This is a genomic window from Shewanella sp. YQ_9 (assembly GCF_043103185.1).
GTDB classification, from domain to species: domain Bacteria; phylum Pseudomonadota; class Gammaproteobacteria; order Enterobacterales; family Shewanellaceae; genus Shewanella; species Shewanella algae.
In genome coordinates, this window is sequence record NZ_JBICJO010000076.1 from 112,068 (window position 1) to 227,410 (window position 115,343).

Sequence of the window (115,343 nt, forward strand, 5' to 3'; positions counted from 1 at the left end):
TGGTGGCCGATGACTATGTCACTGTGCGTCTGAGGTTTCGTGGTCATTTCAGTGGCCAATTTGGCGAACAGCAGGGTCAGGGGCAGGCGATAAATTTTCAGGCGGTGGATCTCTACCGGGTTAAGCAAGGCCGTATTACAGACAACTGGCATCTGGAAGACTATCAGAGTCTTTTCTCCCAGATGAATCTCAAGCCTTAAGGAGCAAAGAGTATGCATTCACGCAGACAATTTTTAATGGCCGGCGGCGCTCTGGCTGCCGGTTTGGGTCTAAGTCAAACCGCCGTGGCCGCTGGTGGTATGAGCACGCCCATGTTGCTTCCAGGGGCTGCGGCCGCTGATGGCAAAAATAACCCAGCAGGCAAGCGCCATTTCTGGCCCAATGGTGAGCGCCTGGTTATCTCCATCTCAATGCAGTTTGAAGCGGGAGCCCAAGGGGCAAATGCCGAAGGGCCGTTTCCCCCCATGGAGCCGGGTTATGTTGATACCATCACGCCGACTTGGTACGCCTACGGCATGAATGAGGGGATCCCCCGGCTTTTGCGGCTGTGGGACAAACACGGTATCAAGGTGACGTCGCACATGGTGGGGCGGGCTGCCGAACTGGCTCCTGAGCTTGCCAGAGCCGTAGCCGAGCATGGTCATGAGATCTCCGGCCATGGTCAGAGTTGGACGCCGCAGTACAGCATGAGTGAAGCCGAAGAGCGCGGCTCCTATGAGCAGAGTATTGCCACTCTTGAGCGGATCACCGGCCAGCGGCCGTTGGGGTTCAACGCCTTTTGGATGCGGCATACCCCCAAGACGCTGGAGATACTGCAGCAGCTCGGTTTTATCTATCACATAGATGATCTGGGCCGCGATGAGCCGTCGCTGATCCCTGTCAAAGGAAAGCCGTTTGCCGTGGTGCCCTATAGCCTGCGCAACAACGATATAGGCCGCTTCGGCGGCAATACAGCCATGACAGCCGCGGCCTTCCTGCAGGAACTCAAGGATGAATTTGACTGCCTCTATCTCGAAGGGGCAGACCGCAGACGCATGATGTCCATCAGTGTTCACGACAGGATAGGCGGTGCCCCCGGAATCGTCAGCGCACTCAATTCCTTCCTTGAGTACGCCAAGTCTCATGCAGATGTCGGTTTTATGCGTAAGGATGAGATTGCCAGGTGGGCCTTGAGCCAAAACGATGTGCCGCTTAATCCGCCGCGCCGCTTCCCGGCAGGCTAAGTGGCCCGGCAGATAACGCCTGCCATCGACTCTAAAGCCACCATCCCAGGCTCAGTTTGAACCTGGGATGGTGGCTTTGTGGATTGAGATCAGCGCAGTGCGCTCAGGGTTTGCCACTGACGGCGGCCGAATTCCAGCACCACACCTACAGCCAGACCGGCGGCGGCATTGACGGCCAGGCTCACCACAGCGGTCGCCAGGATAACAAAGATACAGAAAGGCTTGCCGTCCAAGAGGCGTTTGGACCAGGCCAACTGCAAGCCGGCGGTGGACAGCAGACTACCGAGAATAGCCAGCGGAATAAGGCTCAGCAGCCAGGCCACGTTTTCCCCCCAGGAGAGGGCTATTAGCAGGCAACTGCCGCCGAAGATCAGCGGCGCCCATAGGTGGCGGGCACCGAAATGGTATTGCACCGCCAACCCACCGGCACCGTGGCACATGGCCGAAGCACCGAAGGGGCTCAGCAGCAGATTGGCCAGGCCAGAGCTGGTAGCAAAGGCCTTGGGGCTGAAACGCTTGCTGTCTTCGGGGAACTTCTCTTTGGCCATTACTGAGGTGGCGATAACGGCATTGGTCAAAGTCAACGCCAGTTGCGGCAGCACCAACAGGGTCGCCGCGGCGCCCCAGTCATTTAACTCGGGCCAGCTCAAGTGCCAAGGCGTGTTGTTGAACACAAAGCTGCTGTCGCTGCCGCCTTGCTGGTATTGCCACAGCATGCCGAGGGCAATCACCAAGGGCATGGCCAGATAGCGCAGCGGGATAAAGCGGGCAAAGAAAATCAGTGCGAAGGCGCCGAATCCCAGCACAGGCTCGTCGGCCATCATCTTGAAACCCATCCACAACAGCTGCAGCCCTATGGCCAGTTGGATACCGACACTGACAGCCTGGGATATTTGCCGCGACAGCCAACTGATGGCGCCGGAGGCCGCCAGTACCAGCAGTATTACTCCCATCAGCATGGCGCTGGCTTGCATCATGCCGGGTGTCAGCCCCTGGGCGATGACCAGGGCGGCAATCACCTTCATGGGTTGCACGGGAATGGGGCGGCGATAAAACAGGGCGGTGGCCAGGGCAAAGAGACCGAAACCGAGAAAAATGCCTTGGGGAGAAAACTGATTCAGGGCGATCAGCCCAAGCACCAGAGGAAGAAAGGTTCCCAGATCGGCAAAGGCGCCGCTGAGCTCACCCAGGGAGCGGTTTAATGAGGAAAAAGTCTTGCCGTTTGTTGTCATTGCACTTGCCACAGAAAAGGATGCCCAGACAACGCAAGAAAAATGCCATTTTTTGTAGGGAGTTGCATCATCAATGACCCGAATTTACCGTCATAGTCTAATTCAGTGTAGTGCCGCTTGGACACTTTGGCCCGATTCTGGGTCTAAATGTCTTTTTTAGGGATAAGTGGCATCTCGTTTGGAGAGTACCAGATGAGAGAGTAACAGATGAGAGTGACCGGCTCCCGGGAGGCAGGGAGATGCGGGAGCCGGTCTTCAGGGCTTGCCTGAATTGGATCAGCGGGCGTGGCGGACGCCGCCTTTGTGCTTCATGGGGTCGCCCTCATAGCCCAGCGCCTGCCAGTCGAGGCGGTCACCGCCATTGTGGCAGTCGGCGCACTTGAGCGCTTCACTCTTGGGCGAGACCATGTGGTTGATGCGCCACCACATTTCGGTTTGAGCAAAGCCGTACTGACCGCTATAGCTGATGCCCTTGGCCTGCATGGGCTCGCTGGCGGCCATCCCTAAGCGAATCGCCTTATCCCAGTCAAACTCAGACCAGAAACCGCCCTTGCCATAGGTCTTGGGATTGAGCAGCACCTTGTTGACCTTGTCGTACACCTGCTTGCCTGTGTGCACCTTGAAGGGGTAGATCTTCGCCTTGGGATCCTGAATGTCACCCAGGGGGAAGGTCAGACGGGTGACCTGCTCGGGATCCATCTTGTCACCGGCCATATAGGCATCGGCACGGCCGTTGTACCAGGCGTAGCTGGGCTTGACCATCTTGCCCCAAACGAAGCTGCCCTTTTTCTTGGCGTAGCTGTGACGACCATATTGATCCAGGCTCTCTTCCCTGTCTTCACCGGCAGTTGACCAGTCCCAGTGCAGCTTGGTGGGTTCATGGCGGGCAAAGAAGGGAATGTGGCAGGTCTGACAGGCCACGATCGCCGCGTGCTTGTTCAGCTGTTTGTTGCCGTGTGGTGCACTGTCGTGGCAATTGTCACAGCCGATATGATCTTCACCGCCGGGGGACACACCCATGGCGTTACCGCTGATCATATGCTTCTGGGTGGTGTGGCATTCCTGACACTGGAAGTCATTGCCATCGCTGTCCATATGCACATCCGTGGCCTTATCCGGGTAGGCCATGGAAGAGTCGAGATCGCCATGCTTGACCGCATCTCCTCCGCCACCGTAGAAGTGGCAGCTGCCGCAGTTATCCCGCACCGGCTTGCCGACATTCTGGGCGACCCGCAGCAGATCCACTGTCTTGAATACCTCTCCGGCCGCGACAGGATCTTTAACATAGGTACCCGTGGTGTCATGGCACACCAGGCAGTCCACCTTGGTCTTGTCCTTGAAGTCGAAGCTGTTGTCTTTCCAGCCGTAACCGGCATGGCAGCCGGTACAGCGAGGTTCGTTACCGGCAATGGAAACACAGAAGTTGTTGATGGAGTTTTTCTTGCCCCGTTTGACTGTGCGTCCGGGCAGTTCCTGCTCCAGCTCCCAGGTCCAGTGGGATGACAGCATAAAGTCATCGGCGTCTTTTTCATGGCACTCAAGACAGGCCTGGGTCACTTCCGAGCCTGTGTTGAAAGGGCCCTTGAGCACCTCTTTGTGGGGGCCGCTGGCCTGGGCTGGGCTCAAGAGGCCGAGCCAGAGTGCCGTGGCTATAAATGGCAGATAAAATGTTTTCATCTGTGTTCCTCCCTAGAAATTCACTGTCAGTGAGGCGTTGATATCCAGCGCCGTATCCGCCACGGGCAATAGCGAATAGGCGTTGCCGTCCAGCACTTCATCCACCTTTACAGGTGCACCCACGGGCGTGCCCGAACCTGTGTATTCATAGTCGTAGTAGAGTCCCGCCAGCTTGATAAACATCCTGGGGTTGATGTCGAAGATGTAGTAGGCCTCGGCCACATGGCCGCGGGTGGCCAGCTTGCTGCCGACCGGGTCGTCCTGGGCCTGGGTGAAGGGCGTCCAGTACTTGGAGCCATAGTTGTATTCCAGACCGAACTTGCCGTAAGGCGCCGGGATCTGCATGCCGATATAGATGCCGTAACCATCGTGGGAGGTATCGGACTCGGCGCTGGATGGCACCAGCAGCAGTTCATCGCCACTGCTGTTGAGCTCTGCCTGGAACACGGCGTCGGTCAACATGCCGCCGAACATGCCGGCGTTGCCGTTGCTCTCGCCGCGGGTCCAGCCGAAGGAGGCAAACAGCTTGAGATCGTCATCGGACTCATAGGCATAGCCCAGGCCGCCCAGGTACATGTCGCCTATGACCCCGCTGGGTTGCACCCGGGTAACAAAGTTGAAGTTGTCGAATTTCTGCAGATCGCTGTAGAGGGTGGGGGCGAAAATCCCGGCCAACTCGTTGGGGAAGGCCATGGTGCCCTTGAAGCCGTCGTTGATATCCCGCGCGGCAAACAGGGTCAGTTGCAGGAAGTGGTTACCGTCGTTGATCACATCAATGTTGAAACCGCCCAGATGGGTGTCCTTGCTGACGGTATCGCCATAGAGCTCGCCGTTGCCCCATTGGGACTCAAAGCCCTGACCGTAACAGAAACGCACCACCTGGCCTTCTATCCCTGTGAGCTCTCCGAGTTTGTAGCCCAGAGTGGCGCCGTCAAAGTTGAAGTTGACCAGGTGTCCGGAAGGGGTGCCGCCACGTTTTTCATTTTCCCGGTAGTGGCTCGGCGGACCATAGGTGGAGGGGCGACGGCCGACAGACAGATAAAACTCGCTGCCGCCGATGTTTTTCCAGTCAAAGTAGGCGCGCTCGACCCGCAGCCAGTCGCCGCTGGGGTTGCCTGAGTTGGTGCCGTCCATGGTGAAAGAGCGCCAGGAATCAAACACCTGCACACCGGTGGAATCGCCCCAGTCCTTGAACATGGTCAGGCGTCCGGCAAAGCTGACGTTGTCCCACACCTTGGCCTTGAGATCGAGCCGCAGCCGAGTGGTGTAGAAGATGTCATTGTCTATGTCGCCACTGCTATAAGGCGCCAGCACATAGGGTATAACGCCCTGCAGTTGTCCCTGGGCAAAGGCGTTGGCCAGCTCAGGGTTGGCGGCCATCATCTTGCCAAGGGGCGAGGTGGGATCCATGGGGTTGCCCAGTTCGCCGGCCATGGCTTTGGCGCCGAAGTCGTTGAAGTCCATCTTGATCGCCGGATGCCAGGTGACATTGCCATAGTGCAGCGAGTGGGCTCGGGTGCGAAAGTCGCCGCTGATCTCCAGTCGATCGAGCGCCGTGTGCCGCTCTGTCTTGTCCACCCTGCTGTTGAGTATATCCAGCTCTTCGGTGATCTCCTGCAGTTGCTGTTTAAGCTCGCGGATCTTGGTGCTGTCATCCAGTTCCCCGGCCTGGAGCTGGGGGCTGCCCAGCAGAGCCAAACCCAGTGCCTGGGCCACCGCCAGTGCGATAAGAGTACGCATAGTAGATTCTCCTGACCGGCCTTGCCGGTCGTTTTCAGGCAGCAAGCAGCCCTGGGGTAACCCCATACTTGGCTTGCAAGCCGTGAATTTAGTTAAGTGATTGGCGCCTATGCGCTCGGATCAACCGCAGGTCTGGGGTTGATCCGAGTCGGCGGCATGGTCGTACAGGAACTGTTGAATATCCTTGAGTTCCTGCTCAGTTAAAGGCTGAAACGCCTCGGGTTTGGCTTTGTGTTTGTCTCTGGCGAAGAATCTGTCCCATTGGCTCATGGTCTTGCTCATGGGAGTCAGTTCGCCACCTATGCCTGCTTTGCTGTGACACTCTTTACAGACTTTCTTGTACAGGTGTTTGCCTTTCTTGGGGTTGCCGCCGTCGGCTGCGGTGGCGCCTGTGGCCAATGCACAGGCTAAAAGCAGAAGGCCGAGTTTGCTGCTGGTGTTCATCATCTATTCCTCTGGGGTGACCGCCCGCTCCGTTAATGGGCTGTTATTTTATGTGTCCTTGCGGTTGTCAATTTAGCAATCCTGAGGTGCGTCAGCTTTGAACTGGATCACTTTCATAAAAATAATCTAATTGATAAAAATATCATTGAAATAAATCTAATGGATTGGGTGGTTTTATGCTTGCAATGTATTGATTTATTTTGTTTTTAATCTTTATCTGTTGACCTATTAGAGAAGCCGTGAGTGGGATTTATAGCGGTTTTTTAGGCGTGATCAGCTTAACGTTTGTGAATATTTGTCGCGGCTAAAGTTGCATTTGTTAACTCTTGGAGTGCATCTACAGACTCTTTTCTCATCAATCTGGGGCAGGATTCCCTTCACACTTTCACGCCCTTTCCGGCGTCTTTGCGGGGGCTGGATCACACTCGCTCCCCCTATGTGGTTTACCACAATACCCACAGGAATTTAATGGGTAAACAATGAGCTCAAGCCGCTGTAGTCAAGCGGAATCCAATTCAAACAATAACCTGTGTGAGCGACCTTTTCCCAAGGGGAGAGGATGGAGGTAACCATGATAGAGCTTGATAGGCGCACCTTTCTGAAAGGGGCTGGAGCCGGAGGGGCAACCTGTGCCCTGGCCGGGGTTCTGCCCGGTTCGCTGGCGGCTTTGGGGCGTAGCCCACTGACCGGCAGTGCCACTGAAATTGCCAGTATGTGTGAGATGTGTTCAACCCGTTGCCCGATTTCGGCGCGGATTGTTGATGGCAAAAACGTCTTTATCAGCGGTAACAAAGAAGCCAAATCATTCGGCGGCAAGGTCTGTGCCCGTGGTGGCGCCGGTCATAGTCTGCTGTACGATCCACAAAGGATCGTCAAACCACTCAAGCGCGTCGGTGAGCGCGGCGAAGGCAAGTGGGCCGAAATCAGCTGGCAGGAAGCCTATCAAACCATCGCCAGCAAGCTGAATCAAATCAAGGCCGAGCATGGCCCTGAAGCCGTGGCGTTTTCCTCCAAGTCAGGCTCGCTGTCCGGACACCTGTTCTATTTGGGGCAGGCTTACGGCAGCCCCAACTCCTTTACCCATAACACCACTTGCCCGGGCGGTTATGTGGTCGCCGCCAAGGCGATGTTTGGTACCAAGGTGAAGCGGGATCTCTCCAACTCCAAGTACATCATCAACTTCGGTCATAACCTCTATGAGGGGATCAATATGTCCGAGACCCGAGGTCTGATGAAGGCCCAGGCCGACAAAGGCGCCAAGTTGGTGGTGTTTGAACCCAGGTTCTCTGTGGTGGCCGATAAGGCCGATGAGTGGTATGCCATTCGTCCCGGCTCGGATGTGGCCGTGGCCCTTGCGCTGTGCCATGTGCTGATTGCCGACAATCTCTATGACAAGGCCTTTATCGAGCGCTATGTTGAAGGTTTTGAGGCCTTTGCCGCCGAGGTTAAAGCCTACACCCCTGAGTGGGCTGAGAAAATTTCCGACGTACCCGCCGCAGATATCCGCCGTATTGCTCACGAGTATGCCGCCGCTGCGCCCCATGCCGTGGTCGACTTTGGCCACAGATCTACCTTCACTCCGGAAGAGTTCGATATGCGCCGGGCGCTGTACGCCGCCAACGTGCTGATCGGCAACCTGGAGCGTAAGGGTGGCCTCTACATGGGTAAGAAGGCCGGCAGCTACAACAAGTTTGCCGGTGAGGCTGTGGCCCCTGAGCTGGGTAAGCCGGGCGTCAAACTGCCCAAACCGCAAGCCAAACGCATCGACCAGATGGATGAGCAGTTTGCCATGGCCTGGTCCGGCGGTGGTATCTATCAATCAATCATAGATGCGACTCTGGAAGCCAAGCCTTACCAACTGCGAGCCTGGGTCATGAGCCGCACCAACCCCATGCAGACCATGACCGACCGCGCCAAGGTGGTTGAGAGCTTGAAGAAGATGGAGTTTGTGGTTTCCTGTGATGTTTATATCAGTGAAACCGCTGCATGGGCCGACATCATACTGCCCGAATGCACTTACCTGGAGCGGGATGAAGAGGTGGCCGACAAGTCCGGCAAGAACCCGGCCTACTACCTGCGTCAGCAAGTGGTGGATGTGATTGGCGATGCCAAGCCTTCCTGGCAAATTTTCCGTGAACTGGGCATAGAGATGGGCCTGGAGCAGTACTATCCCTGGGAAAACATGGAAACCCTGCAATTCCTGCAGGTGAATAAAGACGCCAAGCTGCTGCAGCACATCAAGGACAAGGGCTTTGTCAGCTACGGCAAACCGCTGATGCTGCGCGAACCCAAGATGGTGGCCGATTTTGTTGCCGCCTACTCCAACGCCAGAGCCGTGGATGAAGACGGTACTTACGGCAGCGCGCTCAAGTTCAAGACCCCCAGTGGCAAGATTGAACTGACCTCCGCCAAGGTGGAAGACATGGCGCCTGGACGCGGCACTATCGCCTATCGCGAAGTGACCCTGAAACAGCCGGACGAGCTCTACTTTATTCAGGGCAAGGTGGCGGTGCATACCAATGGCGCGACCCACAATGTGCCTATGCTGGCCAACCTGATGTCCGACAACGCCGTCTGGATCCACCCGGACACCGCCGCCAAGCATGGCATTGAGAATGGGGATGCCATTCGCCTCACATCCAGTGTCGGCAGTGAAGAGGGCCATGCGCTGGTGACCAAGGGCATACGTCCCGACACTGTGTTCGCCTACATGGGCTTTGGCTCCAAGAACAAGGAGCTGGCACGGGCGACCGGCAAGGGCGTGCACTGCGGCAACCTGCTGCCCAACGTGACTGCACCTGTGTGCGGTATGAACGTACACACCACAGGTGTGAAGCTGGAAAAGGCATAAGGGGAGGCGAAGATGACTAAAAGATATGTGATGGTGCACGACGAGAATAAGTGCATCGGCTGTCAGGCCTGTAACGTCGCCTGCCGCAGCGAAAACGGTGTACCTGAGAGCGTAACTCGCCTGCAGGTACGGGTAGAAGGTCCATTCGGGGATGCGCCGCATCTGCACTTCAAGTATCACAGGGTGTCCTGTCAGCAGTGTGAAGATGCCCCTTGCGTCAAGGTCTGCCCTACCGGAGCGGCCTATGTGGGTGAGGATGGCATAGTCTCCATCAAGGCGGAAAAGTGTGTCGGTTGTATGTACTGTGTGGCAGCTTGCCCCTACAAAGTGCGCTTTATGAACCCGGAAACCAAGGTGGCCGACAAGTGCAACTTCTGTAAGGACACCCGACTGGCGCGCGGCGAACAACCCGCTTGTGTGACAGTATGTCCCACAGACGCCCTGGTGTTCGGTGATGCCAACGAGGCCGGCAGCGAGGTGGCGACTCTGCTCAACACCCGCGTGACTTATCAGGACAAGACCCATCTGGGAACCAAACCCAGAATCTACCGTATTCCTGTCAAGAGAGGGGGGATCCAATCATGAACAATACTTGGGGCGATATGACGCAATACGACCCTGTCACCTGGCACTGGGTCATAGCCGTTTACCTCTTCTTGGCGGGGTTGTCGGCGGGTAGTCTGTTGATTGGGATCGGGCTGCGTTGGGTGCAAAACAAGACAGAGGGTGACAGCGGCATTCTCAAGGCCGCGGCCTTGATAGCGCCAGTGGCTATCTGTTTGGGTATGCTGTGTCTGGTGTTTGACCTGACCAAGCCATTCCACTTCTGGCTGATCCTGATCAACTATAACCTGACCTCTGTCATGTCCATCGGGGTGCTGGCGCTGTTGGTTTACATTCCGCTGACCTTTGCCTATGCGCTGGTCGTGCTGAAAGATGATCTCGGCAACTGGGGCCTGGGTTTCCTCAAGGGGATTGCAGAATCACTGACTGGCCTGCGCAAGACCATGGAAGTGCTGCTGTTCGTGCTGGCGATTGTCGTGGGTGCCTATACCGGCTTCCTGATCTCTGCCATGAACGCCTACCCCATGCTGAACACTGCCGTCTTACCGGCACTGTTCCTGGTGTCCGGCTTGTCGGCCGGTGCGGCTGCCAACGCGGTAGTAGCACTGCTGCTGTTCAAGACAGACAAGCACTGCTCACAGCTGGGACGGATGCACGGTTTGGAATTGCCGGTAATGGCGGCAGAAATCCTGTTCCTGTTTATGCTGTTCTGCGCGCTCTACTTCAAGGGTGGCGCTGCTGCTGCCGCACTGGCATCACTGACAAGTGGCGTCTGGGCCAGCGTGTTCTGGATTGGGGTTGTGGGTATCGGCTTTGGTATCCCGCTGCTTTCCATGTTGTTGCTGCCTGCGAGTACCCGTCACACCAAGGGCGCCATGTTGGCGGTAGCCTGCTGTAGTCTAACCGGGGTGCTGGCACTTAGACACTTTATTCTCTATGCAGGTCAGAGCTATCTTGGTTAACAAGTACTTCTGAACCTGTTTGAGCCTCAGCCCGTATCATTTGGTACGGGCTTTTTTGTGTTTGATACCATTGTGCCACTGAGATTTGGACTATCTTTAACCCATATAACTAACGTCTTGCGTCTGGTTACAGATAAAAGCAAGAGGGTGATGAGATGAAACTGAGTCTTTTGACACTGCTTACCACGGGGCTTGCCAGCACGCTGGCACTGGCTGGGCAGGATGTTTATGAGGCCCGCTCAGATGCCATGGGCGGGGTTGCCGTGGCAGCCGGTAATCGTGAGGCGGCGGCCTTTTCCAATCCGGCACTGCTGGCTTTGCCTTCGCGCCGCAGCAATGACTTCAGTTTACTCATTCCAACCATCGGCGCCGATGGCGCCGATAAAGATCAGATGATCGATAAGTTTGATGCCCTGCAGGATAACTATGACGCCCTGGTCAATGCCATAGACGCCGCCGACACAGCGGCTATCGATGACTACCGAAAGCGCCTCAGTGGTGACTTGAAATCGCTGCAGGGCAATAGCGCTTACGTCAGTGCCGGTATCAATATGGCTTTGGTCATGCCCTCGGATGGTTTTAATTATGCCTTTGTATTCAAGAGTTATCTCGATGCCTTGGGAATAGCCGAAATCGCCGCCGCGGATATTGATGCCCTGGATAATCTGGACCCCAATAATCCGCCGGAAATCCAAGATTTGACCTCCCAGGGGCGAGTGGTGGCCGGGGCGGTTTCCGAGCTCGGGGTTGCCGTGAGCTATCCGCTATCTATCGTCAATATGCCGGTGACAGTGGGAGTTACACCCAAGCTGCAACGGTTGGACAGTTTTAACTATGCCGTCAGCGCCAACAACTTCGATGCCGATGACTTCAACGATGATGATTATCGAAGCGATGACACAGGCTTTAACCTGGATATCGGTCTGGCATTCCAGCCATTGGATGGTTTGGTTATCGGTGTCAGTGGTCGCAACCTCATCAAGCGGGACTTAAGCAGCATAGAGGCCGGCGGCGTGCAGCTTACCTATCAGGTGAAACCTATGGTTACCGCAGGGGTGGCCTATGACTGGGCGGCCTTTTCGCTCAGCAGCGACTTGGATCTTACCGACAACGACAAGTTTGCCGAGCTTGAGGGCAGCCGCTATTGGCGTTTAGGCGGTGAATACCGGCCTGCTGACTGGGTTGCTTTACGGCTCGGTTATCGCCAGGATCTCAATGATCACACCGCCGATCTTTATTCACTCGGGACAGGGTTCGCCATAGGCAACAGTTTCCGGCTGGATCTCACCGGCATGTTTGGCAGCGATGACGCCATAGGCGGCGTACTGCAAACCAGCTATCACTTCTAAAACTAACCGTTGATGAGCGCCAGGCTTGATTTGATGGTCAGCAACAGGGCGCTCAACGCGCACAGCGCCAGCGTCAGGACTCGGGTCTTCTCTTTATCCACCCGGCCCACCAAGCGGCCAGCCACCAGAAAACCGAGAAATACCGAAGGCAGCAGCAACAGCGAAAGCCATAGGTGCCTCAGGGTCAAGAGGCCAAAACAGCCGAGAATAATCAAGGCTATCAATGAGCTGAAGATGAAGAAGGCCGACAGCGCTGCGCGGAACTGACTGGCATCCTTACCCGCCAGCAGTAGGGCCATCGGCGGTCCGCCTATGGCGGCCACGGTACCGAAGATCCCGGAAAATATCCCGGCGATAAACAGGCTGAGGCGGTTGATCTTGATGCTGTACTTTCTAAGGCTGAGGAATACGGCTACGGCCACAATCAGGGCTATGGTCAAGCCCAGAATAGGCTGCGGCGCCAGCAACAGCAGGGTGGCGCCAATCAGGCCGCCGGGGAGCCTCCCCAACAAGGCATATTGCAGGCCGTTGAATTCCAGGTGGCCACGCTCGCGTACCAGTGTCAGCAGGGCGATGGAAAACCCCATGGCGATAACAGGGGCAGGAACCAGTTCCGGATCGACGATATACAGCAAAGGTGTGGCTACCACGGCCAAGCCAAAGCCTATCAACGACTGGGTCAGGGCGCCGGTAAATATGATCAGGGACGCCAGTAGCAGGGTGACGGGATCTATCAGTGACAACATTCGCAAGCCCCAAAAAAGACAAGGATCGCACCGCGATCCTTGTTCAACTATAAGGTAATTCTGAGGGACAACACACTTACTCCATGTCTTCCCATTCTATGCCCATGGCATCCATCATGCGCTTGGCCTCTTCCGGGATGCTGTCGGGTTTGTCTTTGGACAAATCCCCATCGTTGGGCAGTGGCTGGCCGGTATAGGCATGCAGGAAGGCTTCGCACAGCAGTTCGCTGTTTGTGGCGTGCCGCAGGTTGTTTACCTGGCGCCGGGTGCGCTCATCGGTCAATACTTTCAGCACCTTCAACGGAATAGAGACAGTGATTTTTTTCACTTGCTCGTTCTTCTTGCCGTGTTCGGCATAAGGGCTGATGTATTCGCCATTCCATTCAGTCATTGATTCACCTGTGATCTCACTAATTCGCAGCAGATTTTAAACCCTTACAGGATACAGTCAAATGATTGCCTGCAAAATCTGTGCAATATGAACAGAAATCCATACATTTGGACGTCCAAACGTCTTGATGCCTATTGACGGCTGGATGGTCATTGGTTAGATTTAGACGTCCAGACATCTTTATGGTGTCGAACCTCAGCATTCAGGAGTCGATTATGACAGAGCGGCGATTAGCAACCACAGCGGTCCGGCAGGGCATCGAATCAGACAGCCAGCACGGGGCCGTGGTGCCACCCATCTATCTGTCGACCAACTATGCCTTTGATGGCCACACTCAGCCAAGAGCCTTTGATTACAGCCGCTCGGGTAATCCTACCCGCTCCATTCTGGGGGATGCCTTGGGGGAGCTGGAACAGGGCTGCAGTGCGGCAATCACAGCGACCGGCATGGCGGCCATTACTCTGGTGGTCAACCTGCTGGGGCCGGATGACCTCTTGTTGGTGCCCCATGACTGTTATGGCGGTAGCTATAGGCTGTTCACCAATCTGGCTGCCAAGGGCCAGTTTCGCTTGCAGGTTTTGGATCAAACCGACCCGCAAGCACTCGCCGCTGCCCTGGCGCAAAAGCCGCGCATGGTGTGGCTCGAGACGCCGTCCAATCCGCTGCTGCGGGTAGTGGATATTGCCGCTATTGCCGAGGCGGCCCACCAGCAGGGCGCATTGGTGGTGGTTGACAACACTTTTTTGTCGCCGGCGCTGCAACAGCCTTTGCTGTTGGGGGCCGATATAGTGGTGCACTCGACCACTAAATACATCAATGGCCACAGCGATGTGGTGGGCGGCGCCGTGATTGCCAAAGATCCTGAACTGGCAGAGCAGCTGCACTGGTGGTCCAACACGCTCGGGCTGAGCGGTGGCGCCTTCGACAGTTACCTGACCCTGCGTGGCCTGCGCACTCTGGCGCTGAGGATCCGCGAGCATCAGGCCAATGCCGAGCGCATAGTGGCGCTGCTGAGCCAGAGTCCCGTGGTAGACAAAGTTTACTATCCGGGGCTTAAGAGCCACCCAGGTCATGAGATTGCCGCCAGGCAGCAGAGTGGCTTTGGCGCTATGCTGAGTTTTGAACTCAAGGGTGATGAGGCGCAGGTGGTTGCCTTCCTCGGCGCGCTCAGGCTGTTTTCCGTGGCCGAGAGCCTGGGAGGGGTTGAGAGCCTGGTGGCCGTGCCCGCCACCATGACCCACAGAGCCATGGCGTGTGATGCTCGCGCCGAAGCCGGTATTAAAGACACGCTTATCCGCTTGTCTGTGGGCATAGAGGATGGCCGGGATCTGCTGGATGATATCGCCGCCGGATTGGCTGCAGCCGCAAACTGTTGAATTGAAGGAGCTTGAGATGGCACGTTGTCACCTACATAAGTTTGGCGGTTCCAGTCTCGCCGATGCCGATTGCTACCGACGGGTCGCCCATATTTTGCTGACCCATGGTCATGCCGATGATCTTGTAGTGGTTTCCGCCGCAGGCAAGAGTACCAATTTTCTCTATAAACTGCTGAACCTGAAGGAGTCTGGCGCTCTGTGGCAAGAAGAGCTGCAGGTGCTTGTCGGTTATCAGCAGAATCTGATTGAACAGCTGCTGGGCAATGAACAGGCACGTCAACTGCGGGAGCGTCTGTCTACAGATAAGGCGCAACTGGCCAGTTTGTTGTCCTTGCCTGAACTCAGCGAATACCAATGCAATCAGGTGGTGGGTTTCGGTGAACGCTGGTCGGCCAGACTGATGGCGGCGCTACTGAGGGAGTCCGGTGTCGCCGCTTCCCATGTGGATGCCCGCAGTTTGTTGATTGCCGATGAGGGCGCAGTACCCAGGATTCGCCTCGATGAGTCCCGTGAAAGGGTGCAGCGACTGCTGGCCGAGCATCCCGATGAGCGCCTGGTGATCACCGGCTTTATCTGCGCCAATAGCCAAGGCGAAACTCTGTTGCTTGGTCGCAACGGCTCCGACTTCAGTGCCACCCTGATAGCCAGCCTGGCCGATATCGACAGGGTGACTATCTGGACAGATGTCGAAGGGGTGTTCAATGCCGATCCCAACAAGATTGCCGATGCCAGGCTGCTGAGCAGTATGTCGCTGGCTGAGGCCGACCGCCTGGCGCGGCTCGGCTCCCCGGTACTGCATTGCCGTACCCTGCAGCCGCTGTTTGATACCGAGGTCAGTCTGGCGGTGCGTTCTAGCTACGCCTCGCATACCGACTTTACCCTTATAGCTCCCAAGAGTGATGCCGCAAGCGCCCCTGTGGTGACCAATCTCAATCAGGTGTCCCTCTTGAGCCTGGAGTTCAATGGCACCCAGGCTCAGACGCTCGATGCGCTCAATGAGGCGGGTTTGACCCCGCTGGCCTACTGGTCTCAGGGGCAACACAAACTGGAGCTGGCCTATACTCCCGAATTATCCCGCCAAGTCTGGCAGTTACTGGAAGCGCAGACATCCGAGCTCAAAATTCAAAGCATTACCGAGGACAGAGAGCTTGGGCTGGTGGCCCTGGTAAGCAGTGGCGCCGGCAGTTATCGCCGCAGCTTTGCCCGCTTGCTGAGCCGTGAAGCGCGACCTCTGTATCAGGACCAACTCAGCCTGGTCACCCTGGTGCCCAAATCGCAGGTGAACCTGCTGACCCAGAAGGTGCACAGGCGCTGCGCCGGCCCCCGCAAACGCATAGGCGTTATTCTGCTGGGGGTGGGTAACATAGGCGAAGCCTGGGTGGAGTTGTTCGGCCGAGCCCGCGACGGCCTCAAACGTGAGCTGGAGGCCAGTGTTGAACTCCTGGGCTTGGCGAGTTCGAGCCGTGCCTGGATCTGCAATGAAGGGATCTTTGGGGAAGACTGGCAGGCAAGGTTTGAAGCCGATGCTACCCCTTGGCAGTATGAACATCTGTTCGAACAGCTTGCGTTGCTACAAGCCGATGAACTGGTGGCGCTGGATATCAGTGCCAGCGCCGGACTGACACTGCAGTATCCTGAGTTTTTTGCCCGTGGCATTCATATGGTCAGTGCCAACAAGCTGGCCGGCTCCGGGCCATTGCCTTTCTACCGCGAGCTGAAACAGCAACTGGGTAACCGCCGACTGTTTTGGCGTTACAACGCCAGTTGCGGCGCCGGGCTGCCGGTGCAGCACGCGCTCAATGATTTGCACAACAGCGGCGACAGGGTAGAGGCTGTCGGCGGTATCTTCTCTGGCACGCTCTGCTGGTTGTTTGAGCATTTCGATGGCATCAAACCTTTCTCCGAGCTGGTGTTGCAGGCCAAAGAGCTGGGGATCACTGAGCCGGATCCCAGGGACGATCTTTCCGGGCGTGACATGCAGCGCAAGCTGTTGATTTTGGCTCGTGAAATAGGTCTGGAACTGGAGCTTGAAGATATTCGCTTAAGCTCTCTGGTGCCTGAGGCGCTGGCCGACATTCCGCTGGATGAGTTCTTGCAGCGGATCCCCGAATTGGATGCCACTCTCGCGCAGCAGTTTGCCGCCGCGGCCGAGCAAAACAAGGTGCTGCGCTATGTGGCTTCATTGGAGCAGCAAGATGGCCAGGTTAATGCCGAAGTCTCTCTGCAATGGGTCGAGCGTCAGCATCCATACGCCAATCTGACCCCGGGAGATAATGTGTTTGTCATCCGCTCGGCCTTCTACCAGGGTAATCCGCTGATCATTCGCGGCCCAGGTGCCGGCAGGGAAGTGACTGCCGCGGCAGTACAGTCGGATCTGGTGCAGATCTGTCGCGATCTGCTGCAGGAGTAGGACTGGTATTAGCGTCATATTTGAAGCTGGTGGGCTCTTGGCTAGGAAAAGCCTGTGTGAGTGGCCGTTCTCGGACGTGCTGTCCTTCACTGTATTCGGGCTTTCAGTCTATCCGCACCGCGGGTGACGGGCTTGCGGTTTAGCTGGAAGCTGAGATCAAGTTTATTGGTGAGCTTTGGCTTAAAGCCATGCTAGCCGCTGTGCCAGCGGCGTAAAGTCGTGGTGTAAATGCCTCCATGCATAAGGGCCAGTTCGCCATCCCTGGCTCTCGCTCGAAAGCACGTTGCTACGCAACTCTCGCCAAACCACACCGGGCAAGGGGCTTTGCTTGTCCAAAGCCCCTTGCATCCCCAAGGACACCCCCGACGTAGCCGAAACCCCCGCTGGCTTATGAAGCACATTGGCTACACTCAGGACTCGCATCCTTGCTCGACCTTCGAGCCTCGACATCCCTGTCTCGGCTACGCCAATTTGCAACAACGCCCGCGGCGGCTCCGAAGGGGGAATTGGTGCGATTCTTTCCACACAGAGTTGTTTTAAGCTGCAGATATACACCTATTTTCTAGGCATAGGCGGAACTGTGACCGTCGAAAACAAGGATGTTTTCGTCGAGGCTACATGGACGTATTCACGCCGTGTCACAGGCTCGCCTGTGCATAAGCCTGCGGCAGGCAATGGGAGACATCCGTTGCTGGAAGTTCAATCTATGTTATTTGGCTATTTTGAGCTGAAAACAATGATAGCCGCTGTTCCAGCGGCGTAAAGTCGTGGAGCTTCGCCCCACACCCGAGGAAAGGGGGCTGTATCGACTCGCCCCCTTTCCAAACCCCCTGCGACCCGCGACGCAGCGGAAACCCCCTTGTGCTTATGATGCCAATTCGCTATCGCGCCAGACGCTCATCCCTGATTCGACTGGCGCTGCTTCGGCATCCATGCCTCGCTACGCGATTGTCATCAACGCCCTGCGGCCGCTTCGAGCGGGAGTCGGTGTAATTCTGTGATAATTGAGTTGTTCTAAGTTACCTATATACCCAAAGATATACGCTCATTTTCCAGGCACAGGATCACCTGTGCGAAAGCTCTCTCCAGGCGTAAAGCCGAGGCTTTGCAGAAACACTCATTAGTGGCTTTTATACTGATTAAGATAAATACACCTTTGAAGCCATCTTTGGGCTTGACTTCAATGACAGTTTCTCTAGTATGTGGACATATAGACGTCCAAACGTCCAGATAGACAGTTGAGGGAGTTTTTAATGGCTTTTCATCACGCACAACATGCGCACTCGCTGAACCAGAGCTTGTCCGAGCTCAACGGCGACATCAATGTTTCTTTCGAGTTCTTTCCACCCTCAACGCCTGAGATGGAAACCTTGTTGTGGAACTCAATTCAGCGCCTGGAGCCACTGAATCCCAAGTTTGTTTCTGTCACCTATGGTGCCAACTCAGGAGTGCGGGATCGCACTCACAGCGTGATCGAGCGGATCCAGCAGGAAACCGAGCTGGTGGCGGCGCCGCACCTGACGCTGGTGGATGCCAGTGATGAAGAGTTACTGGAGTTGGCGCGTCATTACTGGAACAGCGGCATTCGCAACATAGTGGCGCTGCGGGGCGATCTGCCGGAAGGCAGCCCCAAGCCGACACGTTTTGCCTCAGATCTAGTGCGTTTGCTGCGCTCGGTCGCCGACTTTGATATTTCGGTGGCTGCCTATCCTGAGGTGCATCCGGATGCAGCCAATGCCCAGGCTGACCTTATCAACCTGAAGCGCAAGATTGAGGCCGGTGCCAGCCGTGCCATTACCCAGTTTTTCTTCGATGTGGAGTCTTATCTCAGGTTCCGCGACCGTTGTGTGGCCGCCGGCATTGATGTGGAAATTGTTCCCGGGATATTGCCTGTGGGCAACTTCAACCAGCTCAAGCGTTTCGCCGCCATGACCAATGTGTCTTTGCCGGGATGGCTGCACCGCCAGTTTGAAGGTTTGGATAACGATCCCGGTACCCGGGCGTTGGTGGGCGCCAACGTGGCCATCGACATGGTCAAGGTGCTTTCCCGTGAAGGGGTGAAAGATTTCCACTTCTATACCCTGAACCGCGCCGAGCTCACCTATGCTATCTGCCATACTCTGGGAGTGCGTCCCGGCAAGTGATGGCCTCTCAGTGAACCTTTGATAAAAGGAAGCCCACCAATAGGTGGGCTTGTCTTTAGTGAGTTAAACCTTGAATTGGCTGACCAACTGCTTGAGGCGTACCGACAGCTGCGCCAGCTCTTCACCGGCGACGGCTATCTGGGCGGCGCTTTCACTGCCCTGAGCCACGCCATCATTGATATTGTTGAGATTGCGATTGATCTCTGCCGAGACGGCGCACTGCTCATTGGCGGCGCTGGCTATCTGGATATTCATCTGGGTGATGGCGGAAACCGCGGCGCGGATCTCATTGAGAGCCGCATCGGCGTTTTGCACTTCGGCAACACACTTATCCATGGTTTGATTACTGCTTTGCATCACACCGACGGCTGACTGCGCCCCTTGTTGCAGGGTTTCAATCATCTGCTGAATTTCGGTTGTCGATGCCTGAGTGCGGCTCGCCAGGGTGCGAACTTCATCGGCCACCACGGCAAAGCCCCGTCCCTGTTCGCCGGCCCTGGCTGCTTCAATGGCGGCATTGAGTGCCAGCAAATTGGTCTGATCGGCAATATTGCGGATCACTTCCAACACTGAGTCTATCGCCTGACTGTCCTGCTCTAGCTTGTCGATAGCTGCCGCGGCGCCGCGGATCTCTGACTCCAGCCCGGCCATCAGCTCAACCACACTGTTGACCACCTGTTTACCCGAATCTGTGGCGGCATCGGCTTGCTCTGCCGAGTCGGCGGCAACAGTGGCATTTTGGGCGACCTCCTGAACCGTGGCAGCCATCTCGTTCATGGCGGTAGCCACTTGTTCGGTTTCCCTTTGCTGCTGCTCGGCGCTGTGGCGACTGTCACTGGTGATGCCGGACATCTCTTCGGCCGAGGTTGCCAGTGAGTCTGTGGCTTGAGTCACCTGCTGAATAGTTTGCTGGATTTTGGCGACAAACAGATTGAATGCCCGCGCCAGATCGGCAATTTCATCCTTGCTGCTCACTTCGATACGCTTGGTCAGGTCGCCTTCCCCTTGAGCGATATCTTCCATGGCGCTGGTAGTTTGCGCGATAGGGCGGGTGATGCTGCGGGCAATAAAGAAGGCGATAACGGCGCCCGCCAACAGCGCTATGGCACCAATGGCCACCAACTTGAGTTTGATATACCAGAGGCTGGCTTCCGAGTGGCTGCGATCCATGGCGATCGCCAGTACGCCAATGGGATTATCGGAAAAGTCAGTCACCTGATGCAGGTAGAGGACATGACTATTGTTATTCAGACTTATCAGAGACTTGTCAGCTTTTCCCTGTTGTACTTTCTGCAGCAGCGCCGTGTCTTTGAAAGCCGCGGTTTCAAAGGTTCCGCCAAAACGGCGGTAACCGCTGCTGTCAGGTGTAAGCAGGGCAATTTCGGCCTGGTAATTCTGTTTGAAGGCATCGAAGAAAGGCTGGCCAAATGACATGCCAAACTCAACCGAACCTGTGTGTTGTCCCTGATAAGTCATTGGAGCCAGGCCACGGATCCCGAGGCCGGCCACACCCTTCTCGAGCCCCATTATCGGCTGCTTGCTGTTATTGGTTTGCACTACGGTTTGGCGAAACCCAGAGAGATCGTCACCGAACTTTTCCGGCTTATGTACCCTGAGGAAGGAGGTGGCCGGTGGCAGATGGAACTGAAACTGCTGCACGGCAAAATCCCGCTTCAACGGGACAAACAGTTGTTGGCTGCGGTTGTTGAGTGAATCCCTGTCGCCGAAGGCGAATTCCTGTTGCATTTCCGGGGTATTGGCCACCACTGTGGCCAACGCCTCGGCCAATCTGCCTGAAGAGTCAATTTCAGCAATCGCAGTTTGATACAGCTTATGCAGTTCACGCTGCTCGGCATTGTCAATTTGGCCGGAAAATTCCGACAGTACCAAGGGCATGATAAAGCTCATCATGGCGATAAGCACGGCGCAGATCCCCAGCACGATTCGAGTGCCGATTTTCAAATGTGAGAACAAGTTAGCCTCCAGGCATGGGAGTGATTAAAACGAGGGCGCAGGATCTCAATAGCCTTGTAATAGCCACCGACCTTGCGCTGGGCTCATTGTACCTTCACCGGGTCAAACAAGGTTGGAAAATTATAGTGGCTCTTGTGTTAACTGATTGCGACGTATGACAAATTTTTGTCCCGATCCGTTTACTTACTGAACAGATGTGCGAGGCAGATCGGGTTTATTTTCGATCGGCTATTTACTTAGCAGGCTAAATAAATAAAATACTTAGCCTGCTAATTAATCAGTTAATCAAGATGCACAGATATATAGAACAGCTGACCGAGACTTCTCTGGGAGAGCGCTTGGGGCGTTTACACAGGTTGTGGCGCATGGTCGCCGATAACGAGTTGGCGCCTCTGGGGCTGACCCATCCTCGCTGGACCGCGCTGTGGAAGCTGAGACGCATGGGCGACCACATCAGTCAGAAGCAGCTTGCCGAGTCTCTGGAGATAGAGCTGCCTTCTTTGATGCGCACTCTGGGGCAGTTGGAGCAGCAGGGGTTGATCACCCGCCACAGCTGCGAGCACGACAAAAGGGCTCGCATCGTTTCCATGACGGCCCAAGGAGAGGAAGTTATTCGCTCCATGGAAGCCAGAATCATCCAGGTGAGGGCCAAGCTGCTGGTGGGTATAGATCCGGATGAGCTGGCCCATTTTGAAGCCGTGATCACCAGGATTTGCGATAACGCCCAGCATCAGCTGCAGCAAGAACAAGATAAATGAGAGAGACTTTATGACGCCAGATCAACAATTTGCCAGACTCGTTAAAATTTCCATGGCAGGCTTTGTGCTGGTCTTTGCCTATTTCATGTTGGCGGATCTGGAGATGCCGCTGACGCCGCAGGCGATGGTGACCCGCACTGTGGTCAAGATAGCTCCTCAAGTGAGCGGCCCGGTGCAATCTGTGGCCGTGGCCAACAATCAACATGTAGAGGCCGGTCAGTTGCTCTTCGCCATATATCCGGCCCCCTTTGAGCTCGCGCTTGAGCAAGCCAAATTGGCGCTGGAGCAAGCGATGCAGGATAACGCCGAGCTGGATGCCGCCATAGAGGCTGCCAGAGCCGATGTCAGCGCCAATGAGGCCATGTTGCAACAGAAACAACGTGAGGCCAGGCGCCTGGATGCACTCTATGCCAGCAATGGTGTGTCACGCCAACTCAAGGATCAGGCAGATACCGATGCCAGTTCGGCGCTAGCCAAGTTGGCAGCCTCCAAGGCGCAGTTGGCCAAACTCAAGGTTTCCCGGGGAACAGCCGGGACAGAGAATCTCAAGTTGCGCCAGGCCCGCAGCCGTTTGGCTCAGGCGGAATTGGATCTGAGTTACACCAAGGTGCTGGCAGAAAACGAAGGCATAGTGACCAATCTGCAACTGGCCAGTGGCAGCATGGCCAACAAGGGCCAACCTGTATTAGCCCTGGTGTCGGAACAGCTGGACATCATTGCCGATTTTCGCGAGAAAACCCTCAGGGGAGTCGAACCGGGCACTGAAGCCTGGGTGGCGTTCGATGCCGAGCCAGGCAGACTCTACCCCGCCAGGGTCAGCAGCCGCGATGCTGGTGTCAGCGCCGGACAATTCGACGCCAATGGCATGTTGGCGACACCGACCGAGTCGGATCGTTGGGTGCGGGATGCCCAGCGTCTGCGTTTGCACTTTGAACTCCTGGGTGAAGAACACCCCATGTTGGCCGCCGGCTCCCGTGCTACGGTACAACTACTGCCGGACAATAGTTTCTACCGTTTCATGGCCAAGCTGCAGATCAAGGCAATCAGCCTGCTGCACTACATCTATTGAGGTGGCCGATGATCCTGCGTCACCACCCCTTGACTCAGAATGAGCTGCGCCAGTGCCTGCGCATAGCCACCGGCGCCAGCCTGGGCTTTCTGATCTGTAAGCTGATGAATTGGAATTACGGGGTGTTTTACACTGTCACCCCCATGTTGTTGCTGGGACTGGTACCTGTTATGAACGGCCATGCGGCGCGTCAGTTGCTGGCTGCTGCGGCCATCTGTGGGATTGAGGTTGGCATCATAGGCGGTTTGCTTGGCAGCCATCCGGCACTGATGACCTTGATTGTCTTTGTGCTGTTTTTGTATCGCTTTGCCTGTATGTCCCGTGGCGCTCTGTTTCTATTTGGTGCCAATGGAGTGATCAGCCTCAGCATCATGCTGCATTTTGCCAGCTATCCGGATACCGATCTTAACGATCTCATCTTCGGTAACTTTTGGGCCAGTGTACTGTCTGTGTTGATAGCTTATTTGATGACAGTGTTGATCCCGGATGTTGAACCTCGCAGCGCTTATGTGCCCGGGCCCAAGCAGCCCCACAGAATGCGCCATGAAGCGCTGATGGGGGCCAGCGTTGCAACCCTGTCCTTTCTGATATTCCAGGCTTTTGATCTGCGCGACTCCATGTCGGCTCAGGCAACTACCTTACTGTTGCTGTTCCCCATGCATTGGAATGGGGCTCTCGACTACGCCCGCAAACGGGCAATGGGCACTGTACTCGGGGTGGTATACGGGATGGCGGTGCAGCTGTTTTTGTATGATTGGTCCGGTGTGCTTTTGTTGGTCGTACCCATGCTCTGGTTTGGTACCCTGTTGTTTGCCCAAGCCCATGTCAAAGAGGCCAGCGGCTCGGCGGTGGGCTTTGGTGCTATGACCACCTTGGGAATACTGTTCGGCCAATACCTGACTCCGGGGAATGATCTGATCTTCAGTGCCCTGTATCGGGTGAGCAGCATTCTGGTGGCCATAGTCGGTACTTTACTGGCCTGTTACCTGTTACATCATTTTCTCAACAGTTTTGAGGCGACCCGCTTTGGAGAGTAATTACCTCTAAACGAGAATCGTTATCCAATACATTGTTAGAAAAGGGTTTTTTATAAAACTCAAATCGTAAGCAAATATTTCAAAGCCTGGGATTTATTTGAGCTGCAAACCTTATGGCATCTGGATTGTGCCCGGTTACTCTGGTTTTTTGATATTTATCGCAAACTTCTCATATATGTGATTTGGATCTATGCTATAGCCCTTACTCATAATGGGGGATAACAGATGAAATCAATCACGCTCGCCGCAGGTGGCCTGCTGCTGTTGGCTCAGTCCATAGGGACAGCCATGGCAGCACAACCGGCTATGCCACCACAGGCCGCGCTTTGTGGCAGTTGCCACGGCCCTCAGGGACAGGGCGTAGAGCCGCTGGGCCCAAGGCTCGCCGGACTTTCCAGCCAATATATTCAACAACAGATCAAGCTGTTCCAGGCGGGAACCCGCCAAAACGCCACTATGATGCCGATGGCAATGACTCTGCAGGGTGATGAGGTTATCGGTCAGGTGGCGAATTACTTCTCTGCCCAGAGCGTCGCCGAGGTCAAACCCAAGCTCAGAGGTGAGCAAGTGGTATTTGCCGATCCGACTGAAAAACTGGTGTATCAGGGCGACTGGACCCGGAACCTACCCGCCTGTGTAACATGTCATGGCCCGTCAGGCCTGGGTGGCGGCACTTTTCCAAGGCTTGCCGGTCAGCAAGCCAGCTACATCAAGACTCAACTGCATGCCTGGCAGGATGGCAGCCGTAAAGGTGATGTCGATGGCATGATGGAGCATGTTGCCAAACAGCTCAGCAGCGCTGAAATCGACGCCATCGCCAGTTATTTTGCCAATCTCAAGTAAGGACGCAGCATGAAAAAATCTACTCTGTTTATCATGGGTGCTGTGGCCGCAATGACAGCTCAGGCCCAGGCCGAGAATCTTCCCGATCGCCAGGCGCAATTGCCTTCTTCTCCCAAGGTGGAGGGACAGGAATATCTTATCCCCAGACCGCTGGATACCATTCCGGCCGGTGCCTTTGGTGACAAGGTGCGCAAGGGCTATCAGCTGTTCGTCAATACTCAGCAACTGCGGGATAAATACGTCGGCAATGAGCTGAACTGTGTCAACTGCCACATGGATGCCGGCCGTAAGCCCAATGCTTCTCCTATCTGGGGTGCCTATTTCGCTTATCCTGCTTATCGGAAGAAGAATGATAAGGTCAACAGCTTCGAAGAGCGTATCCAGGGCTGTTTTACCTATTCAATGAACGGCAAGGCGCCAAAGAGCGGCAGCCCTGAGTTGGTGGCCTTGTCTGCCTATGCCTATTGGCTTGGGGTCGGTGGCTTGATGGATCAATACGGCGTCAACGGCGAAGTGCCTGAACTGGCCGATGCCGAGCTTATCAAGGGCGGCAAACGGGAAGACTTCCCTATTCCTGAAGCCATTAAGCAGCAATTGACGGTAGAGCAACGCGCCAATCTGCCGGGCCGGGGTTACCCTTCAATCCCCAAACCTGAGCAGGCCTATGACCCTGCCCGTGGTGAGCAGGTTTATCAGGCCCATTGTCAGGCATGTCATGGTGCCGATGGCCAAGGTCAGGCGATAGCCGGTGTATATGCCTTGCCACCTCTTTGGGGGCCTCAGAGCTTTAACTGGGGCGCCGGAATGCACAGGGTTAACACGGCTGCCTTCTTTATTCACGAGAATATGCCACTGGGCAAGAGTATGCAGCTAACCACTCAGCAAGCCTGGGATGTGGCTGCCTATATCAACTCCCATGAGCGTCCTCAGGATCCCCGCTTCAAAGGAAAGCTCGAGGAAACCCAAGGCAAGTATCACAAGCATGCCGGTTACTATGGTAAAGAAGTAAAGGGTATCTTGCTGGGCAAAGAGGCTTATCCAGTCTTCCCCAAGAAGCAGTAAGCTCAGAGCCTTAATCTATTCAGCGCGCCCATAGGCGCGCTTTTTTATACCTGGCTGCAAGGAGTAGGGATTGCAGCTCTGCTGGCTATAGACGATGAGAGGACAGGCATTGAATAGCCGAGAGGGCATAGAAAGAAATAGAAAGGCCGGTCTCAGGGGGATGACCGGCCTTGGATACTGATGGGCTCAAACGGAGATGAGCCCAGGCATTATGCTCTGCTTAGATGATCAGAGATTATTTTCCAGGTACTGGCGGATAGCTGTGTCGTTAAAGACACAGGCGTGGTTGCCGCCGAAACCGACTTCGAGTGCGAAAACGCCATCGCCGATACGCATGTTCTTGGCTTCTTCGGCATTGTCATTGATGTTCTTGATATGCAGGGTCTTGATCTGCGCAACAATCTCTTCCTTGGCGTCCTGGTCGTTGGCGAGTTCTCTGAACGCGGATTTGACACGATCCAGTGCATAGGTGGGCACGTACATGATCTCTTTGGCGCTATCGAAGCTATCCCAGTCAAAGGTTACGTCCAGGTCGGCATCCAGAATGCTCTTTATGTCCTGCTTGAACTCAACCACATACTGCTCTTCGATAGAGCGCTTCCATTGCTTTTCTTGTAAACCCATTATTTCCTTCTCTATAAGTTGAGGAGAGCGCGTACTGGCCACTCAAGCAACCGATTTACGCCCCCAAATCATATCCCTTGGTTTGTTTCCAAGGAGGTAAACCGGGGCCAGTCTACCTACTTTGTGGCATGGGATCCATAGGGTTATGACCGAAAAATGCTTCCTTAAAAATAAATTAAAAGCTCAGCTAATCAATGAGATTGGTTGTTTCGCTCCGATAGTATGCTATTTGTTCGCTATCAGAAACATTCGTTGGCACCCTCTCGGCGTTGATGACAAATCCTCGGTGCCATAGGGGCGGTAAGCCGCCTGATAGCGCTATTATCAATAGAGCAACCATTATCAACATTATCGGTTCAGGCATGGATTTGAGAACTTCAGCTTCAGGAACTCGAAGCCGAATGTTCCATTATGGCATCTGGAATAGTGGCAATTTACTGTAACAATATTGGGTGAAATGCTTACCCATTGGCAGGAGGATAAGCATAGAATGAATGCCTGAACGGAGAATTATTTAGCTTGGCAGTTCAGCTTCTGTCTATTGGCAAGGGTTTTTCCCTGGGGCAAGATGAAATAAGCCGTATGCCGTTTTGCTTGAATTTTCAGCATAAGCTTGCCCGATAAAACAGGATTACAGGGATTGTCATGACTCAGACTCACTATATTGCCCGTTGCCATTGTGGCGGGATTCAGTTGGCGCTCACTTTTCCCAAGGGAGTCAACAATGTTCGCCGTTGTGATTGCTCCATGTGTCGCCGCCGCGGCGCGCCGGTAGCCTCTGTGTCCTTGGCCAATCTCAAGCTGGTGAGCGGCGCAGAGCTGCTCAGCTGTTATCAGTTCAATACCCATACCGCCAAACACTATTTCTGTAGTCGCTGCGGTATCTATACTCACCATCAAAGGCGCTCAAACCCACAGGAGTACGGCATTAATCTGGGATGCATCGACGAGTTGGATCCCTTTGCCTTCAAGGATGCTCCCGTGATGGATGGCATCAATCATCCCGCTGACAGGGAGGCCTTATGACAGATAAGTCCGCCGCCCTGTGCCCCGTCTGCAGGCAAGCCAATCAATGCGCCATGGCGGCAGGTACAGATCCTGCGCTTTGCTGGTGCATGCAGGCTGACTTCAGCTACCTGGAGTTGGCGCTGCGGAATATCCCACGCCATAGCTGTATCTGTAATCGTTGCCTGCAGGAGTTAAAGCAGGAAAAATCCACGGTTCCAAAAAGTTAGGCATGTTAACCTAGGTCAACTACAATGACCTCAGCGTAATGGGCAAGGAACTGCAAATCAGCGTGAATTCAGTGTATTTGGCGTATTTGGCCAACCTCCTCCTCTTCTCAATTCCTCCGCTGTATCTGGCAACTTTGCCGCCCATGGTGCGCAGGGTAGGTCTATATAGCTACTTGTCCATTATTCTGCTCATTGGCGGAGTATTGGGCGGCGTATACACTTTTCCCCTGGCCGATGGCCTGACACTTTCCGGTGGCAACATGGCTTACGGTGCCTTTATGGTGACGGCCGTCATGCTGCTAATCACCGAACGGCGCGAGTATGTGTTTCACTATCTGCTCAGGTTGCTGGTCTCGGTCAATCTATTTGTCTTTTGCGGTTTCGAGTTCCTGTTATGGGTGCTGGAAAGCCCTAGTATGGTCAACTTCAACAATCTTAACCCGGATCTGTTTCGGGTTTCGTTGTGGATGATGTTGCTGGGCGGTACCATGATAGCCCTGCAATTTCTGCTGATGATGCAACTGTTTATCTGGCTCAAGAAATGGCTCAAGACCTTGGCTGCCGTGACCGGAGTCTACACCTTGGTGTTTATTCTGGTGCTTTGTCTCGATGGGGTAGTGTTTCCGCTGATCGCGGCTGGGTTGTCACCTGAGCTGATTGAGTTGATGATCAGTAATCTGCGCGGAAAGCTGGTGCTGGCCATCTCTTTCAGCTTGCCTTTACTGCTGTTTTATTGGCTGTTTCGCAATAATTTGCGCGCCTTTATCCGCACGCCACTCACCATGCGCAAACTCCTGTATGTGAGCCGGGATCAGCTTATCCGCGAGCTCAATGCCAGCCACTCAGAGGCCAGTCGCCTCAAGGAATACAATGCCCAACTGGCGAAACAGTCGCAGCAGGATCATTTGACAGGCCTGTCCAATCGCCGCCATTTCGATGATAGATTCCAGTATTACTGGCTCCATAGTATGCAGGAAGGGGAGCCTTTCTCACTGGTGATCGGTGATATCGATTTTTTCAAGCGTTACAACGACAGATATGGCCATCAACAGGGGGATCGTTGCCTACAGCAGGTTGGTGCGCTGTGGCGGCGCTATCTCTTGTCTCATGGTGCTCTGGTAGCGGCCAGGATAGGCGGTGAGGAGTTGGCGGCGCTGTTTCCGGGTAAGAATGAAGCTCAGGTCAAACACTTGCTGCAAGGGTTTATTGAGGCGCTGCTGGCGCTGGGGATAGAGCATAAAGACTCTGAGGCGGCAGCTGTGGTAAGTATGAGCCTGGGAGTTGCCTGCCACTTGCCAAACCAGAATCATGCCCCATCAGAGCTGTTTGCCCAGGCCGATGAGGCCCTTTATCGCGCCAAGACATTGGGGCGTAACCGGGTTGAAGCCGCATCCGGCTGATGTTTTGTTGTTAACCGTGAAGCCGATACAAAAAACCACCCTTGAGGGTGGTTTTTCATTGGCAGATATCAGCCGCGGTCGTCACGACGACGGGGCTTACGATCCGGACGGCGCTCTCCAGAGTGCTTGCGAGGGCGACGAGCCGGGCGCTGTTCACCTTCGAAGCTCTGGCTGCCGGCTTCACGGATATTGATAGGTTTGCCACATACCCGTACTTTCTTCAGGTGTGCCAGTACGTCTTTAGGCATGCCGGCGGGCAGATCGACTGTGGTCAGGGTATCGAACAACTGGATCTGGCCTATGTAACGGCTGTCTATGCTGGCTTCATTGGCGATGGCACCAACGATATTGCCTACACCTACACCGTGTTCACGACCCACATCCAGCACGTAACGGCACATCTGCAGATCCGGGTTGTCCTTCAGGGAATCGGCCTTGCCGAGATCGCCGGGAACCGGACGAGAGTCACGACGGCGCGAACCACGCTCTTCCCGTGAACCACGATCGTCGCGTGAGCCGCTGCGCTCATCACGGCTGTCACGCTGACGCTCTTGGATCGGAGGCAACTGCAGCGGACGCTCTTGCTGTACCTGGTGCAGCAGTGCAGCTGCCAGAATATCTGTGTCCACTTCCAACTGCTGACACAGCTGAGCCACGGCGCCTTTCATAAAGTCCAGCTCTTCGTTGGCTATGATGGCAGCAACCTGTTCGCCCAGGCGTGACAGACGGCGCTCGGCCACAGTCTCAGGGCTTGGGACCTTCATCGGGGAAATACGGCTGTTGGTGGCACGCTCAATGGTGCGCAGCATGCGCATCTCTCTGTGGGTCACAAACAGAATCGCCATCCCGGTACGACCGGCGCGGCCGGTACGACCGATACGGTGTACATAAGCTTCGGTATCGTAAGGGATGTCATAGTTGACTACGTGACCGATACGCTCAACGTCCAAACCACGGGCGGCAACGTCGGTGGCAATCAAAATGTCCAGCTTACCGGACTTGAGTTGATCCACGGCGCGCTCACGGGCCTGTTGGTTCATATCACCGTGCAGTGGTGATGAGGCGTAACCGCGGGCTTCCAGCTTTTCGGCCAGTTCCACACAGGAGTTACGGGTACGCACAAAGATGATGATACCTTCGGTGTTTTCCACTTCGAGCACACGTACCAGGGCTTCCAGTTTGTTGTGCTGAGACACCTGTACAAAACGCTGCTCGATGGAGTCAACTGTGGTGTGGCTGGCGGCAATGCTGATGGTGGCAGGGTTGTTCAGGTGCTTGTTGGCAACCCGCTTGATCTGCTCAGGCATGGTGGCAGAGAACAGTGCCAGCTGACGCTCGGCCGGAGTATGATCCAAGATCCACTCGATATCGTCGATAAAGCCCATTTTCAGCATTTCATCGGCTTCATCCAGCACCAGAGCCTTGAGGCTGTCGAGCTTGAGGGTGCCACGGCGCATATGGTCCATGACCCGGCCTGGAGTACCAACAACTACCTGAGGGCCGCGACGCAGCGCCTGCAGCTGTTGGTGCATGCTTTGACCGCCATAGATAGGCAGTACGTGGAAACCTTTCATGAATTTGGCATAGCTTGAGAAAGCTTCAGCTACCTGTACCGCCAGTTCGCGGGTTGGTGCCAGCACCAGAATTTGCGGTGCGTTGAGGTTATGATCTGTTGCATTAAGCAGAGGCAGAGCGAAGGCGCCGGTTTTACCCGTACCTGTCTGTGCCTGGCCGAGAATATCCTGGCCCGCCATCAGGGGGGCGATACTCGCAGCTTGAATTGGGGTCGGGTTCTCGTAGCCGAGCTCATCTAGAGCACGCAGCAACGCCTCGGAGAGGCCGAGTTCTCGGAAAGTTTTTTCACTGGATGACATGGGTTGTAGCCTTGTGGACGCGTCTGGATGACGCAGAAAGTTTCACAGACAGAAAATCAACCCCGTGTCGATTTCCCGCACCGAAAACGCCAGATTATAACAGCGAAATCTGCTTCTTTCCACGGCTAAAGGAATTTTTATGGCAAATTTAAAGCAAATAGTAGGCCAACTATCGGTTTTGTAACTGCTTAGTTGGCAGTCGCAGCAACTGTTCCGCCGCCTCGGCCACGGCGCCGATGAAAGGATAATCCAGTCTGTCTGCCGTGTCGTCACGGGTATGGTACTGGGCGTGGGCGGGAACGCCGAAATAGAGCCAGGGGATCCCAGCCTGGTGGAAGGGATAATGATCCGAGGCCCTGAGCCAATCGGTACGCTGCACGCTGCGACCAATAGGGCGCGGATGACTGGGGCGAATGCACAGCCCTGTGCCCGCCATCAGTGCGGCGCTGAAGTCATCATAGTGGTGGAAATAGCGGCTGCCTTCGAGGTAGATGGCATAAGGAAGCCCGGGCCTGCCTATCATATCCAGATTGACCGCCAGCGAGATGTGCTCGGCAAAACCGCTCTGTTGCAATGCGCTCACCAAGGCCTTGCTGCCATAGAGTCCCGGCTCTTCGGCGTCACTGGCAATAAACAGCAGGTTGTAGCGACTGGGCGCTTGTTTGACTCTTCGGGCGATGGCCAACAAGGCCGCCACGCCAGAGGCGTTGTCGTCGGCTCCCGGATAAAAGCCCGGGCCGCGATCGCCCAGATGATCATAGTGGGCAATCAGCAGGCGCCACTCAGTGGTCGGCTGGGCAGCCGGCAGCCAGCCCAGCAGGTTGATGCCCCGAGCGTCGGCAAAGCCATCGACATAGTTGAATGAGTGTTGAAAGCCGCTCAGAGTCTCGGCCAGGGGCGGAAATACCGAAGTGAGCGGCTGTAGGCCGATCTGTTCAAAGCGCTCCGTGAGGTACTCACGGCTGAGCGTCGCACCTTGGGTGCCGCTGCGCCGACCTTGCAACCTGGGCGAGGCAAGCACTTCGACATCCAGTTGCAACTGCTTCGTCTCGGCCCAGCTCAGCTGAATCTCAGCGCCGCAGCGTTCGGGCGAACTGCTGCAACCGGCAGCAAGCATCGGCAATATCAATAGGAGTGCCCACAGCGGAGAGCGAATAGAGAGTGCCCACAGCGGCGGGTGGATAGAGAGTGTCATCGGCATCCTGCCTCCGGCAACGGCAATCAACTCAAGCTATGTTGCAGTTTATACCATTCCCCGAGACGGGTTTGCCTGCTTATTTGGCGAGTTGTGCCATGCCGCCCTGATAGCCGGGCGGTGGGGTGTTGCCGCCGCGGCTGGCGGAAGGTGTCTCAGTTTCCGCTCGGCCCTTGAGCTTGAATACCTCAATACCCGACACCAAATGACGCTTGGCGCCTATGGTGACCAGAGTCGCCGGGGGCAGGGCACTGGGTTCAACCAGCGCCGTGCGGCCATCGGGCAGGGAGACGGTAGTGCCGTCCGGGCCGGAATGCACTACTTCAGCCAAATAGCGTTTGCAGTTGCCCACCAAGGGATCAAAAGCTGCCAGCAATAAACCCGCCATACAGATAACCAGGGCCAATAACAGCAGTCTGTTGCCTGTCACAGTCACCTCACAGCATAGGTTTAAGGAAGCGGGCGGTATGGGACTCTGGATGCTCGGCTACCTGCTCCGGGGTACCGGCCACCAGAATGGTGCCGCCACCCGAACCGCCTTCCGGCCCCAGATCCACTATCCAGTCGGCTGTTTTGATCACATCCAGATTGTGTTCAATCACCACTATGGTGTTGCCCTGGGACTTGAGTCTGTGCAGTACATCCAGCAGCAGCTGGATATCGGCAAAGTGCAGCCCTGTGGTGGGTTCATCCAGAATATAGAGGGTCTTGCCGGTATCCCGCTTCGACAGCTCTTTAGCCAGTTTGACTCGCTGAGCCTCGCCGCCGGAAAGGGTAGTGGCGCTCTGGCCCAAACGTATATAAGACAGACCGACATCCATCAGGGTTTGCAGTTTACGGGCAATGGCCGGCACCGCATCGAAGAACACACGGGCTTCCTCGACCGTCATCTGCAGCACTTCGTGAATGTTCTTGCCCTTGTACTTCACTTCCAGCGTTTCACGGTTGTAGCGCTTGCCCTTACAGACATCGCAAGGCACGTACACATCCGGCAGGAAGTGCATCTCTACCTTAATAAGGCCGTCACCCTGACAGGCCTCACAGCGGCCGCCCTTGACGTTGAAGGAGAAACGCCCCGGCTGATAGCCGCGGGTACGGGATTCCTGAGTCGCCGAAAATAGCTCGCGGATCGGGGTAAATATGCCGGTATAGGTGGCCGGGTTGGAGCGCGGCGTGCGGCCTATGGGGCTCTGATCTATATCCACCACCTTGTCGCATAGCTCCATGCCCTCGATACGCTCATAGGGCGCCGGCTCTTCGGCGGTGGCGCCGTTGAGCATGCGATGGGCAATCTTGAAGAAGGTGTCGTTGATCAGGGTGGATTTGCCTGAGCCCGATACCCCGGTGACACAGGTCAGCAGCCCGACAGGGATCTCCAGATCCACCTGCTTGAGGTTGTTGCCGCTGGCACCGAACAGTTTGATCATCTTGCCGGGATCGCAGGGCACCCGACCTCCGGCCACGGTGATCTTTTTCTTGCCGGACATATATTGGCCGGTGACAGACTCTTCACAGGCCATAATGGCGTTGATGTCACCGTCACAGATCACTTCACCGCCATGAACCCCGGCACCTGGGCCGATATCGATAATATGATCCGCCATGCGAATGGCGTCTTCATCGTGTTCGACCACTATCACAGTGTTGCCCAAATCCCGCAGGTGAGTGAGGGTGTTGAGCAGGCGCTCGTTGTCGCGCTGATGCAAACCAATCGAAGGCTCATCGAGTACATACATCACCCCAACCAGACCGGCGCCGATTTGGCTGGCCAGGCGGATCCGCTGCGCCTCGCCACCTGAAAGGGTTTCTGCCGAACGAGACAAACTCAGGTAGTTGAGGCCGACATTGACCAAAAAGCCCAGGCGATCGCCCACTTCCTTGAGGATCTTCTCGGCTATCTGTGCCTTTTGCCCCTCGAAGCCCAGGGTGGCGAAGTAGTCGCTGGCCTCGCCAATGGACCAGGTGGTCAACTCCGGCAGATTGATATTGCCGATAAACACGTTGCGGGCCTCTTCGCGCAGGCGTGAGCCGCCACAGCTGGAACAGGCCTGGTTGCTGATATATTTGGCCAGCTCTTCCCGCACCGAGTTGGACTCTGTCTCCCGGTAGCGTCTGTCCATGTTGTTGAGGATCCCCTCGAATGGATGGTTGCGAACCACTACATCGCCGCGGTCGTTAATATAACGGAAGGCGACATTCTCTTTGCCTGAGCCATAGAGCACTATCTTCTTCACTTTGGCGGGGAGATCGCCAAAGGGGGTTTCCACATCGAAGCCGTAATGCTCGGCCAGTGAGGTGAGCATCTGGAAATAGTAGAAGTTGCGTCTGTCCCAGCCACGAATGGCGCCGCCGGCCAGCGACAGCTCGTCGTTGGTGATCACCCGATCGGGATCGAAAAACTGCTGTACCCCGAGGCCGTCACAGGTCGGGCAGGCACCCGCGGGGTTGTTGAAGGAAAACAGCCTGGGTTCCAACTCGGCCATGGAGTAACCACAGTGAGGGCAGGCGAAGTTGGCGGAGAACAGCAACTCTTCATTGCTGCCTTCCTCCATGCTGGCTACAGTGGCCACACCGCCGGACAGCTCCAGTGCGGTTTCGAAAGATTCCGCCAGCCGCTGCTGCAGATCCTCGCGTACCTTGAAGCGGTCAACCACCACATCGATATTGTGTTTGACGTGCAGATCCAGCGCCGGAGGGTCGGACAGATCGCACACCTCGCCATCGATCCGGGCGCGAATATAGCCCTGGGCCGCCAGGTTCTCCAGTAATTTGACATGCTCACCCTTGCGGCCCTGCACTACGGGAGCCAACAGCATCAGGCGCTCGCCTTCGGGGCGTTCCAGTACCTTGTCTACCATCTGGCTGACAGTTTGTGCCGCCAGCGGCTGGCCGTGAACCGGGCAACGAGGCTCACCCACACGGGCAAACAGTAATCTGAGATAGTCGTAGATTTCGGTAATGGTTCCCACGGTAGAACGGGGGTTGTGGGAAGTGGACTTCTGTTCAATCGAGATCGCCGGGCTCAGGCCTTCGATATGATCCACATCCGGTTTTTCCATCAGGCTCAAAAATTGGCGGGCATAGGCCGACAGGGATTCCACATAGCGCCGCTGACCTTCGGCGTAGAGGGTATCGAAGGCGAGAGAAGATTTACCCGAACCAGATAAGCCTGTAATCACAATGAGTTTGTCTCGGGGAATGGTCAGATTGATGTTCTTGAGATTGTGGGTTCTGGCACCGCGAATGTCTATCTTGTCCATCAGTCTCTACTTTGGCTAATCACTGGAGAAAAAGAGCACAAGTATCACATATTTTGCGCTGTGCCGATAGCGGCGGCGCATTTGTCCTACTGACACCTTACTGTCAGTAGCAAGCCTTCAGCCGTGGGCTGAGGGCGACTTGGGTTTTTCTCTTTGAGCTGTTCAAAACCTTCGTGGTAACATGCGCTCCCTTAAAAAATTCTTAATCCAGGGCAAAAACTATGGCCAACGGTGGACTTTCCGGCACAGAAAGAAAAGTCGCGTTCTCATTAGCCAGTGTATTTGGGCTGCGCATGATGGGCTTGTTCATGATCATGCCTGTCTTCGCGCTCTATGGACAAGATCTCAAAGGCTTCTCACCTCTGTGGGTGGGTATTGCCATCGGCGCCTATGGTCTGACTCAAGCGATACTGCAGATCCCCATGGGGATACTGTCAGACAGAATTGGCCGCAAGCCGGTGATCCTCGGCGGCCTGTTGGTGTTTGCCCTCGGCAGTGTCCTGGCGGCTATGTCCGACAGCATTTACGGCGTTGTCGCCGGCCGAGCCTTGCAGGGTATGGGTGCCATCGCCGCCGCCGTGCTGGCATTGGCGGCAGATCTCACCCGGGATGAGCAACGCACCAAGGTGATGGCCATCATAGGCATGTGCATAGGTTTCTCCTTTGCCTTGTCGCTGCTGGTGGGGCCCGTGGTGGCGCAGCATCTTGGGCTATCTGGCTTGTTTGCCCTGACGGCTGGCTTGGCGCTGCTGGGTATGCTGATAGTGCAACTGCTGGTGCCCAACCCTGTGGCTCATGCGCCCAAGGGCGATACCATGGCGGAACCGGGCAAGCTGAAAAATATGCTTAAAGATCCGCAGTTGTTTCGCCTCGATGCTGGTATTTTTATTCTGCATTTGGTGCTGACGGCGGTATTCGTGGCATTGCCGCTGGACTTGGTGGACGCCGGCCTTGCCAAAGAAAAGCACTGGATGTTGTACTTCCCGGCCTTTGTCGGCGCCTTCTTTTTGATGGTGCCGCTGATCATCATCGGCGTGAAGCGCAATAATACCAAGGGCATGTTCCAGCTGGCCCTGCTGATCATGTTGGCTGCCTTGCTGGCGATGGCGCTGTTTTCCCATACTCTTTGGGTGTTGGCGGTAGCCATAGTGGCCTTCTTTACCGGCTTTAACTACTTGGAAGCCTCGCTGCCCAGCCTGATCGCCAAATTTTGTCCCGTGGGCGCCAAAGGTTCGGCCATGGGTGTGTATTCCACCAGTCAGTTTCTCGGTGCCTTCTGTGGCGGTTTGCTCGGTGGTGGCGCCTATCAAATCATGGGCGCCGCCGGGGTGTTTACCGTGGCGGTGGTGCTGTTAATTATCTGGCTGGCATTGACCCTGGGAATGAAAAATCCAGTGCTGCTCAAGAGTTACACTCTGGAGGCTCAGGTGAACGGCCGCGAGCAGGCGCAGAAGATGGCCGCCGAGCTGTCTGCGCTGCAAGGGGTTGCCGAAGCCATAGTGGTTTTGGAAGAAAAAGTCGCCTACCTCAAGGTGAACGATCAATTCGATTTAAGACAAGCCAGAGCTGTGTTAGGCTCTGTCAATTAAGCTAAGTATTACGTGAAAATCGCAGGAGATTTCGATGGCCAGTCGTGGTGTTAATAAGGTAATTCTGGTGGGCAATCTGGGACAGGACCCAGAGGTGCGCTACATGCCAAACGGCAACGCCGTAGCGAATATCACAGTGGCCACCAGTGAGTCATGGAAGGACCAACAGGGCCAACAGCAAGAGCGTACCGAGTGGCACAGGGTTGTCATGTTCGGCAAGCTGGCTGAAATTGCCGGTGAGTACCTGCGCAAAGGCTCGCAAGTGTATCTGGAAGGCAAGCTGCAGACCCGCAAGTGGAAAGATCAGAGCGGTCAGGACAAGTACACCACTGAAGTGGTTGTCGATATGGGCGGTACCATGCAGATGCTGGGTGGCCGTAACCAAAACCAAGGCGGTATGAGCCAAGGCGGCAATCAGGGCGGTATGAACCAAGGTGGTATGAACCAAAGCCAAGGTAGTTACGGTGGTGGTCAGGCACAGTCTCAATCTCAATACAATGCGCCACAGCAGTCCGGCGGCTATCAGCCCAAGCCTGCTCAGCAACCGCAGCAGCCACAACAGCCACAACAGCAGTACAACGCGTCGCAGCAGCAAAGCTATGGTCAGCCGCAGAACTCAGGTTATGCGCCCAAGCCACAGCAGCCAGCGCCGCAACAACAGGCTGCTCCGCAGCAGCGTCCGGCACCACAGCCTCAGCCACAACAGCAGAACTACACGCCGGATCTGGATGACGGCTGGGATGATGATATCCCGTTCTGAGGTATACCGGAGATAGGCACTTGTGCTTGATACCGCAAAAAGCCACTGCAACCGCAGTGGCTTTTTTGTTGGAGTTAGTTTTTCCTGGCTTGTTCTGTCAGTGCCGGGATCTTCGCCAAATATTCCAGCGCCTGTTCGGTGAAGCCCAGCTTTAATAGATGCTCACGGCTGAATGGCGCTTGCTTAAGAGGTGCTCCGGAAAGACTGCGCTTGAGCCAATCCGGGTTGCCTATGGCCGCAGAGCCGATGGCAACCAGTTCGGCACCCAGGTTGAATGCCCGTTCGGCGGTGTGGATATCTGTGATAGCTCCGGCAAACATTAACGGAACATGGCCATGATAGCCTTGGCGAATCTGTGTCAGCAACGGGCCTGCCTGTTTGTCTTCATTGGCTTGTTTGAAGCTGTTCCCCATGGAAAAGTGCAAATAGTCGAGCGCCTCTTCGGCCAGCAGGTTGGCGACTTCCAGTTGGTTGGCCAGGCGGATGCCGCTCACATTGGCGTAGCTCTCGGGAGATAGGCGCACACCAATCAAAAATGAGCGCGGCAGACGCTGCCGGATACCGCGAATAATCTCTATGATGATCCTGGCGCGATTGCGGCTGCTGCCGCCCCAAATATCCTCGCGCCGATTCACCTCTGGGTTAAGAAAATTACACAGCAGGAAATGGTGGGCGGCATGCAGTTCCACACCGTGCAGTCCCGCGGCATAAGCCCGCTCGGCAGAGTTGATAAAGGCCTGAATAAGCTGCCGGATTTCCTCATCCTGCAGCTGTGCTACCCCACTTGGATATCTTGTTCCCTGTGCTATTGCTGAGGGGCCTTTGGGGCCTTCTGCGTTCAACTCGGGGAGGGCCCGCAGGCCGCCATGGTGCAGCTGCACCAACACCTTGGCTTGGTTGGCTTCGGCAGAGCTGGCCACGGGGAGCCAGGATTGCTGCTGCGCCTCAGTCATCAGGGCCGGTTGTCCAGACCAGCAACGTCCACCGGGCAAAACCTGGGTGGCAGGGGTTATCAGCATGCCAAAGCCCCCTTGGATACAGAGCTGCAGCCACTGCAACTCGGCTTGGGATGGGTCGCCATTGGCTGCGCTCATATTGTGGGTCAATGGCGCCAATACCGCACGGTTTTTAAGGCTCACGCCGGCGTTGCCAAAGAGGAACTCGTGTTTCAGTGAAGCTGACATCTCACTTTTCCTTTTGTGTCCAATCTATGCCTCTACTGTACATCTGTCGCTATGGGAAATAATCTGTCATTCAGGAAATGTATTCGCTCCTGGTGGGAATGAATTGGCACTTGAGGGGAACAACAATGGATCATCATAAGCTGGACAACCTTTATCTGATGCGGCTTTTTACCCTGATTGTCCGTCTGGGTTCCTTTGCGGCCGCCGCCCGCCAGCTACAAATCACTGCCGGTAAAGTTTCCAAGGATATTCACTTTCTGGAACAGCGACTGCAAACCCGGTTGTTGCACCGCACAACTCGCAGCCTGACGTTGACCGATGACGGTGAGCTGTATTTTCAACAGGCCGAGCGGATCCTCGAGCTCAATGAGCAGCTGCTCGATAGCCTCAGTCGGCGCAGGCATGAACTGGCCGGCGAACTGAGGATTACTGCCCCGGAACTCTGGGGCGAGCTGGTGTTGACTCCCGTGCTGCTCGGCTTCAAGGCCAGGCATCCGCAGGTAAGCATAGTGGCCGAGTTTTCCAATCGACCGGTAGACCTGCTGCAAGATGGGTTTCATATCGCTTTTCGCAGCACCCAGCTCTCGTCTGAGCCCTATATTGCCAGGGAACTGGGGCAGGACGAATCGGTTCTCTGCGCTGCACCGGCTTACTTGGCATCACGCCTTGCTCCGGCTCAACCCGGCGACTTGTTGCAGCATGAGTTGGTCACTTTGGCGCAGGGAAACAGCCGAAATGAACTTTGGTGTTTTGAACATTCCGCAGGCCAACAGCAGCTTGAGGTTCGGGGCTCTTTGGTGTTCAACAACAAGAAAGCTATCCATGCCGCGGTTTGTCATGGGTTTGGTATAGCCAGATTGCCCAGGTATCTGGCCGAGCCCAGTCTGAAACAGGGAAAGCTGCAAACCGTATTGCCCGAATACAGGCTCAAGAGCGCCACTTTTTATGCGCTCTATACGCAGCGCCGCCGAGAGTCGGCACTGATCCGGGCCTTTATTGATGCGGTAGAACAGGCTCTGTCATTGCAAGCGCTCGCTTGATATGAAGCTGGCGGGAATTTATCGCGGCATCTTTCGCCCGAAAAGTTCCCTCTAGCCCCATAGCCGTGGGATATTTTTCAGCTGAAATTGGCAATCTTTACATTTGTAATCTGTTTGTGCCCTGCCTTGGTGGTGGGCGTTTTTCGGGCAGTGGGTCAATTTGACTTGATGACGGTTATTCTGTTCCCCCGGCTGTCCATTGCAGATAGTGTGAAAGTGTTACTGATGTAATACTTTGTTTTATCTGTTATATTCCTGCGTTCTGTTATTTCCCCTTGTGCTTGTTGCCGGCTTTTTTAGCGCAACCCTTTTCTCTTTCCCGTCGATTGAGCCTCAGTTAATGGTGCTTTATCCTGCCTTTTTCGCTGTTGGGACAAAATTTACCTATATGTTTGGACAAAATGTCTTTTAGTGTATTTTTTGTTCATTTTGGTTTTATAAACTGCTTTTTGTTTGTTTGTTGGCTTTTTATTCTGGCTGGTTTTATTTTTGTGGTTCAATTTGTTATAGCTATTCCTTTGTGATCTCTGTCTCGTGTCATTATTTGTTATCCTGAGTTTCTTTAAGGATAATCTTACACAGAGTGTGGTCTTTGGTTCGACTGCACTTGGCAGGTCGCAGCCAAGGGCTGCGACCCCAATCAAAACTCATAACGACAAGAGTGTGAGGACGCTATGAACAGACGTCAGTTTTTCAAACTGTGCGCTGCCGGGGCGGCAACTTCAGCCATATCTGCGCTGGGGTTGTTGTCCGAGAAGGCTTATGCCGCAGTTCGGGAATTCAAACTACTCAGAGCTAAAGAGACCCGCAACAACTGCCCGTATTGCTCGGTGGGTTGTGGCTTGCTTATGTATAGCCAAGGCAGCGGTGGCAAAAACTCTGAACATGCCATTTTTCATATTGAAGGTGATGCCGATCATCCGGTAAACCGCGGGGCGCTCTGCCCTAAAGGCGCAGGCCTGGTGGACTATGTTAACAGTCCGCACCGTCTGCAGTACCCTGAGTATCGCGCTCCGGGCACCAATGAATGGAAGCGCATCAGCTGGGGCGAAGCTTACAAGCGTATTGCCCGTTTGATGAAAGACGACCGTGATGCCAACCTGATTGAGAAAAACGCCGATGGCGTTACAGTCAACCGTTGGTTGACCACAGGGATGATGACTTCATCCGGTATGGCGAACGAGAGTGGTCTTGCGACTCAGAAGTTTGCTCGTTCTCTCGGCCTAGTCGCCATCGATACCATTGCACGTAACTGACACTCCCCAACGGTAGCAAGTCTTGCTCCAACATTTGGGCGCGGTGCCATGACCAACCATTGGATCGACATCAAGAACTCTAATGTAGTGATAATTATGGGCGGTAATGCTGCAGAAGCGCACCCTGTCGGTTTCGGCTGGGTTACAGAAGCTATGCAACATAACAATGCCAAATTGATTGTGGTTGACCCTCGCTTCAACCGTAGTGCCGCTTTGGCCGATCACTATGCTCCTATCCGCTCAGGTACAGATATTGCCTTCTTGCTGGGTGTGATCCGCTATCTGATCTCCACCAACCAGATCAACTTCGACTATGTGAAGGCCTATACCAACGCCAGCTATCTGGTGCGGGAAGACTTTGAATTCCACGAAGGTCTGTTCTCCGGTTTCGATGAAGAGAAGGGCGACTACAACAAAGAATCCTGGTTCTATCAACTCGACGAAGACGGCTATGCCAAGGTGGATGAATCCCTTGAGCACCCACGTTGTGTATGGAACCTGCTGAAAGAGCACGTAGAACGTTACGACTTTGCCACTGTCAGCAACATCACAGGGACGCCGGTAGATGACTACCAGGTGGTCTGTGAGGCGATTGGCAGCACTTATACCAAAGACAGGGTTGCGACCTTTATGTATGCCCTGGGTTGGACTCACCATAGTAAGGGTGCGCAGAATATTCGTACCATGGCCATGGTGCAGTTGCTGCTGGGCAATATTGGTCAGTTGGGTGGTGGGGTTAACGCCTTGCGTGGTCACGCCAACGTTCAGGGCTCAACCGATATGGGGCTGCTGGCGCAGAGTCTGCCGGGCTACGTTAAACTGCCCAACGACAATGAACCCACTTTGGCCGCTCACCTGGCAGCGCATACGCCCAAGCCTTTGCGTCCGGGTCAAACCAACTACTGGCAAAACTATCCCAAGTTCTATGTCTCTTTGCTGAAAGCGTTCTGGGGCGATAACGCGACCCCTGAAAACGACTTCGGTTACGACTGGTTGCCGAAATGGGATCAGATGTATGACTTTGGCCGCTACCTCGACATGATGTATCGCGGTCAGATCAACGGTTGTATCGTGCAAGGGGTTAACGCAATTAACTCTATGCCCAACCGTAACAAGAACCTCAAGGCGCTGAGCAAGCTCAAGTACTTGGTCGTGCTGGACAACTTGTCATCTGAAACCGCAACCTTCTGGCAAAACGAACCCGGCTTCAACGAAGTCGATACCGCCAGTATCCAAACGGAAGTGTTCCGTCTGCCCACAACCTGTTTTGCCGAGGAAGAAGGTTCCATCGTCAACTCGGGTCGCTGGATGCAGTGGCACTATAAAGGCGCCAATGCTCCCGGCGAAGCCATGGCCGACTCGGAAATCGTTGCCGGCATCTTGCTGGAGCTGAAAAAGCTGTATCGCGAAGAGGGCGGTAAACTGCCTGAGCCTGTGGCTGCGGTTAACTGGGAATACACAGATGCCCATAACCCGAGCTCTGTTGAGCTGACCAAAGAGTTGAACGGATACGATGTTAACACCGGCCGTCAACTGAGCAGCTTTACTGAACTCAAGGCCGATGGCAGCACCGCCTGTGCCTGTTGGATCTATGCCGGTTCCTGGACCGAGCAAGGTAACCAGATGGCACGCCGTGACAACCACGATCCATCCGGCAAGGGGATTACCCCGGGATGGGCATTTGCTTGGCCTGCCAACCGTCGGGTGCTCTACAACCGCGCTTCTTGTGATGTCAACGGTAAGCCTTGGGATCCAAATCGCACCATAGTCGAGTGGAAAGATGGCAAGTGGGAAGGCATAGATGTGCCTGACTTCAACGCCAAGCTTAATCCACAGGACAGCGCGCACCCATTCATCATGCAGGCAGAAGGTGTGGGCCGTTTGTTCGCCCTGAAGCTGCTGAAAGAAGGGCCGTTCCCTGAACACTATGAGCCGGTGGAATCACCAATCGGGACCAACCCATTGCATCCGAAAGTGGTGCACAGCCCTGTGCTGCGTTGGTTTGAGGGTGTGAAAGAAACCATAGGTACCAAAGACGAGTTCCCTTACGCCTGTACCACATACTCGCTCACAGAACACTTTAACTTCTGGACGACTCACTGCCGTTTGGCGGCGATCTCCATGCCAGAGACCTTTGTGGAAATGAACGAGCAATTGGCGGCAGAAAAAGGCATCAAGAATGGTGATTTGGTGAAGGTGAGCTCCAAGCGTGGCCACATCTTTACCAAGGCTCTGGTGACCAAGCGTTTGCGTCCACTGCAAGTCAATGGTCAAACGGTACACACTCTGGGTATTCCACGTCACGGTAGTCATAACGCCCTCACCAAGAAGGCATATACCTGTAATGTGCTGACGACCGAGATGGGTGATGCCAACACGGGTGTTCCTGAGTACAAAGCGTTCCTGGTGAACGTTGAGAAGGCGGAGGTCTGATAATGGCAACACAAGATATTATTCGACGCTCAGGCACCTCAGCGGCAACGCCGGCATCGCAAACTCGGATTGGTGACGTCAAGCAGGTTGCAAAACTGTTTGATGCGACCAAGTGTAACGGCTGTAAGGCCTGTCAGGTGGCGTGCTCCGAATGGAACGATCTGCGCGAGGAAGTGGGCAGTTTCGAGGGAAGTTATCAAAACCCGATGAAACTCTCAGGTCAGGTCTGGACCCTGATGGAGTACAACGAGGTGATGGACGAGCGCAATAAGCTGCGCTGGCAGTTCACTCACTCGGCTTGTATGCACTGTGCCGATCCCGCCTGTCTCAAGGCGTGTTCGACCGCAGGCGCCATTGTGCAGCATGTCAATGGGGTGGTGGACTTCGATTCAGACAAGTGTATCGGTTGCGGTTATTGCGCCAGCGCTTGTCCGTTCGATATCCCCAAAATCGATCCCAAGGACAACAAGGCCTACAAGTGCACCATGTGTTCCGACCGTCTGGCGGTCGGGCTGGAGCCTTCCTGTGTCAAGACCTGTACTACAGGCGCACTGCGTTTCGGTACCCGTGAAGACATGTTGTTCTATGCCGATAAGCGGGTGGCCGAACTCAAGGAACGCGGCTTTGCCAAGGCCGGGCTGTACAACCCGGAGGGTGTGGGTGGCACAGGGATGATGATGATATTGCACGATGTCACTCAGCCTGAAAGCTACAACATGCCGGAAGATCCGCAGATCCCACTGTCTGTCACTCTGTGGCAGGACTGGGTCAAGCCTCTGGGTACAGTTGGGATCCTGGCAACAGCCGCTGTGGCTTGTCTGCACAAGATCACCGTTGGCCGCAACATAGTCGAAGAGGATCAACCCGGTTATCAGCCGCCTGAAGAAGATCAGCAAGCGGCTCAGAAAGAGGAGGACGGCAAATGAGCGAGCATCACAAGCAAGAGATGATAGTGCGTCATAAGCTGTTCGACCGCATCTGTCACTGGTTCATTGTGGCGGCAGGTTTGGTCACCTTTCTGACCGGTTTTTCGTTCTTTTATCCTTCCTTCCAGTGGATGGGGGCTATTGCGGGCACGCCTCAATTGGCGCGTTTCGTTCACCCCATTGCCGGGTTGTTTATGTGTCTGCCGCTGATGTTGATGTTGGTGCGTTACTACCATCACAACAAGTGGGAGAAGAACGACCTGAAATGGATGTTGTCCATTAAGGATGTGATGTTTGAGAACGAGGACAAGATACCGCCTATCGGCCATTACAACCCAGGGCAAAAGGTGCTGTTCCGTGCTTTCGTGGTGACCTCCATCGGACTGACTGTCACCGGCTTCATCATGTGGCAGCCCTATTTTGCGCCTTATTTCTCAGCAACTACCGTGGGCTGGGCCATTCTGGTGCACGCCGTCTGTGCCCTCATCATGTTGATTTTCGTGATGGTGCACTTCTGGATGGCGACCTGGGTAGAAGGTTCAGTTGCGGGCATGCTCTACGGCAAGGTCTCCAAGGCCTGGTGTCGTAAGCACCACCCCAGAATGCTGGAAGAAGATTCGGAAACGGAGAAACACTAAATGAGTCAAACAGCCGAGATACCCCTGGCCCCCGGTAGCGAATCGCCGCTGGAGCTCAAACCACTGAAAGCCGCCGATCCTGTCAGCATTTATCTGCGCAGAGCCAAGCGTCTGGAAGTGTTGGCCAAGGACTCGCCGCTGGCTGATTACCTGGAACTGTGTCGCCGTTTGGTCGCTGTACAGGCCAAACTGGCGGCGGAGGAAGACTTCGGTCTTCCTCCCGCTTGGGACAAGTCCGAGGGCGAGCCCCTCGCAGACTTGGGACCCAGCGCCGACAGTTACTGGCAGGGCTTGCTGCAGCAACTGCTCAGCGAACTCCTGCCGCAGGTGGATGAGTCGGTCGCCCGGGTGCTGCGTCTCTTGATGCAACAGGCACCCGAGCAATTGAGTGCCTGGGGGCAGGCGCTGCGTCAGGGCAACCTGAGTGCAGTGCCCGCCAGGTTCAGTCTGTTTCTGTGGGCCGCTATGGGGCTTTATTGGTCTCATTGGGCGCCGGCAGTTATTCAGCGCATGGATCAGCGCAGGGTCGAACAGCAGAGCCTGTGTCCGGTCTGTGGCAGCCATCCGGTTGCCAGCGTGATAGTCGATGAACCCAGAGCCGGTTTGCGTTATCTGCATTGCAGCCTGTGTGAGAGCGAGTGGCACTACATACGTGCCCACTGCACTTGCTGCGGGCATGACAAGGAGATGAACCTCTGGTCTCTGGACGACTATCAGGCCAATGTTCGCATCGAAAGCTGCGAGGCTTGTCATGGTTATACCAAGATGATGTTCCTCGAAAAGGCGCCGCTGATGGATGTGGCCGCCGATGATTTGGCGACCCTGATGCTCGACAGTCAGCTCAATGAGAAAGGCTATGGTGCTACCACAGTCAATCCCTTGTTGCTGGCCCACGAGACAGAAGACAGCGAGTAACCAAGCCAGTAAGAAAGCCGGGAGGGCTCAGGCCCTCCCTTTATTCAGTCAATGATGAAACAGATGATGACCCAAACTGCCGATACTCTCAAAGACCTCTATCGGGCTTTGCCTTCCATGGATAGCCTGCTGGCCGAGCCGGCGCTGGCCCCACTGCTGAGCCGCTTTGGCAAGGCCGCCGTCAAACAGGCGCTGGATGGACAACTTCGGCTGGCAAGAGCCGGGATAGGCAGCGAGCAACGCCTGCCTGAGTGGTGTCACTCACACCAAACCCTGTATGGCATTTTGGTTGATCAGCTGTCCAGCGATTATCGCCACAGTTTAAGGCCGGTATGGAACCTCACCGGCACCCTGCTGCACACCAACCTGGGACGGGCGCAGCAATCCGAGGCGGCCATCGAGGCCGTCACTTCTGTGATGCGTTACCCAACTCCGCTGGAGTTTGAGTTGCAGGCCGGCAAGCGCGGCCACAGAGACAATGCCGTCAGCTCGCTTATTCACCGCCTCACCGGCGCCGATGCCTGCTGTGTGGTTAACAACAATGCCGCCGCCGTGCTGTTGATGCTGTCGGCGGTGGCGGCCGGTAAAGAGGTGATAGTTTCCCGCGGTGAGCTGGTGGAGATAGGCGGCGCCTTCCGGATCCCCGACATCATGCGTCAGGCCGGAGTGACGTTAGTGGAAGTGGGCAGCACCAACCGTACCCACCTCAGGGATTACGAGCAGGCGATAACCGAAAACACCGCTGCCATCATGAAGGTACACACCAGTAACTACCATATTCAGGGCTTTACCGCCTCGGTGGAAGAGTCGCGGCTGGCGACACTGTGCCGCGAGCATGATATTTCGTTGATCTCGGATCTTGGCAGTGGCTCGCTCACCGACTTGCGCCGCTTCGGGCTCAAGCAGGAACCCACTCCCCAGGCGATGCTGGCCGATGGGGTCGATTTGGTAAGCTTCTCCGGCGACAAGCTGCTCGGTGGCCCTCAGTCCGGGCTGATTGTTGGCAAACAGTCGCTTATCAACAAGTTGCAAAGCCATCCGCTCAAACGGGCGCTGCGCTGCGATAAGCTGATTCTGGCGGCGCTGGAAGCCACACTGATCCATTATCTCAACCCGGAAACCCTGGATACTGAACTGCCTATGATGGCCAAGTTCGGCCGCAGCCAGCAGCAACTCAAACTGCTAGGCAGCCGTTTGCACCAGGCGTTGCAGCCCCTGTTTGCCCCCGGCTATCAACTGGAGCTGGTGGAGTGCCGCACCCAGGTGGGCAGTGGCTCACAGCCGGATACCTTCCTGCCTTCGGTGGCTCTGGCTTTCAGTGCCAATCCGGGCGCTAGCCTGATTGAGCTTGAGCAACACTTCAAGCAGGCCGAGCGGCCGGTGATTGGCCGGATCAGCAATGAGCAACTGCTGCTGGATCTGCGCGGGGTCGACGATGAAGCCGAGTTACTAGCCGAGCTGAGCACTCTGGGAGTGTCGCTGTGATCCTGGTAACCGCCGGCCATGTAGACCATGGCAAGACCAGCCTGATTCGGGCCCTGACAGGGCAGAATACCGACAGATTGCCGGAAGAGAAACGCCGCGGCATGACCATAGATCTGGGTTATGCCTTTATGCCGTTTGCCGACGGCCAGCGACTGGCCTTTATCGATGTGCCTGGCCATGAAAAGTTTATCAACAACATGCTGGTGGGCGTCAGTCATGCCAGACACGCGCTCTTGGTACTGGCCTGTGACGACGGCGTGATGCCGCAGACCCGCGAACATCTGCAGATTTTAGCCATGTTGCCGCTTAAGAGCCTGACGCTGGTGCTCACCAAGAGTGACCTGGTGGAGCGGGCCCGCATTGATGAAGTGGCTGCAGAGAGTGAGGCGCTGCTCTGTGAGTTTGCCCTCAAGGCCTCCGGTGTGTTTAGCGTTTCGGCCAGCAATGGCCAGGGGATCGATTCACTCAGAGAGCATATTCTGGCGCTGGCATCGAGCGAGCTACAGCTTGAGAAGGCTGGCGTCGCCACAGACGCGCAGCAGGCCTTTCGCATGACCCTGGATCGCGCCTTCAGCGTCAAAGGCGCCGGTTGGGTGGTCACGGGCACAGTGATCAGTGGCAGTGCCAATGTCGGTGATAACCTCTACAGCTCGGGTCAGAAAGACAAGCTGAGGATCCGCGGCATTCACTGCCAGGGGCAGGAGTCGCAGACGGCGCTGCCGGGCACCCGGGTCGCCCTCAATCTCAGTGGCGTCGATAACCACAGAGCGCCGCAGCGTGGCGATTGGTTCAGCAACTTGCCGCAGCCGGACGCCTGTGGCCGCCCTGTGGTGCAGATCCGTGCCTTTGAGCCAGTGACTCACTGGCAGAGCGTACATTGCCACCACGGCGCCGATCATACTCTGGGACGCATATCCCAACTGACCGAGGCCGATGAGCGCGGCTACTGCCTGGCTGAACTGGTGCTGGATAAGCCACTGATATTGTGCCAGGACGACCCCATAGTGCTGCGTCATGCCAGTGGCAAGCATACCCTGGGTGCCGGCAGAGTACTGGCACTCACAGTGCCCAATCGCAAGAAACGCACCGAAGAGCGGCTCGCTCTTCTTGGCCGTCTCGCCGACGCCGAGACTCCGGCCGCGGCTCTTACCCTTCTAGGCAGGCAGCAGGCCTTGGCCGTGCCTGACTTGGCCTGGCGCTGGCAGTTGACCGAAGCTGGTTTGAGTCGGGTCATCGAAGAATCCGGACTCAGCCGCCATGGCGGTTTCCTGTTGGCACCTGAACTGCTTGAGGCCGAGCAACAGCACTATCTGTCCTTGCTGGAGCAATACCATCAGCAGCACCCGGATCAATTGGGGCTGGGGCGCAACCGCCTGCTGCGCATGAGTCACAGCAAGTTGCCATCGCCGCTGGCCGGTTTGATCCTGGAGCGCCTCTGTCGCGATCGCCGCATGGTGCTGCGCGGCGCCTTGCTGCAGTTGCCGCAGCACAGAATGACCTTGGATCCCAAAGCCGAAGCCTGTTGGCAGCGTTTATCTCCTTGGCTGGAGCAGCAGGATACCCCTGTGTGGGTCACGGAAATGGCCGAATATCTTGAATTGGAGCCGGGTGAGCTGCGGCCGCTGTGTTTCCAGTTGGTGCAACAGGGGTTTATCACCGCCGTGGTGAAAGACAGATATCTGCTCAGCAGTAAGCTGTGCCATTACGCCGATCTTATTCGCGGTCATTTAGAGCTAAAGGGACAACTGGAAACCGCCGAGTTCAAGGCGATGGTAGGTCTTGGCCGCAAGGTGAGTATTCAACTGTTGGAGTTCTTCGATCGCAGCGGTTTTACTCGCAGGAAGTATCGCAGTAACAGTCGGGAGATCCGGGACGCTGAACTTTTCTGGTCCCATGAAGATTGGCGGAAGAACATAGGAGTCGAACCTACCCGGGACTGCTGGCAGCCCCACCCGGATTTGAAGTCCGGACGCCTCACCGGAGACGACGTTCTTCCATCGAAAGACAGAAGGATAATAGAAAATGAATGCAGTTGAAGCAACCCTGTTTTTATTTACTTTATGAGTTTGTGATATAGCTCTTATTTTATTTTAAAGTCTGTAAATTTTTATTATTTAGATAGGTTCAGAGGGTACTTATGGATTATTATTCGCATGACGTTGTCACCGAGAAACAAGTCACCCTTATGGAACAAGGGCAGGCTTCGGAATTAACTGACTACTTAGCGAACGAAGTGAGAATCGCCCTGGTATATAACGGCATTGCCCACACGGTAATGTTGGCCAGTCCGCAGGATCTCGAAGCCTTTGCAATCGGCTTTACCTTGTCGGAGCGCATAGTCAGAAACATAAATGAAATCAAGGGTGTTGAACTTGAGTATACCGAAGAAGGTGTGCTGGTTCAGATTGAGATAACCCAAAGATGTTTCATGGAATTAAAGCAACAAAGACGCAATATGGCCGGTAGAACCGGTTGTGGACTTTGCGGTGTTGCCCAACTTGAAGAAGCGGTTAAACCTGTTATTCGAGTTGATGATGGTGCCAAGTTTAATATCAATAATTTAAAGGTTGCTTTGAATTTTGTTAAGGATAATCAACAGCATTTTAAATTAACTGGCGCCACCCATGCTGCCATGGGTTTAAATAAAGATGGGCATATTATTGATGCCTATGAAGATATTGGAAGACATATAGCACTGGATAAGTTAATCGGTGCCTTTTCACAGAAACATGCCGAGCGGCCAATCGCGGTTTTATTGACCAGCAGAGCCAGTTTCGAGATGGTGCAAAAGGCTGCCAGTGCCAATATTCAGATTCTTTTTGCCATGTCCGCCGTGACCTCACTGGCGTTGGAGTTGGCCGAGAAGAGCAACATCACGCTGGTGGGCTTTTGCCGCAACGGTCGTGCGACGCTCTACACCCATGGTCACAGACTGACGGGATTGAGCCGCGATCGCCTGGCCAAAGCCATTTAGGGAAGCTGCGAATAAGGCCTCGAAGTACTCGGGCCTCTTCCCTGGCACAGCGCTTACTGTCTGCTCATCATCGTTGTTAAACACTGTTTATGACCGGTCGGAACCCAGTTCCAGCCGGTCTTTAGTGCTTTGATGATGGCAGACAGCCGGTCGTTTGCTGCACTCCAGCGATTTTATCGCCGTAAAGGCATACATAAGATGCGACAGGTCAGTTTCTGCGGGCTGCCTGTTCGCACCTGTAATGGTTGACGGACACGCCTGTGTCCGTTTAGACAAGGTCTCGTTCATTAGGGTAATGACATGACATGGCAACAATTTAAACAACAATATCTGGTCCGTTTCTGGGCTCCCATGCCGGCTGTTATCGCTGCCGGTATTCTCTCCACCTACTATTTTGGTCTTACCGGAACCTTCTGGGCCGTGACCGGCGAATTCACCCGCTGGGGTGGGCATTTACTGCAAATGCTTGGTGCCGAACCGGAAAACTGGGGTTACTTCAAGGTGATAGGTCTGGCCGGTACGCCGCTGGATCGCATCGACGGCATGATGATTATCGGCATGTTCGGTGGCTGTATCGCCGCGGCGCTATGGGCCAACAACGTCAAGCTCAGAATGCCACAGAGCCGGGTGCGCATCATGCAGGCCCTGGTTGGTGGCATCATAGCCGGCTTCGGCGCTCGTTTGGCCATGGGGTGTAACCTGGCGGCCTTCTTTACCGGTATTCCGCAGTTCTCGCTGCATGCCTGGTTCTTCGCGCTGGCCACTGCTGCCGGTTCCTACTTTGGCGCCAAGTTCACCTTGCTGCCCATGTTCCGCATTCCGGTGGCGCTGAAGAAGGTCACCAAGGCCAGCTCGGTCAAGCAGGATGAAAACCAGGCCAGACGGCGTTTTCGTATCGGCATGCTGGTGTTTATCGGCATAGTCGGTTGGGGACTCCTGACCCTGTTCAACGCACCCAAGCTGGGTATTGCCATGCTCTGTGGCGTCGGTTTCGGTCTGTTGATTGAAAGGGCACAGATTTGCTTTACCTCGGCATTTCGCGACATGTGGATCACCGGCCGTACCCATATGGCCAAGGCGATCATCATAGGTATGGCGGTCAGTGCCATAGGGATTTACAGCTATGTGCAACTAGGGGTTTCACCCAAGATCATGTGGGCCGGTCCCAACGCGGTTATCGGTGGCTTGCTGTTCGGTTTCGGTATAGTGCTGGCCGGTGGCTGCGAAACCGGTTGGATGTACCGCGCCGTGGAAGGGCAGGTGCACTTCTGGTGGGTTGGCCTGGGTAATGTTATCGGCTCCACCATTTTGGCCTACTACTGGGACGACTTTGCCGAACCACTGGCCACCAGTTGGGACAAGGTCAACCTGCTTTCCAGCTTGGGGGACAAGGGCGGCTTGCTGGCCACCTACCTGATGCTGGGCCTGGCGTTTGCCGCCATGCTCGCCTGGGAAAAACAATTCTTTGCCCGTAAAGCCAAACGGGATGCACAACTGACTGCGGAGGCCGCGTAATGAGCCAATATACTCCTGATTATCAATTGGATATGGTTGGTGAACCCTGTCCTTATCCCGCCGTTGCCACCCTGGAGGCCATGCCCCAGCTCAAGCCCGGCGAAATTCTGGAAGTGATCAGCGACTGCCCACAGTCGATCAACAATATTCCATTAGACGCCAAGAACCACGGTTACAAGGTGCTGGAGATAGAACAGAACGGCCCGACTATCCGTTATCTGATCCAGCGCTGAGGAGCCGGTTATGCTGACGATTCTCAGTGGTTTGGGCATAGGTCTGGCCATGGGGTTTGTGATGCAGCGGGGGCGTTTCTGCATGGCGGGTGGCATACGTGACACCTTCCTGCAGAAAGACTTCACCATGGTGATCGCCATCAGTATCCAGAGCCTGGGGCTGTTTGCCTTTTATGAGCTGGGCTGGGTCAAGTTGCCGACGGGGCATTTCCCCTGGTTGGCAACTCTGATTGGTGGCGTGCTGTTCGGCCTGGGTATGGCGGCGGCAGGCAGTTGCTCCACCGGAGCCTATTACAGGGCGGCCGAAGGCTTGGCTGCCAGTGTGATGGCTGTGCTGGGCTTTATTGTTGCCAGTAAACTGGTGCGCACGGCCGAGCTCAAGAGCATGCTGGCCCCCATCAAACAGCAACAGTTGGCCGATCAGACCCTGTATCAGAGCCTGGGTGTTTCGCCCTGGTTGGTGAGTATCGCCCTGGCGCTGCTGACCTCCGTACTGGCGATGCGCTATCTCAAGCGACGCAAGCGCCCTGTGGTCCTGATGACCCCGAGGCGCAGCGGCCTGGCACACCTGTTGTTTGAAGCCCGTTGGCACCCCTTCGTGAGTGCGCTGATCATTGGCGTGCTGGCTCTGCTGGCCTGGCCTGCGAGCCTGGAAAGCGGTCGGGTCGGTGGCGTTGGCATCAGTGGCCCCAGCGCTCTGCTGTGGGATCTGCTGACCACTGGCAACACCAAGTTCTTCGGCTGGCCGGGATACTTCCTCATCGGTTTGTTTGTCGGGGCCTTTATTGCCGCCCGTGGCAGTTCGGAGCAGCGTTGGCGCTATCCGGGCCACAAGACGGTATTGTTTGGGCTTATCGGCGGTTTGTTGATGGGCTTTGGCAGCGGTATTGCCGGTGGTTGCATGTTGGGCAATGCGCTGGTGGGTACCGCCTATCTGTCCTGGCAGGGCTGGCTGTTTATTCCGGCCATTCTGCTTGGCAGTTACTGCTTCAGTTACTTTACCCTGATCCGGCCCATGCGTCTGGCTCAGATCTGAGTTTTATCCAAGGAGTTGTATATGAAACATGTTCTCGATACTACCGGCAAACTCTGTCCTTTCCCTTTGATAGAGCTGCAGAAGCTGATAAAGGGCATAGAAAAAGGCGACGAAGTGGTACTGGACTATGACTGCGCCCAGGCGACAGAAAATATTCCTCGCTGGGCCGCCGAAGAGGGCCATGAGGTGACTCACTTTGCCCAGAAGGGTGATGCCGCCTGGACCATGACCATCAAGAAGGGCTAACGGCCGTAAAGGTAAAAACGCGCTGCCGAGGCAGCGCTTTTTTCATCCAAACTGTAACGCTATCAGCGAGCCTGCATCTGGATGCTGACTCCTTCGGCATTGGCACCATCCAGCATCAGATAGTACCAACCTTCGCTTGGCGCCTGCAGCAGCAAACGCTCTGCGTTGCCTTGCTGGGTGGATGCCTGTTGATAACTGTTGGCCGTAGGCCAGCTAGTGCCACCATAGAGGCTGACATCGCCGCTGCCGTGGCCTGTGACAACTTCAATCGCCTGAGTACCTTCGGCAATATAGAAGTAGAAGTCTCCCCGGCCACTGGCGGCGCAGATGGCCGCGCCGGACTGTAACTTGCTGTAACTCTGGGGAGCCTTGGTGGCGCAGGCATTTTCGAGGACACTGGGCTGAGGTTCACCGGCCGTGGCCACTTTCAGGCTCAGGCTGACACCGGCATACTGGCTGTCACTCTCCACCGCCAGGTAACGCCAGCCGCGATTGGCCGTGACTGTCAGCGTCTCGCTGTTGCCTGCGGTCTTGGCGAACGCATCATAGTGAGCTGTGCCGGCCCAGGTATCGGCAGCATAGTAGAGATCGGCGTCACCAGTGCCGCCGCCGAGGCTGAAGGTCAGGCGAGTGTTATCTTCCTCAACCCAGACATAGAAGCTGGAACGGCCACCACTGAGGCATTCATTCTTGCCGGCCTGCAACTGGCCATAGTCTGTGCTTGGAGCACCGCAATCCACCGGCTCGCCGCCATCGCCATCACCGCCGCCTTGGGCCGGGTCCGGGTCGGCTTCGACTTCTGTGGTCGACAGCAATAGATCCACGCCGCCAAATTCACCGGCCAGAGTCAGGTAATGCCAGTAACTGTCGGGGTTGAGGCGCACCTTGATCACCTCGTGATTCCCATTGCCTATACCTAAGCCCTCGTTGTTTTCGGCGCTGGCCCAGCCTTGGGAGCTGAAATAGATATCGGCATCACCCCAGCCGTCACCCACCTTGATCCACAGCTCTTGGTCGGAACGCTGCTCATTGGCAAACACCAGGCTGGCGCGGCCGTTTTTCGAGTCGATACACTCGATTGGCACATCCAGCAGCGGCGTCATGCCTTCCTGATAACGATAAGATTCGTCGCTGACCGTGCAGGGGGCAAAGTCTCGGCTGATATTGCCGCCCGGGCCACTCCAGTTACCTTCACGGCCGCTGGGTGCGGCGTCTATGTCGCTGGGGCCCTTATCCACTATGCCATTGTCTGCCGTGCTCAGGCCGCTTGTCAGCCAGCTGTACCATTCATTGTCATAACGACTGCCTATGCCATCTATCAGGGCTTGATACTCGCTGTAGTTGTCGCTGCGCAGCAGACTGAGGATCTGGCGAACATCATCCATATGGCGCTCGAACATAAAGCGCACCGCCAGATAGCCCCAGCGATAGACTCTGTCTTGTCCCGAGTCATAGGTGTTTTTGAATATTTGCGACAGGGCAAATGCCTTGGTTTCACCAAGTGCTATGGCTGCGGTGTTGGCATCCCGGTAGGAGATGTATTCCGCCAATCCTTCAACCCACCAGATGGTGTCGGCCGACATGCCGCGGGCAAAGTCGCCGTGGAGGTTGAAGCGGCCATCCAGGTAGTGCACATATTCATGCTGCAGGTTCCAGACATGGAAATCGGGGCGGCGCCACTCGGCTTCATAGGCGATAAAACGGGCCTGATTCTTGAGCCCGGCCGGCGAGCCTTCAAGATACATGCCGCCGTTGTCTGTATTGATGCCGAAGAAGCTGCCGGCGAATGACTGGTAGTCGCCGGAGGAGTTGAAGATCACCAGCTCAAGATCGTCGTTGTTATCCTCGCTCACCGGAGTATTGCCGGTTTCCAGCTTGCTGTGGAAGTAGGCTTCCTGGCCGCTGAGCACTTCGCAGATCCAGCTTGCCTGATCCTGATACAGATCCTGGGCGCGCATCTTCAGGGTATCCGAGCACTTCCAGTTGAAACTCAGGGTGTCCTGCTCCAGTTGGTATTTGAAGCCGCAAATGCCGTAGTAGTCGCACTGGCTGCGGTCATAGTAGTCGGCCATTTCTGCAGCGGCGAGCCAGATGGCGCGGCTGCTGTCCTCTTTACTGCTGCTGTCGATTACCGTCTTGACCAGAGTCGTGACCCTGGGCTTCATCGCCTCTATGTAGTAGAGGCGGGACATCTCACGTACCGCATTGACCAGCAGGTATTCGGCGTTGGTTCCCAGTAGTTGGCGCTGCTCAAGTTGAAACTGATTGAGGGCATCGAGAATGCTCTGATCCCGGGCGAACAGCGCTTGCATTTCGTCGTTCCACTGAGCCCGGAACAGGGTAGTAAACACAGCATTGGCGGCGGCATTCATGCCAAACAGCACCTGCCAGTCGCTGTCGTATTCGTTGAGTACCTTGATGGTTACCCAGTTGAATTCGGCGCCCAGATTGGCCGAATCCACCAGGATCAATGCTTCTTTGAGAACCCCGGCATTGGCCTCGGAAACTGTCCAGCTCTTGGGATTGTTGAACAGACTATCCAGTGCGCCGCTTAACGCCGTGGTTACCGAGGCATCATAGGCGGGCACATCTTCCGGATGATAAAACTGCACATAGAGGGCGGCGCGGACAAAGTTTATTAAGGACTCCAGCCCTTGGGTGTCAGTTCCTGTGTAGCTTTCGGCGCGGCCGTCTATGGCATTGGCTACCGCCAGCACATTGGCCTGGCTGAAGCTGGCGGTGGCCTGACTGCCCACCAGGCTGTAAAAGGCACCGACACAAGCAGGCGTGGCGGCGCTTAATGCATCGACCAGTGCCTGACCATTGAGGCCTGTCAGCTCATCACAGCTGCTGTCGGCCTGCATCTGCAGATCGCCGGCCGCCGAGCGGCTCATCAGGTTGAGGCTTTCGACGGCTTGGCGTTTTTGGGGCGTTTTTTTGTCAACGGCATGTCCTTCAATTACCTGGTTCGCCACCGCCTGACTGCTAAAGGCCTGCGGCGGCGCCGGCAACGAAGCCTTTGTCTGCCTCTCCGCTTGAGAGTTGACCTCGCGCTTAAGCCGCGCGTGAGAGGCCAGTCTCGCCTGCTCGTTGGCTTGAGCGGGCAGTAAGGGATGACCGTGCAGCCTGGCGGCGGGATGAGGTGAGGAAGCTTGGGGGGAGGAGGGCTGTGCAAACGTCTGTTGGCTGAATGCCATGCCGGAAAGCAGGCCGATACTGGCGACCAGTGGGCTGATCTTCATTGGTTTTCTCCATTTTATTTGAGTCTGCTGTTGCAGATCTTTAGTGGTTAAAGTGACCTCCTGCGCCGTTTGCCGATACTGCCTGACTGTGCACAACACTTTATTCAGGGTAAATCAGTGTTTCATCATAGAAGTAAAAGAATAAAATATACAATATAAAATTGTCTATTTTTTATTCCAAAGGAAAACAGCGAGGATTTCCTTGGTCACCGCGAGCTAGGATAGATTTATAACGCAATGAAATTAATAGAATTTACATTTAAATTCGCCGAAGCTGAATTTTGCCTGGCGGCTTTGTTGTGCTTCTGGCAAAAGACAGAAGCCATTTGCTGCGAAGCACGCCTTGCATCCAGGCCTGAAAGCCGATGCAGTGCATAGATGGGACTTGTTCGCATCTTCCTTGGCGCGGGTATGAGCCTGAGACGGCTTCTGCTACTGTGTTGGCTACAGGTATCAGTCTCTGCCAGGCTTGGCCTCTGGATTAACGTCAGAGGCAAATCTTTCGGCAGTGGCTCAGTTATCAAGGAGCAGTGTATGAGACAGGTGACTTTCGACACACCCGGACAGCCCGAGGTGCTTTATCTGACAGATGTGGAGATCCCCAAACCCGGTCCGGGTCAGGTGTTGATTCGGGTGGCGGCGGCCGGGGTCAATGGCCCGGATCTGGCCCAGCGTAAAGGCAACTATCCGCCGCCGGCAGACGCTTCCCCCGTGCTGGGGTTGGAAGTGGCCGGCGAGATAGTGGCGCTGGGGCAGGGCGTAGCGCAATGGCAGACCGGGCAAGAGGTCTGTGCCCTGGTGCCGGGAGGCGGTTACAGTGAGTATGTGCTCACCTGGGCCGATCATTGTTTGCCTATTCCCAGGGGCTGGAGTCTGAAAGAAGCCGCTGCGATTCCCGAGACTTTCTTTACTGTGTGGGGCAATCTGTTTATGCGAGCCGGGTTGCAGCAAGGCGAGACAGTGCTCATCCACGGCGGCTCGGGGGGGATCGGCAGCAGCGCCATAGCGCTGGCCAAGGCCTTTGGCGCCAGGGTACTGGTGACTTCCGGCAGTCCTGAGAAATGCGCCTGGTGTCAGCAATTGGGGGCCGAACTCGCGATTGACTACCGCCGACAGGACTTTGTCGAGCCTGTGTTGGACTGGACCCTGGGCAAGGGTGTCGAGGTGGTGCTGGATATGGCAGGCGGAGACTTTGCCAACAAGAATCTCAAGGTACTCGCCTGTGATGGCCGCATGGTGTCCATTGCCATGCAAAGGGGGGCCAAGGCTGAAGTGGATATCTTTCGCCTGATGGCCAAACGTATTGTTTGGACCGGCTCGACTCTGAGGCCTCAAAGCGTAGCGGCCAAGGCGGCGATTGCTGCCGAGCTCAAGGCCAAGGTCTGGCCGTTATTGAATGAAGGTGCCCTGAAGCCACATATTTTTGCCAGTTTCCCGCTGCAAGAGTGCATTGCGGCACACCACTTGTTGGAATCCGGAAGTCACTCGGGCAAGGTCGTGCTGACACTGAAGTAAGTAGCTACTGACGCTCAACACCCTATGGCTGCTGAACACTCGCTCGGCAGCTTTTTCTCTGTCGCCGCTGTTTGGCTGTAACATGCAGCCTTAAGGCGTTTGCGTGCAAAATTCAACTTGCCCTGATGGAAATTTGGGCTAAAGTCCTTTGTGAGAGCACTCGAGGGTGCTGTCATGAAAAATTAATCGTTATTTAGTTGGAAAAATCACGGTTTGTAGCATTGATTCTCGGAAAGATTCTGTAAGAATACGCACTTGAAAACTCCACCTCCCAAAGGTGGAAACCTATTGTGGCAAAGTGAGCAGTAGTGCGCTTCTTTGGCCGAAAAACTTTAGGGAAGGCGCGAGCAAGTCCAGGCACTATGCGCAGCGACTTATTGGCAACTTCTCTGGTGTATGTGTTGATTTAAGGGTATTGGCATATATGTATAACACTGCAAAGAAACAAGTTTGGTATGGCGAGCTCAGAACCGCACGTGGCAATGCTATCGTCGTCCATGACAATCAGTTACCCGAGGCATCTCCTGGACGTATCTACCTGTTCAACTCTCAGCGTAATGCGATTATTGAATACGTGGAAGATATAGTTAAACCCAACCTGCATGATCTGGGTGAGGATGAAGCCAAGGCTGCCGAGCGTGAGTTCGGTAGTGCATTCAAAGCGGTCCGCAGCGAGTTTATGCAAAAGCAGCAGGCCAGAGTCAATCTGAACAACGTCAAAGACAGCGCTCCCGCGCGTAAGCCCAAGCCGGAACCTGAGGTCGAGGTCGAAGCCGACAACATGGGTGATGATTTCGATGACGATTGGGATGACAGCTTCGACGACTGATATCCCTATGCCCGGCCGTCCGACTTCAGTTCACTGAAGCGATGGTCCGGGTATACCGGAAAGTCGAACGCTGAAATTTTAAGACGATGGTTTATAAGTTGGAGAAAATGATACCAGATATTAACGAAGAATATTATGTACTGATATGTGGCTCTGGAAAGGTGCCTTCCCCTTATGTTTCCTGCAGTAAAAGTCATTATTTAACTTTTAGACAACCGACTTGTCTTAAAATGCCAATTCAGGTTGAATCTGGGGCAGATGATAATGAGGCTATTCCGCTGATCGAAGCTATGACTGCTTTAAGTGATCCATTACTGTCAAACAGAATAAGTAAAGTACTGGAATACTTTGATCTTTATCAGGTTCAGTTACTCCCTGCTTTATATACCCACAATGATGGAAATGTACATTCATATTCAATTTTAGTCGTAGATAATAATATTGATGCTTATGACTTTGATAATGGAAAATACACTGGGATTTTAGAGGATGGTGAAGTAAGAAATCCAAGGAATTGCCGACTGGACTATAATAAGTTATCTAAAATACCTCTTGAAAAGAGATGTATTTTCCAAATTCCAGGGATGATGGATTATTTGGTGCATAAGTCAATCGCAGAGCCATTAATCGCCTTGAACGCCAGTGGTTTGCATTTGGTTCCTGTGCTGGAATGGGATCTTAGCTTTGGTATGACAATTTAATAGCTGGGTTAAAGACGAATTATTATCAGATTTTTCTTCGTAGAAATTTTACCGAGAGCAAAATCGAATAATTAAAGCGGACAAAGAACGGCTAATGGAAATTCAGCCTGAGGTGGGGAAGGTCGCAATAAGTGTTTATGAATCGATAGTGTCAAAAAGCACTTGGGATCTGGTTTGCTGAAGCGGCGTACCGGGTGTGTCGTCAGTCGAATGCTGACATTTTAAAAAATGATTTATAAGTTGGAGAAAATGATACCAGATATTAACGAAGAATATTATGTACTGATATGTGGCTCTGGAAAGGTGCCTTCCCCTTATGTTTCCTGCAGTAAAAGCCATTATTTAACTTTTAGACAACCGACTTGTCTTGATATGCCGATCCAGGTTGAGTCTGAGGCAGATGATAATGAGGCTATTCCGCTGATCGAAGCTATGACTGCTTTAAGTGATCCATTACTGTCAAACCGGATAAGTAAAGTGCTGGAATACTTTGACCTTTATCAGGTTCAGTTACTCCCAGCTTTATATACTCATAATGATGAAAGTGTACATTCATATTCAATTTTAGTCGTAGATAATAATATTGATGCTTATGACTTTGATAATGGAGAATACACTGAACGTTTAGAAGGTGGTAAAGTAGGAAATCCATTTAATTGCCGACTGAACTCTGAAAAGTTATCTGAAATACCTCTTGAAAAGAGATGTATTTTCCAAATTCCAGGGATGATGGATTATTTGGTGCATAAGTCAATCGCAGAGCCATTAATCGCCTTGAATGCCAGTGGTTTGCATTTGGTTCCTGCGCTGGAATGGGATCTTAGCTTTGGTATGACAATTTAATAGTTGGGTTAAAGATGAATAATTGTCTGATTTTCATCACAGCAAATACTGGCAGAAATTAAACTATACAACCCAAGCCAATATGGGGTGAATGATGTAGGTTTAACCCGATCTTCCTTTGTTGATGATAAAATTTTAAATTGAATTTTGATGTCAATGAAATACGACAATCAATATCCGGCGATAGTCGATTATTCTTTATCGAAGCTATCGACTATGATGGCGCCCATAGAGGCCGGCATGGCGATCAGCAGGGTGCGCTTCAGCGCCAGTAAGGGATCGCTCAATAATGGCCATTTATCCAGGGCCAGTAAGACGACACTCACCACCAGCAGGGTCAGGGCATAAGCCAGCAGGATCCGCAGCCAGAACACCCACACCCTGGCCTTGATATTGGCCTGAAACACACTCTGATAAGCAAACAGGGCGATAAAGCTCAGGCTCAATACCACCACCAGCACCAGATTCACCATCGGCAGATTGGCCGCCAGCATCCAGGCCTCCTCGGAAAAAGAGATGGGCACGGACAAGGCAAAGGCGCCTATGCTGATCTGGCCGAGATCCTCGGCGTTGAAATAGAGTTTGGTCATGCCTGGGTATCGAACTCGTAGCGGCTCAAATGGTGATAGACTTGTCCGGGTGTTATCCAGGGATCGCCGTGCAGCTGTGGCTGATTGGCGCCGTCCGGCAGCATTTGCGGCTCAAGACAGACACCCTGCCAGGCCTTCATCGCCTGGGCCTTACGACCCTTGACGCCTTCGAGCCCGGCGCCGGTGTAAAGCTGCACTCCGGGTTGATTGGTATACAGTGTCAGGCCGCGACCCGATAGCGGCGCGCTCAAACGGCCCACACGCCAGAGCTCATCTTTCTGTTGCCGGCTGATAAAGCAGTGATCCAACCCTTGGCCGGCGGCTAGTTCCGGCTGCCCCAGCAGCGTCTTGAGTACCTTGCCCTGACTGAGATCCAACATGCTGCCTTGGGTATCGACTATGCCGCAGGGAATGCCTTCAGAGTCGGTTGCCAGGGTTTTGTTGCTATCGAGTTGCAACTGGTGCTCAGCGATATCCGCCCGGCCATCGAGGTTGAAATAGCTGTGCTGAGTCAGGCTCACCGGGCAGTCTTGGCTGCTTGAGGCCATAAACTCCACAAACAGGTTGTTGCCCGCCAGACGATAGTCCAGCTGTACCCGGCATTCACCGGGAAAGCCCATGTCGCCATCCGGGCTTATCAGGCTAAGGCGCACCCCGTCCGGCAGTGTGCCCAGTTGCCACAGGCGCCGATGAAAGCCTTCGCGGCCGCCATGCAGGCAGTGGCCGTTGAAGTTCTTATCCAGAGAAAAAGTCTTGCCGCGGCCGTGGATTTGACCTTGCTTGATGCGATTGGCGTAACGCCCCACAGCGGCGCCCAAACAGGCGTCCTGGGCCAGATAATCGGCTGCAGAGTCACAGCCAAGCACGATATTGGTTCGTTCACCGTGGCGATCCGGCGCCCACAGTGAGCGAATAATGCCACCGAGACTGAGCACTTCCAGCGCCAGAATGCCGTTGTCGATTCTGATTCTTTCTATCTGGCCGCCGCGGGGATCTTCCCAACTGTCGAGTGCGCTGAAACGTATCATCTGCTAGTTCCTTTTGGCTTAAGGGCTACAACTCAGTCCAGGCGGCTGGCTCCGTCGCTGGGGCTGCATAGGTACACACTGGCCTCCAGCTCGGTTTTAGCCGGATATTGCTGCTCAACGGCGGCTATCACCTTGTCGGTCAACTCATGTTCCACCAGGGCGATGACGCAGCCGCCAAAGCCCTTGCCTGTCATCCGTACTCCGCCGCGTTCGCCGACGACTTCGGCTATCAGCTCCACCAGGGTATCTATCGCCGGATGGCTGATTTCAAAGTCATCGCGCATCGAGCGGTGTGATTCGGCCATCAGTTTGCTGAGCCTGGCGATATCTCCCTGCTCCAGGGCGCGGCAGGCGCTCTGGGTGCGTTGGTTTTCACTGATCACATGGCGGGCGCGGCGAAAGGCAACCGGGTCCAGTTCATCTTCGGCGCTTTGCAACGCCCTGAGTGACAAGTGGCGCAGGGTATCCAATCCGAAATGACCGGCCACCTGCTCGCATTGCAAGCGGCGTTCGCCAAACTCTGTGCTGTGGGCGATGGAGGGCAAGCCGGAATTGATGATCAGCAGGCTGAGATCGTCTGGGAAGGGCACGCTCTCGCAGTCCAGATCCAGGCAATCGATCAACAGTGCCGCACCGGCTTCGGCCATGGCACAGGTGATCTGATCCATTATGCCGCAGCCATAGCCGACATAGTGGTTTTCGCCCCGCTGCGCCAGTTGTGCAATCGCCAGCGGCGACAAGTGCAGTTGACTGGTGTCATTGATGGCGGTGCCGAAGGCGATTTCCAGCGAGGCCGATGAGGCCAATCCGGCGTTGGCCGGCACATTGCCGATCACCGCCAGGTCCAGGCCGCGAGCCGGCAGGCCACTCTGGGCCATGGCCGAGGTAAAGCCCTTGAGATAACTGACCCAGCCCTCATCCTCGCTCATGCTGCCTTCATCGCCATAGTGCCATTCAAAAATGCCGGGAAAGGCACCCGATACGGCGCGAAACTTGTCATCGTCACGGCGTTTGACCGCGATTATGGTGTGAAAGTTGATTGCCGCCGGCAGCACCAGACCTTCGTTATAGTCTGTGTGTTCCCCGATAAGGTTGACCCGCCCGGGGGCCTGATACAGGGCATCCGGCTTGGTGCCGAAGGTTTTGACAAAGAGTTTGGTAACGCTGGGGGCAGGATTCGACATGCTCTTATGGATTCCGCAAAAAAACGCTCGAACAGCAACATAAATGACTGCTTTTCTGTTGTTATATCATTTCTGTCACTGAGGTGTAAGTGAGATTTTTATTCGGATTGCGCCCAAGGGCAGATTAAGGAGATATCTATGGGAACAAGAGAAAAGCCTCACTCAGTCCGCTAGCGGCGAGTGAGGCTAAATTATGCCTGAAAAATATCAGGATACCGCCTCCTTGGCGGGCGATTCATTGACGGTTTCGGCCGCCAGCAGTTCACAGACCACATGCTCAACGAAACCGGCACCGGCGGCCTCGTAGAGGTTATAAACGCTGTGAACGCCGGATTCGCGCAGGGCAACGGCATCATCACCATACTGCACTATGGCGCTGATCTTGCCTTGGTAATCCAGTTTCTTGAGCTGTTCAACCGCAAACATGTTACCCGCATGGTACGGCATCGCCAGCAGCACAAGTTCCAGCGCCGGAGCTCGGTCGAGTTTTTCCCAGAAGTCGGTATCCGAGGCATCGCCCTGTACCACATTACGCCCTTGCTCGCGGTGGAAGTCCACCAACTCCTGTTTGTGTTCTATGCCGAGGATCTCACCATCAAACCTGGCCTTGAGTTCATCGTAGGCGCCTGAGCCTATGCGCCCCATACCCAGAATAAGGAAGCGCGGATTGCCCACGGGGATCTGCCTGTCTTCCGGATGCAGTGGGTGCTTCTCGAGCTTGACCAGCTTCTGCTGATACTTCTGGTAGATGCTGCCCACCATGGCGTTGAGCGGCGCCGCCAGCACGAAACTCAGGCTCAGGGCCACAGCAATGATCACCAGCCATTGGGCGGGCAGCCAGCCTTTGCTGGTGGCCACGGCAGCCACAATCAGACCGAACTCGCTGAAGTTACCCAGGTTGAATGAGCCCAGCATTGAGGTACGGGAACGCAGTTTGAAGCGGGTAAGGATATAGACAAACAGCAGAATTTTCAGCGGCACCAGAGTCACCAGCAGCACCGCCAGCATAATATCTGTCATGCTCGGCAGGCCGTTGAGGCCTATGGTGAGGAAGAAGGCCACCAGAAACAGTTCTTTAAAGTAGAACAGCGACTTGGCCAGCTCGGATGCCTTTTTGTGCCCAGCCAGCAGTATGCCGATGATCAGCGCGCCGAGATCCGGTTTCAGCCCCACGGACTCAAACAGCCAGGCGCCGACCACCAAAGCCATTACCAGGCCGAAGAGCACCAGGAGTTCACCGTGGCCGACCTTGTCAAAGGCCCTGTATATCAGCGGCTTGGCCAGGGGCAGCAACAGCAGTGCCAAGGCCCATATCGACGGAAACTCGCCCTTGGAAATAGTCAGGAATAATACGGCAAAGATATCCTGCATGATCAGAATACCTATGGCGACCCGGCCGTAGAGAGATTGCATATCGCCTTTGTCTTCCAGCACCTTGACCGCAAACACAGTACTGGAAAAGCTCAGGGCAAAGGCCAGCAGGGTCAGTTGTTCGACCGTGAGATTGGTCAATTGCACCAGGCCAATCAAGCCCAGTAGCTTGAGAATGGGGACAAAGATTACCATGGACAACATCAGGTGCAGGCTGGAGCCTGCCCAGACTTCGGCCTTGAACAGGCTGCGGATATCCAGCTTGAGACCTATGGCAAACAGCAGCAGGGTCACACCCAGACTGGCCAATTGGTTGAGCAGCGGCAGGCTTTCATTTTCTATGCCCATGGTATAGAGCACAAAGCCGGCGGCCAGGTAGCCGATAAGCGGTGGTAAATTGATACGGTTGACCAGCATACCGCAGGCCAAGGTAATAACGAGAATTGCAGGTTCCATTTTGCTCTTTCAGGAAGGAGGCTAGCTGTTTAAAGAGTATTCTATAAGAAGAGCATTAAATTTAAATAAAAAAGCGAACTTATCTGCTGATAAATTCGCTTTTTCAGAAATGTCGGCGTGTTGAACGTTAGTTTTTGAGCAAAATATCCAGGTGGGCGGCAAACTCTTTCGGGCCCATGAAACCTGTCACTCTCAGTTCATTCTTCAACTGGCCCTGTTCATCGATAAACAACAGTGTCGGCAGCCCCAGCACATCGTAGGCCTCCAGCAGAGCGACATCGGTTTCATCCATGGCGGTCACATCGGCTTGCAGCAGCACCATCTGTTCCATCCGCTGTTTAACCTCGGCATTCTTGAAGGTGATCTGCTCAAACTCCTTACAGGCCACACACCAATCGGCGTAGAGATCCAGCATCACCGGCTTGCCGGCCGCCTCGGCATCCGCCAGTTCGGCCTTGAAGTCCTCAAGCGACTTGATGCGCTTAAAGGCATGATGCTCGGCTTGCTGTTGCCCCATGAAGTGGTAACCCATGGCGCTCATTACCGCCTGGAGGCCATAGGAAAAGCTCGACAGCAGCAGAAGAGTCAGGATCACGCTGCGCACCGTCTGTTTCCAGTTGAACTGGCTCAGCTTGTTCTGGTGCATCAGGTAGCCGACAAAGACGATGGCCCACACAGACCACATGAGATCCGACACCAATCCAGGCCAGATGCGGCCCAGCATTATGATGGACACGGCCACCAGCAGGAAACCGAATACATGCTTGATGATGTTCATCCAGGTGCCGGCGCGCGGCAGCAACTTACCGCCCGAGGTGCCTATCAGCAGCAGCGGCAGACCCATGCCCATGCTGAGAATATAGAGGGTCAAAAAGCCTTGCAGCAGATCGCCGGTTTGCGCCACGTACACGAGTACTGCCGATAATGGCGCCGTGGTACAGGGCGAGGCCACCAGGCCCGAAAGTACACCCATGACAAATACGCCCAGCAGATTGCCACCCTTTTGTTTATTGGAGAGGCTGTTCATCCTCTGCTGCCAACTGGCGGGCAGGCGCAGCTCATAGAGGCCAAACATAGACAGACTGAGTACCACGAACAGCACGGCTATGGTGATAAGCACGGCCGGATGTTGCAGCGCCGCCTGATACTTGAGACCGGCCGAAGCCACTACCAGCCCCAGCAGCGAATAGGTAATAGCCATTCCCTGCACATAAGCCATCGACAGGGTAAAGGCTTTGCCGGTAGAGACTTTCTGCCCCTGGCCGACAATAATCCCCGATAGAATGGGATACATGGGGAACACGCAGGGAGTCAGCGCCAGACCTATCCCCAACACGAAGAAGGTCAGATAGTTGAGCAGGGTGCTGTCACCGGAGAGCAGTTTATCCAACAAGTTATCCTGTTGGGTCACCGCCTGGCCCTTGGGAGCCGCCTGGGCATCTGCGCCCTTGTCGGCATCGGGCAGTATGCCATCATTGGCCGCCACAGGTTTAAGCAGGGCGTCACGGGTGGTGGGCGGGAAGCAGAGCTTGCCCTCGGCGCAGCCCATAAAGGTTACGGACAACTTGGCGGCTTCACCCGCCTCCTTAATGGCAAGCGGAATTTCGATGAAGGAGTAGTACACCTGCTGCTCACCGAAATACTCATCCGTGTGACCCTTGCCCTGAGGCAGGGCTATCTCGCCCAGTTCACCGCCATCTATGCTGAACTTGAGTTTGTCGCGGTACATGTAGTAGCCGTCGGCTATTACCCAACTGAGCTTGACCTTGTTGCCTTGCTGACTGAAGTCGAAGGCAAAGGCCTGATCCACGGGCATCAGCTCAGGTTCACTCTTGAGAAAATCGAATTGCTTGTTGCCAAAGATCCCATCGGCCTGAACCAGCGGGCTGAGAAGCAACAGGCTGCCTAGCAGCAGGGTAAGTATTTTCTTCATAGCTTAGTGTTGTCTTTTATCCAATCCAGATAGGCGGGCAGCCCATGGCTGATGGGCACAGCAATAATTTCAGGTACTTCATAGGGATGCAGTTCGAGTATTCTCTGCTCCAGCCTGGGGTAGGCGCTGGCCAGACACTTGAGCTGCAGGCTGACTTCAGTCTCCTGGCAGAGTTCGCCCTGCCAGACATAAAACGAATCCACAGTCTGGTTCACCTGAGCACAGGCCACCAGTGACTCACGCACCAAGGTTGCGGCCAGGCTCTTGGCACTGTCTGTATCCGGGCAACTGCAAAAAACCAGCAGCGCTTGTTGAGATTTTATGTCCATAATGAGCGGGTTAAATTAAACCTGACTTAAGCCAAGGGGATTAAAATCGAGCGTCTACTTTACGTGTTTTGCCGCAAGCTTGCATTAAGGCTTTGCTGAAACAGTGAGCTCAGGCGTCAAACCCGGGGCAGGCTGCGGACTTGAAATCAGACCGAGTTATCCCCATTTAGTTTTCAACTACTGTAAAAAATGAGGCCTACATGCCATTTCTGATAATGTTTATCATCTTTGTGCTGATCCCTGTCGTCGAACTCTCGGTGCTTATCCGGGTCGGCGAAGTTCTGGGCAGCTGGAACACAGTGGCATTGGTGATCCTCACCGCGGTGGTCGGTGTTTCTCTGGTTCGCAGCCAAGGCTTGAGTACCCTGATGTCGGTACAGAAAAAGTTGGCCGCCGGTGAAGCGCCGGGGCAAGAGATAGTCGAGGGCATGATGCTGGCCATGGCCGGTATTCTGCTGCTTATTCCGGGGTTTGTTACCGACCTTATCGGCCTTATCCTGCTGACTCCTATCACCCGGGCACCCTTGGCACGTTATTTCTATCAGCGGATGCAGCTTAAGGTGGTTGCCGGTGCTCAGTTCAGAGCCGGTGCCAACCCCTTTGAGCCGCCACATCAAAGAGGCCAGGGCGGTGATGTATTCGAAGGTGAATTTGAGCGCAAGGCCGACCCTTCCGATAAGCGTCCTGAGAGCCATCAGCTGGGTGGAGAGAGCCATCAGCTGGAAGAAGATAGCCCTCAGCGAGGTGAAAACAGCCCTCAGTCGCAGGATACGGAAAACCAAGACGATGATCGGCCCGGTAGCCGATGATCAGCACAAACACTGATAAAAAAGACCTTCCGCTCGGAAGGTCTTTTTTATTCTCATAGCCGGCAAACAGCCTGTTGCCTTAAAAAGTGAAGAGGCCGGCAGCGTATTCTCAACTATCGTCAGCCAAATCTGCGCCCCTGGTTCGCATCCAGTCGGCCAGTGAATCCAAGGTAGGTTTCAAAGACTTCCCCAATGGGGTTATTCGATACTCCACACGCGGTGGCACTTCGGCGTAAACCTTGCGCAGCACCAGCTTGCGACGTTCAAACAGGCGTAATTGCCGCGTCAGTTCCTTCTGCGTAATGGGGGCTACGGCCCGCTGCAATTCACTGAAGCGTACCGGAGAGTCGATCACTATCAAACGATAGAGAATAGGGATGGCCCACTTACCCGAAATGAGATTGACAAAGCTCACCATGGGACAGGGTTCAGAGCTATTCAACTCATAGGAGGGCGCGGCCGTTAAACTTGTTTTCTGAGAGCTCTCTGCGGCGGACATAGCTATCCAAATGCCTCTTTAGTATCAAAAAGGTGCCTACTATACAATGGATACTATTGTAAATAAAATGCGCCCTCCAACAGCGTAGAGGGAGGTATGCATGAAACGACTGCAAGATAAGTTTGCCTTGGTTACCGGGGGTACCAGTGGTATAGGCCTGGAAACTGCACGGCAGTTTCTTGCCGAGGGGGCCAAGGTTGCCATCACTGGGCGCGACATCAATGCCCTCAACCGGGTTCGGGAAGAGTTGGGGGGTAACACCTTGGCCATTTGCTGTGATGCCGGCGATATAAACTCACAACGGGAATTGGCACAAACGCTCAGCCGCCAGTGGCCGCGTTTGGACGTCTTGTATGCCAATGCCGGAGACGTTACTCATCTGCCATTGGCGGATTGGGACGAAACCGCCTGGGATAGATTGATGTCGGTGAATCTCAAAGGGCCGTTTTTTCTTATCCAATCACTCTTGCCTCTGTTGGCAAACCCGGCCTCTGTCATCCTTTGTGGTTCAACCAGCGCGCATATCGGCCTGGTGCAAAGCAGTGCCTATGCCGCCAGTAAAGCGGCGCTGCTGTCGCTGGCGCGAACCCTGTCGGCAGAGCTGCTTGAGTCTGGCATCAGAGTCAACTGTTTAAGCCCCGGGCCGACAGAGACTGCGGCTTTGGGTAAGTTGGGGCTGGCTGCTGAAGAGCAAAAGGCACTGCAGCAGGAGATTCGGCAACTGGTGCCCATAGGTCGTATGGGAACGCCCTGGGAAATCGCCAAGGCGGCCGTGTTCCTCGCATCCGACGAGTCGCGCTTTGTCATCGGCACCGAATTACTGGTCGATGGTGGCGTTGCCAATCTCTAAGGAAGGTGCGAGCCAGTCCCATGTGTGCTCTACGTCGGCAGAGACTAGGCCGAAAGGGCTTTGACAGGGGGCTTGGGTTGAATCAGCTTGCCTATTTGGGGCCCTTGCTGTTGCTCGGCAAAGCGCTGTTGAATGTCGAGCAATTCAGCTTCGCAGGCACAAAAGGCTGCCACCAACTGTGGGTCGAACTGGCCTCCGGCCTCCTTCTTGAGGTAGGCAAAGGCTTGCTGATTGCTCCAGGCGCTCTTGTATGGCCGCTCCGAGGTCAGGGCGTCAAACACATCGGCAATGGCGGCTATACGGGCGCTGAGGGGAATGGCATTGCCCTGCAAACCCTCGGGGTAGCCACTGCCATCCCAGCGTTCGTGGTGACTGCGGGCCACTTCCGCCGCCATTTGCAGCAAAGGTGAGGCATCATCGCCGAGAATATCGGCGCCTATCTTGGTATGCCCCTGCATGATGCGGTACTCCTCCGGCGTCAGCTTGCCCGGCTTCAAGAGAATATGATCCGGAATACCTATCTTGCCGATATCGTGCATGGGCGCGGCATTGAACAACAGCTCGACCCAGGATTCAGAGGCACCCAACTGCCGGGCCAATACCCGGCAATAGTGGCTCATGCGCTGCACATGCAGGCCGGTTTCGTTGTCACGATATTCGGCGGCGCGTCCCAGGCGGTTAATGATCTTATGACGGGTCTGTTCCAGCTCCCGGGTGCGCAGCTTCACCAGTTGTTGCAGTTGCCTGGCCTGGTTGGCCAATGCCAGCTGGTTGGTGATACGTACCTTGAGGATAGCCGGGCTGATGGGCTTGGAGATGTAATCCACGGCCCCCAACTCAAAGCCGGTTTGCTCGTCGATCACTTCATTCTTGGCGCTGATGAAGATCACCGGGATCTGCGTCGATCTGGGATGCTGTTTCAGGCGGCGACAGGTTTCAAAACCATCTATGCCGGGCATCATCACATCCAGCAGGATAAGATCGGGATCCAGCCCCTGATCCAGCATGGCCAGGGCCTTTTCACCGGATGTGGCGGCGCGCAGACTATAATCCTTGGCCAGTACTGCATGGATAAGTTGCAGATTGTCGGCGGTATCGTCCACGGCCAGAATGCAGGCCTTGTCGAAAGTTTGCATATATCTCCTCAGTGCCCAATGGGGCGGTCGAGTTAGTGTCTGAAACTTCCTGTCACCACCTTGTTATATTGAATATCCTGTCACATTCTATTTACCTTTTATGCCATATTCATCTGAAAGGCGCTGAGATTTTGGCACTTTTCAGCAGTTAATGTTGTATCAGTTTGTTTCTTTGGGGCGATCCACTTCACTAAAGCCAAATTATCTTTGGCATCCATCGCGGCTTTCGCGCAAGATATGCGCCTTTTTTAGACAGCTGATGCCCGAATTGAGGCAGTGTCAGCAATCTGACACCCGACTCCGTTTTACTCTGCTTGGCACAAGCACGAAGGAATAAATAATGGGAAAATCCCTGTTGCTGTTTTGTCTGCTGATTTGCATGAGCCCCTTTGGGTTTTCCAAGGTGGGCGATCTGCCGCTGCAGCTTGATGATGGGACACAGTCGGAAACGCCCAAGGTGGTGCTCTTGCTGGAAGACGGCAGCCCATTTTGGCAGCGGGTAGAACGCTTTACCCGAATGGCGGCGCAGGATCTCAAGCTGGATCTGCAGGTTCGCTTTTGCGATGCCAAGGGGCGGAATCAACTGTCTATCGGGCGCGAAGCGCTGGAGCAGGGGGCATCCGGGCTGATCTTTTCCCCTTTTGGTGAGCAGAGTAAAGAGTTGTTGGCATTGGCAGACAGTTATGGTGTGCCGACAGTTACTATCAAATCCTCCTTTCCCGAGTCAACACACAAGCCCCATGTAATGCACCGCAACTGGATTGGCAGTATCACGGCCAACAGCAAGGTGCTGGGCAGCATGCTGGCCCGGCAACTGCTGGAGCAAGCCGATCCTGAGAAACCCGAATTGCAACTGCTGGTGATAGCCGGGCCTGAGACCGACCCCGAGGTGCAACAGCAACTGGCGGGGATCCGCGCTTATCTGGATATCCTGCCGCAGCCGGTGAAGCTAACGGTGAAATACACCCAATGGCGCGCCAGAGATGCCGAGCGAGCATTGAAGCAAGCGCTGGAGCAGCAGGGCCTGGATGCAGTATTGGCCATGAATGCGGTGATGGCACTGGCAGTTGCCAAACAAGCCGAGGAAGAGGGGCTGCTGCTGGGTACCAGTAATTGGGATGCCGATATTGCCGAGGCGATGCGCAGAGGCAGAATCCACGCAGGCATAGGCGGGGTGGAGTTTCAAGGTGCCTTTGCCCTGGTGATGCTGGCGGATCACCTGCGCGGCGTGGATCTGTCCGGGCAGGCGTTCAATCAGTATCTCAACCTGATCGCCATTAACGGCGAAAACCTCAATCGTTACTGGCAATTGTTTGATGTCAGCAACTTCAATCCTGACTTTTCCCAGATCTCCATGGCCGCTAACCCCAGGATCATGTCGCTGGATTTTCGACTGGAAAACCTGATCCCGGATCTGGATGTGCACGAATTTATTGCCCGTTTGAGCCCGGAAGAGCTGCAGTTTTTGCAACAGCATCAGGTGGTGGATGTCGGGGTTGCACCGGATGCGGCGCCGGTGGACTTTCTCAGCCTGGAGGGCGTACATCAGGGCATGATGGCCGACTTTCTCTACGAGATAGATCGCTTCCTGCCGCTGGTGTTCAATGTCCGCAATGAGCTCAGTTGGGACAAGAATATCCGGGCGCTGAAGGATACCGAGGTAGACATGCTGAGTCTGGCTTCGCCTTCCAGCGAGCGTCAGGAACATATGTTGTTTACCCGGCCGCTGGCCGAGTTCCCCGGAGTGCTGCTTACCCGTCACGATGCCAAGAAGATCAACGGCCTTAAAGATCTGCAGCAGCAAACTCTGGGCGTACTCAAGGATGACGTCACCGAAGAGGTGATGCGGCGGGACTATCCGCAGATGACATTGCGGCGTTTTCGCTCCATCGAAGCCATGATGCGGGCGGCGGAAAAAGGCCAGGTCGCTGCCGTATTTACCAACCTGCCCACGGCCAATCACTATCTGGGCACTCATCTCAACAGCCCACTCTGGCTCGCCAGCGATACCGAGTATAAGTTCCAGGTGGCGATGGCGGTGCGCAAAGACTGGCCTGAGCTGGCGTCTATTCTCGACAAGGCCCTGGCACAGATCCCAACCTATAAGTCGCAGGAGATCCAGAACCGCTGGATCAACGTCAAGTACGACTTCGGCATACATCACAGTAAGGTGCTCAAATGGAGCCTGGTGGCAGCGGCGCTCACCATCACCTTGCTGTTGCTGTTTTGGCGCTGGAACCGGCGTCTCAACCGCGAGGTGCAGCAGAGGCTGAGAGTGGAAACTGAGTTGAAGGCCAGTATGCAGAGGTTTCAAGTGTTGTTTGACTCGGCGGTGGATGCCTGTGTGCTGGCCGACAGCCAGGGAACTATCCTCGACTGCAACCAGGCGATGCTGGCACTGCTGGGGCGAGAGGAAAAATCCCCCTTACTGGGGCAAAAGCCGGACTGGTATTACTACCCGGCGCCGGGGAATCGTCAACAGGTGGACCAAAGGCTGAAGCAGGTCTTGAACCAAGGTAAAGTGTGCTTCTATGGCGACTTGCTCGGGGTTCATGGGCGCAGGGTTCCGGTTGAAGGTACCTTGGTGCGGGTGATGTTGCAGCAACGCTCGCTGATCCTCTGCTCCTACCACGACCTGACCCAGAAGCGGCAGATGCAGCAGTCACTGGCGCGGGAGCGGGACATTCTCAAGAAGGTGCTGGGCAATAGTCCGGTCGGTGTGTGGATTGCCGTCGACGGTGTGCTCAGGTATGTCAACGAGCCCATGACCCGGATGACGGGAATGCGCCTGGGGCAACCGCTACAGCCATGGTTCCCCGAGCCGGAGGCCTACACTGAAGCGGTGCAGCGGCTGGAAGGGGAAAACGATGTCGTGACCATAGAGACCCGTATCTTCTCCGACGAGGGCGGCTTTCGGGATGTGCAACTGAGTCTCTATCGCACCGAGCTGGACGGCCAGGCCGCCAGCCTCTGCTGGGTGGTGGATATCACTCAAAACAAGCAGGTGCAGACTCAAATGGCCCATGCCAAAGAGTTGGCCGAAGCGGCCACCCGGGCCAAGTCCGAGTTTCTGGCCAATATGTCCCATGAGATCCGCACGCCGATGAATGCCATTCTGGGCATGTCCTGGCTGGTGTTGCAGACAGAGCTTGACGGTCGTCAGCGTAACTATCTCGACAAGGTGCATCAGGCGGCGTCGTCACTTTTGGGGATCCTCAACGACATTCTCGATTTCTCCAAGATAGAGGCCGACAAGTTGGAACTGGAACAGCGGCAGTTGGATCTGTTTGAACTTGTGGGGCAACTGGTGGGGGTGATGGGCTTCAAGGCCGATGAGCAGCAGCTGGCACTGCGAATGGAGCTGCCGCTGGATATGCCGCGCCTGTATCTGGGGGATCCGCTCAGGCTCAATCAGATCTTTACCAACCTGCTGGGCAATGCCCTCAAGTTTACTCCCCAAGGCGGTGAGATCTGCCTGCGGGGCCGTTTACTGCATCGCCAGGGGGACAAGGTGCGGCTGCAGTTTTGTGTTCAGGACACCGGCATAGGTATTCCTGAGGACAAGCTGGCAACCCTGTTCGACTCTTTCGAGCAGGTGGATGCCTCCACCTCCCGCAAGTATGGTGGTACCGGCTTGGGGCTGGCTATCTGCAAGCGCTTGAGCGAGATGATGCATGGCCGCATCTGGTGTCAGAGCCGCGAAGGTGAGGGCAGCCGCTTCTATCTGGAGCTGGAGCTCACCTGCCGGGACGAGTACCACTATCTGGCCGATTACGCGCCACTCAGAGGTCATGAGGTGACTCTGGTCAGCAGTGATGACGGCGAGTACCGACACTGGCATTGGCTGTGTCGCCAGCTCGGCATCAGGCTGCAGCGTTTCCATAGTTTGCAACAGCTTGGCGAATGGTTGGGCGGCCTCGAAGCAGACAGCGAAGCCGAGCTCAAAGGCTTGCCGCTGCTGCTGGATATGAGCCGCGAATGCCCGGACGCCTTGGCGGCGCTGCCATTGCCAAGCCATGCCGGAGTCTGGCTGCTGGGGAACCTGAGTCAGGATGAACAGTTAAGCCGCATCGGCGGCGAGCAGAGATTGCTGCGCCCCTACACTCCCTGCGGTCAGTTGACGGCGCTGCGATCTTTGCAGGATCTGTCCGGCGAAACGCCCTGTTGCTCCGACGAGCCGCGAACACATGTGAATATAAGGCAGCAACTCAAGGGCGCCCGTATCCTGCTGGTGGAAGACAACCCGCTCAATCAGGAGTTGGCACTGGCGCTATTGAGTCAGGTGGGGATGCAGGTCAAGCTGGCCCAGCATGGGCAGCAGGCGCTGGAGCTACTGCAGCAGCAAGACTTCGATGCCGTGCTGATGGACTGTCAGATGCCTGTGATGGATGGCTATCAGGCGACCCGGGCTATTCGTGCCAATCCGGCGCTAAAGGGGTTGCCTGTGCTGGCTATGACGGCCAACGCCATGGTGGGGGACAGAGAAAAGGCGCTGGCGGCGGGCATGGTGGAGCATATCACCAAGCCGATTCAGGCCGAGGTGCTCTATGGGGCGCTGGCGCGTTGGGTCAAACCCAGGCAAGAAACTCCGGCAGCGGAATCGCTTGCCGAATCTATGCCTGCGAGTGGCTTACCCGAGTTTCCCGGGCTGGACAAGGACGCAGAGCTCAGATGCTGCAACGGCAATGAGGCGCTTTACCTGCGCTTACTGCAGCTTTTTTGCGACACTGGCAAGGGGGTGGCAACTGAATTGGCAGAGGCGATGCAGCGCCAGGACTGGCCGCAGCTGCAGCTTCTGAGTCACAGTATCAAGGGCTCGGCCGCCAATATCGGCGCTATTGAGCTGGCCGAGTGCGCCGGTGCCCTGGAGTTGGCACTGAATAGCCGGATAGCCACAGCACTCGGCTCGCAGTTTGGTCAGCAACAGGAGCAGGATAATCCAACCGACTTGCCGCAGATACAGACTCGGCTGGACAGTCTATTGCAAGCTCTTGAGGCATTGGTTCTCGCCCTGGAAGCCTTGCCCCAGCCGTCATCACTGCCGTCATCACTGCCGTCATCGCAGCTATCATCGCAGCCGTCATTAAAGCCTCAGACGTTTGAGACACTGCCTCCAATAGGCAGTTTCAGCTCAAGTGCACCTGCGACCAAACTTGCCGCCCAGTTCGATGCCCTGAACCAGAGCCTGGATGAATACAACACAGAAGCGCTGGAGCAGGTCGATGCCCTGGTTCAGCATTCGGCACTGCAGCCCTGGCGCGAGTCGCTTGAGCGGCTGCAGCGGGCGGTGCGGGCCTTTGATTTCGAGCGCGCCGCCACTGAACTAGCCAGGCTTCGGCAGCTGGCCCGGGTTTGATGGTGCTGTCTCCCTATCAAGCGGCAGCTTGGGTAAAGCCTGTCTGGTAAAAGCCTGCTGCATCAAAGCTGGCTGCACTAAAACCGAGCGTCTCAAAATCCTGTGGCGCAGCTAGTGCGGCAGCGCCATAGGGTAGCTGAACAGCAGCAGATGACAGAAGTTGAGGCAGAAGTGGCACAGCGCCGCCAGCCACAAACGGCCGCTCAGCTGGAATACCAAACCATAGAGAACACCGGCGAGGGCGGCGAACAGCACCAGAGTCCAACCCCCGGCCAGGTGCGCCAGCCCAAATAGCACGCTGGCTAGCGTTACCCCAAGCAGGGCGCCGCCGCGCTTGACCAGATACTGCTGCAATGCGCCGCGAAACAGCACCTCTTCGGCGACGCAGGTCAGCAGCAGATTATTGAGCGCAAACAGCCACCACCAGCCCGGCAGCTTGGGATCCCAATGAATGGCGCCGCTTAAACTGGCCAACCCCAGCAGCGCGGGCGTGGCGGCAAACAGCAAGGCCAGCAAGATTATTTTTCGCCTTGGCAGAGGTTTCGGCGTACCCGCAACCAGCGGCCAGGCCAGCAGCAACAGAAACAGGCTCAGCGGTTTATCCAGGTTGAGATACATGCTGAAAGGTGCACTGCCGCTGCTGGCTTGCACTTTATCCAACAGCTTGAGGTTGTCAAAGCCCGGCAGCAGATGCACTGTGAGTGCCACGGCGCTCAGCAGTATCAAGCCCTGGGCGCCATAAACGGCAAGCTGCTTGAGTCGTATATGGCCCTGCTCGTTTACCTCATTATTCGCCGCCGCACTCTTGGCTGAATTTGCCTGTCGGCAAAACCGCTGACGCCATTGTGGTAACTTGAATGCCAACGCCAGCAATAGGCCCACAAGTATCAGAGTCGGCGCCGCAATGCGGCCCAAAAACAGCGCCAGTAGTAGGCTGGTGGCGAGCAGCAAGAGTGCGATGGGAAAACGGCGCAGCAGCGCAAAAGGCACCGCCAGCATCAGTGCTAGCCAGATAAGCAAGTCGACAGAAGGCACAAAGGGCATGGGGAAGGCTCCGAAAAAGCGGCGATTAAAGCTGTATAGAGGATACCGGGCAAGCGCCGCTAACAGAGATCGGACTTGCTCAACCTTTGCCGAGCAATTGATTAACCCAAGTCTGATAGTCGCCCTGATAGGTGGCTATCTCCATGGTGCTGTAGGGCGCCAGTAAGATGCCGGGAAACTGCCAGCCACGTTCCTGCATCTGTTTCAGAGGTGGCAACATGTCTTCTTTGATGGCATCAAAAGCGATGCGATAGCTGGCGAAATCTCCTTGGCTGAAGCGGGTTATCAGGCGGTCGAACAGTGCCTTCTCCTCCGGCTCAGCGTCTGCCGGATTGGAATGGAAAAAGCCCTGCCCATACCAGTAGAGCAGCAAGGCTGTGCCGGCATCACAGAGAGGGTGATTGAGTATGGCGGCGGGGCTTTCAAGGCCGTTGTCCCAATTGAGATTGGCGGCCACATAATGCAGCTCTTCCATGCTCTGCAGCTCGGCTATGGTCATTAGGCTATCGGCAGTCTTGGCAAATTCACCGGCAATAGCCGTCAGTGCGGCGCCGATTTCCGGGTCTGCCAATTGTGCCTTTAACTGCTCGGCATCGCAGATGGCGCCGCTCTCGGCGCATTCAAAGGCCCTGAAAAACTGCTCTTGGGTCAGACGTTTGGCCATCCTTGTCTCCTGTCCTTTATCATCCCTCGTTGGGGCAGGGGGATTTGATTTTTTGCGGTTCGCTGATGTTGCTGGCCAGATAATAGCTGGCAATGCCCATGAGTATGTTGGTTACCGGCAGTGCCAGCATCAGGCCTTTTACCCCGCCGAGGAAGGCGCCCAGCGCCGCCAGCGGCAGCATCAGCAGGAACAGGCGACACAGATTCAGTACCAGTGAGGCCATAGGCCTGTGATAGGCGTTGAGCGAGGTGGCCACTATGATCACCACGCCCAGCGGGCCATAGGCGGCGGGCAACACCAGAACATAGAAGCTGAGCCATTCCAGCACCTGAGGGTCGGTACTGAACAGGGCGGCAATTTGCGGCGCCAGCAGCGCCAGCGGAATATACAGCAGGGTCTGGAACAGGAGCACAAACTTCAGCGCCAGCAGCAGTGCCTCGCGGGCGCGCTCCTTCTGGCCGGCACCCAGGTTCTGGGCGATAAAGGGCACCAGGCTGGAAGACAGCCCCATCACCACAATCAGCAGCAAAGACTCCAGCCGGGTTCCGGCACCGAAGGCGGCCACGGCGGCGTGATCTATCCGCGCCAGCATCCCCATAATCGCGGCGTTGGCCAGGGGGTTGATCATATTCATCAGCGCCGCCGGTTGGGCGATATGGGCCAGCTGTTTCCAGTTATCGACAAAGCGGCTGAAACACCAGCCCGCGGCCACCAACATATGGCGTTTGACCACCAACAGATAACTGGACAGTGACAGCGCCACCAACCAGGAGATCAGGGTCGCCACGGCGGCACCTTGAATTTCCAGCCTGGGGAAGGGGCCGATACCAAAGATAAGCAGCGGGTCGAGGATCAGGTTAATCAGTGCCGCCAGTGACAAAATTGCCGCCGGTGAGCGGGTATCGCCGGTGGCCCTCAGGCCCTGATTGCCCACCATCAACACCACCAACAGCGGCGCCCCCAGATACCAGAGATTCATATACTCATGCACCAGCGGTAGTATGTCGTCTTTGGCGCCAAGCAGGGAAAACAGCGGGTCGATACACAAGCTGCCCAGCAAGGATAGCCCGGCAGTCAAAATAAAGGTCAGCAGCAGGGCGTCGTGCAGAAACACCTTGGCCTTGGGGGCGTGCCCGGCGCCTATCAGGCGGCCAAGATTGGTGGACACCCCGGCGCCTATGCCGATGGCAATACTGGACACCACCAGGGTAACAGGGAAGGTGAAGCTGATCGCCGCCAGCGCCTCTGTGCCCAGCTTACTGATGAAGTAGGTGTCTACCAGGTTGAAGCCCAGCACGGTGAGTATTCCTAACATGTTGGGAACACTCATATTAAGCAGTACACGACCTATCGGCTGACTGAGCAGCCCGTGTCTGTCTCTCATGGCCCGTATCTGCCTCTTGTGAAATGGATGAAGTAAATCGTGCGGAAGCGCGATTCTAACAGGATTGCCCCGGCTTTAAAAAACGAGGGTCAAAAATTTTCAAAAAATTTTGACCTGTCCCCTTGGAAGTGCCAAATCCGGCCCCATATAAGCCAACATCAAGCGGCTAAAGCCTGTTGGCCTGGCCGTCTTTTACATAAACCATGAACCGCCTCATATTGGGCAAAAATCATTAGGAGAATCCATAGATGAATATTCGTCCATTACATGACCGCGTGATCGTCAAACGCCTGGAAGTTGAAAGCACTTCGGCCGGTGGCATCGTACTGACCGGCAGCGCAGCCGAAAAGTCTACCCGTGGTGAAGTACTGGCTGTTGGCAATGGCCGCATCCTCGAAAACGGTGACATTAAGCCATTGGACGTGAAGGTAGGTGACGTAGTGATCTTCAACGAAGGTTACGGTGTCAAGAAAGAGAAGATTGACGGTGAAGAAGTCCTGATCCTGTCAGAAGCTGACCTGATGGCCGTAGTGGAATAAGCCACTCGAACCATTGAAAACCTTCCAAAGTAATCAAAAAATTTAAGGATAATCAACATGGCAGCTAAAGAAGTAAAATTTGGCAATGACGCTCGCGTAAAAATGCTGGCGGGCGTAAATGTTCTGGCTAACGCAGTAAAAGTGACTCTGGGCCCTAAAGGCCGCAACGTCGTTCTGGAAAAGAGCTTCGGTGCACCACTGATCACCAAAGACGGTGTTTCAGTCGCCAAAGAGATTGAACTGGAAGACAAATTTGAAAACATGGGCGCGCAAATGGTTAAGGAAGTTGCTTCCAAGGCCAACGACGCTGCCGGTGACGGTACCACTACCGCCACAGTACTGGCTCAGGCTATCGTGACCGAAGGTCTGAAAGCCGTTGCCGCCGGTATGAACCCAATGGATCTGAAGCGCGGTATCGACAAGGCCGTAATCGCCGCCGTTGCCGAGTTGAAAGCCCTGTCTCAGGACTGCTCCGACTCCAAGTCTATCGCTCAGGTAGGTACCATCTCTGCCAACTCTGATGAGTCTATCGGTCAGATCATCGCTACCGCGATGGAAAAAGTGGGCAAAGAAGGCGTGATCACAGTTGAAGAAGGTCAGGCGCTGGAAAACGAACTGGACGTAGTTGAAGGTATGCAGTTCGACCGCGGTTACCTGTCTCCTTACTTCATCAACAAGGCTGAAACCGGCTCTGTTGAACTGGACAACCCATTCATCCTGCTGGTTGAAAAGAAGATCTCCAACATCCGTGAGCTGCTGCCTATCCTCGAAGGCCTGGCCAAGACTGGCAAGCCACTGCTGATCGTTGCTGAAGACGTTGAAGGCGAAGCCCTGGCGACTCTGGTGGTCAACAACATGCGCGGTATCGTTAAAGTGGCTGCCGTTAAGGCGCCTGGTTTCGGTGATCGTCGCAAGGCCATGCTGCAGGATATCGCTATCCTGACCGGTGGTACTGTTATCGCCGAAGAAATCGGCCTGGAGCTGGAAAAAGCCACTCTGGAAGACCTGGGTACCGCCAAGCGCGTGGTTATCACCAAAGACAACACCACCATCATCGATGGCAGCGGTGAAGAGTCGCAAATTCAAGCCCGTGTTGCCCAGATCAAGCAGCAGGTTGAAGAATCGACTTCCGACTACGACAAAGAGAAACTGCAAGAGCGTATGGCCAAGCTGGCCGGCGGTGTTGCGGTAATCAAAGTCGGTGCCGCTACCGAAGTGGAAATGAAAGAGAAGAAAGCCCGCGTTGAAGATGCGCTGCACGCTACCCGCGCCGCCGTTGAAGAAGGTGTGGTTCCTGGGGGCGGTGTTGCCCTGGTTCGCGTTGCCTCCAAGATTGGTGAGCTGGACGTGAGCAACGAAGATCAGAAGCACGGTGTGGTTATCGCCCTGCGCGCCATGGAAGCCCCACTGCGCCAGATCGCTACCAACGCAGGTGAAGAAGCCTCTGTTGTCGCCAACAACGTCAAGAACGGCAGCGGTAACTATGGTTACAACGCCGGTAACGACACTTACGGCGACATGCTGGAAATGGGTATCCTGGATCCAACCAAAGTTACCCGCTCTGCGCTGCAGTTCGCGGCCTCTGTAGCCGGTCTGATGATCACCACCGAAGCCATGGTAGCCGAGCTGCCAAAGGAAGAGGCTGCGCCTGATATGGGCGGTATGGGTGGTATGGGCGGAATGGGCGGCATGATGTAAATTTTACGGGCCTAAATCTGTGATAGCTGTGTTGCTTCACCACTCGTTTAGTTCACTAAACGTCGCGGTAAAGCGCCTTGCTCTAACAAGATTTATCCCACGTAAAATACTCTGCTGGTCTTAAGCCTAACAGCCTGAACCAAAAGAATAAAAGCCCCGATACTTAACCGTATCGGGGCTTTTGTTTATTCCGGGAAAGGAAAAGACTCGCGCCTCGAACGCGGGCCTTTTCCATTTCAGTGGTTTCTGCCGAGGGCGGGGGAGTGGTTTGGGTTTGGAATGGCTTCCGGCTTTGGGTTGGATTAACCCCATGCGGTGGGCTGATTAGCAACGAGAGCCGCTTTCAGCGGAATAACGTCGTGGAGCTTCGCCCCACACCCGAGGAAAGGGGGCAGTATCGACTTGCCCCCTTATCCAATCCCCCAGCGACCCGCGACGAAGCGGACAGCTCCTTGGGCTTATGCTTAAAATCGGCTAACGCACCAGACGCTCATCCCTGATTCGACTGACGCCGCTTCGGCATCCATGCCTCGCTACGCCATTTTCAGCAACGCCTTGCGGCCGCTTCGAGCGGGATTGATGTATTCCTCGGCAAAAGAGTTGTGGATGTCCTGACTTTTTAGTTTTGGGATTGGATAGGGCTGCAGGCTCTACTTTTCGGCTCGTTGTCCTCTTATTAACAGATAGGTCCCTGTAGACTCCACACAGCAAAAGTGTTTTGGGTGTCCTGACTTTTTCTGACTTTTTTCTTCTTGTAAAAGATCGCAGCATCTGGTCGTACAGGTGCTTTCATTTTCTTGGGGCAGGTCATTATAGCTAAGTTTACTCTGTCCCAATTATTTTATTTATTACGCAGCTACGCCTTGCTCTTTTGCCTCTTCAACTTTATTTTGTTCTATTCCCATCATCATATTGTAATGAGCAATATGCCCAGAATACTTAAATACATCCCTAAAAACATTACGATAAATATCAACGGTATCATTTTGGCTTTGAATGAATAGGTCATCAGGTAGACAATGTGAACCATCGTTGATCCAGTACAATAATGAGCGACACACCTGCTGTTCTTCTAAGTTTTCAAAATTAGATTCAATGTCATTGTCACTAAATTTTCCTAAAATCTTAAAATAGTTTTCTAGGATTCTTCGCATGGTGTTTTGAATAGTGATAGATGAGTTATTACCTTGTTCTTTTATTTCTCTCCATAGCAATTCATATGAAGATTCTATGGGGTTATGTTGCTCGTAATGTTGAATAGAAGTTATATTGTTTGCCTTGCGTAAAATCCAGAAGTGAGTTTTATTACAGCCGTTAGATCTACCACCTTGGAAGGATACCTCTTTATGGAAGTATACATTATGTGTGAACAATAGCAGTTGCTTTATAGAAGAGCCACCTTTAACTTCTTTGATTAACTGTTTAACGATGGCGCTCACGATATAAAGTACATTGCTATCTAAACTTGAGATTGGGTCATCTATCACCACAACTCGGTTCTCTGTAACAGCGTCCTGAGTTAATGCACCATTTGCCAGTTGTATAAAATACAAAAACGTAATAAAGGTAACTTCACCTTCACTCAATGTATCCAAAGCTAATGTGCCATCTTGTCGTTGTATAACATAATGGTTCGCTAACTGTCTAGAAGGGACAATTTCGAAATTTAAGAAACCGTATGCCTTCAATAGTCGGTTAATTTCATCTACCGCTGGTTGAACACTAGTACTATTTTTACTCAACTCTGCTAGTTCTGATTTTAAGCTAGTAACTCTTTCTGTTCGTTCTACTACAGATTTGTCAAGATTCGAAATGGCTTTCTCTAACCCGTTAGCTTTTCTTGTATATCGCTTGTAATCATCAAATATTTCATCAGCTAAAAAATGCCATACTTGCTCTTTGAATTTCGCAGTTTGATTATCAAAGTCTGTCGCTAGTTGATTATGTTTTTGAATTTCACTGTTTGCCTTATATATTAAACTCATCAACTCGTTTAATAAATCAATAGTTTGATATGCTTCAAGCCGTAAACTAGGTTTTTCAGCCTTATCTGTAAAACCAATAATATTTGACTTTATTGCACTTTCTAATGAATAAAAATAAGGAACAAATGTTTCTATTTCCAATTTGCTATTTGGATTTTTACTTTCATTTTCTATAATTTTAGATATTGAATTTAAAACTTTTTCAGAAACTTCAATATAAGCTCTGTTCAAAGAGGATACTCTTTCTGTTTGCTCTGAAAAATCATCATCAAAATAATCTTCTAATTCAGACCTAAAATCATCACTAATTGTTTTCTGCTGGCAGAAGGGGCAAGTATCATTATCACTAATATAACTTCTTCCTTGGTTAACCCAGTCATGGGAACCCAGAGCATCCATCATTGCAGCTATATTTACATCACTTTTGCCAATAATAATCCTTTGCCATATCACATCTTGCTCTATAAGTGAAAGTTGGTTGGTAATAATGGATGATATTTCAGGATAAACCTCTGGTCGCTCGCCTAGTAAAGTTTTACTCTTTTCGATCAATATTTCGTATTTTATAACCTGCTCTGCATCAGCCGCAGACGTTGAAAACTGAAGAATTTTTTCCTTAAATAGTTTTTTCTTTAATGAGCCTTGTAGAGCCTCTTTAAAGTCATTTTCATACTTTTTATACAAAGACCAGCACTGTTCAGTAAACTCACTTTCTGTCGTATTTAACTCATTATTTTTTTGCGTTAGAAATTTCTGATTGTCCTTAAGCTGAGATTCTTCGTTATCAAACTCAGCTTTTTTTAAACGAATCTGCTCGACTTGCTCGGTAGTTGCTTCTCCAAGTGTAAAAACTCCTGCAATATCACTACCACCAAAATTCTTATCTCGGAAAGCTTTGTTATATACCAGAGTTTTTAATGGTTGCCCACCTTGCCATTGAATTGTGCACTCATTAAATTTTTCAACACGAGTGTCAGTTAAATAGTTAGTAGCTGTGGTTTTTCCGCAACCGTTTGCACCATAGAAGAAGTTTATTTTTGTAAGATTATTAACTTCTATACCATCAGGCTTGTAAGTTGCAACACCTTTAAGCTTAAATGACTCGATCATTTAAATCCCTTGTTTTTTGTAGAAATGCTAAAAAGTTGGGGGTACTTCAATTTCCCATAATATTTAATTTTTAATAAATATGATTATTAAAAATAATTCGAACATTATAGAAAATAAATCGATGCTGTTTGTTTTTTTATTTAGACTCTACTAGAGGGCTAGATAAAGCTCAGGTAGAAAGATATTTTTGAGTTGCAGATGTTTGAAAAAGTTAACCTATATCACTCAAAGTGAGATATTTGATCTCTGCTAACCCTAACTACGGTTCAAAGTATTTAGATAACTTATGAGATTATTCAAGTAATTCTCTTTTTGTCTATCGTTTTGTGGTCTCTACAACACCACATGAAGATGATTGCTCATTATGGCGAAAGCGGATGCATCAATGATAGTAAGGTGTGTTTTAAATACTAAAATAAAGCATAGAAGGAGGCTAACTACCGCGCCATTAAGCTTAGGTTTTAAAATAAAACTTTTTGTCCAGAGTAGTCTTCAAGTTGATTCATGTAAATATTCAATTTTCTTAGAACGTAATCAGCGATTTCTCCTGGGACGTTTTTGTCAGTATAGTGAAATTCCAAACATATTTGCTTTCCGTCAGTTTCTATGAATATGTCTGGCCTAACTGATTTTATCCACGGATGAGGTTGTTCAGAAATTGAGTTGATACTTAAGCAGTCATTAATGCATTCTGATATTGCTTTGTTTAAATGACAGTCAGAAATTTGTCTAGTGCTAATTAAATTGTTGAGTTTTTTGAAAGGAAGATCTGCTTTGTTTAATGCCTCCTGTGTTTGATTTCCTTTTTTCTTTCCTATAGGATGCTCTTTATTTGCCAATAGTCTTATTAGTGGTGTCCTTTCTAAGGTCTCTTGAGCTTTATTTTTTAATCCCCAGTTTCTGTTAAGGTTAAATTCGCTAAGGGCTTCTTTGATTGCTTTATGTTCGCTATAAGAGTTAATTACCATTATCAATGCATTTGTTGATATAAAAAGTATTCTTGTCTTTAATGCTCCATTAATCGCTAACTGTAGCCGTTGAGAATCCCATATGCTCTTCCTTTGGTCATTTGTTCTTATATATTCATAGAGTTTTTCGTGTGTTGCCATCCAAGCATTCTCTGGATGTTCACTTTGCCTTGCAAACTGTTTTACGACATCTTCTGAATTTTTGTATGTGAAAATAAACCAAACCTCATTAGGCTTTGGTATTTTGTCTTTTATTTTTTTGAAGTAATTGCTCTTTTGTTCCCAATGTTCCTTTACCATGTCGAGGTATATTCTTATTGTTTGATCTATACAAGCAAGTTCATTGAATTTTTTTAAAACATCTTCTAGATCGTTTGTGTTTAAATTGAAGTCGGCTATTTGTTTTCCGTTTATAACTTCAATTGTCTTTGTTGCAATGTCACAGAAATATTCTTTGCTAGGTCCTTTAAAATCGAGCTGTTCGAATCCCTTTTGAAAAAGTGTTCCAGATACGGCTTTAGAATAGGATAGCATGGTTTGGACATCTTGCTCCTCAGTCAAAGGCCAAAGGACTAAAAGCGGTGCTCGACGTAGAATTCCATTTAGGTCTCGAAAAAATCCTTTAATAAATTCTTGGTCAAGTCCACTTAAGTTTTCTAAATAGTTTATAACAATACATGCTGGTCCTTTATCCTTTCTAGATATTGCTTCATAACTTAGTTTGTTTAAGAACTCAGTTAGTTTTGATAACTTTTCAGTACCAACAAATTCTTGAGCGTTGAAATACTCTAATGACGATATCTTTATATGTTTTCTCCAACTTATAGATTGGAAAAATGTTGACTTTCCTACTCCAGGCCTACCTACAATAAAACACAGTTTCCCAGAGTTTCTTATTCTCGTACTTAGTTCCGTTATGGATTCCTCTGTATTTGTTACTGGACTAAAGAAATCCATCATGGCTTCATTTATTGATCTGTTGCTAAGTTCATTAACAACTTCTTCATATGATGACGGGAGTATTAACTCTGAGTTGCTAACATCTGTTTCCATATGTTTTTGATATCCTTGTTTGGGAACTTGATTAAAAATTTATGGAATTTTTAAAAATAATTTTTGTTAAATTGATGTTTTTTAATTGACTGGTTGAATTAGTTAGTTTTGACTTTTAATTGCAGAGAAGTAAAATCCACAGATAGAACCTATGATGGCGCTCGAAAATGCAAGTATTTCAGAGAAGTATTTGTTCTCAAATAGAGCCGATATGCCGATGATAACCAATAGGGTGAAAACTAAATAAATTGCCAGTAGAGGGGCTATTCGCTTGTTCATTCTTTCTGTTAACGGTTCTGCTTTTCCTATGCCACCGCATGAACCACAAAGCAGTCCATGCTGATTTCGTCTGCGCCAGAATGGTAGTTCATTCTTCTTGGCACAGACTTCACACGAGGTGTTATCTTTTCCACTACTGCAGGTTCCTGTACCAGAGCAGTGCTTGCAGTCGTATAGGTTGACTTTGACGTCTTGCATCTAGATTCATTCCTTTGAAAATACAGCGCTAAGATTGATTTTTTGGTTAGGGTTCAGCTATTCCGAGGTCGGGAGCGAGCCCATTGCGCCGAGGTACTACTGAGGTGGGTGGAATAAGCTTGGCAACTGGCGTCCACTGAAATGCGCCGCTATTACCTGTAATTTTGACGCTACCGCCCCTGATTTTGGCTATCAGACAGCAGTTTCTGTCATGTTGAATGTTCTTTTAAAACAATGTCTAAGTTATCAACTAGCTATCAGTAAAACCTTAGCTTGGGTCACAAATTGCACAGCCGTTAAAGTGGTTTTTGTCAGGGAGGTATTTGAGGTGAGGTGTTGAAAGCTTATCCTTGCCTTTTGCCTGCTCCGGGTGAGAGTGGCTGCCATCCCTGATTGTTGTTCTCACTTTAGCTGGCGCTTAAGTAATGCTTTTCGTTGGTTTTTTGTTAAAAGCCTAGCCAATCCTACAGTATTGCCGCGGTGAAAAACAAGCTTTACCGCATGGGGTTTTGTTGTGCTGTTTGGCTTAAATGACTTGTTTGAGTGGCCTGCTTGAGTTGCCCGTTTAAGTTGGTCGGCTGAGTTAGCGGCTTCAGTGAATCGCTTTGCTGGCCTGTTAACGGGCAAAAAGTGTCTGGCCGGGGAGCGGCGACGATTTTTAGGGAAAAGTGAACGGTTTTAACCGGATTTTGAGGATGTTGCAGCAGTTGCTGCCGGGTTGAGATGTTAGTATCGGTTGCTTGAATCTGTTCTGTTGCTGCGGCGGTTTTTTGTGGCTGTTGCTGTATAGGGCTTTGGAAGTCGTAGAGAAAGTTATCGGGATTGTGTAGTGAAAGGAAAAGTCGTTTCGTATGTCTCATCTAAAAAATTTGGCTTTATCAATGGGGATGATGGTGAAAGCTATTTTTTGCATGTTTCGGCTCTGGTGAACAGGAGTGATGAGGCTAAGCTGGTCAAGAATGTGCTGGTCGAGTTTGACCCTACGCCAACTCCCAAGGGATTGTCTGCCAAGCAGATCCGTATTCCTGAGGTCTATATAAGCGAGCGACTGCTGAATTTCTTCACCTCCAAGGGTAGCCACCCCAAGCATGGTGACGCCGTGTTGCGTTTACCGATTTCGACCCGTTTTTTCAAAGATCCGGCCAAGGGGCGCCAATATATAGAAGAACTGGCTAAGCAGTGTGGCTGTAATGCCGTGCTCGGGCTTGAATTTGAAAAGAAGACCTTCTCTGAAGGCAACTATCGCTTTACCGGGCATGCTTTCAAGGGGGAGCTGGCCCTGGTCACTGAAAAGCAGCCCTGTGACACCAAAGAGATGGCCCTTGCTGCCGAGCGGCAGTTGCAGCAAAGAATACAGGCGGCTGAGCAGGCCTTTGGGCCGATACAAGAGGCTGAGCTTAAGGCCAGACAGAGCCAGCTTTCCGGTTGCCTCGGCAGCGCCGTCGCCGTGCTGGCTGTGGTGGCAATCCTGCCGGCGGCGATTATCGCCGGTATCGCCGGTCTGTTCCCACTGTAGCTAACAAGGTGATTTCAGCGCCTTGAAAGTGTAACAAACTACACTTTTAAGGCGTTTTCGGCTTGAATGGATGAAAAAGTGTATTTAACTACACTTTTTCATTGGACTCGCTAAATCAGCTTTTCAGTAAACTGGCACTCTTGGCAATTGAGTGTGTAAGTCTCGGCTCGCTTTTGTACTCGGGTGTTTTTACTTTGGCACTGAGGGCAGCTTTGTTTCATCGGGGTATTCTTGCTGCACTGGTGACACTTAATGTAGTAGCCAAACTTGCCGTACATAGGGATGTAGTTGCTCGATTCACCACAATGTTTGCAACTTAACCTTGCTGTTAATACTGCCGCATGGGGCTGGGTTTGGTAGTCTGCAGCGCGGCTTTCCTGTATCTGTGTATGCCTTTCTTCTACTTCTGCTTGGACTTGCGTCGCAACTGTACTGGTTGATGTTTCAGCGTTGGTTAGGGGAGTGCCGGTTTCCTGCTGAGAGGGGCTACTGATATCCTGCGCTATCAAGAAGTCGCAAATTGATTTGAGTTCATCTTGGCTGAAATCGGGCCGGGTATCGCTGAAGTTTACCAAGCGCATAAAACTGCTTTTGAGGTTCATCACCTCATTGAGTTTGTCGACCAAAAACTCCGTTTTGACCAGCTTTTGTGAGATCTCGCTGGGCATAGTGTCACGGTTGATAATGGCGTCGCTCGAGACGGCGCAGAGATGATCCCAGACGCGTAGCTTAAAGCCCTGCTGTTTGATACCCAGTAATTTCCCGAGAATTTCTCGTTTGTGATGGGTCAGGAGTTGCAGCAACAGCGCCTGTTGCAGTTCCACCTGTTTTAGTGGCGAGGCTATGCCAAACCACTGGTTTTGGTGGCTACGGGTCCATTCGCCCTGTTGGTTGACGTTGACGCGGCCCTTAATACTCTTGGATTCAATTAACACGAAGCCATAGGTATAGATGATCAGGTGATCTATCTGGGCGGTTTCGCCGTTAAAGTTGAACTTAAAGTCGTTGATGACCATGACCTGGGGATGGTCTTTGAAGGCACGACGCAAAAAGAAGGCGACGTCCTGTTCCTGCTTTTGCCCGGCATAGGCTTGGGGAGATTGCGTAACTTGGAGTGATTTACTTTTTAGAATCATTTATCAACTGCATCCATTCACTGCTCAATAATGAGCAACTTGATAATGGCCCAGTGTATCTTATTTGGCCTGAGTGCCAAAGTGTCTGTAATTGAAGTTGAGTGCGGCACTGGTGATTGAGCGTGCTTGGTTTTTCACCGGCTTCAATCAATAATGCTGCCTTTCATTCCCCGCTGGGCGCGGTTATTTGGCCGGCGTTTGAGTTGTCGGGATAAAACTATTTGTAGGGATACAAAACATGGATCAAGAGCTTGGCCCGATTTTGTTTATTGTGGTGCTGCTGGCGCTGACCCTAGGGGGTATGTGGCTGGTCGAGACGCGGCGTAAGCCGACCATGATGCAGGGCTGGTTGGATAAGCATGGCAGCGAGCGCTTGTTTACCTACTGGGATGCGCCCAGCGCAGCAATTTATGCAGAAGGCGAACCACGGCACTATCGGCGTTTGCTTGAGGCTTGGCAAGGGTTGGCGCCGCTTGAGGCCTGGTTTCAACATAACCTCAGCCGTATCGGGGTAACACCTGTGGGATCGACGTTGGGCAGTGCCAAGCGTTGGTGTCTTAGGGCCTGGCAGAAACAGCAGGACCCGGCGGCGGCCTATTATCTGGGGATGATGCAGCTGATGGGGCTGGGAGGCAAACCCGAATACCGCTCGGCGCTTGAGTTGTTTACCGCGGCGGAGCAGGGTGGCATTGCCAACGCCATTACCGCTCGCGGGCTGATGTTGCTGCGAGAACCCGCCAATGGCGAAGATTGGCCGATTGACCTTCCCGAGCAGCAGCGCTTTGCCGAGGCCGTCGCCTGCTTTCGGCAGGGACTTGAACATGGGGATAAGCTGGCGGCCTTGAATCTGGGCTACTGCTTGGAGCATGGCATAGGCATAGCGGCCGATACCGAGGCCGCCATCGACAGTTATCTGATGGCGGCAAGACAAGGTGAGCCCGCTGCCCAGTATCGTTTGTCCATGCTGTTTGCAGCCAGGGGCGATTTGGCCGAGGCCTATGTCTGGGCCCGTGTTGCCAGCCAGTGCTCCGAGTCTGATATTGCCGTGGCGCGCAGCCGCAATATTGAGGCCATGCTGGAGCCGAGCCAGCGCCATCCGGCCCGTCAGAAGGCGGCGCTGTTTACCCTTGAAATCGTGGCGCCGCGAATGCAGGCACTGGCCAAGAATATGAATTTGCTCAAGGTGGCGTAACTGATAGCCCCAGCTGAGCGGGCTCAACTGACTGGTCTAAATGAGAGGGGCTAGATGAGAGGAGTCTGCTGAGAGAGCCGCAGTGACATATAGAAAGCAGGCCCGAGCGCCAATCCCGGCTCCCGGCCTGTTCCTTTACCTAAGCTTTAGTCGAGCGGAATAAACTTTTCGCCTTTAAAGCTTCTTCGCGGATTGCCCCGCTGCAGTTCCCAGTGTTGTTGCCAACGCTGTTGTTCTTCCCGGTTCATCTGCTCTTGCTTCAGCGCCTCCAGCTTTTGAAACAGCAAGGCCGTTGCCAGGCGTTTGTTGGCATGTTGGCTGCGCTCGGTTTCAACCCGCACCGATAGGCCGCTGGCGATATGGGTCGCGCGGATGGCCGAGTCTGTGGTGTTCACGTGCTGCCCTCCTGCGCCCGAGGCTCGGCAGGCCTGAAAGTGGATTTGCTTATCCAGAGCCTTGTCATTGACCTCAAACATCTGGCCGCTGAAGAACCAGTTTTTGCGTTTATGCCCGGGCCTGAAGCGGCTTTGGCAGCTCCAGAGCATGGCTCCCTGCCAAGCCAGCGCCAAGTGCTTGGCCCTGGCTTCATCATTGGCACTGAGTTGCAGCAAGGCCGACTTGAAGCAGGCGACGCCGGTTTTAGCGTTTGCCTGAGTCACCTCCAACAACTCGCAGCCTATGCCTTGCGCCTGACACTCCCGCTCTATGGTTTGCACCGCCAGGGCCACAGCGCGGCAGCATTCAATCGGACCGGTTCCGGCCGATAGTTGCAGCAGTATCATCAGCAGCACTCCCCGTTGGTTTTGAAGGTCAGCACAGGGCGCAGCCTAGCAACAACCTCAATCAAACCGGCATCGACCATATCGCCAACCACAGTCGCACATTTTTTGTAGGCCTGGGGCGCTTCGTCATACAGCAGTGTCTTGTTACCGCAGATCACCCGGCTTCCCAGGGCGGTGAGGTAGAGATCTTCACGGCTGAACTTGTGCGCCAGGCGGCCCTGACACTCGCCGCGCTGCCATTTTCTCCCGGCACCATGAGCCAGGGAAAACAGGCTGATGTCGGCGGCATCGCCCGCAGCGGCGCAGGGTTTCACCAGATAGCTGTAGTCGCCGCGGGATCCCGGGATCACCACATAACCCTTATCGCTCGGGGTGGCGCCTTTTCGGTGCAGCCAGCCTTGGGTTCCGTTTATGCACTTGGGGGATACCAGATTGTGGTTCACATCCAACACCAAGCTGCCAGAGCTGTTGATTGCTTCCAGGAAGCGACAGGCTATCAGCTCGCGGTTCAACTCGGCCCAGCGTACCGCCTCATCGTGTTTGGCCAGATAGTCGCTGAACTCGCTATCTTCCGGACTCAGGCCTTGGTGGCTGTGGCGGCGGATATGTTCCTGCAAAATGGCCTGCCCCAGGCCTCTGGAGCCGGAATGCACCAGCAGTTGCAGATAGTGGCTGTCCAGCCCCAGCTCTTGCAGCGCCGCCTGGTCATAGACAGTTTCTATCGCCTGAAACTCGGCAAAATGGTTACCGGCGCCTATGGTGCCAAGCGCCAGGTCAAAGCCTGTGATGGCTATGCCTTTTTCCCGCTTGCGCTCGGCAATTGTTTGCGCCCAGGTTTCATCCAGAGGCTGTTCTATCTGTTTGAACTTGTTCGCCATCTTATCCAGCTTGACCTTGGATAGCTTCAGCGAGCTCTGCCACAGTGACATGCCGCAGCCAATGTCGTTGCCGACCAAGGCAGGATAGATTCTGTTGACGGCAAAAAACGCCGCACCAATGGGATAGCCTCTGCCGGGATGCAGATCCGGCATTCCCGCCACGTGCTGCATACAGGCCAATTCAGAGGTTTTAATCAGTTGTTGTATTGCCAGCCCTTCTACCCAGGTTTCTTTGGATGCAATCAGGCTGACGCTTTCAGTAAGTTTTTGGACGGATCTGCCCATAGACCAATTCCTTTAAACAGGATTTAAACGATAAACGTATTGGCAGGCCAGTTGACCGAAGCGATAGCTTTACCAGAAAGCTATGAAATCAGTGGATAGCTTTCTGCTATTTAGCGGACAAGACCTGCAAAGGAGGTTGATGTGTTTTGCATGATGTTTTCTCCTCTACAGTGAATGAATGGTGAGCGATGCGGGCGCATGGTAATCAGTTTGCCACCATAAGGCAAATATAAATTCAATCACTTAGCTTTATTTGCCGCCGAGCCCCCATGGCAAGTGCGTCAGCTTGGGATTGCGGCCGGGGCAGCCGACCGCAGAAAGAGGTTATTGTTTCAGGCCATGATTTAAAGTCATGATTTAACGCCATGATTTGAAACCACACCAAGAATCCGAGATAGCGCTTTTACTTGCCGGGTTAAGGCAGCGGTTGGCGGGGCTTGGCTTTATCGCTTTTGCTGTGTGCCAGTTCAAGCACTTGTTCAAAGTCCAGACCATTAATCTTTTGCCCAATCAGGCCGAAGTCCATCTGGCCGTTGCGATCCGAGTGGTTCAGTGCTGCCAATGGGGTGTCGAACTCAGCCAGTTGGATTGCCAACAAGGCCATGACAAATTCCTGCTTGTCATGGGAGTTCAGCTGCGCCATGAGTCTGATGACATCCTGTTGGGTCGACTCTGCACTGCTGCCGTCGAAGACTATGGTGTTGGGGGTAGTACTGCAGGCCATCAGGCCGGTCAAAACGATAGCGATTATTATATTCTTCATGAGCTAACTTCCGTTTTTTTCGGTGTTCTACTTCCGTGCTGCCTTGTGATCGCCCTGTGGCATTCTCTCGAAGCGCCGCAGGTCTGGGGTACAGTTCCGGCCAACAGCAGTGTCAAGGGCACAGGCTCGGCAGAAGCGAATAATAAATTAAACCGCGACTCTAACAGTTTGAGATCAAAATTTTTTGAGTCGAGTCAAACAATTGACATATAAAGGAAAGGTTTGATTTTTGTGAGGTGTCCCTGTTGCAACAGCCTTGGCCGCCCCTCTTCCTTGAGTCAATCTTTACAAACAGGTTACAGAATACCTCACCCTAAATAGGGCGACAAGTCATAGTGATCATTTATCCAACTTACCCAGATTGCAATCTTCACAAAGTATTTGCATGTTATTAATGTCCAGTGCTTTGTGCGGGTACTTGCTGCGGGGCAAAATATGGTCAACATGCAGCACTATATTGTGTTCGGCTTTAGTGCGATTGCACTCTACACATTTGTGTTCGTGAGTTTGCAGCACCTGATATCTGAGTGCCAGCCAGGCTCTGGATTGATAAAAGTTATCTATGGTTTTGGGCTCGAACTCGCTGAGCTGCTCCGGATGCTCAAAGGCGCGGTGGCCGAGTTCGGGGGAAAAGAAGCTGGCCTGAATATCGGCCTTGTCCTGATGCTTGCTGAGCCATTTCCAAATGCCGCGCAGGGCACCTTGCTCACTCTTGTAACGCCGGGTTCTTATGCTGTCTCCAGTGCGAAAAGTGACTTGGATTTCCAGTTCCATGGGCTTTTCTCCTGATAACAGGCTGTTGGTGGCCTGCCGGTATTGAGGCTTAGTTGAGTTCGTCCAACTGTTTGAGGATCTGCGTTTGTTTTTTGGAGAGCTTGATGACCTTCAACGCCTCCCAGAGGGCGATGGCCGAGCCTATGGCGATCAGCAGATAGCAGTTGATGGGGTTATTGAGCGCCGGGGCGAAGGCATCACCTTCGGCGACAACCAGGCCATAGAGTGCCAGGCCTATGAGCAACATGCCGGGGGCCCCAAGCAGTTGAGTGATTACCAAAGAGCGCTTGACCTGGGTCAGTTCAGCTTGCAGTTGAGTCTTCATAATGCCTCCTTTGAAGGGAAGGTATAACGCCGGCTGCGACAGCAGAGAAACGGCATTTCGGCGGTTATGCTCTGCTATAGCTGAATCTGCCCTGTTGCAAGCGGGAACTCAAGTGATATTTGCCCGCTTGTCGCTTGAGTCTGTCTTTGAACTAATCCGGCAGCACTATGACTCCCAAGGGGTCCAGCAGTTGCTCCTGCTGCCAGGCACAGATCTTGACCCCTTCGAGGTTGACACGTCTGGGGTCGAGCCCATCCAGATCGGCAAAGGTCAGGTCACAGCCCCGCAGGTTTACCTGTTGCCAGCAGTCGCGGGAGAAGGTGCCGCGGCTGAGGTCGGAGCCCATCAAGGAAGCGCCGCTGAGGTTGGCATTGCTCCAGTTGTTTTCAAACAGCTCGCACTTTTCCAGGCATTGGCCGCTCAAATTGGCATAGGCCAGGTTGCAGCCTGAGATATAAGCCGAGCAGAAGTACATCTTATGGCTGATTTGATTGTAAAAACGGGCCCGGGAAAAATTGGCGCCCTTGAGATCGCACTCCCTGAACTCTATGCCAAAGCAGTTGGCACCGCTGAAATTGGCCAAAGACAGGCGGCAGGCCTTGAAACTGGCATCGCGCAGATCGGCATAGCTGAAGTGGCACCCTTCGACGGCGCCGCTTTCAATGAAACTGCAATCCTCGAAACTGGCATCCCTTAGCTGGCAATGGCTGAAGTCACACTGATAAAAGCGGCAGCGGCGAAAACGGCTGTCACTCAAATCCTGGCGTGAGAAATCCTCTTGCTGAAAAACTTTATCAATAATATCCATACGGCTTCCTTTAACCAGGGAGGGCGCTAACTCTCTTTGCTAGCTCTGCCTATGCAGACAAGCAGGGGTTTTGTTGGCGCCTTCCCAAAAACCTTTGCAGGCTAACATCGGCACTCTGGAATATCACTAAAAATAAAACCTTTAAAATCATGGTTTTGAGAAGTGCTTAAATCGCGATTTTAAGGGGGGAAATCGACATTTTGAGAGCCTTTAAGTGTGTTCCATGCTCAAGGCGTCGTGAAAAATAATTCAAGCCCTTTACGGGCTGCTGACATGGCTTGCTGAATGCCAGGACTCTCCTTTCGAACGGTTTTGTTAAAAAACATATGAATACAACAGCTTACTAAACATTAAAACCCGGGTTTGTATATTGAGCCGCCTTTGACAACACTTAATAGATACTGTTGTCTCGGGGGATAGTTATGCGCTTGCTGCTTCCGCTATTGCTCTATTGTTGCAGCGTTCAGGCTGCCGTGGGGCTTGGTCAACTCAGATATCTCACGGAAGAGTATCCACCCTATAACTTCAGCCTGGATAATGGGGAAGTATCCGGATTTGCCACCGATGTGCTGCGGGCCGTTTGGCGGCGGACAGGTACAGAGCCCCAGACCATAGAACTTCTGCCCTGGGCCCGTGGTTACTATATGTTGGGGAGTCGCGATAACGTGGTGCTGTTTTCCACAACCCGTACTCAGGTGAGGGAACCGCTGTTTCAATGGGCCTGCAGCCTTGGCACCCTGGAGCTGAATCTCTATGCGCTCAAACGCTCAGCGCCTGCGCTGACCAAGTTGGAGGATGCCAAGCATTTGCTGGTGGCAACCGTCAGGGAAGATGTCGGCGAGCAGTTGCTGCTGAGCCAGGGTTTCGATCCGGCTTTTTTGGTACGTACCAGTAGCCTGGAGCAGGCAGTCAAGGTGCTCAACAGCGGCCGGGCCAGCTTGCTGTCCAGCAATAGGTTAACCTTACTCAGCACTCTGAGACGCGGGGGCTACGACCCCGAGATAATGCAACCCTTGGTCAAGGTGAGTCACAGGCCCTTGTGCTTTGCCTTCAGTGCCAAGGTGCCGCCTGAACTGGTAATGCGCTTTCAAGCTAATTTGGATCAGGTGTTGAACTCTGAAGAGGTCAAAAGTCTCAGAAAACAGTACTTTCACGGCGAGACCTTACTGAGCCTGCCCTAAGGAAGGTGCAAACAAATACCATGTGTGCTCTGCATCGGCTTATAAGTCTGGATGCAAGGCTGTAAGCCGCAAATGGCCTTAGTCCTTTGCAAGAAGCACTTCCCTAAGAATGTGAGTTGCTTTGAAGACCCCTTTGCCAAGCTGAGGTAGACTGCAATTCTGTATTTGCAACGGAGTTGTTATGCAAGTTGTCAGCTTTACCGCCATAGGCCACGCCGAAACCCAGTACACAGAACTGGCCAACATGCCGATTCAGGGCAGCAAGGTCGCCGATAATCAAGGGGTTTTGGTGATCCATCCCGACTATGCCGAAGGGCTGGCGGACCTCGATGGTTTTTCTCATGTTTATGTGCTGTTTCATCTGCATCAATGCAAGCAGGGCGCGCTCAAGGTTAAACCTTTTCTCGATAACCAACTGCGCGGTGTATTTGCTACCCGTTCGCCCAAGCGCCCCAACCCCATAGGCCTGTCGATACTGGAAATCGACCGGCTGGAGGGCAACCGCATTCATGTTAAGGGAATCGATATGCTCAACGGCACCCCTATCATAGATATCAAGCCTTATATTCAGGCATTTGATTGCGTGCAAAATACCCGTGATGGTTGGTATGAACAGGGCAAAGATCCACTGCAAACCCTTTCCGACGACAGATTTGCCTGAAATACGCTACAGTATTTGTTTGTTCCAGATTGAGCCTCATTGAAACGATAGAGCAGCCGAATGTGGTTGCTCTCTGTTCGCTATTCTCCATCGGTATCGGATGAGTCTTCTCCGGTTAGACTCTTGTATAAATTTTGTTTCTTCCCTATTGACTCGCATCACTTTATTGGCATTCAAGCTTGTCATGGGGCGGCATAATCGTCAGAATTCACCTCTCCACCAAGGAAGCCATATGTGCGGCGCCGGTTGTATCCGGTGTGCCAATAGTCACTATGCTTCCTGCCGAATTTATATCAGCGAGCCCTGGATGGGCCCAGGCCTTAAGGCCATCGAAAAGGATTGTTTTGAAAACTGCTATTGTCGTTCAGTTTCCCATTAGGCTTCTGGTTAATCTAGGCCAAGCGTTACCTTCCCCTTTATTTGCTCTGCATACGCACCAGGCAAGCCCCATTAGCCATGCCAAGTTGGTTTTATGTTTGATGGGTGCCTTTGGGCTATCTCATTATGCCGTTTCGATTTACGGGCTCGGCTATCTCTTTACTGTTAACAACAGGAGTCTCAAATGACAGCTGCCAAATTGATTTTACATTCCCCGAAGCAGGTCGGTGCCCCGCAGTTGCAGCTGTTGACGCCGCTGGCTGACGGCCGTCAGCAATTGCTTTGGCAGTATGAGTTGCCCCAGGCCGAGAATAAAGTGGTGCTGAGCGCCTTCTACAGCGACAGTGAATTTGTGGTCGCCACCTGCTCCGGGCAGATCTATGCCGGTGATATCGAAACCGGACCTTGGCTGATGGTCAATCTGCCAAATGTCGGCATCTATGGTCATGGTTGGCTGGATAAAGACAGAGGCGAGTTCTGGTATGTGGCCGAGCAGCCAAGAGGGGATGATGAATATCCCTGTCTTCTGGGCTGGTCGCTGGCCGACTGGCGGCCGATTAAGGATATCTGCTTGCCTGAATATCTGGATGATCGCCGCCTTGGCAGCACCATGGTGCGGCGCCGAGACGGTTGTTTTTTATTCTATGAACGTGAATGCGACTCTCTGGCGCAGCGAGAGCATGGCTTCTGGTGCACCAATGTGGTCGATGGCCAGAGCCAATTTCACCGGATTGAGGGCAAACCGCTGCTTAAAGCTCGCCGTTACCCGAGCATACACCTTTGCCCTGAGCGGCAGTTGGCCTTATTGCCGGTTTCTGAGTGTCTGTTGGATGAGAGCGGTGACAGTCCACGCATTGGGTTGCAGTTGCAACTGGTGGCACTCGAATCCCTTGACGTGCTTTGGCAACAGCCGGTGTTTTGGTTTGACAGCCATGATGGCTTGTTGGATCCGGATGAGTTTTCCACTTTGCTTGAATCGCTCAGGAGCGGTGAAGATGCCTGTGATGAAGAAGAGCTGACTGACGCGCTCGAAAGCCTGTCTGACGGGCTGAGTGGTATCCGTCTTTGCCGGGATGAAGCCGCTTTTTGGCTGAGGTTGCGTAGTGGCGAGCTGATTAAGGGCTATCTGGCACCAGAGGAACACTTCCGCCTCAAGGCGTTGTCGCCTCGCTATCGCGCCAACGAATGCCCACTCCCCGGCGACGAAGCCAATCCCTTTGCCCTGGTTGCCTTTGACCACTATGACTATCAATTGACCTCACCCACGGCCAATCGTTTGTTGCTGGTGGGGTTCGAGATATATGCACTGGATACCAGTACTGTCACGCCCATGCTGCCAGGGGACGCCGATTGCCAGAGTTTGCCCTGTTACTTCTGGCCTAAACCTGAATTAGTGATGAGTGAGCAGCAGAGCCAGGCCCATGGTGAGGCGGGGCTCAATATTATTGAGGCCGATTATCTGGAAATGGGGGAGTGTTTGCTGGCCAGCGCCAAAGAGATGGTCAGCCGTCTGGCCGACTTACCAAACAGTGCCAAGGGTGAGCGCCTGGAGTGGCGCTTTAATGACAGAAATGGCAGTGAATGGACCGAGGCGCAGTTTGTGGCCGCGCTGATAGTTGTGCCGGGCGGTGCCGAGCTGTTGGCCGAAGCCGTTGAGAAGCTGCTGGCCTATCCCGATGCGGCAAGTCTGCGCAGCGGCGCCGACAAGCCGGCCTTGTCGGACACAGTGCTGGCGCTGGCCGGTGATGACATAGCTTATCTGCCTTTGTTGGCCCGTTACTTCAATATGCTGGCTGATGGTCCAGGCGCCGCCTTCCATCAACAGCACTCAGTGCCGCTTATTCAACGGCGTCACGGCCAGGGGCTGCTCAAGAGCCGCCAATATCGCCGTTTTGTCCAGGATTTGCCCTGGCCGATTTCCCCCGCCTGATTGCAAATCACAGGAATAACTCAATGAATGCCAATGTAAGAACCAATATCCGCCTGCAACAGGCCAAGCTGTTTTTTATCGGCCCTGAGCTTATTCAGGTTATCCAGAGCGTTGATGAGGCCGACACCCTGTTGTGGCAATGTGAGTTGCCGGGAACCGAGGATGGCGAGCTGGCCTTGTTGCAATGGCTGGATGACACTCGCTTCCTGGCCTTGGGCCAAAATGGACTGCTTTTTGTCTGCGATTATCAGGCGCGCAGTTGTGAGCAGGTGCTGGATTTACAAATCTCCGGAACCCCCGGGGCCTGGCTCGATAGCCACAAACAGACCCTGTGGGTGGTCGGGCGGGTGGGCGTCGCTGCGCGCCGCGGCCACAGCTTGCTCAAGGTCGATCTCGCGGCCATGGAGCCGGTGCAGCATTGGCCTGTGAGTGCCGAAATCGAGCCTGAGTCACTGATTCTGACCCGGGATGGACGCGTGGCCTTTTATGGTCGCAATGAGCATGGCGGTTATCGCTTCCGCTTTCAGCAACTGGTGTATTTTGACCCGTCAAACGAAACCTGGTCCGAACAGCCTCTGCCGGGGAAACCGGCTCCAGTGCAGGTTTCACCGCAGGATTATTGGTTTCAGAACCGTGCCAACGGCCTTATCACTACCCTGGCCGCCGATGGCGTGAGCCGTCATCAGACCGAGGGCGAGCCTGTGCGTTACGAAGCCAGGTTGCAGCTGATAGATATGAATCTCGGCCGTCAAATCGATGCCGGGGTGCGTTTGCCGGCCATGGCCGATATCTGTGATGAATATGATGCCGAAACGGTTCAGGAGGCGCTGGAGCGGATTGCCGCCGGAGAGATATCCCATCAGGATAACGACGAGTGGCAGCAACTGATCAACAGCCTGACTTGCAGCTATTTTTGCGAGCAGGAGCAAGTCTTCTGGCTGGGCTGGAAAGGGGGGGTGATGCAAAAGGTGTCATCGAAGGGCGAGAGGCTTTCCCCTCTGTACCAACTGGGCAGCCAAGATGCGGCGGGGCAGTGGCGCCCCTTGAGCCACTATGGTGGTGATCTGGTCATGATTAAGGGGGTTAACCAAGGGCGGCTCTGGTTGGCATTCGGTGATCTCGATGAGCCCAGTCACTACTCGGTCGACATCGACTCTCAAGCTGCTGTGCCCCAGAGCCTGCTGGCTGCCGAACAGCAAAAGTGCCCGCTCAATTGCTGCAGCTATCAACCCAAGCCGCTGCAAATTCCCAGCCAACTGCAGGCCGAGCCTTGCCCCAGTGGCAGGGTGACTCTCTATTGTGACGATCTGACATCAAATCAAGGCAGGCTGCAACTCTTGCAGCAGCTACTGGCAGTGCTCCCCAAATTGGAGCAGAGCCTGGGGGAGGCGTGCGGAGCGCCCTTAGCCTCAGTAACAACCAGAGCCGGCTGGCTTGACCGCTTGAAGCAGAAAATAACTCATAGTGCAGTTACTGAGCCTGGCAGGCTTTGGTTTGCCTTTGTCGATGGTTTGGGGAATCGGCACAGTGAATACGACTTCTTCCACTATGCCGTGCGTCTGGAGCAGGGGCCTGAGTTGATAGCGGCCATCCTGGCGGCATACTGCCGTCTGCCCCAGGCCAGATGTTTGCTGGGAGCCAAGGGGCAGCCAGTGCTGGCCGAGGCTGCCTTGGCGCTCAGCCAGCACAGGCAGGCACTGCCGCAACTCGCGGACTATTTCAATGTTCTCAGCGCCTTGCCTGTGCATCCATTTCATATCAATCGCACCTTGAAAGTGATCTTTGCCGAACATCAGGGCTCGCAAGAGTTGGCGGCTTTCCTGGCGGCGGTCCCAAGCCCCTATAACGACCCGGAGTTTAAGCTGGCCGAGAAAGGCGACTATGACGAATTTGACGACGATGATGACTATAAGTAACTGTCATTTATGAGAAAAGGATAAGGAAGTATGTCATTCACAAGTTCGCCGGTTGGCGACGGTAAACTCATCTATATCGATGCGGACAATGGCTGCCCTTGCCTGTATCTCTATGAAGCGGCAGATACGGGCTCGGGTTATCGGCTCATTTGGAGCACAGACTTTCCCAAGGCCGAGGGCATTATGCAGGTCAGTGGCTGTTTTCAGGGAGTACCCGGGCGTGAGCAGAGCTGCGTTATCTGGGATCAGCAGGGCTGTCTCTATTTGGTGGACCTGGCGCAACGGCAGCAGCAACTACTCGCCGAAACTGGGATAGCAAACCTCAAAGTCGTGGTATTGAGTGATGGCCGAACACTGGCATTATTGGGTGAAAATAAGTCTAGTTATTGCTACGAAGTCTGTCTCTGGCACTGGCGGGATGGCGATGCTCCCGTGCCCTCGGCCGTTCAGTGTATCAACCATGAGGTGGATAATCAGGGCGGCCCTTGGGCCGAGGTCGACGAGACCGGACTGCCGGACAGAGTGGGGCTGAGTTTTACCGATCGCCTCTTTGCCGGGCCGGATAACAGTTTGATCTTGCACTGTCACCGCAGTGAGCGCGATGAGGCGAAGGCTTGGCAATTCCTGCTGCGGTTGGACCCCATGGCTGTTGTGGGCAGTGCTCTTAGCCAAGTTCAATGGCAGGGAAGTTATCCCGAACTCTTGCAATTATCGGCCATGCCTCTGCCCACTCCGCCAGGAAACGAGGCACTCTGGGAGTGTGCCCTGGCGCTGGACAGTGAGCGCGGCGAGCTTATCCTGCCGGCAATGACGTTAAGCCGGGCGCAGGATACTGAAACCGAGGCGCTGGCGTATCAGTTGCAGCGTATCGACTTGCGCCTTGGCCGCGAGATAGGGCGTTTTTGTGTGCGTCATTATACCCACGAGCAACTGGCCGGCGATGCCGACATGCTGTTGGGCCCGGCCGATTTAGACAATTTGGCCTGGCAAAAGGCGCAGGGGCGTTTCTGGCTACAGCTGGATGATATTGCCTACTGCAACGACGAAGCGGCGCTTTGGCTTTGCTGGCATGGCGGCGCGACCCGCAAGGTTTCTCTGGACGGGCAGTGGCGCTCGCCCCTTTATCTCCCCGATGGCAAGCGTGATTTATACCATGCCGATGAAATGAATCTGCTCGGCAGTGGCGCTTTGCTGACCGACTGGGAGTATCTGTGGAGTTTCAATCCCAATCCAGCCTTGGATGCGGCCAGCCGGCTAGATACTGAACCGGCTGCCATGGAAGCGAGCTGCGACATTGCTACAAGCAGCGAATACTGGCGCAGCTTAAATAGTGCAACTGCAGAACCGCAGGAGATCCACCCTCTACTTGGATATAAACGGATTGAGGTCAACAATCTGCAATCCGAGAGTGCCAGACTCGAGGCTCTGACGACCTTGATGAGCGAGGCCTTGCGTGGTTATGAATCTCTCAAATCAGGCCAAGACCTGCGCTTTGGATTTTATGATGCCGATGAGAGCTGGGATGAAGCGCAATTTTTTAAAGCCGTCGTGACTCAGGAGCCAGCCTGGAATCTGATGTTGCAGTTGCTGCTCTCATTCATACGCGACAAATCATGCCACAACTGCTTTAGTGACCCGGCACTGGGTAAGCCGGCGCTGGCAGATTGTGCGTTGCAACTGGGTTTGAGTCACAGTCGATTTTTGCCTATGGTGGCGCGCTACCTTAAGTGTATCGATCTGGATCATGAGTTGTTTTTCCAGCAGGACGGCCATTTGCATGACTTGCTGGAGAAGTATGCCGATACCCTGGAGGGTAAGCAGTTTTACGACCTCTTACCTGCCGAGCTTCGCCTCGAGGATGGGGCTTATCTGGACTGAGTTCAATGCAACAACACGCTTTGTGTGGCTCTGTCTCAAGTGTATCGCCCCAGCTTAAAGCCAGAGCCCTATGATCTGAAGAACGAGGAAATATGTCATTCACATGCTCGCCGGTTGGCGACGGGAAACTCATCTACATCGATGCGGACAATGGCTGCCCTTGCCTGTATCTCTATGAAGCGGCAGATACAGGCTCGGGTTATCGGCTCGTCTGGAGCACAGACTTTCCCATGGCCGAGGGCACTATGCAGGTCAGTGGCTGTTTCCATGGGGTGCCGGGGCGTGAGCAGAGCTGCGTTATCTGGGATCAGCAGGGCTGTATCTACTTGGTGGATCTGGCGCGTCGGCAGCAGGAGTTTTTGGCTCATACCGGGATGGAATATCTCAAAGTCGCGGTATTGAGTGATGGCCGAACCCTGGCATCACTGGGCGAAAATGACCGGCGCTGCTGTTATGACTTAACGCTCTGGTACTGGTTGGAGGACAGGGACCTCTCGCCCTCGGCTGCCATGCAGCTGAATGATGAGGTGGATAATCAGGGCAGCCCTTGGGCCGAGGTCGATGAGACCGGACTGCCGGATAGCATGGGGCTGAGTTTTACCGATCGCCTCTATGCCGGGCCGGATAACTGCTTGATCCTGCATTGTCACCGCAGTAGGCGTCGTCGGCCCCAGGCCTGGCAGTTTTTGCTGCGGCTGGACCCTATGGCTGTCGTGGGCAGTGACCCCGTAGGTAGTAACCCCGTAGGTAGTAGCATTAACCAAGTTCAATGGCAGGGCCGTTATTCCGAGCCCTTGCAGGTGGCGGCCATGCCTCTGCCCAATCCGCCGGGGAATGAAGCGCTCTGGGAGTGTGCCCTAGCGCTGGACAGTGAGCGTGGTGAGCTTACCCTGCCGGCCATGGAGTTGAGCCGGGTAGCCGATGCTGAAACCGAGGCGCTGGCGTATCAGTTGCAGCGCATCGACTTGCGCCTTGGCCGCGAGATAGGCCGTTTTTGCGTGCGTCAATTTACCCGTGAGCAACTGGCCGATGACGCCGACATGCTGATGGCCCCGGCCGATGTCGACAATCTCGACTGGCAAGAGGCGCAGGGGCGTTTCTGGCTACAGCTGGATGATATTGCCTACTGCAATGACGAAGCGGCGCTTTGGCTTGGCTGGCATGGCGGCGCGACCCGCAAGGTTTCTCTGGACGGGCAGTGGCGCTCACCCCTGTATCTCCCGGATGGCGAAGATGACTTATACGACGAGGAGGGCATGAAGTTCCTCGGCAAAGGAGCTTTGCTGACCGACTGGCATTATCTGTGGCGCGTCAATCCCAACCCCACTTTGGATCTGGCCAGCCAGATGAACCAAGTGCCCGCCGCCATGGACGCGAGCTTTGCTGTGCAATTACAGCAGACAGAATGGAGCAGCTTCCATGCCCAGGCCCAGGTGCAGGATACAGTTCCCCCTTTGCTTGGTTTTTCGCGAATCGAAGTCAGGGATCTGCAGTCAGCGAGTGCGAGGCTTGAGGCCTTGGACAAGCTGGTGCTGCGGGCATTGACAGATTTTGAATCGCTCAAGTCGGGTAAAGACTTGCGCCTCGGTTTTTATGATGCCGACGAAAGCTGGGATGAGGCGCGCTTCTTTGAGGCTGTGGCCCTCCAATTGGAAGGCCGGAACTATATGGCGCGTCTGCTGGGGCTATTCATTGCCAATGAGCGGCTCCATTACTGTTACAGCGATCCACACATCAGCAAGCCGGCGCTGGCCGACTGTGCGTTGCAATTGGGATTGGCCGGCAGCCAATATCTGCCGCTGGTGGCCCAATACCTCAACTGTATCGATGTCGATCATGAGCTGTTTTTCCAACAGGATGGCAATCTGGATACCTTGCTCGGCAAGTATGCCGATACCCCTGGCGGCGAGGACTTTAACCGCCGCTTGCCATATGAAATGAGCCGTCAGGATGAAGACGATTATCAATGAAATGATGATTAACTAAAGGTAATTATCATAAATAACAAAGGGTTGTTTTGTGATTGAGATTTTGGATTTTGCCCCGTATCCAGAGAGATACGCTCGGGCCAGCGAATTGGGACCCAGGTTGCTGAAAGTAAAGTCTGATATAGGTGGCCCGGTTCTCCATCTATTGCAGATGCGTCCGTTCGATGAAGGTGGCACCGAACTGCTTTGGGCTGCCGAGTTGAGTTCATCCAAGGGACTGGTGACCCTGAAAGGGCAAACCCGGGATGGCGCCTGTGTTTTTGGCAACCAATTTGGCGCTTTCTATCTGTACGATCCCTCGCAGCAGCAATGCCGTTTACTGCATGATTATAAAAGCAAATTTGGTAGTGTACAGGGTGTTGTCAACAGTGATGGTGATGCCTTGCTGGTGCTGTTTTATGAGATGGACAAGGATACGGACTTAACCTTGCAACGCCTGCCTCTTATTCCTGAAGTTAGCGCTGTCAGCGAGATTTCAGCCCAGCTGTATGACGAAGATTGTTTTGGCGGTGGTTATGACTATCTGGATGAAGATGGGCCTTACTTTTGTTTGAATAACACCAATCTCAATCAACGTCTTTATGCCGGGCCGGACAACAGCCTGCTTATGCATGTCATAGATGAAGACGAAGAACTGCACTACATGGTTCGCATTGATATCCAGGGAGAAGGGGTGAAGTTCAAGGTATTTCTCCTGGACGATTCGGTGCTTGAATGGGACCCTGAACCTGGGGCGATTGCTGTTTGTCCGCAACGAGCCCTGGCGGCCATCCCAGTGATTCGAGAGACAGATGCGGGTGTTGTCATTGGAGTTGAATGGCTCAATCTCGACAATGGTGAGTGCTCGGAGGCCGGAGTTGTGCGGCTTTGTGAAGACGAAGAGGATGCGCTTTTCCATCTCGAACAGTTGGATACTTCTATCTGGCAGGCCGATGGGCTGTGGCTGAGTTGGTCTGATGGTTTGGTGGTCAGGTTGGCATTGGATCCGCAAACGCCGCCTTTGACCCTCTTGGCAAAGGGGCAACTGCTGCATGTAGGTACAGAGTTGATCTTCTCGGATCGCGAAGAACTGCTGCGCTGCCCTTTCCCTGAGCCTGCACAGTGGCAAGGCAGCCCTATCCCGTTATCCCTGGAGTCCTGTCACTGGCAGCACAACTGGAGGCTGAGTGAGGCGCAGCGCCAGGCGCTGCAATGCTTTGGACATACGCTGATAAAGGTTGCCGATCTCGAAAGTACCGAAGGCCAACTCGACGCGCTGCGCCAACTGCAGTCACTGACTCAGGATTGCAGCAAGCTGTTGCACGGCAAGACCTTGGCCTTTAGGTTTACCGATGGTAAACAGCAATGGGATGAGGCCCGTTTTTTCCAACGTTCAGCCTGTCATGCCGAAGCCTTGCCGCTGATGGCGCAAATTCTGCAGCAGTTTTGCCGCGGTTTTGACGGCAGTGATCAATGTGATGGCGCCAACTGGGGGACGCCGCTGGCCAGTTGTGCCTTGCAGTTGGGATTACAGGATGTGCAGTACCTGCCTCTTATTACCGAATACGGCAATGCACTGGATGTTGACCATGAAAACTTCTTTGGTGGTGAAGGCGATGCCTTGTATCAATTGAGTCTGCGCCATGGCGACCGCCCTGAATGGCAAGCATTTTTGAGCTTGCACTCTGATACCGAGGAGGATGAGGAATGGGATTGAGACAATCGGCCAACAGCATGGCGAGGGTGATTAGCGATCTCTTTGTTCAGCCAGAGTTTGGCGGGGCGGAAAAAGCCCGCGACCGGAGTCGCTATTTTATTGCGCTGCTGCCCATACTGGCTATCCATTATCAGTGGCAACTGGTGTACATGTTCTCACCTTCACTGCTGCTGGCAATCCAAGAGGTCGACTTCTTTATTTCACTGTTGGCTATCTTGGCAACTGGGCTACAACTCAGCATAGGTGCGGGGTTGCTGGCAGCGCATATTGCTATTGGTCGACGGGCGTTCGGGTATTTGGGCGGTGTGCCTCTGGCATTGGTGAACATCCTGTTCGGCTTCTCTTATCCAACGCTACTGAGCATGATCCAGTTTGACAAGACTATGCCTTGGCTTGGCTTGATGTTTGCCTTGGGCTGCGCTGTTGTTTGGCTGGTGGCGCAGTTATTGATTTACCTGTTTCGTTCTCCCTTGGTAAAAGTTGAACCGGAACACCCTTTACTGGCTCATCGTAAGGGGTGCGATCCCGATCGTCAGACGCCGGCGTTGGCTTTCTTTCGCAGCAGCATGATACTGGGGATCTGCAACGGATTGTTTCTCGGATGTCTAATCTTTATGGTGCAAACTTCCGGTTCCCCTTCTTTTGCGTTGCGCTCTCTGCTGCGGCTTGAAGGGCAGGGGACAGGGACGCTCATCATGTTTTGGTTACTGCCCAGCCTCTATTTCGGCTACAGGATTATCAGTCGCAGGGCTCGTAATCTGGGGTGGTCAGTCGCCAAGACGGTATGTTTGATGCTGTTTATTACTCTGCTGTTATTACCCGGGAGTGGTGTGGTGATCAGTCTGGCCCTGTCCTTTATGGACTCCTACGCCAGTTACATCCTTATCACACTCTCTCTCATGCTGCTTTGGGGAGCTATGCTCTCGACTTCACTGCTGAATATGATGCTGCTTTGGCTGGTGCCAAAGGACCCAAGAAGCAGTCGTGAAACCCAGGCCGCCTGGATGAAGCTGAAGCAGTAGCGAAGCGGCAGACTGACAGCCAGATTCTGCCGGTTGTTGGTACTTTGTCTGTATGGGGCCCCTGTGACTGTGGGCCCCTTGGCTTTTATGAATGACACCTCCCAGACTGGGCAAACTTGCAATCAAGAGCATAAATCCTTATGGTCTTAGGCGCTTTAATCAGCAACGACTGAGCGATTCAGCAATTCATACAAGCTGGACACAAACATCTCATCATGTAACATCCTATTGATTTACGTCACTTTTCGTACGTTTTCCGGATAAAGATAATCGACTGAATGGCCACTTGCGCCTATTTTATCCGGCATGGGTCCAGCAGCGGCCCCAGCTCCCGAACGGGGACGAACAGAAGAGCAAAAATATGAAAAAACACTTCGAACTCATAGATAAAACCACTTTCTTTGGCGCCCTGGGCTTGCTGCTCGCGGTGGTGATCCCGCTGGCTCTATTTCCTGCAGAAGGCGCCGAATGGATAGCCGTGGCCAAGGCGTTTATGACGGATAAGTTGGGTTTTGCTTACCTGTCGCTCGGCTTGGCGGCATTCTTCTTCATGATTTATATCATCTTCTCGGATATCGGTCAGATTAAGCTCGGCGATGCCGATGAAAAACCCGAGTTTGCCACAGGTTCCTGGGCGGCAATGCTGTTTTGCGGTGGTATAGGCGCCAGCATCCTCTATTGGGGGACTATTGAGTGGGCCTATTACTATCAACACCCGCCGTTCCAGCTTCAAGCCGGCAGTGAAGAAGCCGTGCGCTGGGCCGCCACTTACGGCATATTCCACTGGGGGCCCATCGCCTGGAGCATCTATTTGATCCCGGCCATCCCCATCGCTTACTTCTTTTATGTTCGCAGGCAACCAGTGCTCAAGGTGTCGGCGGCCTTGATGCCTGTCATAGGTGAAGGCCGCAGTCACGGTAAGCTCGGCAAGTTTATCGATGTATTGTTTATCTTCGGTCTGCTCGGTGGGGCGGCTACCACTCTGGGGTTGGCGGCGCCACTGATCAACGAAGGCCTGAGTTACCTGTTTGATCTGCCATCGACCACAGGCAGTCAGATAGCCGTATTACTTTTGTGCACAGCGCTGTTTGCCTATTCCTCCTACAAGGGGATGGATGAAGGCATTAAGGTGCTGAGTAATATCAACTTCTGGGGTGCGCTGGCGCTGCTGGCATTTATTCTGTTTGCCGGTCCAACCATCTTTATGCTGGAAACCGGCCTGGACTCTCTGGGGCGGATGCTGAGCAACTTCTTTATCATGGCGACCTGGGCCGAGCCTTTCGGTGGTTTGGGCACCTTTGAGAACACCCACTTCCCTCAGGACTGGACCATCTTCTATTGGGCCTGGTGGTTGGTGTTTGCCCCCAGCATGGGACTGTTTGTGGCGCGGATCTCCCGTGGCCGAACCATCAAACAGATGGTGGCCGGCTCGATTTTCTTCGGCTCTCTGGGCTGTGCCATGTACTTTATGATCTTGGGTAACTTCGGCTTGTCGTTGCAATTATCCGGTGAGCTGGATGTGGTGGCGATCCTCAATGATCAAGGGGCGACCAGGGCGATATTCGCCGTATTGGAGCAGTTGCCGTTCAGCTATCTGGTGATCGCTGTTTTCACCCTCCTGTGTATCATCTTTACCGCTACTACCTTTGATTCCATCTCTTATATTCTGGCGTCTGTGGTGCAAAACAATGTCACCGAGGAACCACTGCGCTGGAACCGCTTGTTCTGGGCCTTTACTCTGTCTTTTATGCCTTCGGTACTGATGTTTATGGGTGGGCTCGCTACCTTGCAGACAGCGGCTATCGTTGGTGGTTTGCCACTCTTGGTGATAGCCGTGATGCTGATGATGTCCGGGGTCAAGGCGGCCATGTTGGACCTGAGTCATCAGGATGGTTACGAGGATCCCGTGATTAATATTTCGGATCTGCCTGAGGTCGATCCCTGGAGCCGTGAAGGCCAGGCGCTGGCCAAGTTTGAGCAATTGCGGGACAGCGCCATTGAAGCCGCCGACGCCGAGCGTGAAGCCCTGGATGCCATCTGGGAGCTGAAAAAACAGCTGCGCCGTGAAGCCTTGAGCCGCAGTGAGTCGCACCTGGAGTTGGGGGATGCGCCCGATGAGTCACTTGCCGAGTTGCAGCGCCTCACAGATGAAGCCATGGCGGCGAAGGAACGTAAGCTGCAAGCCTCGGAGCAAGCTCAGGCTGCCCGTATTACCTTCAACGAACTGATGCGGCAGAAACAGGAAGAGGAAGCGCAGCAGGCGCAGGAAGAAGCCAAGGCGCAGATTATTGAACGCCTCAACGGCCGCGACTCGTAACCTTATGGCCCGGTTTGCCGCCCGGGCCTAAAACGGCTAGAATTTTCGCCGCATAAATCAATTGAATATAGGATGTTTTACATGAATGGAGCGGGAGGGAGTTCCGGCGGTGTCGGTCAATTTTTTATTGGCCTTATCATGATGTGTGGTGGTGGTTACATGCTGCTCAACGCCATTAGGGTATCCAGCAGTTTTGGTCTGGGCACCCGCTTGTATGGTGTCCCCGCGTTTGGCAGCCAGTGGGGGATCACAGGTGGTATGATCCTGGTGCCCTTTATTCTGGGGGTTGGGATGATTTTCTATAACGGCAAGAATATTCTTGGCTGGTTATTGGCGATTGGCTCTATCACAGCGATGATCTTCGGGGTGATCTCTACCATTCACTTTAGCCTGCGCAGCATGAGCAGTTTTGATCTCTTGGTGATCCTGGTATTGCTGACAGGTGGCATAGGTTTGTTCCTGCGCTCACTCAAAGGCAGCTGAGACTATCTCAAAGAGGCGTTGCCGCGCTAATCGGCAACGCCTCTTTAGCCTTAAAACAACTTGCCCAGCACACGCTTGACGACGCTCGACTCGTCTTGCTTGAATGGCTCTGCGTTTTCTTCGGTCAGACAATCAAACTTGGCGATGATTTCCAGCAGGCGTTTGCGCTCATCTGCGGTCAGCAGCTTGGACATATCCGGCAGCCGCTGCTGGCTGGCCAAGTGAATAATGAAAGACTCAGGTTGCCGCCCTTCGTGCATGGCAAAATACACAGTGGCCTGTGGCGTCACACCTATCCTATCCAACCAGAGTAGCGCCCAGAATTCCTTGTCGGCTTCAAGCTGCAGGCTCACATCGACATCGCCTATGCTTGAGTGCCCAAGCGCTTCATCCTGCCAACGCTCGGCCATATTCAGATGGCCTTCGGCAACCAAATGGTTGACATAGGCTTCCCTGACACTGGGACAGCCCAACCAGTGCAGCCCTCGTTTCCCAAGACCGCTGAGAAACAGTGCCAGTCGCTCTCCCATCTCGGTAGGCAACAGCCAGACAAAGTCTGCCACGCCAACCTTGCCGCGATAATCGCTATAGGGATCCCAACCTTGTAGAACCGGCAGTTTCAAGGCTTGTGGTGTCAGGTTTTCCAAGCCTTCGCCGCTTTGCAAATAGGCCTGTAACTTGTCATAGACAGCCTTCGCCGCTGCCGGTTTGAGTCTTTGCTCCAGACCACGTTGCAGGCTGAGGTTAAATAGCTCAAAGGCTTGCTGCGGCAAGGGGCGCTCCGGGAAACAGGCCTTGAGATCGGCAATAAACCCCAGCATGGCCGTTTCATCGCAATAGTTTAGGGCATCCAACAGCTTTTGCTGAGCCAGCCAATGGCTGCGGCCTATCATGCTGTTATCTTCGGGATCGCCTTCGGCAAAGCTTGCCAATCGCTCCAGGTAACGTTGCCAGAAGCGCTCGTTGGCCGGCGCATAGCGCGCGATACGCCTGTCTTGCAGCAAAGTATGGGCATCCAGCTGCGCCTCGCTGACTCCCAGTGCCAGCAGTTTTTGATGCAGGCTCTGCTCTGTCTGCGGATCATCTATGGCGGCATATCCCTCATAGTTTGCGTAAAACTGACTGATGCGGCTGATAAGCACCATAGGCGCCAGTTTCAAAAGCAGTTGCCAGTGGCGCTTGGCCAGGATCTGCAGTTCGGTGTGAGCCTGTGGCAGTTGGCTATTTAATAGGAAAAACAGGCTGAGCAGGCCGCACTGGAAACCATCGTCCGGGAAAAACAACCAGTAGGCCGCTTGATGCTGGCTTATCTGGCTTCCGCGGGTTCCGCCATCCTTGTCCAGTAGCGAATCGGCAACGGCGGCCATAGTGCCTGCATCCTGCTGCTCCTTGGCCTCAGTGAGCCAGGCCTTGAGTGTCAAATGCTGCGGATTATCGCTATTGAAGCTGCCACCATGCCGATTGAAGACACGCATATAGGCAGTGAGGAAATGCTGCTCCAGCCAACCAAGCAGAGCCTGGGTTTCTGCCGCTGTGCACTCGGGGCGGACGAGCCGATAGGCGGCATAGGCAACGCCTCCCAGGTGGGTCGGCAACTTGTCCAGTGCCGCCGGCAGACGATCGGCAATGGCTGCATCCAACTGTGCGAAGTCACTTTGCTTGCAGGTATGGCTAAGCAGGAAAAAAGGCAGCTCTTCCAAGCTGGGTAGTTGGCAGTCGCCTTGAGTTTGCCCGGAGCTCTTGCCACTTTCCTGCTCTGTTTGGGCGCCGCCGGTATCGGTTTTATCCTGCTGCCAGGGGGCGAGTCTGTCGTCCATCAGCCAGGCTTCGGCAACCTGTGCCTTGGGCTCAACGCCGAGCGCATCCTGCAGCGCCAGCGCCTCATCTTCCACCCTGTGCCCCAAGATCAATTGCTTTTTGACCTGATCCCGCCACAGCTCAGTGTCTTCAAGTTCCGCTTCTACCGGCCAGTCGTCCAGGCTGTAGAAGAATTCCAGTATTGGTTGGGTTTCTTCCTGCGTTTGTTCATCGGCATAGGCCAGCAGCGGGGTTTGCTCCAGACGTTTGAGCAGCTGCGCCTTAAACCAGGCGTAATCGTCAGCATGCTCGGTAAAGTGTTCCAGCAGGCTGGGGTTGACTGGATCACCCTCGGCGGTTTGGAAAAAACAGCGGCGGCTCTGTTCGCCATCACAGTGCAGATAGGCGTGGATCAGTTCGCGGCGCCAGCCGAACTCCTCTACCAGTTTGCCCAGCAGTTCCACGGGTGTGTAGCCGCTGTCCAAATCCCAGTAAGGCACTAAAAAGGCGGCCAGATAATGACTCAGTTCGGGATATTGCCTGGCCAGCATGTAGAGGGCTTCCACCCCGAAGACGTTGTAGTCATCGAGAAAGAGATCGCTAAAGTCGTTACGACTGCGGGAGAAGGCCACCATGGCCTCGGCTGTTGCCTTGATCTCGTCCAATAGCTCGGGGAAGTTCAGCGCTGCGGCAAACAGCACGGCTTCAGTGCAATATTTAAAGGTGTGGTGCGCTCGAGCGGCGCTGAGTGCATGCACCAGCAAGTTGCGGTTGCCGCCGGCATCGTCATTGCTGAGTGGCTGCTGTTGCTCGTTGACAAACTCGATGTTGAACAGCAGGGAGCCTTCAAGACGAAAGGCGCTGCCATCGTGCAGGTGTTGCCGGTATTGCTGCAGCGCCTGGGCGATGCTGGCGGGATCTTGTGGCTTGAGGCTGATGCTGAGGGTTTTGTCGAACTGGGACATATTGCTTCCTTGATATTAAATTAATGCTTTTGCCGGTCGCTGCCTGTAAGGCACTTCCTGTTAAACAACCGGCGACCGCGCCATGAGTCAGGGCGCGGCAGTTATCCTGTTATTACTCGTTTATTGGGGGGTTCCCAACTGCTTTTTATCAATGCCTTCCTTAAGAGCCTTGCGCCAAATCTTTGGCCAGTTGCCGGACCGCGGCTGACTCGTCTTGCAGGAAGGAGCTGAAAAGCTCGGCGTCAACCCCGGCTTGTGCCAGCAACTTCAGCAGTTGTACACGTTCGTCTATGGTCAAGAGCTGCGAGGTCTCCGGCAGTCGGCCCTCATCGGCCAAATGTTTGAGGAAGGGCGCCGGGGCGCGGCCTTGGCTTACGGCGAAATAGACAGTGCTCTGCGGCGCTACGCCTATGCTGTCGAGCCAGCAGAGGGCCCAGTTTTCCTTGGCAACCTGAAAGGCTAACCCTGTGTCATAGTCGCTGTGACGCTTGTGTCCTACGCTTTGATCTTCCCAGCGTTGCGCCATTGAGAGACTACCCTCAGCAATGAGGTGGTTGACATAGGCCGTCTCCACACTCGGCCGGTGAAGCCAATACAGGCTTTGGGTTCCAAGGCCTGCGAGAAACAGGGCCAAACCTCGCCCCTGCGCTTCGGGCAATAGCCAGACAAAGTCGCTAAGCTCAGCCGCATCGGCGGGGTCGTCCGAGCGGCAAGGCACCCAGTCCTGTAACTCGGCCGTGGCTTGGGGCGTCAAGGGCTCAAGCCCTTCGCCCGACGCCAGATAAGCCTTGAGTTGGCGGCAGAGGCTTTGCGCCTGCTCTTCGGTAAATGATTTGCTGAAGCTTTGCCGCAGGCAAAGATCAAACAGTTCGAAAAACGCCTGCGGCAAGGGAGTCTCGGGGAAGTTGGCCTTGAGATGGCCAAAAAAGTTCAGCCTCGGCAGCTCGCGGCCAGAGTCAAGCGCTTGCAACAGCTGCTGTTGTTGCTGCCAGAGGCGGCGGCCTATCATGCTGTTATCCTCTGGGTCGGCTTCGGCAAACCGGCTAAGCCTGGTGATATAACTTTGCCAGAAGCGTTTATCGGCCGGGCGATAGGCAGCCACTTGTTGTGCTGTCAGCAGGCAATGAGCATTGAGCTGCGCCTCGCTGACACCCAGCTTGAGCAGGTTTTGCCGCAATTCGGCCTCGATATGCTCATCGTCAATGGCCGGATAGAAGGCGTAGTCAGCCCAGCAATAATAAATTTTTTCAATCAGTTGTAGCGGATCCAACGTCAGCCATAGCTGCCAGTGCCTTTGTGCAAGGGTTTTCAAGGCCTGCCACTGCGGCGCTTCGAGCTCCGGGGTGCAGAGCAGGAAATACAGTGCCAACAAGCCGTTTTGGAATCCTTTATTGGCATTGGACCACAAG

The 115,343-nt window shown here is 54.0% G+C and carries 89 protein-coding genes, 1 tRNA gene and 1 pseudogene (2 of these 91 cut by a window edge); 52 read left to right on the forward strand and 39 right to left on the reverse strand.

Annotated elements, in window-relative coordinates; genetic code table 11:
* Together ACF8D4_RS21155 and ACF8D4_RS21160 are read left to right on the forward strand one after the other, a co-directional pair.
* Positions 1–200, forward strand: partial view of an ester cyclase gene (locus tag ACF8D4_RS21155; protein WP_186295802.1) — the final stretch only. The gene continues 382 nt to the left of window position 1, outside the view; 200 of the gene's 582 nt are visible here — the last part of the coding sequence; the start codon falls outside the window, past its left edge; its stop codon occupies positions 198–200.
* A gap of 12 nt (positions 201–212) precedes the next feature.
* Positions 213–1,223: a polysaccharide deacetylase family protein gene (locus tag ACF8D4_RS21160; protein ID WP_025010201.1), complete on the forward strand. Its 1,011-nt coding sequence runs from the start codon at positions 213–215 to the stop codon at positions 1,221–1,223.
* Between the two features lie 89 nt (positions 1,224–1,312).
* Here the strand turns inward: ACF8D4_RS21160 and ACF8D4_RS21165 are convergent, their stop codons facing one another.
* From ACF8D4_RS21165 to ACF8D4_RS21180, 4 genes are all read right to left on the reverse strand, one after another.
* On the reverse strand, positions 1,313–2,455 hold the full coding sequence (locus ACF8D4_RS21165) for a putative sulfate/molybdate transporter (RefSeq protein ID WP_144163975.1): 1,143 nt from the start codon (positions 2,453–2,455) through the stop codon (positions 1,313–1,315).
* Between the two features lie 276 nt (positions 2,456–2,731).
* On the reverse strand, positions 2,732–4,132 hold the full coding sequence (locus ACF8D4_RS21170; RefSeq protein ID WP_208125146.1) for a tetrathionate reductase family octaheme c-type cytochrome: 1,401 nt from the start codon (positions 4,130–4,132) through the stop codon (positions 2,732–2,734).
* Between the two features lie 12 nt (positions 4,133–4,144).
* On the reverse strand, positions 4,145–5,872 hold the full coding sequence (locus ACF8D4_RS21175) for a DUF3373 domain-containing protein (RefSeq protein WP_392465179.1): 1,728 nt from the start codon (positions 5,870–5,872) through the stop codon (positions 4,145–4,147).
* A gap of 120 nt (positions 5,873–5,992) precedes the next feature.
* Positions 5,993–6,319 carry a cytochrome c gene (locus ACF8D4_RS21180; protein ID WP_025010197.1) on the reverse strand — a complete coding sequence of 109 codons (327 nt, stop codon included), beginning with the start codon at positions 6,317–6,319 and terminating at the stop codon, positions 5,993–5,995.
* 568 nt (positions 6,320–6,887) lie between these two features.
* Between ACF8D4_RS21180 and phsA the strand changes: the two genes are divergently transcribed.
* From phsA to ACF8D4_RS21200, 4 genes are all read left to right on the forward strand, one after another.
* Positions 6,888–9,167, forward strand: a complete 2,280-nt coding sequence (gene phsA / locus ACF8D4_RS21185; RefSeq protein ID WP_392465181.1) for a thiosulfate reductase PhsA — start codon at positions 6,888–6,890, stop codon at positions 9,165–9,167.
* Positions 9,168–9,179: 12 nt separating this feature from the next.
* A complete protein-coding gene (locus ACF8D4_RS21190; RefSeq protein ID WP_025010195.1) occupies positions 9,180–9,752 on the forward strand; it encodes a 4Fe-4S dicluster domain-containing protein in 573 nt (190 codons plus the stop codon).
* Positions 9,749–10,693 carry an NrfD/PsrC family molybdoenzyme membrane anchor subunit gene (gene nrfD, locus ACF8D4_RS21195; protein WP_025889627.1) on the forward strand — a complete coding sequence of 315 codons (945 nt, stop codon included), beginning with the start codon at positions 9,749–9,751 and terminating at the stop codon, positions 10,691–10,693. Before ACF8D4_RS21190 ends, nrfD begins: the two co-directional genes overlap by 4 nt.
* 155 nt (positions 10,694–10,848) lie before the next feature.
* Positions 10,849–12,042, forward strand: a complete 1,194-nt coding sequence (locus ACF8D4_RS21200; protein WP_025010193.1) for a conjugal transfer protein TraF — start codon at positions 10,849–10,851, stop codon at positions 12,040–12,042.
* A gap of 2 nt (positions 12,043–12,044) precedes the next feature.
* Here ACF8D4_RS21200 and ACF8D4_RS21205 read toward each other — a convergent pair whose 3' ends face one another.
* Together ACF8D4_RS21205 and metJ are read right to left on the reverse strand one after the other, a co-directional pair.
* Complete coding sequence (locus tag ACF8D4_RS21205; RefSeq protein ID WP_025010192.1) at positions 12,045–12,788, reverse strand: sulfite exporter TauE/SafE family protein; 744 nt, start codon at positions 12,786–12,788, stop codon at positions 12,045–12,047.
* A gap of 76 nt (positions 12,789–12,864) precedes the next feature.
* Positions 12,865–13,179: a met regulon transcriptional regulator MetJ gene (gene metJ, locus ACF8D4_RS21210; protein ID WP_025889629.1), complete on the reverse strand. Its 315-nt coding sequence runs from the start codon at positions 13,177–13,179 to the stop codon at positions 12,865–12,867.
* 215 nt (positions 13,180–13,394) lie between these two features.
* Here metJ and metB point away from each other — a divergent pair, with 215 nt between their 5' ends.
* The 3 genes from metB (at position 13,395) to metF (ending at position 19,109) form a co-directional block, all read left to right on the forward strand.
* Entirely contained in the window at positions 13,395–14,555 is a 1,161-nt protein-coding gene (gene metB, locus ACF8D4_RS21215) for a cystathionine gamma-synthase (protein ID WP_045283420.1), read from the forward strand.
* Positions 14,556–14,571: 16 nt separating this feature from the next.
* Positions 14,572–16,965, forward strand: a complete 2,394-nt coding sequence (locus ACF8D4_RS21220) for a bifunctional aspartate kinase/homoserine dehydrogenase II (RefSeq protein WP_392468956.1) — start codon at positions 14,572–14,574, stop codon at positions 16,963–16,965.
* A 1,253-nt stretch (positions 16,966–18,218) separates the two neighbouring features.
* The gene (metF, locus tag ACF8D4_RS21225; protein WP_025887953.1) at positions 18,219–19,109 is read left to right on the forward strand and encodes a methylenetetrahydrofolate reductase; all 891 of its coding nucleotides are present in this window, start codon (positions 18,219–18,221) and stop codon (positions 19,107–19,109) included.
* Positions 19,110–19,172: 63 nt separating this feature from the next.
* Here the strand turns inward: metF and ACF8D4_RS21230 are convergent, their stop codons facing one another.
* Entirely contained in the window at positions 19,173–21,020 is a 1,848-nt protein-coding gene (locus tag ACF8D4_RS21230; RefSeq protein WP_144226285.1) for a methyl-accepting chemotaxis protein, read from the reverse strand.
* Positions 21,021–21,373: 353 nt separating this feature from the next.
* On the opposite strand from ACF8D4_RS21230, the gene slyA reads away from it, so the two are divergent.
* The 5 genes from slyA to ACF8D4_RS21255 all read left to right on the forward strand — a co-directional run bounded on the left by slyA (position 21,374) and on the right by ACF8D4_RS21255 (position 25,852).
* Positions 21,374–21,841, forward strand: a complete 468-nt coding sequence (gene slyA, locus ACF8D4_RS21235; protein WP_025010189.1) for a transcriptional regulator SlyA — start codon at positions 21,374–21,376, stop codon at positions 21,839–21,841.
* 10 nt (positions 21,842–21,851) lie between these two features.
* The gene (locus tag ACF8D4_RS21240) at positions 21,852–22,910 is read left to right on the forward strand and encodes an HlyD family secretion protein (protein ID WP_392468958.1); all 1,059 of its coding nucleotides are present in this window, start codon (positions 21,852–21,854) and stop codon (positions 22,908–22,910) included.
* 8 nt (positions 22,911–22,918) lie between these two features.
* A complete protein-coding gene (locus ACF8D4_RS21245; RefSeq protein WP_025010188.1) occupies positions 22,919–23,947 on the forward strand; it encodes a DUF2955 domain-containing protein in 1,029 nt (342 codons plus the stop codon).
* A gap of 288 nt (positions 23,948–24,235) precedes the next feature.
* Complete coding sequence (locus ACF8D4_RS21250) at positions 24,236–24,790, forward strand: c-type cytochrome (RefSeq protein ID WP_234502852.1); 555 nt, start codon at positions 24,236–24,238, stop codon at positions 24,788–24,790.
* A 9-nt stretch (positions 24,791–24,799) separates the two neighbouring features.
* A complete protein-coding gene (locus ACF8D4_RS21255; protein ID WP_107110432.1) occupies positions 24,800–25,852 on the forward strand; it encodes a c-type cytochrome in 1,053 nt (350 codons plus the stop codon).
* 228 nt (positions 25,853–26,080) lie between these two features.
* Here the strand turns inward: ACF8D4_RS21255 and ACF8D4_RS21260 are convergent, their stop codons facing one another.
* Entirely contained in the window at positions 26,081–26,476 is a 396-nt protein-coding gene (locus ACF8D4_RS21260; protein ID WP_025010187.1) for a hypothetical protein, read from the reverse strand.
* 645 nt (positions 26,477–27,121) lie between these two features.
* On the opposite strand from ACF8D4_RS21260, the gene ACF8D4_RS21265 reads away from it, so the two are divergent.
* From ACF8D4_RS21265 to ACF8D4_RS21275, 3 genes are all read left to right on the forward strand, one after another.
* Positions 27,122–27,502: a GFA family protein gene (locus ACF8D4_RS21265; protein WP_025887959.1), complete on the forward strand. Its 381-nt coding sequence runs from the start codon at positions 27,122–27,124 to the stop codon at positions 27,500–27,502.
* Positions 27,499–27,711 carry a cysteine-rich CWC family protein gene (locus ACF8D4_RS21270; protein WP_190533470.1) on the forward strand — a complete coding sequence of 71 codons (213 nt, stop codon included), beginning with the start codon at positions 27,499–27,501 and terminating at the stop codon, positions 27,709–27,711. The genes ACF8D4_RS21265 and ACF8D4_RS21270 overlap by 4 nt, the downstream gene beginning before the upstream one ends.
* A 62-nt stretch (positions 27,712–27,773) precedes the next feature.
* The gene (locus ACF8D4_RS21275; RefSeq protein WP_392468959.1) at positions 27,774–29,111 is read left to right on the forward strand and encodes a GGDEF domain-containing protein; all 1,338 of its coding nucleotides are present in this window, start codon (positions 27,774–27,776) and stop codon (positions 29,109–29,111) included.
* A 68-nt stretch (positions 29,112–29,179) separates the two neighbouring features.
* Here the strand turns inward: ACF8D4_RS21275 and ACF8D4_RS21280 are convergent, their stop codons facing one another.
* The 4 genes from ACF8D4_RS21280 to uvrA all read right to left on the reverse strand — a co-directional run bounded on the left by ACF8D4_RS21280 (position 29,180) and on the right by uvrA (position 35,440).
* On the reverse strand, positions 29,180–30,985 hold the full coding sequence (locus ACF8D4_RS21280) for a DEAD/DEAH box helicase (RefSeq protein ID WP_037475015.1): 1,806 nt from the start codon (positions 30,983–30,985) through the stop codon (positions 29,180–29,182).
* Between the two features lie 169 nt (positions 30,986–31,154).
* Positions 31,155–32,186, reverse strand: a complete 1,032-nt coding sequence (locus tag ACF8D4_RS21285) for a M20/M25/M40 family metallo-hydrolase (RefSeq protein ID WP_392468961.1) — start codon at positions 32,184–32,186, stop codon at positions 31,155–31,157.
* A 73-nt stretch (positions 32,187–32,259) separates the two neighbouring features.
* Positions 32,260–32,610, reverse strand: a complete 351-nt coding sequence (locus ACF8D4_RS21290) for a hypothetical protein (protein WP_208137513.1) — start codon at positions 32,608–32,610, stop codon at positions 32,260–32,262.
* A gap of 7 nt (positions 32,611–32,617) precedes the next feature.
* Positions 32,618–35,440: an excinuclease ABC subunit UvrA gene (gene uvrA / locus ACF8D4_RS21295; protein ID WP_028780625.1), complete on the reverse strand. Its 2,823-nt coding sequence runs from the start codon at positions 35,438–35,440 to the stop codon at positions 32,618–32,620.
* A 221-nt stretch (positions 35,441–35,661) separates the two neighbouring features.
* Between uvrA and ACF8D4_RS21300 the strand changes: the two genes are divergently transcribed.
* Together ACF8D4_RS21300 and ssb are read left to right on the forward strand one after the other, a co-directional pair.
* On the forward strand, positions 35,662–37,029 hold the full coding sequence (locus ACF8D4_RS21300; protein ID WP_345874597.1) for an MFS transporter: 1,368 nt from the start codon (positions 35,662–35,664) through the stop codon (positions 37,027–37,029).
* A 34-nt stretch (positions 37,030–37,063) separates the two neighbouring features.
* On the forward strand, positions 37,064–37,789 hold the full coding sequence (ssb, locus tag ACF8D4_RS21305; protein WP_392468964.1) for a single-stranded DNA-binding protein: 726 nt from the start codon (positions 37,064–37,066) through the stop codon (positions 37,787–37,789).
* Between the two features lie 74 nt (positions 37,790–37,863).
* Here ssb and ACF8D4_RS21310 read toward each other — a convergent pair whose 3' ends face one another.
* Positions 37,864–38,973 (reverse strand): HisA/HisF-related TIM barrel protein, encoded by a 1,110-nt coding sequence (locus ACF8D4_RS21310; protein WP_345887843.1) that lies wholly within the window; start codon positions 38,971–38,973, stop codon positions 37,864–37,866.
* A 125-nt stretch (positions 38,974–39,098) separates the two neighbouring features.
* On the opposite strand from ACF8D4_RS21310, the gene ACF8D4_RS21315 reads away from it, so the two are divergent.
* The 7 genes and pseudogenes from ACF8D4_RS21315 to selB all read left to right on the forward strand — a co-directional run.
* Complete coding sequence (locus tag ACF8D4_RS21315) at positions 39,099–40,013, forward strand: LysR family transcriptional regulator (protein ID WP_345887844.1); 915 nt, start codon at positions 39,099–39,101, stop codon at positions 40,011–40,013.
* A 674-nt stretch (positions 40,014–40,687) separates the two neighbouring features.
* Positions 40,688–43,702 (forward strand): formate dehydrogenase-N subunit alpha, encoded by a 3,015-nt coding sequence (gene fdnG, locus ACF8D4_RS21320; RefSeq protein ID WP_392468967.1) that lies wholly within the window; start codon positions 40,688–40,690, stop codon positions 43,700–43,702.
* Positions 43,703–43,704: 2 nt separating this feature from the next.
* Complete coding sequence (gene fdxH, locus ACF8D4_RS21325) at positions 43,705–44,628, forward strand: formate dehydrogenase subunit beta (protein WP_025010179.1); 924 nt, start codon at positions 43,705–43,707, stop codon at positions 44,626–44,628.
* Positions 44,625–45,266: a formate dehydrogenase subunit gamma gene (locus ACF8D4_RS21330; RefSeq protein ID WP_208159090.1), complete on the forward strand. Its 642-nt coding sequence runs from the start codon at positions 44,625–44,627 to the stop codon at positions 45,264–45,266. Before fdxH ends, ACF8D4_RS21330 begins: the two co-directional genes overlap by 4 nt.
* Positions 45,267–46,181, forward strand: a complete 915-nt coding sequence (gene fdhE, locus ACF8D4_RS21335) for a formate dehydrogenase accessory protein FdhE (protein WP_208222505.1) — start codon at positions 45,267–45,269, stop codon at positions 46,179–46,181.
* Positions 46,182–46,244: 63 nt separating this feature from the next.
* Entirely contained in the window at positions 46,245–47,666 is a 1,422-nt protein-coding gene (gene selA / locus ACF8D4_RS21340) for an L-seryl-tRNA(Sec) selenium transferase (protein ID WP_101058641.1), read from the forward strand.
* Positions 47,663–49,498 (forward strand): annotated as a pseudogene (selB, locus tag ACF8D4_RS21345) (selenocysteine-specific translation elongation factor); the annotation flags it as partial. The gene selA and the pseudogene selB, both read left to right, overlap by 4 nt.
* 69 nt (positions 49,499–49,567) lie before the next feature.
* Here selB and ACF8D4_RS21350 read toward each other — a convergent pair.
* Positions 49,568–49,662, reverse strand: a tRNA-Sec gene (locus ACF8D4_RS21350).
* Between the two features lie 141 nt (positions 49,663–49,803).
* Between ACF8D4_RS21350 and fdhD the strand changes: the two genes are divergently transcribed.
* The 5 genes from fdhD (at position 49,804) to ACF8D4_RS21375 (ending at position 53,670) form a co-directional block, all read left to right on the forward strand.
* Positions 49,804–50,640: a formate dehydrogenase accessory sulfurtransferase FdhD gene (gene fdhD / locus ACF8D4_RS21355; RefSeq protein ID WP_025010177.1), complete on the forward strand. Its 837-nt coding sequence runs from the start codon at positions 49,804–49,806 to the stop codon at positions 50,638–50,640.
* A 300-nt stretch (positions 50,641–50,940) separates the two neighbouring features.
* Positions 50,941–52,155 carry a selenium metabolism membrane protein YedE/FdhT gene (gene yedE, locus ACF8D4_RS21360; protein WP_028780618.1) on the forward strand — a complete coding sequence of 405 codons (1,215 nt, stop codon included), beginning with the start codon at positions 50,941–50,943 and terminating at the stop codon, positions 52,153–52,155.
* Positions 52,155–52,388 (forward strand): sulfurtransferase-like selenium metabolism protein YedF, encoded by a 234-nt coding sequence (gene yedF / locus ACF8D4_RS21365; protein WP_025010175.1) that lies wholly within the window; start codon positions 52,155–52,157, stop codon positions 52,386–52,388. Before yedE ends, yedF begins: the two co-directional genes overlap by 1 nt.
* A gap of 10 nt (positions 52,389–52,398) precedes the next feature.
* Positions 52,399–53,424: a YeeE/YedE thiosulfate transporter family protein gene (locus ACF8D4_RS21370; RefSeq protein ID WP_392468970.1), complete on the forward strand. Its 1,026-nt coding sequence runs from the start codon at positions 52,399–52,401 to the stop codon at positions 53,422–53,424.
* A gap of 21 nt (positions 53,425–53,445) precedes the next feature.
* Positions 53,446–53,670 (forward strand): sulfurtransferase TusA family protein, encoded by a 225-nt coding sequence (locus ACF8D4_RS21375; protein ID WP_025010173.1) that lies wholly within the window; start codon positions 53,446–53,448, stop codon positions 53,668–53,670.
* Positions 53,671–53,732: 62 nt separating this feature from the next.
* On the opposite strand, the gene ACF8D4_RS21380 is transcribed toward ACF8D4_RS21375, so the two are convergent.
* A complete protein-coding gene (locus ACF8D4_RS21380) occupies positions 53,733–56,867 on the reverse strand; it encodes a M9 family metallopeptidase (protein WP_392465215.1) in 3,135 nt (1,044 codons plus the stop codon).
* 579 nt (positions 56,868–57,446) lie between these two features.
* Between ACF8D4_RS21380 and ACF8D4_RS21385 the strand changes: the two genes are divergently transcribed.
* From ACF8D4_RS21385 to ACF8D4_RS21400, 4 genes are all read left to right on the forward strand, one after another.
* Positions 57,447–58,427 carry an NAD(P)H-quinone oxidoreductase gene (locus ACF8D4_RS21385; protein WP_392465190.1) on the forward strand — a complete coding sequence of 327 codons (981 nt, stop codon included), beginning with the start codon at positions 57,447–57,449 and terminating at the stop codon, positions 58,425–58,427.
* Positions 58,428–58,851: 424 nt separating this feature from the next.
* On the forward strand, positions 58,852–59,256 hold the full coding sequence (locus tag ACF8D4_RS21390) for a hypothetical protein (protein ID WP_025010165.1): 405 nt from the start codon (positions 58,852–58,854) through the stop codon (positions 59,254–59,256).
* 107 nt (positions 59,257–59,363) lie between these two features.
* Positions 59,364–59,957 carry a hypothetical protein gene (locus ACF8D4_RS21395; protein ID WP_109247211.1) on the forward strand — a complete coding sequence of 198 codons (594 nt, stop codon included), beginning with the start codon at positions 59,364–59,366 and terminating at the stop codon, positions 59,955–59,957.
* Positions 59,958–60,206: 249 nt separating this feature from the next.
* The gene (locus ACF8D4_RS21400) at positions 60,207–60,800 is read left to right on the forward strand and encodes a hypothetical protein (RefSeq protein WP_144216097.1); all 594 of its coding nucleotides are present in this window, start codon (positions 60,207–60,209) and stop codon (positions 60,798–60,800) included.
* A gap of 191 nt (positions 60,801–60,991) precedes the next feature.
* Here ACF8D4_RS21400 and ACF8D4_RS21405 read toward each other — a convergent pair whose 3' ends face one another.
* From ACF8D4_RS21405 to cutA, 6 genes are all read right to left on the reverse strand, one after another.
* Positions 60,992–61,390, reverse strand: coding sequence for a DUF2391 family protein (locus tag ACF8D4_RS21405; protein ID WP_025010163.1), 399 nt, complete (start codon positions 61,388–61,390; stop codon positions 60,992–60,994).
* A complete protein-coding gene (locus ACF8D4_RS21410; protein ID WP_144220966.1) occupies positions 61,387–62,418 on the reverse strand; it encodes an aldose epimerase family protein in 1,032 nt (343 codons plus the stop codon). The genes ACF8D4_RS21405 and ACF8D4_RS21410 overlap by 4 nt, the downstream gene beginning before the upstream one ends.
* Positions 62,419–62,450: 32 nt before the next feature.
* The gene (gene galK / locus ACF8D4_RS21415) at positions 62,451–63,602 is read right to left on the reverse strand and encodes a galactokinase (protein WP_028780612.1); all 1,152 of its coding nucleotides are present in this window, start codon (positions 63,600–63,602) and stop codon (positions 62,451–62,453) included.
* A gap of 207 nt (positions 63,603–63,809) precedes the next feature.
* A complete protein-coding gene (locus ACF8D4_RS21420; protein ID WP_062793692.1) occupies positions 63,810–65,429 on the reverse strand; it encodes a cation:proton antiporter family protein in 1,620 nt (539 codons plus the stop codon).
* Between the two features lie 127 nt (positions 65,430–65,556).
* Positions 65,557–67,362, reverse strand: coding sequence for a protein-disulfide reductase DsbD (locus tag ACF8D4_RS21425; RefSeq protein WP_144160623.1), 1,806 nt, complete (start codon positions 67,360–67,362; stop codon positions 65,557–65,559).
* Complete coding sequence (gene cutA / locus ACF8D4_RS21430; RefSeq protein ID WP_392468974.1) at positions 67,359–67,691, reverse strand: divalent-cation tolerance protein CutA; 333 nt, start codon at positions 67,689–67,691, stop codon at positions 67,359–67,361. The genes ACF8D4_RS21425 and cutA overlap by 4 nt, the downstream gene beginning before the upstream one ends.
* Positions 67,692–67,891: 200 nt before the next feature.
* Here cutA and ACF8D4_RS21435 point away from each other — a divergent pair, with 200 nt between their 5' ends.
* Positions 67,892–68,500: an FxsA family protein gene (locus ACF8D4_RS21435; RefSeq protein ID WP_208140908.1), complete on the forward strand. Its 609-nt coding sequence runs from the start codon at positions 67,892–67,894 to the stop codon at positions 68,498–68,500.
* A gap of 109 nt (positions 68,501–68,609) precedes the next feature.
* Here ACF8D4_RS21435 and ACF8D4_RS21440 read toward each other — a convergent pair whose 3' ends face one another.
* Entirely contained in the window at positions 68,610–68,999 is a 390-nt protein-coding gene (locus ACF8D4_RS21440) for a helix-turn-helix domain-containing protein (RefSeq protein ID WP_221059123.1), read from the reverse strand.
* A 100-nt stretch (positions 69,000–69,099) separates the two neighbouring features.
* Here ACF8D4_RS21440 and ACF8D4_RS21445 point away from each other — a divergent pair, with 100 nt between their 5' ends.
* Entirely contained in the window at positions 69,100–69,849 is a 750-nt protein-coding gene (locus ACF8D4_RS21445) for an SDR family oxidoreductase (protein WP_071238714.1), read from the forward strand.
* A gap of 44 nt (positions 69,850–69,893) precedes the next feature.
* Here ACF8D4_RS21445 and ACF8D4_RS21450 read toward each other — a convergent pair whose 3' ends face one another.
* Entirely contained in the window at positions 69,894–70,985 is a 1,092-nt protein-coding gene (locus ACF8D4_RS21450) for an HD domain-containing phosphohydrolase (protein WP_392468976.1), read from the reverse strand.
* A 340-nt stretch (positions 70,986–71,325) separates the two neighbouring features.
* Here ACF8D4_RS21450 and ACF8D4_RS21455 point away from each other — a divergent pair, with 340 nt between their 5' ends.
* Positions 71,326–76,341 carry an ATP-binding protein gene (locus tag ACF8D4_RS21455; RefSeq protein WP_392468979.1) on the forward strand — a complete coding sequence of 1,672 codons (5,016 nt, stop codon included), beginning with the start codon at positions 71,326–71,328 and terminating at the stop codon, positions 76,339–76,341.
* Positions 76,342–76,452: 111 nt separating this feature from the next.
* On the opposite strand, the gene ACF8D4_RS21460 is transcribed toward ACF8D4_RS21455, so the two are convergent.
* From ACF8D4_RS21460 to ACF8D4_RS21470, 3 genes are all read right to left on the reverse strand, one after another.
* A complete protein-coding gene (locus ACF8D4_RS21460) occupies positions 76,453–77,385 on the reverse strand; it encodes a CPBP family intramembrane glutamic endopeptidase (RefSeq protein ID WP_392468980.1) in 933 nt (310 codons plus the stop codon).
* A gap of 79 nt (positions 77,386–77,464) precedes the next feature.
* Positions 77,465–78,049: a DUF4274 domain-containing protein gene (locus ACF8D4_RS21465; protein WP_028780604.1), complete on the reverse strand. Its 585-nt coding sequence runs from the start codon at positions 78,047–78,049 to the stop codon at positions 77,465–77,467.
* Between the two features lie 19 nt (positions 78,050–78,068).
* On the reverse strand, positions 78,069–79,433 hold the full coding sequence (locus ACF8D4_RS21470; RefSeq protein ID WP_071238719.1) for an MATE family efflux transporter: 1,365 nt from the start codon (positions 79,431–79,433) through the stop codon (positions 78,069–78,071).
* A 248-nt stretch (positions 79,434–79,681) separates the two neighbouring features.
* Here ACF8D4_RS21470 and ACF8D4_RS21475 point away from each other — a divergent pair, with 248 nt between their 5' ends.
* Together ACF8D4_RS21475 and groL are read left to right on the forward strand one after the other, a co-directional pair.
* Positions 79,682–79,972 (forward strand): co-chaperone GroES, encoded by a 291-nt coding sequence (locus ACF8D4_RS21475; RefSeq protein ID WP_025010152.1) that lies wholly within the window; start codon positions 79,682–79,684, stop codon positions 79,970–79,972.
* 57 nt (positions 79,973–80,029) lie between these two features.
* Positions 80,030–81,670, forward strand: coding sequence for a chaperonin GroEL (groL, locus tag ACF8D4_RS21480; RefSeq protein WP_392468983.1), 1,641 nt, complete (start codon positions 80,030–80,032; stop codon positions 81,668–81,670).
* A gap of 848 nt (positions 81,671–82,518) precedes the next feature.
* Here the strand turns inward: groL and ACF8D4_RS21485 are convergent.
* From ACF8D4_RS21485 to ACF8D4_RS21500, 4 genes are all read right to left on the reverse strand, one after another.
* Positions 82,519–84,765, reverse strand: a complete 2,247-nt coding sequence (locus ACF8D4_RS21485) for an AAA family ATPase (protein WP_345861507.1) — start codon at positions 84,763–84,765, stop codon at positions 82,519–82,521.
* Positions 84,766–85,226: 461 nt separating this feature from the next.
* The gene (locus tag ACF8D4_RS21490) at positions 85,227–86,786 is read right to left on the reverse strand and encodes a hypothetical protein (protein WP_345861505.1); all 1,560 of its coding nucleotides are present in this window, start codon (positions 86,784–86,786) and stop codon (positions 85,227–85,229) included.
* A 102-nt stretch (positions 86,787–86,888) separates the two neighbouring features.
* Positions 86,889–87,263, reverse strand: a complete 375-nt coding sequence (locus tag ACF8D4_RS21495) for a molecular chaperone DnaJ (protein ID WP_345861503.1) — start codon at positions 87,261–87,263, stop codon at positions 86,889–86,891.
* A gap of 494 nt (positions 87,264–87,757) precedes the next feature.
* A complete protein-coding gene (locus ACF8D4_RS21500; RefSeq protein ID WP_208124744.1) occupies positions 87,758–88,123 on the reverse strand; it encodes a hypothetical protein in 366 nt (121 codons plus the stop codon).
* Between ACF8D4_RS21500 and ACF8D4_RS21505 the strand changes: the two genes are divergently transcribed.
* On the forward strand, positions 88,093–88,779 hold the full coding sequence (locus ACF8D4_RS21505) for a cold-shock protein (protein ID WP_392468986.1): 687 nt from the start codon (positions 88,093–88,095) through the stop codon (positions 88,777–88,779). The genes ACF8D4_RS21500 and ACF8D4_RS21505 overlap by 31 nt on opposite strands.
* 110 nt (positions 88,780–88,889) lie before the next feature.
* Here the strand turns inward: ACF8D4_RS21505 and ACF8D4_RS21510 are convergent, their stop codons facing one another.
* Entirely contained in the window at positions 88,890–89,915 is a 1,026-nt protein-coding gene (locus ACF8D4_RS21510) for a nuclease-related domain-containing protein (RefSeq protein ID WP_208172711.1), read from the reverse strand.
* A gap of 238 nt (positions 89,916–90,153) precedes the next feature.
* Between ACF8D4_RS21510 and ACF8D4_RS21515 the strand changes: the two genes are divergently transcribed.
* On the forward strand, positions 90,154–91,107 hold the full coding sequence (locus tag ACF8D4_RS21515) for a tetratricopeptide repeat protein (protein ID WP_392468988.1): 954 nt from the start codon (positions 90,154–90,156) through the stop codon (positions 91,105–91,107).
* Positions 91,108–91,253: 146 nt separating this feature from the next.
* Here ACF8D4_RS21515 and prfH read toward each other — a convergent pair whose 3' ends face one another.
* From prfH to ACF8D4_RS21545, 6 genes are all read right to left on the reverse strand, one after another.
* Entirely contained in the window at positions 91,254–91,889 is a 636-nt protein-coding gene (gene prfH / locus ACF8D4_RS21520; protein ID WP_044735976.1) for a peptide chain release factor H, read from the reverse strand.
* The gene (locus ACF8D4_RS21525; protein ID WP_392468990.1) at positions 91,889–93,052 is read right to left on the reverse strand and encodes an RNA ligase RtcB family protein; all 1,164 of its coding nucleotides are present in this window, start codon (positions 93,050–93,052) and stop codon (positions 91,889–91,891) included. Before ACF8D4_RS21525 ends, prfH begins: the two co-directional genes overlap by 1 nt.
* Before the next feature lie 415 nt (positions 93,053–93,467).
* On the reverse strand, positions 93,468–93,815 hold the full coding sequence (locus ACF8D4_RS21530) for a hypothetical protein (protein ID WP_025011793.1): 348 nt from the start codon (positions 93,813–93,815) through the stop codon (positions 93,468–93,470).
* Between the two features lie 339 nt (positions 93,816–94,154).
* A complete protein-coding gene (locus ACF8D4_RS21535) occupies positions 94,155–94,589 on the reverse strand; it encodes an HNH endonuclease (RefSeq protein WP_020442396.1) in 435 nt (144 codons plus the stop codon).
* A 49-nt stretch (positions 94,590–94,638) separates the two neighbouring features.
* Positions 94,639–94,914 carry a hypothetical protein gene (locus ACF8D4_RS21540; RefSeq protein WP_202880029.1) on the reverse strand — a complete coding sequence of 92 codons (276 nt, stop codon included), beginning with the start codon at positions 94,912–94,914 and terminating at the stop codon, positions 94,639–94,641.
* A gap of 151 nt (positions 94,915–95,065) precedes the next feature.
* The gene (locus ACF8D4_RS21545; RefSeq protein WP_392468992.1) at positions 95,066–95,722 is read right to left on the reverse strand and encodes a QnrA family quinolone resistance pentapeptide repeat protein; all 657 of its coding nucleotides are present in this window, start codon (positions 95,720–95,722) and stop codon (positions 95,066–95,068) included.
* A gap of 422 nt (positions 95,723–96,144) precedes the next feature.
* Here ACF8D4_RS21545 and ACF8D4_RS21550 point away from each other — a divergent pair, with 422 nt between their 5' ends.
* The 10 genes from ACF8D4_RS21550 to ACF8D4_RS21595 all read left to right on the forward strand — a co-directional run bounded on the left by ACF8D4_RS21550 (position 96,145) and on the right by ACF8D4_RS21595 (position 111,172).
* The gene (locus tag ACF8D4_RS21550) at positions 96,145–96,903 is read left to right on the forward strand and encodes a transporter substrate-binding domain-containing protein (protein WP_345844511.1); all 759 of its coding nucleotides are present in this window, start codon (positions 96,145–96,147) and stop codon (positions 96,901–96,903) included.
* Between the two features lie 181 nt (positions 96,904–97,084).
* A complete protein-coding gene (gene tsaA / locus ACF8D4_RS21555; protein WP_020442393.1) occupies positions 97,085–97,564 on the forward strand; it encodes a tRNA (N6-threonylcarbamoyladenosine(37)-N6)-methyltransferase TrmO in 480 nt (159 codons plus the stop codon).
* Positions 97,565–98,126: 562 nt separating this feature from the next.
* Positions 98,127–99,872, forward strand: coding sequence for a hypothetical protein (locus ACF8D4_RS21560; RefSeq protein WP_392468994.1), 1,746 nt, complete (start codon positions 98,127–98,129; stop codon positions 99,870–99,872).
* Positions 99,873–99,895: 23 nt separating this feature from the next.
* Positions 99,896–101,788: a hypothetical protein gene (locus ACF8D4_RS21565; RefSeq protein WP_345844513.1), complete on the forward strand. Its 1,893-nt coding sequence runs from the start codon at positions 99,896–99,898 to the stop codon at positions 101,786–101,788.
* 30 nt (positions 101,789–101,818) lie between these two features.
* Complete coding sequence (locus ACF8D4_RS21570) at positions 101,819–103,666, forward strand: hypothetical protein (RefSeq protein WP_345844514.1); 1,848 nt, start codon at positions 101,819–101,821, stop codon at positions 103,664–103,666.
* Between the two features lie 92 nt (positions 103,667–103,758).
* The gene (locus ACF8D4_RS21575) at positions 103,759–105,636 is read left to right on the forward strand and encodes a hypothetical protein (RefSeq protein WP_392468997.1); all 1,878 of its coding nucleotides are present in this window, start codon (positions 103,759–103,761) and stop codon (positions 105,634–105,636) included.
* 49 nt (positions 105,637–105,685) lie between these two features.
* Positions 105,686–107,350, forward strand: a complete 1,665-nt coding sequence (locus ACF8D4_RS21580) for a hypothetical protein (RefSeq protein ID WP_392468999.1) — start codon at positions 105,686–105,688, stop codon at positions 107,348–107,350.
* Positions 107,341–108,372, forward strand: a complete 1,032-nt coding sequence (locus ACF8D4_RS21585) for a hypothetical protein (protein WP_392469001.1) — start codon at positions 107,341–107,343, stop codon at positions 108,370–108,372. The genes ACF8D4_RS21580 and ACF8D4_RS21585 overlap by 10 nt, the downstream gene beginning before the upstream one ends.
* A gap of 361 nt (positions 108,373–108,733) precedes the next feature.
* Positions 108,734–110,689, forward strand: coding sequence for a BCCT family transporter (locus ACF8D4_RS21590; RefSeq protein WP_117199975.1), 1,956 nt, complete (start codon positions 108,734–108,736; stop codon positions 110,687–110,689).
* An 81-nt stretch (positions 110,690–110,770) separates the two neighbouring features.
* Positions 110,771–111,172 (forward strand): hypothetical protein, encoded by a 402-nt coding sequence (locus ACF8D4_RS21595; protein WP_028779543.1) that lies wholly within the window; start codon positions 110,771–110,773, stop codon positions 111,170–111,172.
* Between the two features lie 50 nt (positions 111,173–111,222).
* On the opposite strand, the gene ACF8D4_RS21600 is transcribed toward ACF8D4_RS21595, so the two are convergent.
* Entirely contained in the window at positions 111,223–113,934 is a 2,712-nt protein-coding gene (locus tag ACF8D4_RS21600; protein WP_392465204.1) for a hypothetical protein, read from the reverse strand.
* 160 nt (positions 113,935–114,094) lie between these two features.
* A protein-coding gene (locus ACF8D4_RS21605) for a hypothetical protein (RefSeq protein WP_392465206.1) crosses the window boundary here: on the reverse strand, positions 114,095–115,343 show its final stretch. It continues 1,472 nt past the right edge of the window; only the last 1,249 of its 2,721 coding nucleotides appear in the window; its start codon lies beyond the right edge, outside the window — the gene reads right to left on this strand; its stop codon occupies positions 114,095–114,097.

Excerpts from the sequence above, each read along its gene's own strand:
- ACF8D4_RS21160 (WP_025010201.1), top strand. The coding sequence starts at position 213 with ATGCATTCACGCAGACAATTTTTAATGGCCGGCGGCGCTCTGGCTGCC.
- ACF8D4_RS21165 (WP_144163975.1), bottom strand. The coding sequence starts at position 2,455 with ATGACAACAAACGGCAAGACTTTTTCCTCATTAAACCGCTCCCTGGGT.
- ACF8D4_RS21170 (WP_208125146.1), bottom strand. The coding sequence starts at position 4,132 with ATGAAAACATTTTATCTGCCATTTATAGCCACGGCACTCTGGCTCGGC.
- ACF8D4_RS21175 (WP_392465179.1), bottom strand. The coding sequence starts at position 5,872 with ATGCGTACTCTTATCGCACTGGCGGTGGCCCAGGCACTGGGTTTGGCT.
- ACF8D4_RS21180 (WP_025010197.1), bottom strand. The coding sequence starts at position 6,319 with ATGATGAACACCAGCAGCAAACTCGGCCTTCTGCTTTTAGCCTGTGCA.
- phsA (WP_392465181.1), top strand. The coding sequence starts at position 6,888 with ATGATAGAGCTTGATAGGCGCACCTTTCTGAAAGGGGCTGGAGCCGGA.
- ACF8D4_RS21190 (WP_025010195.1), top strand. The coding sequence starts at position 9,180 with ATGACTAAAAGATATGTGATGGTGCACGACGAGAATAAGTGCATCGGC.
- nrfD (WP_025889627.1), top strand. The coding sequence starts at position 9,749 with ATGAACAATACTTGGGGCGATATGACGCAATACGACCCTGTCACCTGG.
- ACF8D4_RS21200 (WP_025010193.1), top strand. The coding sequence starts at position 10,849 with ATGAAACTGAGTCTTTTGACACTGCTTACCACGGGGCTTGCCAGCACG.
- ACF8D4_RS21205 (WP_025010192.1), bottom strand. The coding sequence starts at position 12,788 with ATGTTGTCACTGATAGATCCCGTCACCCTGCTACTGGCGTCCCTGATC.
- metJ (WP_025889629.1), bottom strand. The coding sequence starts at position 13,179 with ATGACTGAATGGAATGGCGAATACATCAGCCCTTATGCCGAACACGGC.
- metB (WP_045283420.1), top strand. The coding sequence starts at position 13,395 with ATGACAGAGCGGCGATTAGCAACCACAGCGGTCCGGCAGGGCATCGAA.
- ACF8D4_RS21220 (WP_392468956.1), top strand. The coding sequence starts at position 14,572 with ATGGCACGTTGTCACCTACATAAGTTTGGCGGTTCCAGTCTCGCCGAT.
- metF (WP_025887953.1), top strand. The coding sequence starts at position 18,219 with ATGGCTTTTCATCACGCACAACATGCGCACTCGCTGAACCAGAGCTTG.
- ACF8D4_RS21230 (WP_144226285.1), bottom strand. The coding sequence starts at position 21,020 with ATGATGAGCTTTATCATGCCCTTGGTACTGTCGGAATTTTCCGGCCAA.
- slyA (WP_025010189.1), top strand. The coding sequence starts at position 21,374 with ATGCACAGATATATAGAACAGCTGACCGAGACTTCTCTGGGAGAGCGC.
- ACF8D4_RS21240 (WP_392468958.1), top strand. The coding sequence starts at position 21,852 with ATGACGCCAGATCAACAATTTGCCAGACTCGTTAAAATTTCCATGGCA.
- ACF8D4_RS21245 (WP_025010188.1), top strand. The coding sequence starts at position 22,919 with ATGATCCTGCGTCACCACCCCTTGACTCAGAATGAGCTGCGCCAGTGC.
- ACF8D4_RS21250 (WP_234502852.1), top strand. The coding sequence starts at position 24,236 with ATGGCAGCACAACCGGCTATGCCACCACAGGCCGCGCTTTGTGGCAGT.
- ACF8D4_RS21255 (WP_107110432.1), top strand. The coding sequence starts at position 24,800 with ATGAAAAAATCTACTCTGTTTATCATGGGTGCTGTGGCCGCAATGACA.
- ACF8D4_RS21260 (WP_025010187.1), bottom strand. The coding sequence starts at position 26,476 with ATGGGTTTACAAGAAAAGCAATGGAAGCGCTCTATCGAAGAGCAGTAT.
- ACF8D4_RS21265 (WP_025887959.1), top strand. The coding sequence starts at position 27,122 with ATGACTCAGACTCACTATATTGCCCGTTGCCATTGTGGCGGGATTCAG.
- ACF8D4_RS21270 (WP_190533470.1), top strand. The coding sequence starts at position 27,499 with ATGACAGATAAGTCCGCCGCCCTGTGCCCCGTCTGCAGGCAAGCCAAT.
- ACF8D4_RS21280 (WP_037475015.1), bottom strand. The coding sequence starts at position 30,985 with ATGTCATCCAGTGAAAAAACTTTCCGAGAACTCGGCCTCTCCGAGGCG.
- ACF8D4_RS21285 (WP_392468961.1), bottom strand. The coding sequence starts at position 32,186 with ATGCCGATGACACTCTCTATCCACCCGCCGCTGTGGGCACTCTCTATT.
- uvrA (WP_028780625.1), bottom strand. The coding sequence starts at position 35,440 with ATGGACAAGATAGACATTCGCGGTGCCAGAACCCACAATCTCAAGAAC.
- ACF8D4_RS21300 (WP_345874597.1), top strand. The coding sequence starts at position 35,662 with ATGGCCAACGGTGGACTTTCCGGCACAGAAAGAAAAGTCGCGTTCTCA.
- ssb (WP_392468964.1), top strand. The coding sequence starts at position 37,064 with ATGGCCAGTCGTGGTGTTAATAAGGTAATTCTGGTGGGCAATCTGGGA.
- ACF8D4_RS21310 (WP_345887843.1), bottom strand. The coding sequence starts at position 38,973 with ATGTCAGCTTCACTGAAACACGAGTTCCTCTTTGGCAACGCCGGCGTG.
- ACF8D4_RS21315 (WP_345887844.1), top strand. The coding sequence starts at position 39,099 with ATGGATCATCATAAGCTGGACAACCTTTATCTGATGCGGCTTTTTACC.
- fdxH (WP_025010179.1), top strand. The coding sequence starts at position 43,705 with ATGGCAACACAAGATATTATTCGACGCTCAGGCACCTCAGCGGCAACG.
- ACF8D4_RS21330 (WP_208159090.1), top strand. The coding sequence starts at position 44,625 with ATGAGCGAGCATCACAAGCAAGAGATGATAGTGCGTCATAAGCTGTTC.
- fdhE (WP_208222505.1), top strand. The coding sequence starts at position 45,267 with ATGAGTCAAACAGCCGAGATACCCCTGGCCCCCGGTAGCGAATCGCCG.
- selA (WP_101058641.1), top strand. The coding sequence starts at position 46,245 with ATGATGACCCAAACTGCCGATACTCTCAAAGACCTCTATCGGGCTTTG.
- fdhD (WP_025010177.1), top strand. The coding sequence starts at position 49,804 with ATGGATTATTATTCGCATGACGTTGTCACCGAGAAACAAGTCACCCTT.
- yedE (WP_028780618.1), top strand. The coding sequence starts at position 50,941 with ATGACATGGCAACAATTTAAACAACAATATCTGGTCCGTTTCTGGGCT.
- yedF (WP_025010175.1), top strand. The coding sequence starts at position 52,155 with ATGAGCCAATATACTCCTGATTATCAATTGGATATGGTTGGTGAACCC.
- ACF8D4_RS21370 (WP_392468970.1), top strand. The coding sequence starts at position 52,399 with ATGCTGACGATTCTCAGTGGTTTGGGCATAGGTCTGGCCATGGGGTTT.
- ACF8D4_RS21375 (WP_025010173.1), top strand. The coding sequence starts at position 53,446 with ATGAAACATGTTCTCGATACTACCGGCAAACTCTGTCCTTTCCCTTTG.
- ACF8D4_RS21380 (WP_392465215.1), bottom strand. The coding sequence starts at position 56,867 with ATGGCATTCAGCCAACAGACGTTTGCACAGCCCTCCTCCCCCCAAGCT.
- ACF8D4_RS21385 (WP_392465190.1), top strand. The coding sequence starts at position 57,447 with ATGAGACAGGTGACTTTCGACACACCCGGACAGCCCGAGGTGCTTTAT.
- ACF8D4_RS21390 (WP_025010165.1), top strand. The coding sequence starts at position 58,852 with ATGTATAACACTGCAAAGAAACAAGTTTGGTATGGCGAGCTCAGAACC.
- ACF8D4_RS21395 (WP_109247211.1), top strand. The coding sequence starts at position 59,364 with ATGATACCAGATATTAACGAAGAATATTATGTACTGATATGTGGCTCT.
- ACF8D4_RS21400 (WP_144216097.1), top strand. The coding sequence starts at position 60,207 with ATGATACCAGATATTAACGAAGAATATTATGTACTGATATGTGGCTCT.
- ACF8D4_RS21405 (WP_025010163.1), bottom strand. The coding sequence starts at position 61,390 with ATGACCAAACTCTATTTCAACGCCGAGGATCTCGGCCAGATCAGCATA.
- ACF8D4_RS21410 (WP_144220966.1), bottom strand. The coding sequence starts at position 62,418 with ATGATACGTTTCAGCGCACTCGACAGTTGGGAAGATCCCCGCGGCGGC.
- galK (WP_028780612.1), bottom strand. The coding sequence starts at position 63,602 with ATGTCGAATCCTGCCCCCAGCGTTACCAAACTCTTTGTCAAAACCTTC.
- ACF8D4_RS21420 (WP_062793692.1), bottom strand. The coding sequence starts at position 65,429 with ATGGAACCTGCAATTCTCGTTATTACCTTGGCCTGCGGTATGCTGGTC.
- ACF8D4_RS21425 (WP_144160623.1), bottom strand. The coding sequence starts at position 67,362 with ATGAAGAAAATACTTACCCTGCTGCTAGGCAGCCTGTTGCTTCTCAGC.
- cutA (WP_392468974.1), bottom strand. The coding sequence starts at position 67,691 with ATGGACATAAAATCTCAACAAGCGCTGCTGGTTTTTTGCAGTTGCCCG.
- ACF8D4_RS21435 (WP_208140908.1), top strand. The coding sequence starts at position 67,892 with ATGCCATTTCTGATAATGTTTATCATCTTTGTGCTGATCCCTGTCGTC.
- ACF8D4_RS21440 (WP_221059123.1), bottom strand. The coding sequence starts at position 68,999 with ATGTCCGCCGCAGAGAGCTCTCAGAAAACAAGTTTAACGGCCGCGCCC.
- ACF8D4_RS21445 (WP_071238714.1), top strand. The coding sequence starts at position 69,100 with ATGAAACGACTGCAAGATAAGTTTGCCTTGGTTACCGGGGGTACCAGT.
- ACF8D4_RS21450 (WP_392468976.1), bottom strand. The coding sequence starts at position 70,985 with ATGCAAACTTTCGACAAGGCCTGCATTCTGGCCGTGGACGATACCGCC.
- ACF8D4_RS21455 (WP_392468979.1), top strand. The coding sequence starts at position 71,326 with ATGGGAAAATCCCTGTTGCTGTTTTGTCTGCTGATTTGCATGAGCCCC.
- ACF8D4_RS21460 (WP_392468980.1), bottom strand. The coding sequence starts at position 77,385 with ATGCCCTTTGTGCCTTCTGTCGACTTGCTTATCTGGCTAGCACTGATG.
- ACF8D4_RS21465 (WP_028780604.1), bottom strand. The coding sequence starts at position 78,049 with ATGGCCAAACGTCTGACCCAAGAGCAGTTTTTCAGGGCCTTTGAATGC.
- ACF8D4_RS21470 (WP_071238719.1), bottom strand. The coding sequence starts at position 79,433 with ATGAGAGACAGACACGGGCTGCTCAGTCAGCCGATAGGTCGTGTACTG.
- ACF8D4_RS21475 (WP_025010152.1), top strand. The coding sequence starts at position 79,682 with ATGAATATTCGTCCATTACATGACCGCGTGATCGTCAAACGCCTGGAA.
- groL (WP_392468983.1), top strand. The coding sequence starts at position 80,030 with ATGGCAGCTAAAGAAGTAAAATTTGGCAATGACGCTCGCGTAAAAATG.
- ACF8D4_RS21485 (WP_345861507.1), bottom strand. The coding sequence starts at position 84,765 with ATGATCGAGTCATTTAAGCTTAAAGGTGTTGCAACTTACAAGCCTGAT.
- ACF8D4_RS21490 (WP_345861505.1), bottom strand. The coding sequence starts at position 86,786 with ATGGAAACAGATGTTAGCAACTCAGAGTTAATACTCCCGTCATCATAT.
- ACF8D4_RS21495 (WP_345861503.1), bottom strand. The coding sequence starts at position 87,263 with ATGCAAGACGTCAAAGTCAACCTATACGACTGCAAGCACTGCTCTGGT.
- ACF8D4_RS21500 (WP_208124744.1), bottom strand. The coding sequence starts at position 88,123 with ATGAGACATACGAAACGACTTTTCCTTTCACTACACAATCCCGATAAC.
- ACF8D4_RS21510 (WP_208172711.1), bottom strand. The coding sequence starts at position 89,915 with ATGATTCTAAAAAGTAAATCACTCCAAGTTACGCAATCTCCCCAAGCC.
- ACF8D4_RS21515 (WP_392468988.1), top strand. The coding sequence starts at position 90,154 with ATGGATCAAGAGCTTGGCCCGATTTTGTTTATTGTGGTGCTGCTGGCG.
- prfH (WP_044735976.1), bottom strand. The coding sequence starts at position 91,889 with ATGATACTGCTGCAACTATCGGCCGGAACCGGTCCGATTGAATGCTGC.
- ACF8D4_RS21525 (WP_392468990.1), bottom strand. The coding sequence starts at position 93,052 with ATGGGCAGATCCGTCCAAAAACTTACTGAAAGCGTCAGCCTGATTGCA.
- ACF8D4_RS21530 (WP_025011793.1), bottom strand. The coding sequence starts at position 93,815 with ATGAAGAATATAATAATCGCTATCGTTTTGACCGGCCTGATGGCCTGC.
- ACF8D4_RS21535 (WP_020442396.1), bottom strand. The coding sequence starts at position 94,589 with ATGGAACTGGAAATCCAAGTCACTTTTCGCACTGGAGACAGCATAAGA.
- ACF8D4_RS21540 (WP_202880029.1), bottom strand. The coding sequence starts at position 94,914 with ATGAAGACTCAACTGCAAGCTGAACTGACCCAGGTCAAGCGCTCTTTG.
- ACF8D4_RS21545 (WP_392468992.1), bottom strand. The coding sequence starts at position 95,722 with ATGGATATTATTGATAAAGTTTTTCAGCAAGAGGATTTCTCACGCCAG.
- ACF8D4_RS21550 (WP_345844511.1), top strand. The coding sequence starts at position 96,145 with ATGCGCTTGCTGCTTCCGCTATTGCTCTATTGTTGCAGCGTTCAGGCT.
- tsaA (WP_020442393.1), top strand. The coding sequence starts at position 97,085 with ATGCAAGTTGTCAGCTTTACCGCCATAGGCCACGCCGAAACCCAGTAC.
- ACF8D4_RS21560 (WP_392468994.1), top strand. The coding sequence starts at position 98,127 with ATGACAGCTGCCAAATTGATTTTACATTCCCCGAAGCAGGTCGGTGCC.
- ACF8D4_RS21565 (WP_345844513.1), top strand. The coding sequence starts at position 99,896 with ATGAATGCCAATGTAAGAACCAATATCCGCCTGCAACAGGCCAAGCTG.
- ACF8D4_RS21570 (WP_345844514.1), top strand. The coding sequence starts at position 101,819 with ATGTCATTCACAAGTTCGCCGGTTGGCGACGGTAAACTCATCTATATC.
- ACF8D4_RS21575 (WP_392468997.1), top strand. The coding sequence starts at position 103,759 with ATGTCATTCACATGCTCGCCGGTTGGCGACGGGAAACTCATCTACATC.
- ACF8D4_RS21585 (WP_392469001.1), top strand. The coding sequence starts at position 107,341 with ATGGGATTGAGACAATCGGCCAACAGCATGGCGAGGGTGATTAGCGAT.
- ACF8D4_RS21590 (WP_117199975.1), top strand. The coding sequence starts at position 108,734 with ATGAAAAAACACTTCGAACTCATAGATAAAACCACTTTCTTTGGCGCC.
- ACF8D4_RS21595 (WP_028779543.1), top strand. The coding sequence starts at position 110,771 with ATGAATGGAGCGGGAGGGAGTTCCGGCGGTGTCGGTCAATTTTTTATT.
- ACF8D4_RS21600 (WP_392465204.1), bottom strand. The coding sequence starts at position 113,934 with ATGTCCCAGTTCGACAAAACCCTCAGCATCAGCCTCAAGCCACAAGAT.